The organism is Actinophytocola sp. KF-1 (assembly GCF_054661535.1).
Genome location: NZ_BAAFVK010000004.1, coordinates 197,362 through 307,925 on the forward strand (window position 1 = coordinate 197,362; position 110,564 = coordinate 307,925).

107 protein-coding genes and 3 pseudogenes (2 of these 110 only partly in view) are annotated in these 110,564 nt (G+C 73.1%); 59 read left to right on the top strand and 51 right to left on the bottom strand.

Features of this window, described 5'->3' with window-relative positions; genetic code table 11:
• Positions 1-1,113 carry the 3' portion of a glycoside hydrolase family 76 protein gene (locus ACYQ77_RS14010; RefSeq protein WP_459711126.1) on the top strand. It extends 372 nt beyond the left edge of the window, so 1,113 of the gene's 1,485 nt are visible here — the last part of the coding sequence; its start codon lies off the left edge, out of view; it ends in the stop codon at positions 1,111-1,113.
• A gap of 612 nt (positions 1,114-1,725) precedes the next feature.
• Here ACYQ77_RS14010 and ACYQ77_RS14015 read toward each other — a convergent pair.
• Together ACYQ77_RS14015 and ACYQ77_RS14020 are read right to left on the bottom strand one after the other, a co-directional pair.
• Entirely contained in the window at positions 1,726-2,379 is a 654-nt protein-coding gene (locus tag ACYQ77_RS14015) for a polysaccharide deacetylase family protein (RefSeq protein ID WP_459711129.1), read from the bottom strand.
• Positions 2,380-2,381: 2 nt separating this feature from the next.
• Positions 2,382-3,077, bottom strand: a complete 696-nt coding sequence (locus tag ACYQ77_RS14020; RefSeq protein WP_459711131.1) for a glycoside hydrolase family 11 protein — start codon at positions 3,075-3,077, stop codon at positions 2,382-2,384.
• A gap of 412 nt (positions 3,078-3,489) precedes the next feature.
• Here ACYQ77_RS14020 and ACYQ77_RS14025 point away from each other — a divergent pair, with 412 nt between their 5' ends.
• The 7 genes from ACYQ77_RS14025 to ACYQ77_RS14055 all read left to right on the top strand — a co-directional run bounded on the left by ACYQ77_RS14025 (position 3,490) and on the right by ACYQ77_RS14055 (position 10,679).
• Positions 3,490-4,011 carry a toxin-antitoxin system HicB family antitoxin gene (locus ACYQ77_RS14025; RefSeq protein ID WP_459711133.1) on the top strand — a complete coding sequence of 174 codons (522 nt, stop codon included), beginning with the start codon at positions 3,490-3,492 and terminating at the stop codon, positions 4,009-4,011.
• Positions 4,012-4,062: 51 nt separating this feature from the next.
• Entirely contained in the window at positions 4,063-4,908 is an 846-nt protein-coding gene (locus ACYQ77_RS14030; protein ID WP_459711136.1) for a DUF4097 family beta strand repeat-containing protein, read from the top strand.
• Between the two features lie 19 nt (positions 4,909-4,927).
• On the top strand, positions 4,928-5,878 hold the full coding sequence (locus ACYQ77_RS14035) for an ATP-binding cassette domain-containing protein (RefSeq protein ID WP_459711138.1): 951 nt from the start codon (positions 4,928-4,930) through the stop codon (positions 5,876-5,878).
• On the top strand, positions 5,875-6,678 hold the full coding sequence (locus ACYQ77_RS14040; protein ID WP_459711140.1) for an ABC transporter permease: 804 nt from the start codon (positions 5,875-5,877) through the stop codon (positions 6,676-6,678). The genes ACYQ77_RS14035 and ACYQ77_RS14040 overlap by 4 nt, the downstream gene beginning before the upstream one ends.
• Complete coding sequence (locus tag ACYQ77_RS14045) at positions 6,675-7,853, top strand: cytochrome P450 (protein ID WP_459711142.1); 1,179 nt, start codon at positions 6,675-6,677, stop codon at positions 7,851-7,853. Before ACYQ77_RS14040 ends, ACYQ77_RS14045 begins: the two co-directional genes overlap by 4 nt.
• A 1,253-nt stretch (positions 7,854-9,106) precedes the next feature.
• Complete coding sequence (locus ACYQ77_RS14050) at positions 9,107-9,853, top strand: TerC family protein (protein WP_459711144.1); 747 nt, start codon at positions 9,107-9,109, stop codon at positions 9,851-9,853.
• A 64-nt stretch (positions 9,854-9,917) separates the two neighbouring features.
• Positions 9,918-10,679: an ion transporter gene (locus tag ACYQ77_RS14055; protein ID WP_459711146.1), complete on the top strand. Its 762-nt coding sequence runs from the start codon at positions 9,918-9,920 to the stop codon at positions 10,677-10,679.
• Here ACYQ77_RS14055 and ACYQ77_RS14060 read toward each other — a convergent pair.
• The gene (locus ACYQ77_RS14060) at positions 10,651-11,886 is read right to left on the bottom strand and encodes a PP2C family protein-serine/threonine phosphatase (RefSeq protein WP_459711148.1); all 1,236 of its coding nucleotides are present in this window, start codon (positions 11,884-11,886) and stop codon (positions 10,651-10,653) included. The genes ACYQ77_RS14055 and ACYQ77_RS14060 overlap by 29 nt on opposite strands.
• A gap of 110 nt (positions 11,887-11,996) precedes the next feature.
• On the opposite strand from ACYQ77_RS14060, the gene ACYQ77_RS14065 reads away from it, so the two are divergent.
• The 3 genes from ACYQ77_RS14065 (at position 11,997) to ACYQ77_RS14075 (ending at position 17,993) form a co-directional block, all read left to right on the top strand.
• Complete coding sequence (locus ACYQ77_RS14065) at positions 11,997-14,858, top strand: ATP-binding protein (protein WP_459711150.1); 2,862 nt, start codon at positions 11,997-11,999, stop codon at positions 14,856-14,858.
• A gap of 110 nt (positions 14,859-14,968) precedes the next feature.
• The gene (locus tag ACYQ77_RS14070) at positions 14,969-16,717 is read left to right on the top strand and encodes a PKD domain-containing protein (protein ID WP_459711152.1); all 1,749 of its coding nucleotides are present in this window, start codon (positions 14,969-14,971) and stop codon (positions 16,715-16,717) included.
• 70 nt (positions 16,718-16,787) lie between these two features.
• Positions 16,788-17,993 carry a cytochrome P450 family protein gene (locus ACYQ77_RS14075; protein ID WP_459711154.1) on the top strand — a complete coding sequence of 402 codons (1,206 nt, stop codon included), beginning with the start codon at positions 16,788-16,790 and terminating at the stop codon, positions 17,991-17,993.
• A gap of 573 nt (positions 17,994-18,566) precedes the next feature.
• Here the strand turns inward: ACYQ77_RS14075 and ACYQ77_RS14080 are convergent.
• On the bottom strand, positions 18,567-19,037 hold the full coding sequence (locus ACYQ77_RS14080) for a carboxymuconolactone decarboxylase family protein (RefSeq protein ID WP_459711156.1): 471 nt from the start codon (positions 19,035-19,037) through the stop codon (positions 18,567-18,569).
• Between the two features lie 130 nt (positions 19,038-19,167).
• On the opposite strand from ACYQ77_RS14080, the gene ACYQ77_RS14085 reads away from it, so the two are divergent.
• Positions 19,168-20,199, top strand: coding sequence for a TIGR03617 family F420-dependent LLM class oxidoreductase (locus tag ACYQ77_RS14085; RefSeq protein ID WP_459711158.1), 1,032 nt, complete (start codon positions 19,168-19,170; stop codon positions 20,197-20,199).
• Between the two features lie 4 nt (positions 20,200-20,203).
• On the opposite strand, the gene ACYQ77_RS14090 is transcribed toward ACYQ77_RS14085, so the two are convergent.
• Complete coding sequence (locus ACYQ77_RS14090) at positions 20,204-21,241, bottom strand: cation diffusion facilitator family transporter (protein WP_459711160.1); 1,038 nt, start codon at positions 21,239-21,241, stop codon at positions 20,204-20,206.
• 77 nt (positions 21,242-21,318) lie between these two features.
• Here ACYQ77_RS14090 and ACYQ77_RS14095 point away from each other — a divergent pair, with 77 nt between their 5' ends.
• Together ACYQ77_RS14095 and ACYQ77_RS14100 are read left to right on the top strand one after the other, a co-directional pair.
• Positions 21,319-21,675, top strand: coding sequence for an ArsR/SmtB family transcription factor (locus tag ACYQ77_RS14095; protein WP_459711162.1), 357 nt, complete (start codon positions 21,319-21,321; stop codon positions 21,673-21,675).
• 14 nt (positions 21,676-21,689) lie between these two features.
• Complete coding sequence (locus ACYQ77_RS14100) at positions 21,690-22,136, top strand: TIGR03618 family F420-dependent PPOX class oxidoreductase (protein WP_459711163.1); 447 nt, start codon at positions 21,690-21,692, stop codon at positions 22,134-22,136.
• Between the two features lie 334 nt (positions 22,137-22,470).
• Here the strand turns inward: ACYQ77_RS14100 and ACYQ77_RS14105 are convergent, their stop codons facing one another.
• Both ACYQ77_RS14105 and ACYQ77_RS14110 read right to left on the bottom strand, forming a co-directional pair.
• Positions 22,471-25,470 carry a family 16 glycoside hydrolase gene (locus ACYQ77_RS14105; RefSeq protein ID WP_459711165.1) on the bottom strand — a complete coding sequence of 1,000 codons (3,000 nt, stop codon included), beginning with the start codon at positions 25,468-25,470 and terminating at the stop codon, positions 22,471-22,473.
• Between the two features lie 278 nt (positions 25,471-25,748).
• Positions 25,749-27,155 (bottom strand): FAD-dependent monooxygenase, encoded by a 1,407-nt coding sequence (locus ACYQ77_RS14110; protein WP_459711167.1) that lies wholly within the window; start codon positions 27,153-27,155, stop codon positions 25,749-25,751.
• An 89-nt stretch (positions 27,156-27,244) separates the two neighbouring features.
• Here ACYQ77_RS14110 and ACYQ77_RS14115 point away from each other — a divergent pair, with 89 nt between their 5' ends.
• From ACYQ77_RS14115 to ACYQ77_RS14135, 5 genes are all read left to right on the top strand, one after another.
• Positions 27,245-27,823 carry a TetR/AcrR family transcriptional regulator gene (locus ACYQ77_RS14115; RefSeq protein ID WP_459711169.1) on the top strand — a complete coding sequence of 193 codons (579 nt, stop codon included), beginning with the start codon at positions 27,245-27,247 and terminating at the stop codon, positions 27,821-27,823.
• 27 nt (positions 27,824-27,850) lie between these two features.
• Positions 27,851-28,579: an arsenate reductase/protein-tyrosine-phosphatase family protein gene (locus ACYQ77_RS14120; protein WP_459711917.1), complete on the top strand. Its 729-nt coding sequence runs from the start codon at positions 27,851-27,853 to the stop codon at positions 28,577-28,579.
• Positions 28,580-28,594: 15 nt separating this feature from the next.
• Positions 28,595-28,969, top strand: a complete 375-nt coding sequence (locus tag ACYQ77_RS14125; RefSeq protein WP_459711171.1) for a VOC family protein — start codon at positions 28,595-28,597, stop codon at positions 28,967-28,969.
• Positions 28,966-30,201 carry an APC family permease gene (locus ACYQ77_RS14130; protein ID WP_459711173.1) on the top strand — a complete coding sequence of 412 codons (1,236 nt, stop codon included), beginning with the start codon at positions 28,966-28,968 and terminating at the stop codon, positions 30,199-30,201. The genes ACYQ77_RS14125 and ACYQ77_RS14130 overlap by 4 nt, the downstream gene beginning before the upstream one ends.
• Before the next feature lie 167 nt (positions 30,202-30,368).
• A complete protein-coding gene (locus ACYQ77_RS14135; protein ID WP_459711175.1) occupies positions 30,369-31,310 on the top strand; it encodes a sensor histidine kinase in 942 nt (313 codons plus the stop codon).
• Here ACYQ77_RS14135 and ACYQ77_RS14140 read toward each other — a convergent pair.
• Positions 31,288-33,063 (bottom strand): hypothetical protein, encoded by a 1,776-nt coding sequence (locus ACYQ77_RS14140; protein ID WP_459711177.1) that lies wholly within the window; start codon positions 33,061-33,063, stop codon positions 31,288-31,290. The genes ACYQ77_RS14135 and ACYQ77_RS14140 overlap by 23 nt on opposite strands.
• Positions 33,060-33,734: a response regulator transcription factor gene (locus tag ACYQ77_RS14145; protein WP_459711179.1), complete on the bottom strand. Its 675-nt coding sequence runs from the start codon at positions 33,732-33,734 to the stop codon at positions 33,060-33,062. The genes ACYQ77_RS14140 and ACYQ77_RS14145 overlap by 4 nt, the downstream gene beginning before the upstream one ends.
• Before the next feature lie 91 nt (positions 33,735-33,825).
• Here ACYQ77_RS14145 and ACYQ77_RS14150 point away from each other — a divergent pair, with 91 nt between their 5' ends.
• Complete coding sequence (locus ACYQ77_RS14150) at positions 33,826-35,610, top strand: Hsp70 family protein (RefSeq protein ID WP_459711181.1); 1,785 nt, start codon at positions 33,826-33,828, stop codon at positions 35,608-35,610.
• Between the two features lie 146 nt (positions 35,611-35,756).
• Positions 35,757-36,259: pseudogene (locus tag ACYQ77_RS14155) on the top strand (integrase core domain-containing protein); the annotation flags it as partial.
• On the opposite strand, the gene ACYQ77_RS14160 reads toward ACYQ77_RS14155, so the two are convergent.
• Together ACYQ77_RS14160 and ACYQ77_RS14165 are read right to left on the bottom strand one after the other, a co-directional pair.
• Positions 36,232-36,576 carry a hypothetical protein gene (locus ACYQ77_RS14160; protein WP_459711183.1) on the bottom strand — a complete coding sequence of 115 codons (345 nt, stop codon included), beginning with the start codon at positions 36,574-36,576 and terminating at the stop codon, positions 36,232-36,234. The pseudogene ACYQ77_RS14155 and the gene ACYQ77_RS14160 sit on opposite strands and share 28 nt — an antisense overlap.
• Before the next feature lie 69 nt (positions 36,577-36,645).
• Positions 36,646-37,434 carry a hypothetical protein gene (locus tag ACYQ77_RS14165; RefSeq protein WP_459711185.1) on the bottom strand — a complete coding sequence of 263 codons (789 nt, stop codon included), beginning with the start codon at positions 37,432-37,434 and terminating at the stop codon, positions 36,646-36,648.
• A 110-nt stretch (positions 37,435-37,544) separates the two neighbouring features.
• Between ACYQ77_RS14165 and ACYQ77_RS14170 the strand changes: the two are divergent.
• Positions 37,545-37,814: pseudogene (locus ACYQ77_RS14170) on the top strand (short-chain dehydrogenase); the annotation flags it as partial.
• Here the strand turns inward: ACYQ77_RS14170 and ACYQ77_RS14175 are convergent.
• The 11 genes from ACYQ77_RS14175 to ACYQ77_RS14225 all read right to left on the bottom strand — a co-directional run bounded on the left by ACYQ77_RS14175 (position 37,808) and on the right by ACYQ77_RS14225 (position 44,882).
• A complete protein-coding gene (locus tag ACYQ77_RS14175) occupies positions 37,808-38,047 on the bottom strand; it encodes a hypothetical protein (protein ID WP_459711941.1) in 240 nt (79 codons plus the stop codon). The pseudogene ACYQ77_RS14170 and the gene ACYQ77_RS14175 sit on opposite strands and share 7 nt — an antisense overlap.
• Positions 38,048-38,237: 190 nt before the next feature.
• A complete protein-coding gene (locus ACYQ77_RS14180) occupies positions 38,238-39,356 on the bottom strand; it encodes a hypothetical protein (RefSeq protein WP_459711943.1) in 1,119 nt (372 codons plus the stop codon).
• Positions 39,353-39,751 carry a hypothetical protein gene (locus tag ACYQ77_RS14185; RefSeq protein ID WP_459711187.1) on the bottom strand — a complete coding sequence of 133 codons (399 nt, stop codon included), beginning with the start codon at positions 39,749-39,751 and terminating at the stop codon, positions 39,353-39,355. Before ACYQ77_RS14185 ends, ACYQ77_RS14180 begins: the two co-directional genes overlap by 4 nt.
• Positions 39,748-40,656 carry a phytanoyl-CoA dioxygenase family protein gene (locus ACYQ77_RS14190; RefSeq protein WP_459711189.1) on the bottom strand — a complete coding sequence of 303 codons (909 nt, stop codon included), beginning with the start codon at positions 40,654-40,656 and terminating at the stop codon, positions 39,748-39,750. Before ACYQ77_RS14190 ends, ACYQ77_RS14185 begins: the two co-directional genes overlap by 4 nt.
• A complete protein-coding gene (locus ACYQ77_RS14195) occupies positions 40,649-41,293 on the bottom strand; it encodes a hypothetical protein (protein WP_459711191.1) in 645 nt (214 codons plus the stop codon). The genes ACYQ77_RS14190 and ACYQ77_RS14195 overlap by 8 nt, the downstream gene beginning before the upstream one ends.
• Positions 41,290-41,655, bottom strand: a complete 366-nt coding sequence (locus ACYQ77_RS14200) for a globin domain-containing protein (RefSeq protein WP_459711193.1) — start codon at positions 41,653-41,655, stop codon at positions 41,290-41,292. The genes ACYQ77_RS14195 and ACYQ77_RS14200 overlap by 4 nt, the downstream gene beginning before the upstream one ends.
• Positions 41,655-42,617: an aminotransferase class I/II-fold pyridoxal phosphate-dependent enzyme gene (locus ACYQ77_RS14205; protein WP_459711195.1), complete on the bottom strand. Its 963-nt coding sequence runs from the start codon at positions 42,615-42,617 to the stop codon at positions 41,655-41,657. Before ACYQ77_RS14205 ends, ACYQ77_RS14200 begins: the two co-directional genes overlap by 1 nt.
• Positions 42,611-43,078, bottom strand: a complete 468-nt coding sequence (locus tag ACYQ77_RS14210; RefSeq protein WP_459711196.1) for a glycine-rich domain-containing protein — start codon at positions 43,076-43,078, stop codon at positions 42,611-42,613. Before ACYQ77_RS14210 ends, ACYQ77_RS14205 begins: the two co-directional genes overlap by 7 nt.
• An 84-nt stretch (positions 43,079-43,162) precedes the next feature.
• Positions 43,163-43,297: a hypothetical protein gene (locus tag ACYQ77_RS14215; protein ID WP_459711198.1), complete on the bottom strand. Its 135-nt coding sequence runs from the start codon at positions 43,295-43,297 to the stop codon at positions 43,163-43,165.
• 95 nt (positions 43,298-43,392) lie between these two features.
• Entirely contained in the window at positions 43,393-44,307 is a 915-nt protein-coding gene (locus tag ACYQ77_RS14220) for a serine hydrolase (protein ID WP_459711200.1), read from the bottom strand.
• A gap of 14 nt (positions 44,308-44,321) precedes the next feature.
• The gene (locus ACYQ77_RS14225) at positions 44,322-44,882 is read right to left on the bottom strand and encodes a TetR/AcrR family transcriptional regulator (RefSeq protein WP_459711202.1); all 561 of its coding nucleotides are present in this window, start codon (positions 44,880-44,882) and stop codon (positions 44,322-44,324) included.
• 48 nt (positions 44,883-44,930) lie between these two features.
• Here ACYQ77_RS14225 and ACYQ77_RS14230 point away from each other — a divergent pair, with 48 nt between their 5' ends.
• Positions 44,931-45,380, top strand: a complete 450-nt coding sequence (locus ACYQ77_RS14230) for a nuclear transport factor 2 family protein (RefSeq protein ID WP_459711204.1) — start codon at positions 44,931-44,933, stop codon at positions 45,378-45,380.
• Here the strand turns inward: ACYQ77_RS14230 and ACYQ77_RS14235 are convergent.
• Genes ACYQ77_RS14235 through ACYQ77_RS14255 form a run of 5 tightly spaced genes read right to left on the bottom strand, consistent with a single transcriptional unit; the run spans position 45,368 to position 49,427 of the window.
• Positions 45,368-46,588, bottom strand: a complete 1,221-nt coding sequence (locus tag ACYQ77_RS14235; protein WP_459711206.1) for a cytochrome P450 — start codon at positions 46,586-46,588, stop codon at positions 45,368-45,370. The genes ACYQ77_RS14230 and ACYQ77_RS14235 overlap by 13 nt on opposite strands.
• Positions 46,585-47,190, bottom strand: coding sequence for a GTP-binding protein (locus ACYQ77_RS14240; protein ID WP_459711208.1), 606 nt, complete (start codon positions 47,188-47,190; stop codon positions 46,585-46,587). The genes ACYQ77_RS14235 and ACYQ77_RS14240 overlap by 4 nt, the downstream gene beginning before the upstream one ends.
• Positions 47,171-47,533 carry a DUF742 domain-containing protein gene (locus ACYQ77_RS14245; protein WP_459711211.1) on the bottom strand — a complete coding sequence of 121 codons (363 nt, stop codon included), beginning with the start codon at positions 47,531-47,533 and terminating at the stop codon, positions 47,171-47,173. Before ACYQ77_RS14245 ends, ACYQ77_RS14240 begins: the two co-directional genes overlap by 20 nt.
• On the bottom strand, positions 47,530-47,949 hold the full coding sequence (locus ACYQ77_RS14250) for a roadblock/LC7 domain-containing protein (RefSeq protein WP_459711213.1): 420 nt from the start codon (positions 47,947-47,949) through the stop codon (positions 47,530-47,532). The genes ACYQ77_RS14245 and ACYQ77_RS14250 overlap by 4 nt, the downstream gene beginning before the upstream one ends.
• The gene (locus ACYQ77_RS14255) at positions 47,949-49,427 is read right to left on the bottom strand and encodes a sensor histidine kinase (protein ID WP_459711215.1); all 1,479 of its coding nucleotides are present in this window, start codon (positions 49,425-49,427) and stop codon (positions 47,949-47,951) included. Before ACYQ77_RS14255 ends, ACYQ77_RS14250 begins: the two co-directional genes overlap by 1 nt.
• A gap of 125 nt (positions 49,428-49,552) precedes the next feature.
• Between ACYQ77_RS14255 and ACYQ77_RS14260 the strand changes: the two genes are divergently transcribed.
• Positions 49,553-50,902 (top strand): cytochrome P450, encoded by a 1,350-nt coding sequence (locus ACYQ77_RS14260; protein WP_459711217.1) that lies wholly within the window; start codon positions 49,553-49,555, stop codon positions 50,900-50,902.
• 26 nt (positions 50,903-50,928) lie between these two features.
• Here the strand turns inward: ACYQ77_RS14260 and ACYQ77_RS14265 are convergent, their stop codons facing one another.
• Positions 50,929-51,087, bottom strand: coding sequence for a hypothetical protein (locus ACYQ77_RS14265; RefSeq protein WP_459711220.1), 159 nt, complete (start codon positions 51,085-51,087; stop codon positions 50,929-50,931).
• A gap of 222 nt (positions 51,088-51,309) precedes the next feature.
• Here ACYQ77_RS14265 and ACYQ77_RS14270 point away from each other — a divergent pair, with 222 nt between their 5' ends.
• Together ACYQ77_RS14270 and ACYQ77_RS14275 are read left to right on the top strand one after the other, a co-directional pair.
• On the top strand, positions 51,310-51,939 hold the full coding sequence (locus ACYQ77_RS14270; RefSeq protein WP_459711222.1) for a glyoxalase: 630 nt from the start codon (positions 51,310-51,312) through the stop codon (positions 51,937-51,939).
• A gap of 14 nt (positions 51,940-51,953) precedes the next feature.
• On the top strand, positions 51,954-52,079 hold the full coding sequence (locus ACYQ77_RS14275; protein ID WP_459711223.1) for a hypothetical protein: 126 nt from the start codon (positions 51,954-51,956) through the stop codon (positions 52,077-52,079).
• A gap of 48 nt (positions 52,080-52,127) precedes the next feature.
• Here the strand turns inward: ACYQ77_RS14275 and ACYQ77_RS14280 are convergent, their stop codons facing one another.
• From ACYQ77_RS14280 to ACYQ77_RS14295, 4 genes are all read right to left on the bottom strand, one after another.
• On the bottom strand, positions 52,128-53,525 hold the full coding sequence (locus ACYQ77_RS14280; protein ID WP_459711225.1) for an NAD(P)(+) transhydrogenase (Re/Si-specific) subunit beta: 1,398 nt from the start codon (positions 53,523-53,525) through the stop codon (positions 52,128-52,130).
• Positions 53,526-53,529: 4 nt separating this feature from the next.
• A complete protein-coding gene (locus tag ACYQ77_RS14285) occupies positions 53,530-53,838 on the bottom strand; it encodes an NAD(P) transhydrogenase subunit alpha part 2 (RefSeq protein ID WP_459711228.1) in 309 nt (102 codons plus the stop codon).
• Positions 53,839-53,909: 71 nt separating this feature from the next.
• On the bottom strand, positions 53,910-54,668 hold the full coding sequence (locus ACYQ77_RS14290) for an endonuclease/exonuclease/phosphatase family protein (protein WP_459711231.1): 759 nt from the start codon (positions 54,666-54,668) through the stop codon (positions 53,910-53,912).
• Positions 54,669-54,891: 223 nt separating this feature from the next.
• Positions 54,892-55,470, bottom strand: coding sequence for a TetR-like C-terminal domain-containing protein (locus tag ACYQ77_RS14295; protein WP_459711233.1), 579 nt, complete (start codon positions 55,468-55,470; stop codon positions 54,892-54,894).
• Positions 55,471-55,562: 92 nt separating this feature from the next.
• Here ACYQ77_RS14295 and ACYQ77_RS14300 point away from each other — a divergent pair, with 92 nt between their 5' ends.
• Positions 55,563-55,997, top strand: a complete 435-nt coding sequence (locus ACYQ77_RS14300) for a hypothetical protein (protein WP_459711235.1) — start codon at positions 55,563-55,565, stop codon at positions 55,995-55,997.
• An 8-nt stretch (positions 55,998-56,005) separates the two neighbouring features.
• Here ACYQ77_RS14300 and ACYQ77_RS14305 read toward each other — a convergent pair whose 3' ends face one another.
• The 3 genes from ACYQ77_RS14305 to ACYQ77_RS14315 all read right to left on the bottom strand — a co-directional run bounded on the left by ACYQ77_RS14305 (position 56,006) and on the right by ACYQ77_RS14315 (position 58,511).
• The gene (locus ACYQ77_RS14305; protein ID WP_459711237.1) at positions 56,006-57,625 is read right to left on the bottom strand and encodes a glycoside hydrolase family 13 protein; all 1,620 of its coding nucleotides are present in this window, start codon (positions 57,623-57,625) and stop codon (positions 56,006-56,008) included.
• 56 nt (positions 57,626-57,681) lie between these two features.
• Positions 57,682-57,993 (bottom strand): hypothetical protein, encoded by a 312-nt coding sequence (locus ACYQ77_RS14310; protein WP_459711238.1) that lies wholly within the window; start codon positions 57,991-57,993, stop codon positions 57,682-57,684.
• 80 nt (positions 57,994-58,073) lie between these two features.
• Positions 58,074-58,511 carry an Hsp20/alpha crystallin family protein gene (locus ACYQ77_RS14315; RefSeq protein ID WP_459711240.1) on the bottom strand — a complete coding sequence of 146 codons (438 nt, stop codon included), beginning with the start codon at positions 58,509-58,511 and terminating at the stop codon, positions 58,074-58,076.
• A gap of 105 nt (positions 58,512-58,616) precedes the next feature.
• On the opposite strand from ACYQ77_RS14315, the gene ACYQ77_RS14320 reads away from it, so the two are divergent.
• The 3 genes from ACYQ77_RS14320 to ACYQ77_RS14330 all read left to right on the top strand — a co-directional run bounded on the left by ACYQ77_RS14320 (position 58,617) and on the right by ACYQ77_RS14330 (position 62,392).
• The gene (locus ACYQ77_RS14320) at positions 58,617-59,237 is read left to right on the top strand and encodes an HSP18 transcriptional regulator (RefSeq protein ID WP_459711242.1); all 621 of its coding nucleotides are present in this window, start codon (positions 58,617-58,619) and stop codon (positions 59,235-59,237) included.
• Positions 59,238-60,104: 867 nt separating this feature from the next.
• Entirely contained in the window at positions 60,105-60,776 is a 672-nt protein-coding gene (locus ACYQ77_RS14325; protein ID WP_459711245.1) for a fasciclin domain-containing protein, read from the top strand.
• A gap of 95 nt (positions 60,777-60,871) precedes the next feature.
• Positions 60,872-62,392: a molybdopterin-dependent oxidoreductase gene (locus tag ACYQ77_RS14330; protein ID WP_459711247.1), complete on the top strand. Its 1,521-nt coding sequence runs from the start codon at positions 60,872-60,874 to the stop codon at positions 62,390-62,392.
• Here ACYQ77_RS14330 and ACYQ77_RS14335 read toward each other — a convergent pair.
• Positions 62,376-63,293 carry an NmrA family NAD(P)-binding protein gene (locus ACYQ77_RS14335; RefSeq protein ID WP_459711249.1) on the bottom strand — a complete coding sequence of 306 codons (918 nt, stop codon included), beginning with the start codon at positions 63,291-63,293 and terminating at the stop codon, positions 62,376-62,378. The two genes, ACYQ77_RS14330 and ACYQ77_RS14335, sit on opposite strands and share 17 nt — an antisense overlap.
• Positions 63,294-63,395: 102 nt before the next feature.
• Here ACYQ77_RS14335 and ACYQ77_RS14340 point away from each other — a divergent pair, with 102 nt between their 5' ends.
• Positions 63,396-63,971 (top strand): TetR/AcrR family transcriptional regulator, encoded by a 576-nt coding sequence (locus ACYQ77_RS14340; RefSeq protein WP_459711250.1) that lies wholly within the window; start codon positions 63,396-63,398, stop codon positions 63,969-63,971.
• A gap of 30 nt (positions 63,972-64,001) precedes the next feature.
• Positions 64,002-64,337 (top strand): hypothetical protein, encoded by a 336-nt coding sequence (locus ACYQ77_RS14345; protein WP_459711252.1) that lies wholly within the window; start codon positions 64,002-64,004, stop codon positions 64,335-64,337.
• On the opposite strand, the gene ACYQ77_RS14350 is transcribed toward ACYQ77_RS14345, so the two are convergent.
• Complete coding sequence (locus tag ACYQ77_RS14350) at positions 64,327-65,175, bottom strand: DUF3626 domain-containing protein (protein ID WP_459711253.1); 849 nt, start codon at positions 65,173-65,175, stop codon at positions 64,327-64,329. The genes ACYQ77_RS14345 and ACYQ77_RS14350 overlap by 11 nt on opposite strands.
• Before the next feature lie 100 nt (positions 65,176-65,275).
• Between ACYQ77_RS14350 and ACYQ77_RS14355 the strand changes: the two genes are divergently transcribed.
• A complete protein-coding gene (locus ACYQ77_RS14355; RefSeq protein WP_459711254.1) occupies positions 65,276-66,514 on the top strand; it encodes an MFS transporter in 1,239 nt (412 codons plus the stop codon).
• Here ACYQ77_RS14355 and ACYQ77_RS14360 read toward each other — a convergent pair.
• Together ACYQ77_RS14360 and ACYQ77_RS14365 are read right to left on the bottom strand one after the other, a co-directional pair.
• Positions 66,499-67,161: a response regulator transcription factor gene (locus tag ACYQ77_RS14360; RefSeq protein ID WP_459711256.1), complete on the bottom strand. Its 663-nt coding sequence runs from the start codon at positions 67,159-67,161 to the stop codon at positions 66,499-66,501. The genes ACYQ77_RS14355 and ACYQ77_RS14360 overlap by 16 nt on opposite strands.
• 4 nt (positions 67,162-67,165) lie before the next feature.
• Positions 67,166-68,356, bottom strand: a complete 1,191-nt coding sequence (locus tag ACYQ77_RS14365) for a sensor histidine kinase (protein WP_459711258.1) — start codon at positions 68,354-68,356, stop codon at positions 67,166-67,168.
• A gap of 132 nt (positions 68,357-68,488) precedes the next feature.
• Between ACYQ77_RS14365 and ACYQ77_RS14370 the strand changes: the two genes are divergently transcribed.
• The 4 genes from ACYQ77_RS14370 to ACYQ77_RS14385 all read left to right on the top strand — a co-directional run bounded on the left by ACYQ77_RS14370 (position 68,489) and on the right by ACYQ77_RS14385 (position 72,109).
• Entirely contained in the window at positions 68,489-68,791 is a 303-nt protein-coding gene (locus ACYQ77_RS14370) for a hypothetical protein (protein ID WP_459711260.1), read from the top strand.
• A gap of 87 nt (positions 68,792-68,878) precedes the next feature.
• A complete protein-coding gene (locus ACYQ77_RS14375; protein WP_459711919.1) occupies positions 68,879-69,556 on the top strand; it encodes a response regulator transcription factor in 678 nt (225 codons plus the stop codon).
• Positions 69,553-70,599 carry a sensor histidine kinase gene (locus tag ACYQ77_RS14380; protein ID WP_459711262.1) on the top strand — a complete coding sequence of 349 codons (1,047 nt, stop codon included), beginning with the start codon at positions 69,553-69,555 and terminating at the stop codon, positions 70,597-70,599. Before ACYQ77_RS14375 ends, ACYQ77_RS14380 begins: the two co-directional genes overlap by 4 nt.
• A 40-nt stretch (positions 70,600-70,639) precedes the next feature.
• Entirely contained in the window at positions 70,640-72,109 is a 1,470-nt protein-coding gene (locus ACYQ77_RS14385) for a DUF4153 domain-containing protein (RefSeq protein ID WP_459711263.1), read from the top strand.
• A gap of 70 nt (positions 72,110-72,179) precedes the next feature.
• Here ACYQ77_RS14385 and ACYQ77_RS14390 read toward each other — a convergent pair whose 3' ends face one another.
• Complete coding sequence (locus tag ACYQ77_RS14390) at positions 72,180-73,241, bottom strand: GH25 family lysozyme (protein ID WP_459711265.1); 1,062 nt, start codon at positions 73,239-73,241, stop codon at positions 72,180-72,182.
• Between the two features lie 124 nt (positions 73,242-73,365).
• On the opposite strand from ACYQ77_RS14390, the gene ACYQ77_RS14395 reads away from it, so the two are divergent.
• Both ACYQ77_RS14395 and ACYQ77_RS14400 read left to right on the top strand, forming a co-directional pair.
• Positions 73,366-76,422 carry a P-loop NTPase fold protein gene (locus ACYQ77_RS14395; RefSeq protein WP_459711267.1) on the top strand — a complete coding sequence of 1,019 codons (3,057 nt, stop codon included), beginning with the start codon at positions 73,366-73,368 and terminating at the stop codon, positions 76,420-76,422.
• A 2,500-nt stretch (positions 76,423-78,922) separates the two neighbouring features.
• Positions 78,923-79,279: pseudogene (locus ACYQ77_RS14400) on the top strand (DUF7639 domain-containing protein); the annotation flags it as partial.
• A gap of 135 nt (positions 79,280-79,414) precedes the next feature.
• On the opposite strand, the gene ACYQ77_RS14405 reads toward ACYQ77_RS14400, so the two are convergent.
• Both ACYQ77_RS14405 and ACYQ77_RS14410 read right to left on the bottom strand, forming a co-directional pair.
• Complete coding sequence (locus ACYQ77_RS14405; RefSeq protein WP_459711268.1) at positions 79,415-80,665, bottom strand: NAD(P)-binding domain-containing protein; 1,251 nt, start codon at positions 80,663-80,665, stop codon at positions 79,415-79,417.
• Between the two features lie 5 nt (positions 80,666-80,670).
• Positions 80,671-81,228 carry an OsmC family protein gene (locus ACYQ77_RS14410; protein WP_459711271.1) on the bottom strand — a complete coding sequence of 186 codons (558 nt, stop codon included), beginning with the start codon at positions 81,226-81,228 and terminating at the stop codon, positions 80,671-80,673.
• Positions 81,229-81,324: 96 nt separating this feature from the next.
• Here ACYQ77_RS14410 and metX point away from each other — a divergent pair, with 96 nt between their 5' ends.
• From metX to ACYQ77_RS14425, 3 genes are read left to right on the top strand one after another with little or no spacing between them, the layout of a single operon-like run.
• A complete protein-coding gene (gene metX, locus ACYQ77_RS14415) occupies positions 81,325-82,539 on the top strand; it encodes a homoserine O-acetyltransferase MetX (protein ID WP_459711273.1) in 1,215 nt (404 codons plus the stop codon).
• Positions 82,536-83,873: an O-acetylhomoserine aminocarboxypropyltransferase/cysteine synthase family protein gene (locus ACYQ77_RS14420; protein WP_459711274.1), complete on the top strand. Its 1,338-nt coding sequence runs from the start codon at positions 82,536-82,538 to the stop codon at positions 83,871-83,873. The genes metX and ACYQ77_RS14420 overlap by 4 nt, the downstream gene beginning before the upstream one ends.
• The gene (locus tag ACYQ77_RS14425) at positions 83,870-84,355 is read left to right on the top strand and encodes a CoA-binding protein (RefSeq protein ID WP_459711277.1); all 486 of its coding nucleotides are present in this window, start codon (positions 83,870-83,872) and stop codon (positions 84,353-84,355) included. The genes ACYQ77_RS14420 and ACYQ77_RS14425 overlap by 4 nt, the downstream gene beginning before the upstream one ends.
• Before the next feature lie 6 nt (positions 84,356-84,361).
• On the opposite strand, the gene ACYQ77_RS14430 is transcribed toward ACYQ77_RS14425, so the two are convergent.
• Positions 84,362-84,775, bottom strand: a complete 414-nt coding sequence (locus ACYQ77_RS14430; protein ID WP_459711280.1) for a (R)-mandelonitrile lyase — start codon at positions 84,773-84,775, stop codon at positions 84,362-84,364.
• 139 nt (positions 84,776-84,914) lie between these two features.
• Between ACYQ77_RS14430 and ACYQ77_RS14435 the strand changes: the two genes are divergently transcribed.
• The 9 genes from ACYQ77_RS14435 to ACYQ77_RS14475 all read left to right on the top strand — a co-directional run bounded on the left by ACYQ77_RS14435 (position 84,915) and on the right by ACYQ77_RS14475 (position 93,848).
• On the top strand, positions 84,915-85,937 hold the full coding sequence (locus ACYQ77_RS14435; protein ID WP_459711282.1) for a zinc-dependent alcohol dehydrogenase family protein: 1,023 nt from the start codon (positions 84,915-84,917) through the stop codon (positions 85,935-85,937).
• Positions 85,938-85,975: 38 nt separating this feature from the next.
• Positions 85,976-86,404: a YybH family protein gene (locus ACYQ77_RS14440; protein ID WP_459711285.1), complete on the top strand. Its 429-nt coding sequence runs from the start codon at positions 85,976-85,978 to the stop codon at positions 86,402-86,404.
• 76 nt (positions 86,405-86,480) lie between these two features.
• Positions 86,481-87,077: a cysteine hydrolase family protein gene (locus ACYQ77_RS14445; RefSeq protein ID WP_459711288.1), complete on the top strand. Its 597-nt coding sequence runs from the start codon at positions 86,481-86,483 to the stop codon at positions 87,075-87,077.
• Between the two features lie 68 nt (positions 87,078-87,145).
• The gene (locus tag ACYQ77_RS14450) at positions 87,146-89,416 is read left to right on the top strand and encodes a catalase (RefSeq protein ID WP_459711291.1); all 2,271 of its coding nucleotides are present in this window, start codon (positions 87,146-87,148) and stop codon (positions 89,414-89,416) included.
• 3 nt (positions 89,417-89,419) lie between these two features.
• The gene (locus tag ACYQ77_RS14455; RefSeq protein ID WP_459711293.1) at positions 89,420-89,818 is read left to right on the top strand and encodes an ankyrin repeat domain-containing protein; all 399 of its coding nucleotides are present in this window, start codon (positions 89,420-89,422) and stop codon (positions 89,816-89,818) included.
• Positions 89,815-90,006: a hypothetical protein gene (locus ACYQ77_RS14460; RefSeq protein ID WP_459711296.1), complete on the top strand. Its 192-nt coding sequence runs from the start codon at positions 89,815-89,817 to the stop codon at positions 90,004-90,006. The genes ACYQ77_RS14455 and ACYQ77_RS14460 overlap by 4 nt, the downstream gene beginning before the upstream one ends.
• Positions 90,007-90,179: 173 nt before the next feature.
• The gene (locus tag ACYQ77_RS14465) at positions 90,180-91,835 is read left to right on the top strand and encodes a glutamate--tRNA ligase (protein ID WP_459711298.1); all 1,656 of its coding nucleotides are present in this window, start codon (positions 90,180-90,182) and stop codon (positions 91,833-91,835) included.
• 88 nt (positions 91,836-91,923) lie between these two features.
• The gene (locus ACYQ77_RS14470) at positions 91,924-92,592 is read left to right on the top strand and encodes an NADPH-dependent F420 reductase (protein WP_459711300.1); all 669 of its coding nucleotides are present in this window, start codon (positions 91,924-91,926) and stop codon (positions 92,590-92,592) included.
• 53 nt (positions 92,593-92,645) lie between these two features.
• A complete protein-coding gene (locus ACYQ77_RS14475) occupies positions 92,646-93,848 on the top strand; it encodes a serine/threonine-protein kinase (RefSeq protein WP_459711301.1) in 1,203 nt (400 codons plus the stop codon).
• 3 nt (positions 93,849-93,851) lie between these two features.
• Here the strand turns inward: ACYQ77_RS14475 and ACYQ77_RS14480 are convergent, their stop codons facing one another.
• The gene (locus tag ACYQ77_RS14480) at positions 93,852-94,484 is read right to left on the bottom strand and encodes a response regulator transcription factor (RefSeq protein WP_459711303.1); all 633 of its coding nucleotides are present in this window, start codon (positions 94,482-94,484) and stop codon (positions 93,852-93,854) included.
• Positions 94,481-95,605, bottom strand: coding sequence for a sensor histidine kinase (locus ACYQ77_RS14485; protein ID WP_459711305.1), 1,125 nt, complete (start codon positions 95,603-95,605; stop codon positions 94,481-94,483). Before ACYQ77_RS14485 ends, ACYQ77_RS14480 begins: the two co-directional genes overlap by 4 nt.
• Positions 95,606-95,778: 173 nt before the next feature.
• Here ACYQ77_RS14485 and ACYQ77_RS14490 point away from each other — a divergent pair, with 173 nt between their 5' ends.
• Together ACYQ77_RS14490 and ACYQ77_RS14495 are read left to right on the top strand one after the other, a co-directional pair.
• Positions 95,779-96,315 (top strand): GlcG/HbpS family heme-binding protein, encoded by a 537-nt coding sequence (locus tag ACYQ77_RS14490; RefSeq protein ID WP_459711306.1) that lies wholly within the window; start codon positions 95,779-95,781, stop codon positions 96,313-96,315.
• Positions 96,316-96,405: 90 nt separating this feature from the next.
• On the top strand, positions 96,406-96,708 hold the full coding sequence (locus ACYQ77_RS14495; RefSeq protein WP_459711308.1) for a hypothetical protein: 303 nt from the start codon (positions 96,406-96,408) through the stop codon (positions 96,706-96,708).
• A 3-nt stretch (positions 96,709-96,711) separates the two neighbouring features.
• Here the strand turns inward: ACYQ77_RS14495 and ACYQ77_RS14500 are convergent, their stop codons facing one another.
• The 3 genes from ACYQ77_RS14500 to ACYQ77_RS14510 form a co-directional block, all read right to left on the bottom strand.
• Positions 96,712-97,392: a catalase family protein gene (locus tag ACYQ77_RS14500; protein ID WP_459711310.1), complete on the bottom strand. Its 681-nt coding sequence runs from the start codon at positions 97,390-97,392 to the stop codon at positions 96,712-96,714.
• 38 nt (positions 97,393-97,430) lie between these two features.
• Positions 97,431-97,877: a lamin tail domain-containing protein gene (locus ACYQ77_RS14505; protein WP_459711312.1), complete on the bottom strand. Its 447-nt coding sequence runs from the start codon at positions 97,875-97,877 to the stop codon at positions 97,431-97,433.
• A gap of 674 nt (positions 97,878-98,551) precedes the next feature.
• Complete coding sequence (locus ACYQ77_RS14510) at positions 98,552-99,751, bottom strand: oxygenase MpaB family protein (RefSeq protein WP_459711315.1); 1,200 nt, start codon at positions 99,749-99,751, stop codon at positions 98,552-98,554.
• A gap of 177 nt (positions 99,752-99,928) precedes the next feature.
• Between ACYQ77_RS14510 and ACYQ77_RS14515 the strand changes: the two genes are divergently transcribed.
• Genes ACYQ77_RS14515 through ACYQ77_RS14530 form a run of 4 tightly spaced genes read left to right on the top strand, consistent with a single transcriptional unit; the run spans position 99,929 to position 104,260 of the window.
• Complete coding sequence (locus tag ACYQ77_RS14515; RefSeq protein ID WP_459711317.1) at positions 99,929-101,542, top strand: succinic semialdehyde dehydrogenase; 1,614 nt, start codon at positions 99,929-99,931, stop codon at positions 101,540-101,542.
• Complete coding sequence (locus tag ACYQ77_RS14520; RefSeq protein ID WP_459711318.1) at positions 101,539-102,006, top strand: DUF4334 domain-containing protein; 468 nt, start codon at positions 101,539-101,541, stop codon at positions 102,004-102,006. Before ACYQ77_RS14515 ends, ACYQ77_RS14520 begins: the two co-directional genes overlap by 4 nt.
• Entirely contained in the window at positions 102,003-103,052 is a 1,050-nt protein-coding gene (locus tag ACYQ77_RS14525; protein ID WP_459711320.1) for an alcohol dehydrogenase catalytic domain-containing protein, read from the top strand. Before ACYQ77_RS14520 ends, ACYQ77_RS14525 begins: the two co-directional genes overlap by 4 nt.
• 35 nt (positions 103,053-103,087) lie before the next feature.
• Positions 103,088-104,260, top strand: a complete 1,173-nt coding sequence (locus tag ACYQ77_RS14530; RefSeq protein ID WP_459711323.1) for a TetR/AcrR family transcriptional regulator — start codon at positions 103,088-103,090, stop codon at positions 104,258-104,260.
• 6 nt (positions 104,261-104,266) lie between these two features.
• Here the strand turns inward: ACYQ77_RS14530 and ACYQ77_RS14535 are convergent, their stop codons facing one another.
• Positions 104,267-105,493: a tetratricopeptide repeat protein gene (locus ACYQ77_RS14535; protein ID WP_459711325.1), complete on the bottom strand. Its 1,227-nt coding sequence runs from the start codon at positions 105,491-105,493 to the stop codon at positions 104,267-104,269.
• An 82-nt stretch (positions 105,494-105,575) separates the two neighbouring features.
• Here ACYQ77_RS14535 and ACYQ77_RS14540 point away from each other — a divergent pair, with 82 nt between their 5' ends.
• Entirely contained in the window at positions 105,576-106,832 is a 1,257-nt protein-coding gene (locus ACYQ77_RS14540) for an ATP-binding protein (RefSeq protein WP_459711328.1), read from the top strand.
• 309 nt (positions 106,833-107,141) lie between these two features.
• Here ACYQ77_RS14540 and ACYQ77_RS14545 read toward each other — a convergent pair whose 3' ends face one another.
• On the bottom strand, positions 107,142-107,957 hold the full coding sequence (locus ACYQ77_RS14545; RefSeq protein ID WP_459711331.1) for a tyrosine-protein phosphatase: 816 nt from the start codon (positions 107,955-107,957) through the stop codon (positions 107,142-107,144).
• A gap of 124 nt (positions 107,958-108,081) precedes the next feature.
• Complete coding sequence (locus ACYQ77_RS14550; RefSeq protein WP_459711333.1) at positions 108,082-109,743, bottom strand: hypothetical protein; 1,662 nt, start codon at positions 109,741-109,743, stop codon at positions 108,082-108,084.
• 117 nt (positions 109,744-109,860) lie between these two features.
• Between ACYQ77_RS14550 and ACYQ77_RS14555 the strand changes: the two genes are divergently transcribed.
• A protein-coding gene (locus tag ACYQ77_RS14555; protein ID WP_459711335.1) for a GAF and ANTAR domain-containing protein crosses the window boundary here: on the top strand, positions 109,861-110,564 show its 5' portion. 19 nt of this gene lie beyond the right edge of the window; only the first 704 of its 723 coding nucleotides appear in the window; it begins with the start codon at positions 109,861-109,863; its stop codon lies off the right edge, out of view.

A 110,564-nucleotide genomic window follows, 5' to 3' on the forward strand; every position in this document is an offset into this window, starting at 1 on the left:
TTCGGCGGCTGGCGGACCCAGATGTACAACAACGACGACTGGGCGAACCGGGGTGTCGGCGCGCTGCGGGCGTGCGGGCGCGCGGTCGACACCGGCGCGGTCGCGTGCACGCAGTGGGCGAGGACGAGGTGGAACGCCGCGAACCGCACCGAGGCGGCGGCGACCGCGATGATGGCGTTGTACGACAACGGCACGGGCCTCTTCCGCGGCGGCGGCTGGTGGGGCAGCGCGGTCGCGCTGTCGGCGGTGATCCGCAACGTCGAGGTCACGGGCATGCCCAGCTACCGGTACGCGATCCCCACCACGTACGACCGCAACGTCGGCGCGGGCCGCGGCCAGTTCCGCAACGAGTACTCCGACGACACCGGCTGGTGGGCGATGGCGTGGCTGGACGCGTACGACCTCACCGGCGACCGCCGCTACCTGGACACGGCACGCGTCGCGGCCGACCACATGCACACGTTCTGGACCGCGGCGTGCGGCGGCGGGATCCGCTGGCGCGAGGGCGGCACGTACAAGGCGGCCATCTCCAACAGCCTGTACATCCAGGTCAACGCCACGGTCGCCGCGCGAACCGGCAACGCGACCTACCGCACCCGCGCGACGACAGGCTGGTCGTGGTTCGCGAGGAGCGGCCTCATCGCCGGCGACGGCCTGGTGCGCGACGGCCTCGACGAGAGCGGCTGCGCGCCCGGCGGCACGGTGTTCTCGTACAACCAGGGTGTCCTGATGTCCGGCCTCACCGAGCTGTCCGCGCTGACCGGCGACCCCGCGCCCCGCACCCGCGCCCGGCAGGTCGCCGACGCGACCACCCGCCCCGGCTCGGCGCTGACCGACAGCAGCGGCATCCTGCACGACCCACCCGAAGGCTGGGACGACTGCTTCAAGGACGGCGCGTACTTCAAGGCGGGCCTCGCGCGCGGGCTCGACGAACTGGACGCCGCACTGCCGGATCGTCCGTACGGGGCTTACCTCGCGCGGCAGGCTGACTCGGCATTCTCCCGTGCCCGCAACGCTTTCGACCAGTACTCGCTGTCGTGGTCGGCGTGGACCAAGCCGCAAGGTCCGGGGTGCCAGGCGAGCGGGGTGGCGTTGATGAACGCGGCTCACTGAGGGTTCGGCGCTCGTGGCCCGGGTTTCGCCCCGGGCCACGGGAGCGGGAGTGCGTACGGCCGGGCGTTGCGTGCCGGACCTGGGTGCGCGGGCCGGGCGTGTCCCCGTTCGTGGGCTCCCGGATCTGGTCTGGAATCGAGCGGGTGCGGTGTCCTGAAAGGCGCGTTCAGGACACGGGAACCCGGGCACTGCGTGCCCGGCCCGCGTAGCGGAGCCGGAAGAGAGGCGCGATGGTGCTGCCCGACACACGGTCCACCCCGAGCCAGGCCGCGTCTCGAACGGGCGCGTGTCCTGAAGGCGCGTTCAAGACACGGCAAACCGACCGCTGCGCGCCCGACCCACGCAGCGGCCCAAAAGAAAGGCGCGCCGGCGCTGCCCGACACATAGCCCACCGCGCCGCGTCTCGAACGGGCGCTGAATGCCCTGAAAGGCGCGTTCATGTCACCCAGCGACCTGAACGCGCCTTTCAGGACACGGAACCGGGCGCTGCGCGCCCGGCCCGCTGCGCGGGCCGCAACCAACGCACCCGGGAGCAGACCGAGTACAGCGGCACCAGGCAAGAGAAGGGCCGGGGGCGGCTCTGCCCCCGGCCCGGAACCGTGCGCCCCGGGATCAGGCCGGGGCCACGGCACGCCCGGTCTGCGGCGAGATCATGCCCGCGCACAAACCCTTGCCCGCCAACGTCTGCGCGATGCGCGGGATCGCCGCGAGGGTGTTCGCCGGCCAGTCGTGCATGAGGATGATCTGGCCGTTCGCCAGCCGCGCGTTGGCGGCGACGATCGCGTCCACGCTCGCGCCGTTCCAGTCCTGGGAGTCGACGTCCCAGATGATCTGGGTCAGGCCGTAGCGTGCCGCCACGCCCTGCACGGTCGAGTTGGTCTCCCCGTACGGCGGGCGGAACAACCTCGGCGTACCACCGCCCGCGGCCGCGATCGCCTGCTGTGTGCGGGAGATCTCCGACTCGATCTGCGCCGCGCTCAGCTGGGTCAGGTGCGGGTGGGTGTAGCTGTGGTTGCCGACCCACATGCCCGCGTTGCGTTGCGCCGCCACCTGGGCCGGGTTGGCGGCGGCCTTGCGGCCCTCGTTGAACATCGTCGCCCGCAAACCGTTCTGCCGCAACGCGTTCAGCAGCGCCGGGGTGTTGCCGGACGGCCCGTCGTCGAACGTCAGGCCGACGTACCCGTTGCACGCGGCGGCCTGTGCGGGGACGCCCGTGCCCGCGAATGCCAGCGCCGCCGCGGCCAGTGCGGTGAGGAGGGTCCGCATGGTCACCCCACCGTGATGTTCGAGCTGCCGCTGCTCTGGTAGCCCTCGGTGGCGAGCACCATGTAGTAGTTGAAGCTGCCGAGGCGCATGCCCGCCCTGGCCCACGCGTCGAAGTGGTTGCCGGTGGTGATGGAGCCGCCGGTGCGCTTCTGCTGCCGCACGCTCCAGAACTGCGGGAACGTCTTCGTGCCCTCGACGGACGGGGCGTTGTACCGCATCGTCTGGTAGATGTCGTACGTGCCGCCGTCCGTGGTGACCGTGCCCTTGTAGGTGCCGGTCGGCCGGTAGTTGCCCCAGTTCTCGACGACGTAGTACTCGACGAGCGGGTTCGAGGTCCAGCCGTACAGCGCCAGGTAGCCGTTGCCGGACGGGTTGAAGCTGCCGGAGTAGTTCACCGTTCTGCGGGAGCCGTTGCTCCAGCCCTTGCCGCCGACGAAGTTCCCGGTGTTGCTCCACCGCATGCTGTAGTTGCCGCCGCCGCCCAGCTCCATGCAGGCCGAGCCGCCACCGTCGGTCCAGAACGTGTAGTAGTAACCGTTGTGGGTGCCGGTCTGGCTGCCGCACACGGCGGCGACGCCGACCTCGCCCGCCGCGGCGGCGGTCGTGGCCCCTGGCAGGACCGCCGTGACCAGCGCGATGCACGCGCTGCCCACGAGCAGCCTGAGCCGTCCCCGGTTCCCCGACTGAACGAAACGCATTCCTACCTCCTCGTCGTTGAGGCTGCCCGGGGCAGGGCGACGACACGCACGCCGACGACGCACAACAGCGGGATTGCCCGGCCGCTCACGACCGGAGAGCAGGTCTCCCGACCCCGGATCGACACCGGCACTGAGCCCTGTCGACACGAGCAGTGTTGGCCCGACTCCGCACCGTTGTCAACAAGTTTCGGTGATGTTTCGGGAACACAACGACGCGTGACATGCGCATGGCGGCACGTTTGACCACCTCAGGCCAGCCATCGACGTCATCGACATTCCGAAACTTACGCAAAACTTTCGAGCCATCCGCACCAGCGATGGCACCTGTTGATGCCACCATGGCTCACGGCGAACCCTGGAGTGGCACCACTTGGACTTGCACATGGCACCACAGTGATGCCATAGTGTGCACATGGACCTGACGCCGTTCGTGCACTCCGTCCGCCAGGAGCTGGCCGTGGCCGCCGAAGCCGGTGGCGAGGACGCCCGTGCACTCGCCGACCGCCTGACCGCGCCGCTGGCGTCGGCCATCCGCCTCACGCTGCTCGACGCGCTGTCGGCCGCGGCCGAGGAGATCACCAGGGACCTCGCGCCCGGCTCCGTCGAGGTCCGCCTGCGTGCGGGCGAGGCGGCGTTCGCGGTGACCCTCCCCGAGGTGGACCAGCCGGCCGACACCGGCTACGCCACGCAGGCCCCGGACCCCGACGAGCCGGCCGCCGATGACGACAGCGCGCAGGTGCGCATCAACCTGCGCCTGCCCGAGACCTTGAAGGCACGCATCGAGGAGGCGGCCGCGGAGGAGGGCCGCTCGGTCAACGCGTGGCTCGTGCGCGCGGCGACCGCCGCGCTGCGGCCCGCCACACGGCCGGTGCCGCCGCCGTCGGGCGGCGGCTCGCGCCGGGGCGGCAAGCACTTCACCGGCTGGGTCAGCTGACCCGGCCCCACCAGCACAAACACCTCACCAACACACTTCGAGGGGACACCCATGCCTGTTTTCGCCACCCCGGAACCCATCGTCGCGAGCATCGAACCCGGCGTCGGGAACGTGCGGATCATCGCGAGCGACCGCACGGACACGGTCGTCGACGTGCGGCCCAGCGACGAGTCCGACGCCTCCGACGTCAAGGCCGCGGCGCAGACCACCGTCGAGTTCGCCGGCGGCACCCTGACCGTCCGGGGCCCGAGGCTGCGCCCGCTCGACATCAGCAAGAAGTCGCGGTCGATCGAGGTGACCGTGGAACTGCCCGCGGGTTCCCGGGTGCAGGGCGGCACCGGCCTCGGCGACCTGTACGGCACCGGCAGGCTCGGCGCCTGCAAGTACAAGTCCGGCACCGGGCAGCTCGTGCTCGAGGAGACCGGCGAGCTGAACCTGCACACCGCCACCGGCAACGTCTCCGTCGACCGGGTCGCGGGCAACGCGGACGTCAGCACCAGCTCCGGCCGGGTCTGGCTCGGGCAGCTCACCGGCACGGCCGTGGTCAAGAACTCCAACGGCACCACCACGATCGGCGCGGCGACCGGGTCCGTGCGGGTGCGTGCCGCCAACGGCGACATCGCCGTCGAGCACTCCGAGGACGCCGTGGAAGCCAAGACCGCCAACGGTTCCGTGCGCGTGCTCGACGCCGTGCGCGGCGCGCTCACCCTCGAGACCGCCATGGGCGACATCGAGATCGGCATCCGCGAGGGCAGCGCCGCGTGGCTCGACGTGAAGACCCGCTTCGGCCGCGTCGACAACCAGATGCGGACCGCGACCGAACCCGGCGGCGCGACGGACACCGTCGAGGTGCGCGCCAACACCGGGTTCGGCGACATCACCGTCCACCGCTCCTGACCACCACCGAGGGGAAACCATGAGCCAGCCAGCGATCGCGGCCACCGGGCTGCGCAAGTCCTACGGGGACAAGGTGGTGCTCGACGGCATCGACCTCGACGTCCCGCCGGGCACCATCTTCTCCCTGCTCGGGCCCAACGGCGCGGGCAAGACCACCACCGTCAACATCCTGTCCACACTGGTCACCCCGGACGGCGGCAGCGCGAGCGTCGCGGGGCACGACCTGGCGACCGACCCGGACGGGATCCGCGGCGCCATCGGCCTCACCGGCCAGTTCTCCGCGGTCGACAACCTCCTCACCGGCGAGGAGAACCTGTTCCTGATGGCGGACCTGCACCACCTGCCGCGCCGCGAGGGGCGCAGGCGGGCCGCCGCCCTGCTCGACCGGTTCGACCTCACCGAGGCGGCGAAGAAGGTGCCGACCACGTACTCGGGTGGCATGCGCCGCAAGCTCGACCTCGCGATGACGCTGGTCGGCGACCCGAAGGTGATCTTCCTCGACGAGCCGACCACCGGCCTGGACCCGCGCAGCCGCCGCACGATGTGGGACATCATCCGCGACCTCGTCAGCGGTGGCGTGACGATCTTCCTCACCACGCAGTACCTCGACGAGGCCGACCAGCTCGCCGACCGCGTCGCCGTGCTCGACGGCGGCCGGATCGTCGCGCAGGGCACCCCGGACGAGCTGAAGCGCCGCGTCCCCGGCGGGCACCTGCGGCTGCGGTTCGCCGACCAGGGCGCGCTGCGCCGCGCGAGCGCCGCGCTCGACGTGTCCACACCGGACGAGGAGAACCTCGCACTGCGGGTGCCGACCGACGGGTCCGTCGACGCCCTGCGTGCCGTGCTCGCCCGCCTCGACGCGCAGGCCGTCCCCGTCGACCACCTCACCGTGCACACCCCGGACCTCGACGACGTGTTCCTGAGCCTCACCGGCCACCGCACCGAAGCCACCAAGGAGCCGGCGCAATGACCACCATGTCCTATGCGGTGCGTGACTCGCGCACCATGCTGCGGCGCAACCTGCGGCACATGCAGCGCTACCCGTCGCTGACGATCATGCTGCTGGCGCAGCCCATCCTGTTCCTGCTGCTGTTCGTGTACGTCTTCGGCGGCACGCTCGGCAACGGCCTCGGCGGCGCTGCCGTCGCGGGCACCGGTGGCCGCGACGCGTACGTCGACTACCTCACGCCGGCGATCCTGCTGATCACGGTGACCAGTGCGGTGCTCGGCACCGCCATCTCGGTCGCCCAGGACATGACCGAGGGCATCATCGCCCGGTTCCGAACGATGGCGATCAGCCGGGCGTCGGTGCTGACCGGGCACGTCGTCGGCACGGTCATCCAGACCGTCATCGGGCTCGTGGTCGTCACCGCGGTCGCGCTGCTCGTCGGGTTCTCCCCGACCGCGAACGTCGGCGAGTGGTTGGCCGTCGCGGGGCTGCTGTTGCTGCTGACCGTCGCGCTCACGTGGTTGTCCGTGGCGATGGGGCTCGCGGCCAAGAGCGTGGAGACGGCGAGCAACACCCCGATGATCTTCATGCTGCTGCCGCTGGTCGGCAGCGGGTTCGTGCCGATCGACTCCATGCCCGGCTGGCTGGGCACGTTCGCCGAGTACCAGCCGTTCACCCCGGTCGTCGAGACGATGCGCGGGCTGCTGTTCGGCACCGAGATCGGCAACAGCGGCTGGCTCGCGGTCGGCTGGTGCGTGCTGCTCGCCGTCCTCGGCTACGCGTGGTCGAAGTCGCTGTTCGCGAAGGAGCGGATCAGGTGAACGCGCCACTGCGGGGACTGCCGACCGCCCGTCCCGCGGGCTGCCCGTTCGACCCGCCCGCCGAGCTGGCGGAGCTGCGCCCGCTGACGCGGATGGTGTACCCCGACGGGCACGTCGGCTGGCTCGCGACGGGCCACGAGGTGGTCCGCGCGATCCTCGCCGACCAGCGGTTCAGCGTCCGGTATGAGCTGATGCACCTGCCGTTCCCCGGCGCGCCGGCCGAGATCCCGCCCGCGCCGCCGGGGGACATGACGGGGATGGACGCGCCGGAGCACACCCGGTTCCGGCAGCTGCTCGCGGGGAAGTTCACGGTCCGCCGGATGCGCCTGCTGACCGACCGCGTCGAGCAGGTGTGCGCGGAGCTGCTGGACGCGATGGCCGAGCAGGGCCCGCCCGCGGACCTGGTGACGGCGTTCGCGCAGCCGGTGCCTGCGGCGATCATCTGCGAGCTGCTGGGCGTGCCGTACGCCGACCACGAGTTCTTCCAACGGCAGGCGCTGACGCTGACGTCGCTGAGCTCGTCGCCGGAGGACAAGGGCGCGGCGATGACGGCCCTGTACGAGTACCTCAACGACCTGGTGCTCGCGAAGCGCGCCAACCCGGCCGACGACCTGCTGAGCGACCTGACGACCAGCGACCTCGACGACGTGGAGTTGTCCGGGCTGGGTTCGTTCCTGCTGGGCGCAGGCCTCGACACCACGGCGAACATGCTGGCGCTGGGCACGTTCGCGCTGCTGCGCAACCCCGAGCAGCTGGCGGCGCTGCGCACGGGCTGGGTGACGGTCGACGAGGCCGTCGAGGAGCTGCTGCGCTACCTGACGATCGCGCACACCGGCGTCCGCACCGCCCTGGCGGACGTCGAGATCGGCGGCGAGGTCGTGCGGGCGGGCGAGTCGGTCACCCTGTCCCTGCAGGCCGCCGACCGGGACCCGGAACGCTACCCGAACCCGGACGTGCTCGACCTGTCCCGGCACGCGGCGGGACACGTGGCGCTCGGGTACGGCGTGCACCAGTGCCTCGGGCAGCAGCTGGCGCGGGTCGAGATGCGAGTGGCGTTCCCGGCTCTGGTCAACCGGTTCCCGACGCTACGACTCGCCATCGACGCGGCGGACGTGCCGATGCGCACCGACTCCAACCTGTACGGCGTGCATTCGCTGCCGGTTGCCTGGGGGTGATGGCCGGGGGTCGGGCCTCGCCGGGGTTTCACCTCGGCGAGGCCCGTTGTCGTGGACGTTCTTGACCGGCGGGGGCCGCTTCGCCCCTCGCGTCAGATGGTTTCACCCGATCCTGCAAGGCCCGCTTCGCTGGCCCGGGCGCGCAGCGCCCGGGCCAGCCCCCGGTTCGCGAGCGCCGGGCGCGCAGCGCCCGGAGGCCCCTGGATGGTTCCTCGCCCGACTTCGCACAGCCCGCTCCACCGGCCGGCGCGCACGGCACCGCGGCACCCGCAAACTGCCCGCCACCGAGGCACTTCCCGCCCGCTTCGCGGGCGCCGGGCGGGCAGCGCCTGCGCACCTACAAGCTCCCCACGTGCCTACCCTGGAAGGCCCGCTCCGCGGGCCCGCGAACCACGCCGCCACCAGGGTCTCCGCTTGGGCCCTGGACCGGCCCACCCGCCTTGCGGGCGTCGGGCGCACAGCGCCCGGATGGCTCCTCGCCCGACTTCGCATGACCCGCTCCGCCGACCGGCGCGCACAGCACCGCGGCACCCCCACCCTGCCCGCCACCGAGACACGTCCCGCCCGCCTCGCAGGCGCCGGGCGCACAGCGCCCGGATGGCTCCACGCCCGACTTCGCATGACCCGCTCCGCCGACCGGCGCGCACAGCACCGCGGCACCCCCACCCTGCCCGCCACCGAGACACGTCCCGCCCGCCTCGCAGGCGCCGGGCGCACAGCGCCCGGATGGCTCCACGCCCGACTTCGCATGACCCGCTCAGGGTGCACAGCGCCGCGGCACCGCCAAGCGGCCCGCAACCGAGCACTCCCCGGCGACCCACGACACCTCAGGTGTCCCACTCGGCCCCGACGCCCCGTTCCCGAGCCCGGGCACGCAGCGCCGACCGGGATCTGCCGGCGCCCGCTTCGCGGGCGCGCAGCGCCCGGGGGTGCGTCCCGCTCGGCCCCCGCCAGGCCCGCTCCCCAGACTGGCCGTGTCGACCTGATCGGTGTCCGCGGCCTCCCCGCGCCTGAAGCGTTTCTCCCATCGGAGCTTCTCGGGCCGGTCGATGCCGCCCGCTTCGCGGGCGTCGCCAGCCTGGCACCCCGCCCGACACGCCCAGCCCGGCCGACCTGGCCGCCCAGCCTGACCTCACCTCCGGCTGTCCCCGCACCCACTCCTCGGGCGCACCCCGAGCCCACCCGCCAAACCGGGACGAACCTATAGAGCGAATCACGCCCTTCGTCCCAATTGCCCCCTATAAGGTGATCGCGTGGATTGGCTTACTAGTCCGGAACTCTGGATCGCCTTCGGCACGCTCTTGCTGCTCGAGGTGGTCCTCGGCATCGACAACATCGTCTTCATCTCGATCCTCGCCGGGCGGTTGCCTGAGCACCAGCAGCAGCGGGCGCGGGTGGTCGGCCTCTCGCTCGCGCTGGTGACGCGGCTGCTGCTGCTCGCGTCGCTGTCGTGGGTGATCGGGTTGACCGCACCGCTGTTCAGCATGTTCGGCCAGGAGATATCCGGGCGGGACCTGATCCTCCTGCTCGGCGGGGCGTTCCTGCTGGGCAAGGCCACCTACGAGATCCACGAACAGCTGGAGGGCGCCGAGCACGCGACAGAGCGCAAGGCCGCCTCGTTCGCCGGGGTGATCGCGCAGATCCTGGTGCTCGACATCGTGTTCTCGCTGGACTCGGTGATCACGGCGGTGGGCATGGTCGACGAGCTGGGCATCATGATCGCCGCGGTGGTCGTCGCGATGGTGATCATGCTGGTGTCGGCCAAGCCGATCAGCGAGTTCGTCAACCGGCACCCGACGGTGAAGATGCTCGCGCTGTCGTTCCTGCTCCTGATCGGCGGCAGCCTGATCGCGGAGGGCTTCGACCAGCACATCCCGAAGGGCTACGTGTACGGGCCCATCGCGTTCTCCGTGTTCGTGGAGTTCCTGAACCTGCGCGCCAAGGCGAAGCGGCAGAAGGAGCCGGTCAAGCTGCACCCGACGTACGTCAAGAACGAATGACTCGCGACCGGGCGCGCGGTACGTGAGGATGGGGCGCCGCTGATCGTTCCGGAGGTGCCCCACGATGACGTACGCCAGGATGCGCGGCGAACTGGACGTGCCACGCCGGATCCACCGCGTGCGGGCCGTCGACTGGCTGATGGTGGCGCTCGCGATCGCGTCCGTCGGCCTGCTGGGCTGGGTGTGGCTCGCAGACCCGCCGGTCGAGACGCAGGAGCTCGTCTTCCGGGTCGACGTCGGCATCTGCGCGGTGTTCTTCGTCGAGTTCCTGTGGCGCTGGCGCCGGGGCGGCTGGGGCTGGCGGTTCCTCGGGCGGAACTGGTTCGAGGTCGTCGGCATGATCCCGCTGTCGCACCCGGCGCTGCGCGCGTTCCGGCTGCTGCGCGTCGTCGTGCTGGTGGCGCGGCTGGGCCGGGCGGTGGACCGGACGATCGGCGACGCCGTCACCCAGCGCCTCGTCAACCGGTTCCTCGGCACGGTGATCGACGTGCTGAAGAAGCCGGTGACGGTCGCGGTGCTCGACGAGGTGACGGCCGTGCTGAAGACCGGCAACTACGCGCAGAACATCTCCCGCGCGCTGGCGGACAACCAGGTCGAGCTGCGGCAGCTGGTGCTCGACAAGATCCGGGCGGACCCGGCGGCGGGCAGGCTCAAGCGGCTCCCGTTCCACGACGAGGTCATCGGCGCGGTGACCGACACCGCGATCCGCGTGGTGCTGGAGATGCTCGCCGACCCGCGCACCGACGAGATGATCGCCGACAGCCTGCGCGAGAACCTCGACCAGATCCGCGCCGCGGTCACCGCGAACGAGCAGCGGAAGGTGTGATGGGCGCGTGGTGGACGGCGACGAGCGCGATGTCGTCGCCCGGCGGGTTGCTGCCCACCAGCGCCGCCATGACCTTCGCGCAGACGTCCTCGGGCGCGCCGGGGCGGACGGTGGCCCGCAGCAGCTCCAGGCCGAGGTCGATGTCGACGCCACGGCGTTCGACCAGGCCGTCGGTGTAGAAGGCGGCGAGCGCGCCCGGCGGCAGGTCGACGGTGACGGACCGCCTGCCGGTGACCACCAGCCCGAAGCCGACGGGCAGCTCCACCGGCGCGTCGACGAACACCGTCTCCTCCCCCGGCAGCGCGAGGACCGGCGGCAGGTGCCCGGCGAGCGAGAGGTCCATGCGTGCGGCCGCGGTGTCGACGACCGCGTAGGCGACCGTCGCCATGGTCGTGTTCTCGAAGTGGGCCGCCTTGCGGTCGAGCCTGCCCAGCACCTCGGCGGGGTCCTCGAACTCGAGCGCGTACGCGCGCAGGGCGCTGCGCAGCCTGCCCATCACGATCGCCGCGCGCAGCCCGCTGCCGACGACGTCCCCCATCACGACGCCGACCCGCTCACCGGGCAGGGCGAACACGTCGTACCAGTCGCCGCCGATGCCGATGTCGGCGCCGGGCACGTACCTGGCGGACATCTCCCAGCCGTCCGTCTCGGGCAGCCGCGACGGCAGGAGGCTGTCGACCAGGGTCGTGGCCGCCAGCTGCTCGGACCGCGACCGGTGCAGCGTCGCGGCCATCGCGATCCGGTCCGCCACCACGCCCAGCTGCTCGACGTCCTCCTCGGTGAACCGGCGGGGGGTGACGCTGCCGATGTGCAGCACGCCGACCAGCTCGCCGTGCGCGATCACCGGCACCCCGAGCAGCACCCGCAGGCCACGCTCCCAGAGCAGCGAGTTGACCACGGTCGACGAGTCGACCCGGTCGAGCTGCACCGGTTCCCGCAGGCGTGCCACCCGGCCCGCGAAGCCGCTGCCCACCGGCACGCGCACGCCCTGGTAGACCTCTTCGTCGAGCCCCGCGCTGGCCCGCGCGACGAGCCGCTCGCCACTGGGTTCGAGGAACAGCACGGTGACCGTGTCCACGTCGAACAGCTCCCGCACCCGCCACAGCAGGACCTCGAGCATCTTGTCCAGGTCGAGGTCCATGAGCGAGCTGTCGGTGACGGTTTCGAGCACGCGAACCCGCCGGGCAGCCGACACGTCATCACCCATGCGGCAACTCTACGGGCATGCCCATCCCGTGGCCTGATCTGTCCACCTCTTGGCCATTCGTGTTTACGCTTGCCGGAGCCCCGTGGCAGCGGCGGACGACAGGGAGTGACATGGCGAGCGGAGCGCGGCGGACGGGCCTGGTCCGGACGAGCTCGCCGGTTCTCGTCGGCCGGGGCGACGAGCTGCGCGCGATCCTGTCGACGGTCACCACCCGGTCGACGGTCGTGATCATCGAGGGCGAGGCCGGCGTCGGCAAGACACGGCTGGTGCACGAGCTGCTCGCCCACCCGGATCTCGCCCGCCACCACGCGATGGTCGGGCACTGCCACCCGCTGCGCGAGCCGTTCCCGTTCGGGGCGGTGATCGAGGCGCTGCGGTCGCTCGCCTGCCTGCCACGGCCCGCGCTGAGCCCGGTCGGCGGCGCGCTGCGGCCGTTGCTGCCGGAGCTGGACGACGTCCTGCCGCCGGCACCGGCACCCATCGGCGACCCGCACGCCGAGCGGCACCGGCTGCTGCGCGCCACCCGCGAGCTGCTCGCCGCGGCCGGCCCGGCGCTGCTGGTGGTCGAGGACCTGCACTGGGCCGACGACAGCACCCGGCAGGTGCTGCGGTTCGTGATGAGCGACCCGCCGCCGAACCTGTCGGTGGTGGTCACCTACCGCCGCGAGGACCTGGGCGGTGACCTGCCGCTCGGGGCCGCGTACCGGCCGCCGGACCACGTGGCCGGGGTGCTGCTGCGGCTCGAGCCGCTTGCGGTGCCGGAGGTCGGGGAGCTGGCGGCCGCCATCCTCGGCGACGACGCGGTGCCCGCGCGGTTCGCGGCGCGGCTGCACGAGCGCACGGCTGGCATCCCGTTCGTGGTGGAGGAGCTGCTCGGCACGCTGCGCACGACGCCGGACGCGCTGCTCGACGACGCGCTGTCTGACGACGTCGAGGTGCCGGTGCTGCTGCGTGACGCGATGGCCGACCGGCTCGCGGGCCTCCCCGGCGCCGCGCAGCGGCTGGTGCACGCCGCGGCCGTGCTCGCCGCCCCGGCCACCGTCGACACGCTCGCCGAGGTCGCCGGCGTCGCCGCGGACACCGCTCCGGACGCGCTCGGCACCGCGGTCGAGTGCGGTGTGCTGTTCGAGCTGGAACCCACCCGGTACGGCTTCCGCCACACGCTCGCCCAGCAGGCCGTCCGTGACACGCTCACCGGGCCCGCCCGGCAGCGCCTGCACGTCGCCGCCATCGCCGCGCTGCACGCGCTCGACCCACCGCCGCTGGTGCGGCTCGCCGAGCACAGCAGGCTGGCGGGCCGGACCGCGGACTGGCTCCGGTACGGCGAGCAGGCCGCGGAGCTGGCCGGCCGCGTCGGCGACATCGCGGCGGCGACGAGGATGCTCCAGCGGCTGCTCGCCGAGCCGGGCCTGCCGGGCGAGGACGTGGACCGGCTCGCGGTGGCGCTCGGGTCGCTCGCGTACAGCGGGGTCGACCAGCACGACCCGGTGACCACGCTGGGCAGGCTGCTCGCCGACCACCGCCTGTCCGTGGCCGCACGCGGCGAGGTGCGGCTGTTCCTCGGGCTGCTCCTGGTGCGGCAGCGCGGCGGCATCGAGGCGGCGCGCGCGGAGATCCGCGTGGCCGTCGGCGAGCTGACCGAGCGGCCGGACCTGGCGGCGAAGGGCATCGCGCTGCTCGGCACCCCGTTCATCGGCGGCACCCCGTTCGCCGAGCAGCGGGCGTGGATGGCGGAGGCCGAGCGCAGGCTCGCCGGGTGCGCGGACCCGGAGCTGCGGATCTCCCTGCTGGCCAACCTGCTCGGCTCGCGGCTGCACATGGGTGACCCGAGCGTGCGCGCCGACCTGCGCGCGCTGCCGCTGTCGGTCGAGACCATCGGCGAACGCCGCCAGCTCGCCCGTGCCCGCTGCAACCTGGCCGACGCGTGCACCTCCGTCGGGCACTTCCGGCAGGCGCGGGAGTTCCTGAGCACCGGGCTGCGGCTGGCCGCGTCGGCGGGCAGCGCGTTCGTGACCAGCACGGCGCGGTCCACGCAGGTGCGGCTGGACTGGTACCTCGGCGCGTGGGACGGGCTCGCCGACCGCGCGCGGCAGCTCCTCGACGACTACCGGGAGCTGCTGCCAGTGGCGAGCGAGCTGTCGCTGGTGCTGGGGCTGCTCGCGGTCGCCAGGGGCGAGTGGACGGCGGCGGAGACGCACCTGCTGGCGACCGGTGTCGAGGCGCCCGACGACGCGATCGCGCCGATCGCCATCGGCGGGTTCGGCGGGCTGGCCTGGGCGTACCTGTCGCAGGACGAGGTGGGGAAGGCCGTCGCCGTGGTCGACGACGGCGTGCGGGTGCTGCGCCGCAAGGGGGTCTGGTCGTGGGCGGCGGACCTCGCGCCGGTCGCGGTCGCCGCGTTGCTCGCGGCGGGCAGGCGCGCGGACGCGAGCGGGTTCGTCAAGGAGGTCGCGGACGGGGTCGCCGGCCGGGACGCGCCGCTGGTGCACGCCGCGCTCGCGTTGTGCTGGGGGCGGCTCGCGGAGGCGGACGACCCGGCACGCGCGGTCGGCCACTACCGCGCCGCGCAGGCCGCGTACCGGGAGCTGCCCGCGCCGTACCTGTCGGCGCTCGCGGCGGAGCGGGCGGCGGCCGCGGCGGGCGACCACGCGGAGATCGCCGCGCTGGCAGGCGTCTTCGCGGACCTCACCGCCACCCGCGACGCCGCCCGCTGCCGCCGCGACGTGCGTGCCCACGGTGCCGCGCCCCCTTCGCGGCGCGGCAGGCGCGGCTACGGCGACGAGCTGTCGCCGCGGGAGCGGGACGTCGCCCGGCTGGTCACGCAGGGTCTGACCAACCGGGAGATCGCCGACGTCCTGTTCCTCTCACCGCGCACCGTGGAGCAGCACGTCGCCAAGGTTCTCCGCAAGCTGGGGCTCAAGTCCAGGCTCGACCTCACGCAATCAATGCGCCCGGCCGCCGGTCCGCAATAGACACGTACCCGTACGGATCCGGCTACGGATTGTTCGGCGGCGCGGCCGACGCCGATGCTCGGTGGACATCTGGTCTCCCCCTGCGATCAACGATCGGAGATTGGTTTCGCATGTCCACATCACGAAGGCTGTCGGGGATCTTCCTCGGCGTCGCCTCGACCGTCGCGCTGGCGCTGAACGGCGTCGGCACCGCACAGGCCGCCGAGGGCGCGATCCTCGGCGCCGGGGCGGCGGGCGCCGTCGAGGGCAGCTACATCGTGGCGCTCGACGGCGCCCCGTCGACCGCGGCGAGCACGCGGGCCGGTGTCCGCGCACAGGCCGGTGACCTGGCCCAGCGGTACGGCGGCGCGGTCGGGCACGTCTACTCGGCCGCGCTGCGCGGGTTCTCCGTGCGGATGAGCGAGGCGGCGGCGAAGCGGCTGGCCGCCGACCCGGCGGTGCGCTACGTCGAGCAGAACGCGGTGGCGCACGTGGTCGAGACGTGGGGCCTGGACCGCGTCGACCAGCGGGACCTGCCGCTGGACAACTCCTACGCGGCCCCGAACGACGGGTCCGGGGTCACCGCCTACGTCGTCGACACCGGCCTGGACCTCGACCACCCGGGCTACGGCGGCCGCGCGAGCAGCGGCTGGGACTTCATCGACGGCGACGCCGACGCGAGCGACTGCCAGGGCCACGGCACCCACGTCGGCGGCACCATCGGCAGCGGCACGTACGGCGTGGCGAAGAACGTGCAGCTCGTGGCGGTGCGCGTGCTGGACTGCGGCGGCACCGGCTCGTGGGACGCGATCATCGGCGGCATCGACTGGGTGACCGACCACGCCCCGCAGGCGGCGGTCGGCAACATGAGCATCGGCGGCAGCCGCAGCTCGGCGGTGAACGACGCGGTCACCGGCTCGGTCAACGCGGGCGTGGCGTGGGCGGTCGCGGCGGGCAACGAGGGCCAGGACGCCTGCAACGTCAGCCCGGCCAGCGCCACCGGCGTGCTGACCGTCGCCGCCTCGGACAACCAGGACCGGCGCAGCGTGTGGAGCGGCACCCAGTCGTCCAACTACGGCAGCTGTGTCGAGCTGTTCGCGCCGGGCACGGGCATCACGTCCACCACGAACGGCGGCGGCAGCGGCCAGATGAGCGGCACGTCCATGGCGAGCCCGCACGTCGCGGGCGCGCTCGCGCTGGTGACGAGCGCGAACCCGGCCATCTCGCCCGCGGACGCCAACGCGAAGGTCGTCGGCACCGCCACCACCGGCAAGATCACCGACCTGAAGGGCTCGCCGAACCGGCTGCTGTACGTCAAGGACCTCGGTGGCGGCGGCCAGCCGGGCAACCCGACGGCGTCGTTCACCGCGAACTGCCCGTCGCTGTCCTGCACCTTCGACGCCGCCGCGGCCAGCGACCCCGACGGCACGATCTCCTCGTACGCCTGGGACTTCGGTGACGGCCAGACCGGCACCGGCGTGCGCCCGTCGCACACCTACGGCACCGCGGGCACGTACACCGTCACGCTGACCGTGACCGACAACGACGGCAAGACCGGCACCACGTCCAAGCAGGTGCAGGCGGGCACGCCGAGCGGTGGTGCGCCGAGGGCCGCGTTCACCGTGTTCTGCCAGTGGGCGGCGTGCTCGTTCGACGGCACCGGGTCGACCGACCCCGACGGTGACATCGCCGCGTACGCCTGGAACTTCGGCGACGGCCAGACCGGCAGCGGCGCGACCACCTCGCACACCTACCCGAACCGGCAGACCACCTACACCGCCCAGCTCACCGTGACCGACCGCGCGGGCAACAGGAACACCGCCACCAAACAGGTCCAGTGCTGGAGCTTCGGCACGCAGGCCTTCTGCTTCGGCCAGTAGGCACTCCCGTCGGACGGCGTTTCCGGGACTCCTGCCCGGAAACGCCGTCCGGCGTGCCAGAGTGAGGAGCATGACCGGCACGAGCACGCCCATGCGATTGGACCGCGAGTTCGTCGACGACCCGTACACGTTCTACCGGCGGTTGCGGGAGGAGGCGCCAGTGTGCCCGGTCGTGATGCCGCGCGGGCTGAAGGTGTGGCTGGTGACGCGGTACGCCGACGCGCGGGAGGCGCTCACGAACCCCGCGCTGCGCAAGGACCTGCGGCCGGTGGGACACCTCTTCGAGCGGCACCGGACGAGGACGAGCACGGGCGACTTCGGCGCGGACCTCACCGCGCACATGCTCAACAGCGACCCGCCCGACCACACCCGGCTGCGCAGGCTCGTCGCGAAGGCGTTCACCACGCGGCGCGTGGAGTTGCTGCGGCCCCGCGTCGAACAGATCACCGAGGACCTGCTGGCCCGCCTGTCCGGCGCGATCGACGTGATCGACGACTTCGCGTTCCCGCTGCCCGTCACGGTGATCTGCGAGCTGCTCGGCGTCCCGCACGACGACCGGGACGACTTCCGCGCCTGGTCGTCGGCGCTCGTGGCCGGGGCGTCCGCCGAGGCCGTCGGGTCGGCCGCCGCGGCGATGTCGGGGTACCTGCGTGCCCTGATCGACGCCAAGCGCGCGGTACCCGCCGACGACATGCTCACCGCGCTCGTGCACGCCCAGGAGGACGGCGACGAGCTGACCGAGGTCGAGTTGGTGTCGATGGCGTTCCTGCTGCTGGTGGCCGGGCACGAGACCACGGTGAACCTCATCGGCAACGGCGTGCTGGCGCTGCTGCGCAACCCCGGCCAGCTCGCGGCCCTGCGCGCCGACCCCGGCCTGCTCCCGGGCGCGGTCGAGGAGTTCCTGCGCTACGAGAGCCCGGTCAACCACGCGACCCTGCGCTATACGGTGGAGCCGGTCGAGGTGGGCGGCACCACCATCCCCGCCGAGGAGTTCGTCGCCGTGTCCCTGGCATCCGCCAACCGCGACGACGACCGCTTCGGCCCCGCCGCCGACACCCTGGACGTCACCAGGGCACCGGCGGGCCACATGGCCTTCGGCCACGGCATCCACTTCTGCCTCGGCGCCCCGCTCGCCCGCCTGGAGGGCCAGATCGCGATCGGCGGGCTCGTGGCCCGCTTCCCCGGCATGGCACTGGCCGCCGAGCCCGCCGATCTGCGCTGGCGCAACAGCACCCTGTTGCGCGGCCTGGAACACCTCCCGGTCCGCCTCACCTGACGTGGACGCCCCGCCGCCGCGCGCACACCCCAGCGCGGTGAAGCGGTCTCAACCCGTGGTCGCAACGCCCGGTGCGCTGGGAGGTGATGGGTGGGGTTTGGGATGCGGTGCGGGCGGGCCCGTGATGGTGGCGGGTTGCGGTCAGGGTGCGGACTCGGTTGCGGAAACGCCGGCACGCCAAGCCACCACCCGCCGGCCCCGGATCCCGAACACGACCGAGAACAGTGAACGCCCCGCCGAGGCCGCGGACCGGGCGGTGCCCGGCCAAGGGGACGGCCAACCGGTCCGCGATCGGCACCCTGGCGGAGCGGTCCACCCGGTTCGTGATGCTGCCGCACCTCCCCGGACAGGCACGACGCCCCGCGGGTCCACGTCCGGATGTTCGAGACCACCCAGACCCTTGCCTGCCCAGCACCTGTGCGCCCTCGCCGCCGAACTCACCCAGCGACCACCCCAACCCTCCGCCGGCTCACCCAGCCCAGTCACCCAACCGCTGCTCCCCGGGCAGTCCCCCATCGCAACCACCGGTTGACACTGCCGGTCCTCCATTTCACGGCCGCGGCAAGGCGGGTGTCAGCCGAACTGGCCCGGCTGGTAGTCGCCCGCGGGCTGGCGCGTGAGCACGTTCAGCCGGTTGTAGGTGTTGATCACCGCGATCAGCACCACCAGCTCACCCAGCTGGTCCTCGTCGTAGTGCTTCGCGGCCGCGGCCCACACCTCGTCCGGCACGCCGCCCGCGGCGTCGGCGATCCGGGTGCCCTCCTCGGTCAGCGCCAGCGCGGCCCGCTCGGCCTCGGTGAACACCGTCGCCTCCCGCCAGGCGGCGACCAGGTTCAGTCGCGTCGGGCTCTCCCCCGCCGCCACCGCGTCCTTGAAGTGCATGTCGGTGCAGAAGCCGCAGCCGTTGATCTGGCTGGCGCGCAGCTTCACCAGCTCCTGCGTGGCGGCGGGCACCGTCCCCTGCACGCCGCTGGTCGCCGCGACGAACTTCTTCAGGAACGTGGCGGTGGCGTCGTTGGTCATGAGGTTCAGCCGTGCGTCCATGGTGTGCTCCCCTGTCTGTCGTTCCGGGTACACCAGCCATGACGAGACAGCCCGGCCGTGTGTGACCGGGGTCCGTCATCGACAGCGGTGGGCCTTCGGAGCTCGGCGGTGTCGCCGGTTACCGTCTGCGGTGATCCGGAAGGGGTGGTCCATGCTGGTCGACGGCAACATCGGGGGTGTCACCGACGGCACCGCGGGCGGGGACATCGCCGAGATCGATGCCCAGGTGGCGCTCGCACAACGCGTCGGGCTCGACGGTGTCTGGACCACCGAGACCAGTCGCGACCCCTTCCTCCCGCTCCTCCTCGCCGCCGAGCGGGCGCCCGGCCTCACCGTCGGCACCGCGGTCGCGGTCGCGTTCGCCCGGAATCCGATGACGCTCGCCGTGACGGCCAACGATCTGCACGCCATGAGCGGTGGGCGGTTCGTGCTCGGGCTCGGGTCGCAGGTCGCCGCGCACATCACCCGGCGGTTCAGCATGCCGTGGTCCGCGCCCGCCGCCCGGATGCGGGAGTTCGTCCTCGCCCTGCGGGCCATCTGGGCCTCCTGGCAGACCGGCGAGCGGCTGCACTTCACCGGCGAGTTCTACTCCCACACCCTGATGCCGCCGCTCTTCCGGCCCGAGCCGAACCCGCACGGCACGCCGCCGGTGCTCGTCGCCGCGGTCGGGCCCAGGATGACGCGGGTCGCCGCCGAGGTGGCCGACGGGCTGCTCGTGCACAGCCTCACGTCCGAGCGGTACCTCCGCGACGTGACCATCCCGCTGGTCGGTGCGCGGCGTCCCGATTTCACCATCAGCTACCCGGGGCTGGTCGCCACCGGCGCGGACGAGGCCGGGCTCACCGCGGCCATCGCCAAGGTGCGCGAGCAGATCGCCTTCTACGCCGCCACGCCCGCCTACCGCGCCGTGCTCGAGCTGCACGGGTGGGGTGACCTGCACACCGAGCTGCACCGCCTGTCCCGGCGCGGTGACTGGGCCACCATGACGGGGCTCGTCGACGACGACGTCCTCGGCACGTTCGCGGTCGTCGGGGAGCCCGCCGCCGCCGGGGCCGAGATCGCGCGCCGCTACTCGGGGCTCGTCGACCGGTTCACCCTCTACACGCCGTACCCGCTCGACGAGCGGACGCGCGCGACGGTGGTGGCCGCGGCACGCGCCTGAGCGGTCAGCCGCGGTGGTGCGAGATCAGCTCGTGCTGCGCCACACCGCGCGGGCCCGCAGGCTGGGTGTGCACGGTCGCGCGGTCGAGGCGCGGCAGTGCGTGGATCAACCGGTGCTCCACGTCGTGGGCGATGGCGTGCGCGTCGACGAGGCTCAGGTCGGGGTCGACGTCCACGTCGACCTCCGCCGCCAGGCTGTGGCCGTGCCACCGCAGGCGCACCCAGCCCACGCCGAGGACGCCGTCCGTCGCACGCACGACGTGCTCGGCGCGGTGGGTCAGCGCCGGGTCGACCGCGTCGAGCACCCGGCTGAACACCTCCTTCGCCGCGCCCCACAGCACGGTCGCGATCGCCGCGGCGATCGCCAGGCCGATCACCGGGTCCGCCCAGCGCCACCCGAGTGCCGCGCCGCCCGCGGCGAGCAGCACCGCGAGGCTGGTGAACCCGTCGGTGCGGGCGTGCAGGCCGTCGGCGACGAGCGCGGCCGAGCCGATCCGGCGGCCGACCGTGATGCGGTAGCGGGCGACCAGTTCGTTGCCCGCGAAGCCGACGACGCCGGCCACCGCGACCCAGCCCACGTGCGCCATGTCCCTCGGGTCGACGAGCCGGTCGACCGCCTGCCATGCCGCGAGCACCGCCGACGACGCGATCACGACGATGATCACCAGCCCGGCGAGGTCCTCCGCGCGGCCCAGGCCGTAGGTGAAGCGGCGGGTGGCGGCCCGCCTGCCCAGCACGAACGCGATGCCCAGCGGCACCGCGGTCAGCGCGTCGGCGACGTTGTGCAGCGTGTCGCCGAGCAACGCGACCGAACCGGTGAACGCGACCAGCACCGCCTGCGCGACCGCGGTGACCATCAGCGCGCCGAAGGAGATCCACAGCGCGCGCATGCCCTGCCTGCTCGCCTCGAGCGCGTCGTCGGTCATGTCGGCGGTGTCGTGGCTGTGCGGGGTGATCGCGTGGCGCACGCCTGCCCACAACCGCACCCACCGACCCGCCCGGTGCCCGTGCCCGTGTCCATGGCCGTGCCCGTGTCCGCTCATGCCGGCCAGGATATGTGCTCACTTGCGCACGCGACAACACTGCAACTGCCAGGTATGGGCAATGGCAGGATGTGCTCATGTACGCACGCGACGCCGGACCGGACGCGCCGCACTGGCGTGACCTGCCGCCGGCGGACCAGGTCGACGTCGCCGTGGAGTCGTTCCGGATGCTCGCGGACCCGACGCGGCTGCGCATCATGTGGCTGCTGTCCGGCGGCGAGTACGACGTGACGACCCTCGCCACCGCGGTCGGCATCGCCCGGCCCGCCGTCTCGCAGCACCTCGCGAAGCTGCGGCTGGCCGGCCTGGTCAGCACCCACCGCGACGGCAGGCGGGCGCTGTACCGCGTGCGCGGCGGGCACGTCCGGCGCATGCTGGGTGAGGCGCTCGAAACCGCGTACCACCAGGTGTCCGGCGCACCGGACCACGACTGAGGGACACCGTCACCATGGCCGATCTCGCCGCGTTCGCCGAACTGATCCCGCTCGACCACGGGCTGTGTGTCGTCAACACCCTTCGGGGTGACGGGAGCGTTCAGTCGTCCGTGGTGAACGCCGGCGTGCTGGACCACCCGGCGCGTGCGGAGCGCGTGGTCGGACTGGTCGCCATGGGCGGCTCGCGCAAGCTGCGCAACCTGCGCGCCGACCCGAGGGTCACGGTCGTCGCGCGGGCCGGGTGGCGGTGGGCGACCGTCGAAGGGGACGCCGAGATCGTCGGGCCCGACGATCCGCACCCCGGGATCGACGACGATGCGCTGCGACTGCTGTTGCGGAACGTCTTCACCGCGGCGGGCGGCACGCACGACGACTGGGACACCTACGACCGGGTCATGGCCGAGGAACGGCGGGCCGCCGTGCTGATCACGCCCCGCCGCGTCTACACGAACCCCGCGTGACCGAACCGACGCCCACCACCGCGCCTCATCCGCCGCCACCGAACAGCACGGAGTGAACCCCGGAAACCACGGCACCGAACCGGAACCGGCCCCGCACCCCGACCACGGCCGGCAAGATCAACCCCGGCCTCCGGCCCCCCGAACTCCAGCGTACCGAGCGCCACCGACAACAACGACCGTCGACCGCCGAGTTGTCCACAGGCGAACGAGGTACGTCCACAAGCGACGGCCCCGAAATCCAGCCTGGGGAAGACCACCGACGGAACCGCCCGCCAGCGACCCGGTTGTCCACAAAGAAAGGGGGGCCCGGACACGAAGCCCGGGCCCCGTCGGATCAGCTCAACGGTGTGACCCACACGTTCCGGAACTGCACGGCGTTCCCGTGGTCCTGCAGGCGGATGGCACCGGTCGACGGCCCCTCCGGGATGGACCCGCCGGTCACCCCTTCGATGGCGACGTCGTCGTGCACCAGCACGCCGTTCCACACGAGGGTCACCCGGGCGTCGGCCACCTTGACGCCTGCCGCGTCGTACCGGGCGGCGCGGAACCAGATGTCGTAGCTCTGCCACGTCTCCGGCGGCCGGGCCGCGTTGACGTCCGGTGCCTTGCGCGTGTAGATCGCGCCCGCCTCGTTGTTGGCGAGCGTGGTGTCGCCGTACGAGTCGAGGATCTGGATCTCGTACCGCTCCTGCAGGTACACACCGCTGTTGCCGCGGTCCTGCCCGGTCACGTCCGGCGGCAGCTGCGGCACCTTGAACTCGACGTGCGCGCGGAAGTCGCCGAACGCCTGCTTCGTCCGCAGGTCACCGTTGCGCACCTGCATCGCGCCGCCGCCGACCAGTGGCCAGCCCGCGACGCGGCCGTCGGTGTGCCGCCACTCGTCGGTGTCCTCGCCGTTGAACAGCACGATCTTCTCGCCCGGCTCGCGGACCGAGATCAGGTCGAGGTTGACGTGCCCGGTGTCCTCGTCGTCCACCTTGTACTGGACGGTGTTCAGCCCGCCGCGCAGGCGCACGACCTCCGTCTTGGTGGCCCACTCCTCCCACGTCACGGTGGTGGGCAGCACGACCTGCTTCACCTTGGCCCCGTTGACGTACATGCTCACGGACTTGTCGCCGGAGAACGGGTTCGGCCCGTTCGAGTAGCGCAACCCGACCTCGTAGCTGCCCGGGTCGTCCACCCGCACGTGCATCGTCGTCGACGCGCCCTTGTTGCCGAACCGGTCGACGAAGCCGATGCCGGTGTAGCCGCGGTGGTCGGTGTTCACCCCGGCGCCGCCCTCGCGGTTGCCTTCCTCCGCCTCGTGGAACACCTGGCGCTCGTGCCTGCCGGGGATCGCGTTGAGCGTGTACCACGCCTCCGTGCTCCACAGCTCCTCACCGTTGTCCGCGGCGAACGGGCGCGGCGAGCGCAGGTGCACGACGTGATCGGTCTTGAGGCCGGTGACCTTCAGCGTCACGGTCCTGCGGTCGGCCGACACCTGCGCCGACGTGACCGCCAGGGTCTCCTCGTCGACCTTCGGGCCGCCGTACTGCTCGGTCGCCGCGTACCGCCACTGCGTGACCCGGTACGCCGCGCCCGCGTCCTCGGCGATCTTCGCGACGGTCTCGGCCGACAGCGGCCGGGTGTAGGTGACCGTGAAGCCGTCCTTCGTGGCGCTCATCGACTTCATGTCGAACGTGTTGGCGCCGTTGGGGGTCAGCTTCTGCAGACCGAACTTCAGCTTGCCTTCCTGGCCCCAGTTGCCGTCGGCGCCGAGGCCCGCGACGTAGATCGCGCCGTCCGGGCCGATCGTGGTCTCGGTCAGGCCGGACTCCAGGCCCTGGGTGTGCCGGAACAACGCGCCCTGGTACTCGCCGTTGACCTTCTCCAGGTACGCGCGCTGCAGGCCGCCGTAGGTGACGTCGCCGATCAGCAGCTGGCCGGCGAACTGGCCGGACCGCAGCGTCACCGGCATGCCCGGCGAGTTCGCGATCTCGTTCTGCGGCATCCACAGCACCGGCTTGGTGACCGGGTTGGCGTCGTACGGGCCGTCCGGGTTGGTGTAGTGGTTGAAGAACCGGTTCTGCTTGATGTGCACCAGCTTCGACGCGGGTAGCCAGCCGCCCTGGTTGTCGGTCACGAAGACCTCGTTCTTGGGGCCCCAGCCGATGCCGTGCGGGGTGCGCAGGCCGCCCGCCACGTAGGTGATCTTCCCGGTCGCGCGGTTGACCACGATGCTGGTGCCGCGGTTGGCCGCGGGCTGCGGGTCGGTGGTCGCGCCGCCGTAGTTGATCGCGACGGACAGGTTCAGGTAGAAGTTGCCGTCCCGGTAGAGCAGGCCGAACGCGAACTCGTGGAAGTTGCCGCCGAACGGCCAGGTCGCGACGGTCCGCTGCGTGTCGATGACGTCGTCGCCGTCGGTGTCGCGCAGCTCGGTCAGCTCGTGCTTCTGCGAGACGTAGATCATCCCGTCGACGACCTTGAGGCCCATCGGCTCGCGGAGCCCGCTCGCGATCTTCTTGTAGGTGACCTTCGACGGGTCGGTCCGGCCCGTGACGCCGTCGAGGAGGTAGACCTCGCCGAGGGTGTTGAGGCTGCCGCCCCACGTGGCGATGACGAGCCGCCCGTCGGCCGTCCAGTCCATCCCGGACACCTGCGGCTCGAAGCCCGCCGGGCGCAGGTCGGTCAGCGTGTAGTTCGGGTTGACGTCGTTGAGCGGCAGCCCGTCGCCGGGGCTGTCGGTCTGGCCCTCGCACTCCTTGCGGCCGGGCGCGGTCACGCGCACGACACCCGCGTCGGTGGAGAGGACGGAGTTCGGCACCGTGGCGAAGTCCGCGGCGCCCGGGGGCCGCCAGCCCAGCCGGAGCACCTGCTCGCCGCCCGCCTCGAAGTACTCGACCCGCAGGGAGTGGTAGCCGGCGGCGAGGGCGATCGTGCCGTCCTTGGACGTCTCGCCGTGCAGCCCGTCGTGGTCGATGACGAGCTGGTCGTCGATGTAGAGGCGCGAACCGTCGTCGCTCGTCAGGCGGAACGCGTAGTCCCCGCCCTCACCGATGTCGATGTTGCCGAGCGCGTGGGTGACGAAGTTGCTCTCGAACCCGAACTCACCGCCGGTGGTCCAGTCGATCGTCGGCATCAGCTTGTCGACGTTCGGCGTCTGCCCCGGCTTGAGGGTGCAGATCTCGCTCGACGGCACCTGCACGTCGTAGGTGCGGAGCGTGACGCCGGGCTCCTGGGGTGGCAGGTCCTGGGCCTGCGCCTGCGGCGTCATCGCCACGAGCGAGCCCAGCACGCCGGCGCTGAGGAGACCGGCGAGGCCTCTCCGCCGACGGCGCCGCGATGGTAAGCGCATTCTTCCTCCTTGAAGATCACCGAGCCCGGGCCCGGACGTGCCCAAGGAGGATCTTTGCGCCAAACCAGCAAAAGTTCTAGGACCTTTCGCAGTATTCCGACGTTCTTTTGATGCAAGCAAGCGAAAGAACTACGGACTGCTACCGCCGGGCGAGGCTTGGTCCCAGGCAGGGCGGCGAGGACATGGAGCGCCGAGGCGGGCTGGTGCGCCAGGAGCCTACGGCGCTCGGACGGTGAGGGACGGGCTCGGGGCGCGCTGAGGTGAAGGACCCCCGTCGGCTAGCGCCGCGGACCGGTCAGCTCCGCCAGGGCGCGGTACAGGTCAGCGACGTCCGTGCCCGCCCAGCCCACGTACCCGTCGGGCCGGATCAGCATCAGCGGGCCGCCGGGCACGGCGGGCGGCACCGCGTCGACGCGGTCCTCCCATCCGTCGACGTCGGCCGCGCCGACCAGGACGAACCGCTGGCCGCGCAGTGCCTCGTACAGCCGCCCGCCCCCGGCGAGCGGGACGTCCGCCGCACGCGTGCCGACGAGCTCGTGCGCACCCGCGGGCGCCGGGTACGTGTACCCGATGCCGGTCAGCTGACCGAGGAACCGCTCCGCGATCCGCGGCGTCGACAGTGCCCGTCGCGCCACCATGCCGCGCAGGGCCTGCCCGATGCGGGACTTCAGCATGGCGGCACGGATGATCGCCCCGCTGCTGCGCAGCACCGCCTTGCCGACCGGGTGGCGCTCCGCGTGGTACGTGTCCAGCAGGGCGTCGGGGGCACCGCGCAGCACCGCGGCGAGCTTCCAGCTCAGGTTGGCCGCGTCCTGCAGTCCCGTGTTCATGCCCTGCCCACCCGCGGGCGAGTGGACGTGCGCGGCGTCGCCCGCCAGGAAGACCCGGCCCACCCGGTAGCCGGGCACCTGGCGCTCGTCGCTGTGGAAACGGGACAGCCACCGGGCGTCGTGCATGCCGTAGTCCGTGCCCAGTGCGCGCCGGGCCACGTCGCTGACCTCCGCCAGCGTCAGGGGCTCGTCGTCGGGCACCGACCGGCGGCGGTCCCACGCGAACACCCGGTAGTAGCCGTCGCCGAAGGGGGCGATGAACGCGAACGCGTCCCCGACGCCGTTGACCGCCAGCAGCTCGTCCGGCTCCTCGGCGACCCGGACGTCGGCCAGCATGATCGACTTCAGGATCGACTTGCCGGGGAACGGCTGGCCGACGGCCGCCCGCACCGCGCTGTGGTAGCCGTCCGCGCCGACCACGTAGGCCGCGCGGTACGTGGTGTCCCCCGCGACGACCGTGACGCCGTCGCCGTCCTGGCGCACGCCGGTGACGGCGACGCCGTGGACGATCTCCACACCCGCCTTCAGCGCGCGCTCGCGCAGCAGGTTCTCCACGTTGTACTGCGGGGTGATCAGCAGGAACGGGAAGCGGCTCGGCAGCTCGCCGAGGTCGACCTGGACCCGGTCGAACAGCCGCAGCCGGTCGAGCGCGGCGCCCATGGGCAGCAGCTCGTCGGCCAGGCCACGCGCGTCCAGCTGCTCCGACGTCCTCGCGTGCACCCCGAACGCGCGGGACAGGTTCGACACCGTGCCGTCCCTGCGCTCCAGCACCGTGACGGCCACCCCGGCCTCCGCCAGGTCGCCCGCCAGCAGCAGTCCGGTGGGGCCCGCCCCGACGACGATCACCTCGGTCATGACGCCCTCCTGGAAGTCAACATCTGTTGACTTCCACTACACACCCGCGGGACTGGCTTGTCAACACCTGTTGGCCTACAGTTGTTGACATGGTGAGCACAGACCGGCCCCGGCGCTCCGGCGCCACGAAGGAGGCCATCCGCACCGCCGCGCGCGAGCGGTTCGCGGCCGACGGCTACGAGCGCGCGACCATCCGCGCCATCGCCGCCGACGCCGGCATCGACCCGGCCATGGTCATGCGCTACTTCGGCAACAAGGAGAAGCTCTTCGCCGCGGCCGCCGAGTTCGACCTGCGCCTCCCCGCCATGACCGGCGTGCCGGCCGGCGAGATCGGCGCGCGGCTCGCCGGGCACGTGCTCGACCGCTGGGACGGCGACGAGACGCTCATGGCGCTGCTGCGCGCGGCGGTCACCAACCAGGCGGCGGCCGAGCGGATGCGCGAGATCTTCGCCGCCCAGCTGGGGCCCGCGGTCCTCGCGATCGCGCCCGGTGACGCCCCCACCCGCGCCGGGCTCATCGCCACGCAGGTGCTCGGCCTGGTCCTCACCCGGTACGTCCTGCGGCTGCCCCCGGTCGTCGCCATGGACCGGGACACCCTGGTCGCCTGGCTCGGCCCGATCCTGCAGCACTACCTCACCGGCGAACCAAAGCACATCAAATCAGTTTGATGTATTGTCCCGGGTGTGCCGGTGCCGATGCTGATGCGCATGGCCGCCCACCCGCTGCGCTGGGCGCTGATGACCGAGCTGGCGGGCAGTGACCGCCGGGTGCGGGAGCTGGTCGCCGCCGTCGGTGAGCCGCAGAACCTCGTGTCCTACCACCTGCGGCTGCTGCGCTCGGCGGGTCTGGTGACCGCGCGGCGCAGCACGTTCGACGGCCGCGACACCTACTACCACCTCGACCTGGCCCGGTGCGCGGCCGCGTTCGGCGACGCCGCCACCGCGCTGCACCCCGCGCTGGCACCCGTGCAGCGGGGGTGGCCGAAGGGCAGTTCGGTGCTGTTCCTGTGCACCGGCAACAGCGCGCGGTCCCCGATCGCCGAGGCGCTGCTGCGCCACCGCGCCGAGGACGTCGACGTCGCCAGCGCGGGCAGCCACCCCGCGCCGGGGATGAACCCGAACGCGGTGCGGGTCCTGCGCGAGGACTACGGCATCGACCTCGAACCCCGGCCACCGCGGTCGCTGGACGCGCTGGCCGGGCGGCGGTTCGACCTCGTGATCACCTTGTGCGACAAGGTCCGCGAGGTCCCGCGCGACCACGGCGACGCCGTCACCGCGCACTGGAGCCTGCCCGACCCGTCCGGCGCGGCGTACCCGGAGTTCCGGCGCGTCGCGCAGGAGATCGACACGCGCATCGCGTTTCCGCCGGGGGTCTGGGGGACCGCTCCCCCAGACGTGTCCGCCGCTGTGACTCCGCCGCTGTGACAAGGAGGTCCGACCATGACAACTGAACCGGCCAGTGTCCGCTACCTCGTCGACGACGTGGCCGCCGCCGTCGAGTTCTACACGACGCACCTCGGCTTCACCGTCGCCTTCGACCACTCCCCCGGCTTCGCCGACGTGCGGCGCGGCGCGCTGCGCCTGCTGCTCTCCGGGCCCACGTCCTCCGGCGCCCGCGCGACCCCGGAGGACGCGCGCAACGCCGTGTCCCGCAACCGGATCCACCTCGTCGTCGACGACCTCGACGCCGAGATCGACCGCCACCGCGACGCCGGGCTGACCTTCCGCGGCGACGCCGTGTCCGGCCCGGGCGGGCGGCAGATCCTGCTCGCCGACCCCGCGGGCAACCTCGTCGAGCTGTTCCAGCCCGCATGACGGCGAGCCTGAGCAGGCGCCTCGGGGTCACCGACGCCGTCGTCATCGGGCTCGGCGCGATGATCGGCGCGGGGATCTTCGCGTCCCTGGCGCCCGCCGCGCGCGCGGCGGGACCGGGTCTCCTGCTCGGCCTGGCGGTCGCCGCGGTGGTCGCTTACTGCAACGCGACCTCGTCGGCGCGGCTCGCCGCCCGCTACCCCGCCTCCGGCGGCACCTACGTCTACGGCCGCGAACGGCTCGGCCCGTTCTGGGGTTACCTGGCCGGCTGGAGCTTCGTGGTCGGCAAGTCGGCGTCCTGCGCGGCGATGGCGCTGACCGTCGGCACGTACGTCTGGCCGGGGCACGCGCACGCCGTGGCGGTGGGCGCGGTCGTGTTGCTGACGGCCGTGAACTACGGCGGTGTGCAGAAGTCCGCGTGGCTGACCAGGGTCGTCGTCGGCGTCGTCCTCGCGGTGCTCGCCGCACTCGTCGCGGCGGCGTGCACCGCGGGCGACCCGTCGTGGGCGCGGTTGGACCTCGGCGGCGCCACCACGGTCACCGGGGTGCTGCAGGCCGGCGGGTTGCTGTTCTTCGCGTTCGCGGGCTACGCGCGCATCGCCACGCTCGGCGAGGAGGTCCGCGACCCGGCACGCACCATCCCGACGGCGATCCCGGTCGCGCTGGGCATCGCGCTCGTCGTGTACGCGGCGGTCGCCGCCACGGCGCTCGCCGTGCTCGGCCCGGCGCGGCTGGCCGGCGCGACCGCGCCGCTGTCGGAACTGGCGCACGCCACGGGTGTCGGCGCGCTCGAACCGGTCGTGCGCGTGGGCGCCGCGGTCGCCGCGCTGGGGTCGCTGCTCGCGTTGATCCTCGGCGTGTCCCGCACGACCCTGGCCATGGCCCGCGACCGGCACCTGCCGCACGCGCTGTCCGCCGTGCACCCGCGTTTCCAGGTGCCGCACCGGGCGGAACTGGCCGTGGGCGTGGTGGTCGCGGTCGCCGCCGCGAGCGTCGACCTGCGCTCGGCGATCGGGTTCTCGTCCTTCGGGGTCCTGCTGTACTACGCGGTCGCGAACGCGTCCGCCTGGACCCTGACGGCGGCGGAGCGGCGGCCGCCCCGCGCGGTGCCCGTCGTCGGGTTCCTCGGGTGCCTGCTGCTCGCGTTCACGTTGCCATGGCCGTCGATCGTGGCCGGCGCCGCGGTCGTGGCGCTCGGGGCCCTCCGGTACGCGGTCCGCGGCAGGCGTGCCTGACCGAAGTCCGGCCCGAACGGGACCTTGGGCCCTGGTCCGCGGCAGCCGGGGTACGCCAAGGTCTTCCTTGCCGTCCCGGCGGCGGGAGCGCACCAGGTCCTGGGGGTTCGCTGGTACGCCGTGCTCTCGCCCCGGGACGGTCCAACGCGGTGCGTTACCGTCGGCGGGTGCGGGACTGGCAGGTGGGCGGGGCGCTCGCGGCGTACCTCGCGGCCACCCAGGAGCCGACCCCGGCCGGGCTGGCCGAGGTGGTCGGCACGGCGGCGGGGGCGACGGGGTGCGCGCTGACGGTCGCGGGCGAGCGGTACCTCTGGGGCGTGGACACCGGGCCGTGGCTCGAGCACCCGGTCACCTACCAGGGCGAGGACATCGGTGTGCTCGCGATCGCGCCGACGGGCCCGGCCGGTGAACTGGCGGCGGCCGTCGCGGCCCCGCTCGCGCTGGTCCGGCTGGCGGCCGAGACCGACGCGCTGCGCCGGGAAGGCGACGCGGCGGCCCGCGAGCTGATCGACGACCGGTGGCGCGCCGCCGCCGAGATGGAGGCGGAACGCCGCGGCCTCGAACGCGACCTGCACGACGGCGCCCAGCACCACCTGGTGGCGCTGCGGATGTCGCTGGGCCTGCTGGAACACGCGGTCGCGACGGGCGGGGTGCGGGAGCGGGTCACGGACCTGCTGGCACGCGTGGACAACGCGGAACGCGTACTGGTCGACACGGCGGGCGGCGTGCTGCCGATCGCGCTGGTCGCGGGCGGGCTGGCGGCGGCGCTGACCGAGGAGCTGGCGAGCCACCCCGAGGTGCTGCTCGACGTGGCGGGGCTGCGCCGCCGCTATCCGGCGGTCGTCGAGTCGGCGGTGTACTTCGTCTGCCTGGAGGCGGTGAACAACTCGCGCAAGCACGCCCCGGGTGCACGGGTGACCGTCACCGTGCGGGACAGCTACCGGGGCCTGGAGTTCACCGCGACCGACGACGGCCCCGGTTTCGACGTGGCCGCGGCCGGTTCCGGGCTGCACAACCTGTCGGCCCGCGCCGCCGCCGTCGGCGGGACGGTCGAGGTCCGCTCCGCCCCCGGGCAGGGCACGCGGATCAGCGGTGTCGTGCCGCTTTGAGCAGGCCCTCCGCCGTCCGCACCAGCACGTCCCACGCCACGCGTTCCCGCGCCCCGGTCGCCGGGTGGGCCGCGTGCGCCCGCCACCGCCGGACCGTCTCGCCCGCCGCCACGCGGACCGCGTCGTCGCTCGCGTCGGCGGCCAGTCCCAGCCGCGCGCGCGGGTCCGGGCCGTCGGCGCCGAGCAGCCGTGCGACGTCCGCGCCCGACTCGCCGGGGGGCAGGCGGACGTCGCCTGCCCGGATGCGGTCGAGGAGGTCCAGTTCGGCCAGTTCGTGCGCCTCCGCGGCGATGCGTTCGACCGCCCACGACAGCGGGTGGTTCGGGCCGACCAGGGCCGTCGCCGTGACGATGGCGCGGCGGGCGGCGAGCACCGGGCGCCACGCGGCGAGGTCCGCCGCCAGGTCGGCGACGCTCGCCGACTCGGACAGCACCACCCGCTGCCGGCCGCGGCGCAGCGCTGTGCGGAACGCCTCCGCGGGCGGCACCAGGCACAGCACCGCGTCGATCGCGCCCCTCGGGCCGTCGTCGGCGAGGAACTCCGCCGCCAGTGCCGCGTCGGCGGGCCCGTCGGCCACCACGACCACGGCACCGCCCGGAACGGCCCCGTCGGGCGGCCCGCCGACGACCGCGATGCGGGGTGGCGCGGCCATCCGCGCGGCGATCGCGTCCCAGCGGTCCCGCTCCTGGCCGTCGCCCGCCAGGCTCCTGCCGCGCCGCACCAGGTCCCGCGCCTGCCGGTAGAGCGGGCTGCCCTCCAGCGGCGGCGCCGCGGCCTCGGCGACGGGTTCGATCCGGTCCAGCACCCGCACGCGCACCACCGCGGTGTCCCCGGTGACCTGGCACTCCATCGCGCCGCCGAGCACCGCGAGGCGCTGCGCGTCGTGGTCGAGCGCCGCGCGGAGCGACCGCGCCGACAGCGGACCGGCGGGCGCGGTGATCGTCACCCGCAACGCGTCGTCGCGCAGGAAGTCCACGACCACCGGCTCGTCGGCCGACAGCCCGGCCAGCAGGTTCAGCACGGCCGCGACCGCGTGGTAGAGCCCCGACTCCACCTGCCAGCCGACGCGCCTGCCGAGGTCGCCGCGGAAGTGGACGGGCCGCGACACGGTCGCCGCGAGCTCCTCCAGCGCCGCGCGCGGGCCCCGGTCGGGCAGCATCGCCGGGTACACGCCGCGCACGATGGTGCGGAAGTTGTCGAGCAGGTCGTCGAGGAAGGCGCCCGCCCCGGCGACGTCCGCCGCGGTCGGGTCACCGTCCGCCAGCGCGGTGAGCCTGGCCCGGAACTCGGCCAGGTCGCGCAGGGTCGTGGTGGTGATCGCGCCGACGAGCCTGCGCCGCTCCAGGTCCCGCACCTCCGCGAGCCGCTCCCGCGCCGACGTCACCTCGGCGCGCAGCCGCTGCGCGCGCTCGTGCGCGCGGTCCCGCTGCGCCCGCAGCCGGTCCAGCCGCAGCGCCACCCCGAGCCACGTCGCGGTATCGCGCAGGATCGTGCGTTCGCCCGCGCCCCACCGCCACGGCCCCGCGAGGTACACGACCCCGCCGCCCGCGACCGGTTCGCGCAGCACCTCACCGGTGCGCGCCCCGCCGGGGTGCTCCGGCCACGACGCGACGGTGACGACGCGGCCGTCCGCGCCGGCCACCTCGTACCCGGCCCGCCCGCCGACGGCGTCGACCAGGTTCCTGACGAGCGCGCGGACCAGCTCCTCCGGTGGCACGGTCGCGGCCAGCCGGTACGGGTGGGTGTATCTCACCCGCTCACCTGCCGCGCCCGCAGGTAGGCGAGCACGGCGAGCACGCGGCGGTGGTGCACGGTCTGGTCCCCGGGCAGCTCGAGCTTGGCGAAGATCGCCGCGATGTGCTTCTCCACGGCCTTCGTCGACAGGAACAGTTCCTTCGCGATGCCGTTGTTGGCGCGGCCCTCCGCCATCAGGCGCAGCACGTCCAGCTCGCGTTCGGACAGCGACGCGATGCCGCCGCCGCCCTCCCCCGCCCCGCCTGCGGGCACCTGCACGAGCCGCTTGGCGAGCACCGGTTCGATCACGATCTCCCCGGCCGCGATCCGGTCGAGCGTGTCGGCGAGCACCCGCACGCCCGCGATCCGTTCCTTGAGCCGGTACCCGATGCGCTCGGCGCCGATCTCCAGCACCCGCATCAGGTAGTGCGTCTCGGCGTGGTGCGACAGCAGCAGCAGACCGGTCTCCGGGCGCAGCGCGCGGACGCGTTCCGCGGTGGTCAGGCCGCCGTCGGGCTCGGGGGGCATGCGGATGTCGAGGATCGCCACGTCGACCGGTTCGGTGGCGACGATCCGGACCAGCGAGTCGCCGTCGCCGACACAGCCGACCACCTCGTGGCCCGCGGCCTCCAGCAGCAGCACCAGCCCCTCACGGAACAGGGCACCGTCCTCCGCGATCGCGACCCGCACACCGCTGAGCATGCCACTGTGCGCTGTGAGCGCGGGCACCCGGTCCCACTACGATCGACGCGCGGTTGCCGGGCGAACGCGGGGAGTTGTCATGCGGTACGGACTGGGCGTCGACCTCGGGACGTCGTTCACGGCCGCCGCGGTGCACAGCGTGGACGGCACGCGCATGGTGCCGCTGTCCCCCCAGGTCACCGTCCCGTCGGTGGCGTACGCGAGCCCCGACGGCACGCTGCTGACCGGCACGGCGGCCGAGGCCGCGGCCCGCGACGGCGACCTCGGCAGGCTCGCGACCGGGTTCAAGCGCCGCGTCGGCGACCCGACCCCGCTCGTGCTCGGCGGTACCCCGTACTCGGCGGACGCGCTGATGGCGGCACAGCTGCGGGACGTCGTCGAGGCCGTGACCAGGGCGCGGGGCGGCCCGCCGGAGACCGTCGTGCTCACCTGCCCCGCGGTGTGGGGCCCGTACCGCCGGGAGCACTTCGCGGAGGTGCCGCGGCTCGCGGGCGTGCGTTCCTGCCACGTCATGACCGAGCCCGAGGCGGTGGCGGCGCACTACTCGATGGAGCGGCGCCTCGGCGAGGGCGAGGTCGTCGTGGTGTACGACCTGGGCGGCGGCACGTTCGACACCACCGTCCTGCGGATGGGCCCGCGCGGACTGGAGATCCTCGGCACGCCCGAGGGCATCGAGCACATGGGCGGCATGGACTTCGACGAGACCGTGCTCGCCGGCGTCGACGACCGGCTCGACGGGGCGGTCAGCGCCCTGGACCGGTCCGACCCGGTGGCCGCGGCGGCGCTGGCGGAGATCCGCGCGTTGTGCGTGCGGGCCAAGGAAGAGCTGTCCACCGAGCCGGACGTGACGCTGACCGTGCCGCTGCCGTCGGGGCCGCGCGAGCTGGTGCTCACCCGGCTGGAGCTCAACGAGATGCTGCGGCCGTCGGTGCTGCTGACGGCGGACGCGGTGCGCCGCACCATCGCCTCGGCCGGGCTGCGCACGGCGGACGTGTCGGCGATCCTGCTGGCCGGCGGCTCGGCACGCATCCCGCTCGTGGACCAGGTGGTGTCCGCCGAGTTCGGCCGGCCGGTGCGGACGGCGCTGCACCCGAAGTACACGGTCGCGCTGGGCGGTGCGGCCACGACCCAGCGCGTCACCGCGACCCGCGTGCACACGCAGGCGGCGCCCGTCCCGGCGAAGCCGCGCCGCCGGTGGCGGGTCCCGGCCGTGGCGGCGGCCATCGCCGTCGTCGCGGCGGCCGTCACCGCACTGGTGCTGGTCGACCGTGGCGACCCGCGGCCCGCCGGCACCGCGGGCGGGCGCACCACGCCGCCGTCGACGCTGGAGGTGTACAACGACGACGGCCCGGTGCCGCCGTACACCAGCTTCATCGCGTCGGCGGACAACTGGGCCGGGGTGGACATCGCGGACGGCGCGGTCCAGACCGCGATCAGCGCGACCCCGGGGGACGACGGCCTGCGGGTCACGTGGGCGGGCGGCGCGCCGGGGCAGATGTACCTGCAGAACCCGACCGCGACCGAGGACAAGCAGGCGTACCTGGACGCCGACGGCGCGCTCGTGTTCGACGCGGTCGTCCACGACGGCCCGGCGAGCCTCGTGAAGGTGGGCGTGCACTGCGGCTACCCGTGCGCCGCCGAGGTGGAGGCCACGCACCTGTTCCGCGACCTGCCACGGGGCCGACGCACGACGGTCACGATCCCCTTGTCCTGCTTCAAGGAGAAGGGCCTGAACATGCGTGCCGTCAACACCCCGTTCCTCGTCTACACGACGGGCGCGTTCGACGTGACCTTCTCCGCCGTCCGCTGGGAACCGAACGCGGCGGGCAACCCCGGCGCCACCAGGTGCGCCGACCTCAACTAGGTGTGATGTCCAAGGGCGTTGTCCTGGTTCGAGGAGGTGACCTGTCGTAGGCAGGTGAAGGCCTCTGGTTGTGAAGTGGAGCTGTCCAGGAATCGCTTCACAGTCCGGAGGCCTTCGTGTCCCACCCCAACGCTGCGTTGGCCCCGCCTGCCGGTCAACGGCACGCCCGCCACGAACCCGCTATCAGGACCGCGTTCCTGCACACCGTGATCGACGACCCTCCCGCGTCGCCCACCTCGAAATCCACACCGACGAGAAAGCCGCCACCGCCACCAGCGTGCTGCACCGAGCGGTCGCCTGGTGCACCGACCACGGCGTCACCGTCGAACGCGTCCTGTCCGACAACGGCTCCTGCTACCGCTCCCGCGCCTGGCAAGCCATCCGCGCCCAGCCGGGCATCCGCCACAAACGAACCCGCCCCTACCGGCCACAAACCAACGGCAAGATCGAACGCTGCCACCGCACCCTCGCCGACGAGTGGGCCTACGCCCGCTTCCACACCTCCGAAACCGAACGCAGACAGGCCCTACCCAGCTGGCTCCGCACCGACAACCACCACCGACCCCACTCCGCCATCGGAGGCAAACCTCCCATCACACGACTGACCAACCTCCCTGAACATCACAACTGGCGGGTGGCGATCGTGTAGTTGGCCGGCCGCAGGGCGGGCGGCAGCGCGTGCACGAACGTCCCGACGTCGGCGAGGTCCACCCCGGCGGCGACGTGCAGGGTCCGGCCGCGGGTGGCGGCGGAGCAGCGCACGGGCCGCACGACCGGCACCGGCCGCCCGGCCGGGTGGATGACGGCACCGTCCGCCGTGGGGGTGGTCGTCAGCCCGTTGCCGGGCGCGTAACCGTGGTACCGCCACAGGTCCCCGAGCGAGGGCGGCTGGCACGGCATCGGCCGCAGCCGGGGTGCGAGCAACCGCCAGGCGCGGTCGTCACTGGTGACGGGCGGTGGAACCATGGTGCGCTCCGTGTTCTGCCGGGATACCCCTCCTCCTCTGACACGGCCGCGCGGCCCGGAAACGTTCGGTCAGTCCCCCGGCCGGTGCGTGGTGATGCCCCCGCGCAGGTGCCCCACCTGGATCGTCGTGCCGGTGTGCACGCCACCCCGCACCACGTTGTGGACGCTGCCGGGCGGTTCGTCCGCGCCGGTCCGCTCGTCCGGGCGGGCGGCCACGCCGTGGGCCAGCAGGTCGCCGCTGAGGTTCGGCACGTACAGGTGGACCACGCCGGTGTACTCCTTGACCCGCACGGCGGCGGGCACCAGCCGGGACGCGGGCAGCGTCGCGTACCCGCTGGCCACCACGTCCTCGAACACGCGCTCCGACAACGCGACCGCGAGGAAGGTGTGGTCGGGATCCGACCGGTTCAGCAGGTCGCGCACCACGTCCGCGTCCAGCAACCGGTGCGTCGTGATCACCGTGCCGCCGACGACCGACGTCCGCCCGTCGTCGTCCGGCGCCCGCACCGGGCCGACGTTCAGGCTGGCACGCATCCGCAGCCGCAGCCCGCGGCCGTGCGCCCGGAGCCGCACGTCCCGCTCGGCGAGCACGTCCTGCAGCGCGTCGAACAACCGGCTGACGACCGCGGGGAGGTACCGCGTGCCGAACCCGACACCCATGCCGTCGCCGGTGTTGTGCGGGAACAGCGCCTCGCGCCACACGTGCGCGAGTCCCGCGCGCTCGAACGCCAGCGCCAGCACGTCGGGGATCGCGTCCGCCAGCACCGACTGACCGACGTCGTCGTTGCCGCCGAACCCCTTCGCGTCCACCACGAGCACCGCCCGGTAGGGCGGCAACTCGTCATCGTCGTCCGGCATGGAACTCCCCCGTTCTCGTGGAGCACAGCGTCCCTCCACCATCGCGTGTCCGGCGCCGGAACGCCACCACCGCGGAAACCGCTAGAGTCTCCGGCGTGCGGACCGTGGTCATGACGGGTGGCACCGCCGGTCTGGGGCGGGTGGCCGCGGGGCGGTTCGGGGAATCACGGCTCGTTCTGGGGGCACGCACCGCACAACAGGGGACACTCCCGCTGGACCTGACGCGGCTGGCGAGCGTCCGTGCGTTCGCGGCGGCGGTGGACGCGCCGACGATCGACGTGCTGGTCCTCAACGCGGGCACGCAGCGTCCGACGAACGCGACCACCACCGAGGACGGCTTCGAGACCACCTTCGCCGTCAACCACCTCGCGCACTACCTGCTGCTGCGGCTGTTGCTCCCCCGGCTGACCGGCACCGTGGTCATCACCACCAGCGACACCCACGACCCGAGGACCAACGCCTTCGCCGCGCCGCGGGACCTGGACCCGGAGGCGCTGGCGCGCCCGGGACGTGGCGGCTTCACGGCGGGTTTCCAGGCGTACGCGGCGTCGAAGCTGTGCAACATCCTCACCGCCAGGGCGCTGGCCGCCGCCAACCCGGAGCTGCGCGTCATCGCCTACAACCCGGGCTTCACGCCGGGGACCGGCCTGCAACGCGAGTGGCCCCGGTGGGCGCGGGCGGCGGTGACCGTCGGCAAGGTCATGCGCCCGGTCGCCCGGCTGGCCGGCGTCGACGAGGCCGGGCACGCACTCGCCGACCTCGCCGAGGGCCGCATCACCCCACCCGATGGGCGGATCTACGCGTCACTGGTCAAGCGCCGCGTCACGTGGCCGGACCCCTCCGACCTCGCCCGGCGCGACGACCTCATGCACACCCTGTGGCGGGACAGTGCGCGCATGGTCGGTCTCGCACCCTGCCACCGCGTCCGCCACGTCCTGTGCGCTCCCCCACCGCAGGTCGGGTGGCGGCACCCGGCCTGCGGTGGCGAACCGTTCGACGAGCGACCACAGGACCCGGCCGTCGCCCGTGGCGTCGGTCGCGGCGACGTGCGCCGAGCGGTCGGCCAGGTGGCGGGCGACCCGGCGTTCGCGCGACTCGGTCAGCGTGTTCAGCACGATCGTGGGGATCCCGTTGCGGACGGCGTGGCTCGTCGTCGAGCCGCCCATCGTCAGGACCACCGCGGACGCCACGTGGTAGGCGTCCAGGCGGCCGGTCGCGCCGACGCACCACACGTTGCCGGGTGGCGGCGCGCCGAGCAGGTCGGCGACCGCGGCGGCGGGCAGCGGCACCACGAGCACCGCGTCCGCCGGTGCGTACCGCCAGGCGTCGACCGCCGTGCGCAGGGCGGCGCGGAAGTAGGCGACCTTCGTCGGGTGGTACGAGCCGAGGGAGACGGTGACGACGAGCCCCGTGTCCGGCAGGCCGAGCGGCGCACCGCCTCTCGGCGTCATGCGGACGATCGGGCCGATCGCGGTCACCTTGTGCCGCAACGCCGCCGGCACCGGATCCACCTCGGGCCAGCTCGCGAGCAGGACGCGGTCCGCCGCCGCGAACGCCCGCGCGCCCACGCCGTAGTGCCGGAACGAGCACACCACCAGCACACACCGCACCCCGTCGGCCCGGCAGAGCAGCGGCGCGAGGCACAGCTCGTCGGACACCACGACCCGGTCGGCCGTGCCGCGCTCGGCGAGGTGGCGGCGGATGCGGTAGGCGGCGTACGCGGAGTGGTCCGCGTCGTCCGGCACCCGCAGGTCGTGGCACGGCATGCCGACCAGGTCGAAGTAGCCGACCGCGCTGCCCGCCGCGGCGACCGCCACGTCGCTGATCCCCGGGCGGCGCACCAGGTCCGGCACGACGGCCGCGGTGCGTGCCGCGTGTGCCCAGCCCATCCCCCGGCACAGGTAGTCGACCCGCACGCTCACGCCACCACCGCGGTCGGGTCGACACCGCGGTCGGCGAGGTACCTCGCCGCGGGCCAGTAGTCCACGACATCGGCCGTCAGCGGACCGAACCGGTCCAGGTAGCACGCCAGCCACTCGACGCACAGCGCCGCGGGCTCGCCGGACGGCACCACCCGCACGTCGACCAGTTCCGGCGCGTCCGGCGCCACCTCCCGCCACAGGCCGGGCCGTTCGAGCAGCGCGAGCCAGACGTCGCCCAGCTCCCGCGACAACGGCAGCAGCACGCCGGACATCGCCGCCGCGATCGCGAGTCCCCGCAGCAGTTCGCGGACGCGCAGCTGCGCCACCTGCTCGTCCGGCACGATCCCGGCGACCGCGGGCGCGAGCCGCCGGGCGGTGTCGTCCAGCTCGGTCACGGCACGAACCGCGACGTGCCTGCCGGCGTCGCCAGGTCGAACGCGCCCGCGGCGACCAACGGCAGTCCCGGCGGCACGGTCATCCCCGGGTCGCCCGACCAGGCGGCCGGGTCGTCGTCGAGCACCCCTGGCACCCCGATCGGCAGGGTGTCCTGCGGGGCGACCGCGGGCAGCAGCTGTTCGCGCGCCATCGGGTCGTCCGGCCGCTGGAAGCGGGCGTCGACGGAGATCCGGTTGAGCGTGCCGCGGTTGGGGGCGGTGGCGTGCACGGTCAGGCTGTGGAAGACGACCACGTCGCCGACGTCGCAGACCGGTTCGACGAGGTCGCTCTCCCGCACCCCCGTGGCGGGCGGCAGGTGGTTGGCGGCGGTGCGCTCACCGAGGCCGCGCAGGCCGCCGCGGTGCGACCGCACCTCGAGCCGGATGCCGCCGGTCTCGCACCGGTGCAGCGGCGTCCACGTGGTCAGCACGTCCTGGGTGCCGTGCACGAACCGGTAGTCCTGGTGGTAGGGCACGGTCCACGTGTCCAGCCCGGTGCCCGGCTTGTTGAGCCGCAGCCACCGGCGCGGGTGCAGGAACGGCGCCGGGACCTCGAGCACCGCGCCGAGGAACGCGGCGAGCCGGGGGTGCCGGAACAGCGCGCCGTTCGACGGGCACATGAACAGCGCCCTGCGCAAGGCGAGCAGGTCGTCGTCGCCCGCTTCCGCGCGCAGTCGCGACCACGTCCAGTCCTGTCCGGACAGCGCGGCGAACGCCGTCGTCAGCTCCTCGCGCAACCGCAGGACCGCCTCGGCGGGCAGCGCCGCGCGGAGCAGGGCACAGCCGTCCTCGGCGAGCGCCTTGCGGACCGGTTCGGCGAGACCGGTCCGGTCGTCGTCCGTGCCGGAAAGGTCGAACTCATGCATGGGAACCACCTCCGTTTCCGTCGGCCAGCGCCACGACGCCCGGGTGGCCGGGGCCGGCGTACCACGCCCAGTACCGCTGGAAGTTGTCCCGGCACACCGCCGCCGGCCCGTCCAGGCCGAGCCGCTCGTACACGGTGGCGAGCAGCCGCCACAGCATGGGCAGGCCGAGCGAACGGCGGCGCCACAGCGCGCCCCGCCGGTGCAGGCGCGCGCGGACCGGTTCGAGCACCACCAGTGCCACGCCGTCCGACAGTCCACTGTGGAGTACCTGGCCGAGGACGAGCATCGCCGCGTACTGCGCCACGAGCTGCTCGACCACCCAGGACAGCAGGGTCCGGTAGCTGTGCCCCGCCTCCGCGAACCGGCCCGCACGCGCGTACAGGTCGCCCAGCATGCGCCAGGTGTGGTGGTCGAACGGCACGCGGGCGGCTTCGTAGAGCGCCAGCGCCTCCGCCGGCACACCACCGCGCATCAGCGTCCAGGCGAGCCGGTGCCGGACCGCCGCGATCCGCTCTGTCTCCTGTGGACAGTCGCGGGTCAGCGCCGCCAGCGTCGACCGGTAGGCCGTCGCCGCGTCCCGGACCCGTCCCGCGCGCAGGCAGGTGTCGCCGTCGTCCTCGGTGGTGGCCGCGGTCATCGCACGTTCACCAGCGCCTCGGCCTCGGCGGCGAACCACCGCGAGAGCTTCGCCCGGTCCGCCTCGGTGACCGCGACCCCGGCGAGCGCGGTGCGCATGTGCCGCAGCCAGCGGTCCCGCAGGTCCTCGGTGATGGGGAAGGGCACGTGCCGGGCGTGCAGGTCGGGATGCCCGCGCGTGCTGAAGTAGGTCAGCGGACCGCCCCAGAACTGGACGAGGAACCACCCGAGGTGCCGCGCCGCGACGGTGAGGTCGGCGTCCGGGTAGAGCGCGCGGAGCACCGCGTCCTGCGCGACCTCCGCGTAGAACCGTTCCGCCAGCTCGGTGAGCAGCTCCTCGCTCGCGACGCGCAGCCCCGCCATCAGCGGCCCCGCAGTGCGGCCAGCGCGTGCACGGTCGCGTGGTCGGCGCGGAACCGCAGCACCCGTTCCCGGGGGAACACCGTCGCGCCGGTCGCCTCGACAAGGCTGCTGACGTGCGCGCAGGGGTCGGCGAACCGCGCGTAGACCACGCCGCCGACGGCCGGGCCGACCGTGCCGCACGGCAGCAGGGCCGCGGCGTGGCCGGCGCATTCCGCGCGCACCGCCCGCGCCAGGGCGACCATGTCGCGCCATGCCCGGCGGCCCGCGTCGGAGAACAGCACGTCCAGCGCCGCGACCTGGAAGGCGTCGAGGCCGAACGGGCCTGCCGCGGCCTCGATCGCGGCGACGACGTCCTCGGCGGCGATGAGCACACCGAGCCGCGCGGCTGCCAGTCCGGTCGACTTGGCCAGGCTGGCGCAGAACACGCCGCGCCCGGTGAGCAGGCCGCGCACGGCGGGCAGGACCGGCTGGTCGGCGAGGTCGTCGTAGGTGCAGTCGACCACCGCGGGGAGCGCGCCGGGCGCGCACAGCCGGGCCAGGTCCGCGTACCCGGTGACGTGGCCGGTCGGGTTGTTGGGCGTGCACAGCACCGGGATCCGGTCCGGTGGTGGCGGTGTCCCGGCGTCGTACGCCGACCAGACGGCGCCCGCGCGCTCGGCGGCGGGGACGAACCCGGACCAGCTCGGCCGGGGCAGCGCGAGCGTGCTGACACCGTCGGGTGCCCCCGCCCGCACCGCCCACGCGAACGCGAGCTCCACCGCCTCGCGGCAGCCACGCGTCGGCAGCACGTTGGCCGCGGCGACGCCGTAGTGCGCGGCGATGCGTGCCCGCAGCCCGTCGGATGGTTCGGGATAGCGGCGCCACGGCGTGGCGGCCAGCGCGGCGAGGACCTGTGCCCGCAACGCCGCCGGGAAGTCCACACCGGACTCCAGCAGCTCCGCGGCCGGGCGGGCGGTCAGCACGGCACGCGGGCGGCCGAGTTGACCGCGTCGAGCGAGATGCCGTGGACGTCGTGCAGGTACTGGACGATGCTCCAGTACCTGGCGCGTTCCGGCGTGAAGTCGCCGAACCTGCTGACGTAGGCCGGCAACCAGAACATCAGCTCGTCGAGCAGGTTCGGGTTCGCCGGGCCGGCGACGTACTCGTCCAGCTCGATCGACTGGTGGTGGACGAACCGGCCGCCGGGCAGCCGCGCGCACAGCTCGGCGTAGAACCAGGTCTGCAGGATCAGCTCGTGCCAGACCTCGTCCACCTCGCGGGTCATCGGGATGAACAGCGGTTCGCTCTCCGACGCGATGATGAGGAACTTCAGGCATTCCTCGGTCTGCACGCGCAGGTCGCCGGGGTCGCGGTCGCCGAGCCTGCGCCCGAGCGTCGCGTAGACCGGGGCGGGGACGTAGTGCTCGATGCCGGGAAAGCCCATGGCTCGTCGCTCCTCTGGCTGGGGTGGGGAAGGGCGGGAGCCCCGTTGGCGCGACACCGGCGGGACCCCCGCGTCCTGCGCTGGTCAGCAACCGCTCCAGCAGTACTCGGCGTACTCGCCGAGTTCCTTGACGTCGACCCCGCCCTGGGCCTCGATCAGGCCCTTGAGCTGGTCGAGCGTCAACGCGGGCCGGTTCTCCACAGCGGTCTGGATCTCCATCTGCACCCTTTCTGTTTGACGACAGCCGACCGCACCGACTGTCCTCGCCCCGGGCACAATCCCGGATCAGGCGCCGCACACCTGCGGCACAACGCTCACCCGACCAGCGCCGCCGTGGCCTCTTCGGCCACTGTGGACAGACGGTCGCGGGCGCCTTGCGCGGTCGTGTACGGCTGGATGGACAGCAACGCGATCGCGTAGGCGTGGCCGGTGCGGCCGTCGTACACGACACCCGCGCTGTGCAGCAGGTAACCGGCGGGCGCGTAGGGCACCCAGGCCTGTTTGGCGTGGCTCGCCGGCGACGCGCCCCGGTGCAGCACGCCGTAGTGCTGGGCGAACCCGTCGGTGGCGACCGCGGTCGCGGACGAGAGGGCGCCGACGATCACCGCGCCGTCCGCCGGGGCCATGCCGCGCAGGACGTGCCGGAAGAGCGTGACCATGTCGGCGGCCGTCACCTCGACGTCGCCCCACGTCTCCGCGGACCCGGGCGGGAGGGTCGCGGTGAGTTCCAGGCGCTCCGCGACCCGGCGGACCGCGCCCGCGCCGTCGTGCTCACCCCACAGGACGTTCATGGCACCGTCGTCGCTCGCCGACAGCGCGCGGTGGAGGAGGTCCCGGTCTTCCTGGGTCAGCGCCGAGGTCTCGTCGAGCACGTCGACCGCGGTGAGGAGCTTGGTCAGCGAGGCGGCCATGAACGGCCGGTCGCCGTCGGCGCCGACCGCGTGGTCACCGGTGTGCAGGTTGGTGACCGCCACGCCGAGGGTCATGCCGGGACCGGCCGCGTGCTCGGCCGCCGCCACCAGTTCCCGCGCGGGGACGGGTGGCGCCTGCGGGGTGCCGGTCCCCGGTTCCGCGAGGGCCTCGACCGTGGTGGACGGCGGGGCCGGGGTCGTACCGGGTGACCGGGCGGTGACCGGTCCGGGTCTCGTCGCCGGCCACCCGACCACCGCCGCGAGCGCGACCGCCACGATGGCGAGCCACACCAGGAGGCGGGGTCTCGGTCCGGACATGCCTCATCGTAGGCTCAGCGCGGCGCCAGGCCGTCGAAGACGACCGCGAGCACGCGGTCCTTCACCTCGTCGTCGACGTTGGGGTTCGCGGCCGCCCGTGACGTGCCCACCAGCAAGGCGTACACCTCGGGAAACTCCACGTCGGACCGGACCGCGCCCGCCTCCTGCGCGCGGCGCAGCAGCACGCCGATCGCCCGGCGCAGGCCGTTCGCCGCCTGTTCCGCCTCGCTGTCGTGGTCGCCGCCCGCGTCCAGCAGCGCCTCGCCGATCGCGATCTTGGTGGCCGCGTCGGCCACCACCTCGGCGAAGAACCCGAAGAACGCCGGGCCGGGCGCCGCGGCCTCGGCCACCGCCTCGGCCCGGGCGCGCAGGCGCTCGAAGCGCCGGGCCAGCACCGCGGACAGCAGGTCCGCCTTCGTCGGGAAGTGGCGGAACACCGTCGCGATGCCCACTCCGGCCAGGCGGGCCACCTCCTCGGTGGACGCCGTCTCGCCGCCCCTGCCGAAGACCTCCTCGGCCGCGTCCAGGACGCGCGCGCGGTTGGTGCGCGCGTCCGCCCGTTGTGCCCGTGCCATCGCTCCACCCGTTGACGTCCGGAGTCACGACTCCATATATTCGGAGTCATGACTCCGGACAATAACAGCCCGCGAGAGGTCTTCCTCGCGCTCGTCGAGGGTGTCGCGGCGGGCCGGTGGGCGGAGCTGCCGGACCTCTACGCCGAACAGACCGACGTCACGCACCCGTTCCACCCGCTGCGCCCCGCCGCACTGCGGACCCGCGACGAGTTGCGTGCGCACTTCCGCCCCACCGGCGACGGCCCGCGCCTCGCACGGCGGCCGGCGAACATCACGGTGCACGAGACCACCGACCCGGAGGTCATCGTCGCCGAGTTCGAGTACCGGGGCACCAACCTCGACACCGGCGAGGACTTCGTGACACCCGCGGTCTTCGTGCTCCGCGTCCGGGACGGCGCGATCGTCGAGTCGCGTGACTACTTCGACCACCTCGCGTCCGCCAGGGCACGCGGGGCGCTCGGCGCACTGCTCGCGGCGGTCGCGGCTCAGGGCACGTAGGTCGGGGTGAACGTCACCGGCAACCGCACCAGGCCTCTCGTCCACACCGACGACCGCCACTCCAGGTCCCCGGACAGCACCAGGTCCGGCAGCCGGTCGATGAGCACCTCTACGCTGGTCTTCGCGATGATCTCGGCGATTTCCGGCGCCGGGTAGGGACATCCGTGCTCGCCGTGGCCGAACGACATCATCGCGCGGTTCCCCGCCGTGCCTTCGGCGGGCCGTACCCGCGGGTCGGCGTTGGCCGCCGCGAGCCCCAGCACCAGCAGGTCACCCGTCCTGATCCGCTGGCCGCCGAGCCGGGTGTCGCGGGTGGCGACGCGGCCGAGGTAGTTCTGGGTCGGCGTGTCGTGCCACAGCACCTCGTTGAGCGCGTCGCCGACGCTGGCGCGGCCGCCGGACAGGGTGATCGCGAACCGCTCGTCGGTCAGCATCAGGCCGATGGTGTTGCCGATCCAGTTCGTCGTCTGCTGGTGCGACTGCAGCAGCACCACGAGCAGGTCCGACACGATCTCCTCGTCGGCGAGGAGCGCCGGGTTGCCCAGCAGGTGCGACGGCACGTCGGAGCCGGGCATCGCCCGCTTGCGGTCGACGAGCCGCTGCATCTCCTCCTGCAGCCGGGTGTACACGGCCATCTGGTCGGCCGCCCGGCTGGTCACCGCGGAGTTCATCACGCCCATGACGTCGTCGACCAGCACCCGCGCCTCCGACTCGGGCACCCCGCACATCATCGCGGTGGCGCGCAACGGGATCCGCGACACGTACTGGCTCATCAGCTCGGCCTCGCCCGCGCCGGCGAACCGGTCGATCATCTGGTCGGCGATCCGCTCGCACCGGTTCGCGAGCTCGAACTGGTCCACCGACTCCAGCGCGTCGGACAGCGCGCCGGCGCGCCTGCCGTGCTCGGGGCCCTCGGTGAACATGACCGACGGGTTGTGCACCAGGTGCGGCAGCAGCGGCCAGTCGTCCGGCACGGTCTCCCACGCGTTCCACCGCCGGGTGTCCCGCGCGAACAGGGCCGGGTCGGTGGTGACCTGGTGCAGTTCCCGGTACCCGCACACGAACCACGCCGGGATGTCGCCCTCGAGCAGCACCGGGGCGACCGGCCCGTGCTGCTCGCGGATCCGCTCGTACCACGCGGCCGGGTCGGTGCGGTAGCGCTCGCCGTACAGGGGAACCGCGTCGGTGCGGTGCGCGACGTCGGTCATGACGAGACGGCCTCCCTGGCGGTGGAGAGTGCGTAGAGGTGGTCGACGAGCGCGATCAGCACCCGCTTGGCCGACGCGCGGTCACGTGCGTCGCAGTCCACCAGCGGCACGTCGGCGGGCAGGGACAACGCGTCGCGGACGTCGTCGAGGCTGTGGGTGGTGCCCGGGAAGTTGTTGCGTGCCACGATGAACGGCGTCCCGTGGTGTTCCAGCCGGTCGATGGCGTACCAGGAGTCCGCGAGCCGCCTGGTGTCCACGAGCACGACCGCGCCGAGCGTGCCTGCGAACAGCCGGTCCCACAGGAACCAGAACCGTTCCTGGCCGGGCGCGCCGAACAGGTACAGCACCATCCGCTCGTCCAGGCTGATGCGGCCGAAGTCGAACGCGACGGTCGTGGTCGACTTGCCGTCGACCGCGCTCGTGTTGTCCACGCCCAGCCCGGCCTGGGTCATGGTCTCCTCCGTGGACAGCGGCCGGATCTCGCTGACCGCGCGGACCATGGTGGTCTTGCCGACCCCGAACCCGCCGACGATCACGATCTTCAGGCCCTCGGCCGCCGTGCTGGCCAGTGGCGTGCGCGGCTCAGAGCTTGTGGAGTCCAACGAGCACCTTCTTCAGGGTCGCGGCGTCGGGCAGCTCGGTGCGAGCGCGCGTCGACGACGACGGGTGGCGGGCGGTGACCTTGCCTTCGCGCAACAGGTCGGACAGGAGGATCTTCACCACGCCGACCGGCAGGCCGAGGTCGGCGGAGAGCTCCACGACGGCGACCGGCGCGCGGCTCGCGCGCAGGATCCTGGCGTGCTCGGACTGCATGCCCGGCACGGGATCGGCGGCGGCGACGATCAGCGTGACGATGTCGAGGTCGGGCTCGTCGGCGGAGCTGCGGCCGCGCGTGACCGTGTAGAGCCGGTCCGGGCCCTCGTTGTCCAGCTCGCGGCGGATCATGCGGGGCCGGTGCGCTCGGCGCCGCGTGGCGGCGCGGTCAGGAACGCGCCGATCTGCTCCACCAGCTCGTTCATCCGGTGGCCGATCAGCCCGACGTCCGCGTCCTCGGTGGCGAGCACGGCGAGGTGCGCGCCCTCCCCCGCCTCGACGATGAACAGGATGCCGCCGTGGAACTCGGTCATCGAGTGCCGTACCCCGCCGGTGCCGTCCCCGAACTCGACGGAGGCGCCCTGCGACAGCGCCTGCACGCCGGCGGCGATGGCGGAGAGCTGGTCGGCCTTGTCGACCGAAAGACCGGAGGTGTGGCAGAGCTTGAGCCCGTCCCTGGACAGCACGAGTGCGTGCGTGGCCCCGGCGGTCTGTGCCACCAGGCTCTCCAGCATCCAGGTGAGGTTGGCGTCGGTCGCCATGGTCATCAGGAGTCTCCCCCTCCAGCGTTCTGATCGGGCGTGGTGGATCGGCGGCCCTGCTGGAAAGCGCTGAAGCGCGCGCCGATGTCGGTGCGTTTCCCGCCGCGGGACACGGGTTCGCGGTTCGCCTCCGTGGCGCGGACGGCGGCGGCGAACGTCTCCCCGCGCGGCCGCTTGGGCAGCGCGGGCACCTCCGCCGTGCCGGCCGCCGCGTCCGCCGCCGTGTCCGCCGTCGTGTCCGCCGCCGTGTCCGCCGCCGTGTCCCCTGCCGTGTCCGTGCGGGGCGGCGCGTCGTCGAGCACCGCGGTGGCCGTCGCGGCCGAGGTGGCGGACTCGGTCGTACCGGCCGCCCGGACCGACTCGATGGCCCTCGGCGCGGTCCCGGCCGGTTCCGCCTCGCGCGGGTGGATCACGAGCTGCTGCGGGATCCGCACGACCACGCCGGTGCCGCCGCGCGACGACGGCCGGAAGTACACCTGCAGCTTGTGCTTGCGTGCCAGCGAACCCACGACCACCAGGCCGAGGCGGGTGCCGGGCACCTTCGCGAGGTCCAGCGGCCCCTCGGTGGACACGGCGGCCTCGGCCCGCGCGAGCGCCTGCGGTTTCATGCCGAGCCCGCCGTCCTCGATGGTGACGACGACGCCGGTGTGCAGTTCCTCGACGTAGACGTGCACCTCCTCCGAGGGCGCGGAGAACCGGGTCGCGTTGTCCATCAGCTCGGCGAGCGCGTGCATGACGTCCTCGGCGGCGTAGCCGACGATCGCCGCGGTGCTGCTCGAGTGGGTCTGGATCCGCTGGTACGCCTGGATCCGGCCCATCGCGCCGCGCAGGATCGACTCCATCACGATGGGCTTGGTCCAGCGGCGGCCGGAGCGGGCGCCGGTCAGCACGGCGATGCTGTCGGCGAGCCTGCCGGTCTGCGCGGTGCTGTGGTCGAGCTTGAGCAGGTCCCCCAGGACGCTCTCGGCGTGCCGGCCCTCCATCTCGCGCAGGTCGGCGAGCATGCTGGTGGCCATGGCCTGCACGCGGCCCGCGGCGTTCGCGCACGCGGCCATCGCGGCCGACCGCTGCCGCTCGCTCACGCCGATCTCCCTGACCACGGCGGCGAGGAGGTCCTTCGGCACGTCCTGCGCCGTCGGCGCCAGCTCGGCGAGGACCGTGTCGGCGGACGCGCCGTCGCGCACCCGGGCCGCGGCGCGCGGCAGGACCTCGTCGACGAGCCGCCCGATGCCGTTCTCCAGCGCGCGCAACCTGGCCGCCGTCCGCCGTGCCCGGTTCGCGCGGAACGTCGTGAACGCCAGCGCGATGCACAACCCGAGCGCCAGCGCACCCGACGACGTGGCGACGACCAGCCGGTCCCCGGCCGCGACCTGGAACGTCACCCACAGTGTCACGCCCGCGGTGACGGCCATGATGAGGAGGAGGTACAGGAGCACGTCGGTCGACGACCGGTGCTCGTGCGGGACGGGCTCTCGTGCTGGCATATCAGTCCTCACGCGGGGTGGCACCGAAGGAGCAGGTGAGCAAGATACCGGGCCGGGCAAACACCGGAGCGAGTTCGACCGAACGGACGTAGCGGAGCGTGTTCGCTCTGGCACTATCGAATGCCGTGCCGCTTCCCACCCCGCCCGGCCCGGCGAACCTCGTCCGCACGATGCTGACCTACCAGAAGGCGCCGCTGTCGTTCCTCACGAACGTGCTGGACACCTACGGCGACGTCGCCTCGTTCCGCCTGGCCACCGCCCGCGTGATCCTCCTGCGCCACCCGCACCACATCCGCCGGGTGCTGCAGCAGAAGTCCGGGGTGTACGACCGCAGCTCGATGCCGTACAAGATGTCCCGCACCCTGTTCGGCCGCGGGCTCGCCACCGTCGAGGGCGGCGAGGAGTGGCGTGCCATGCGGCGGCTGATGCAGCCGTCGTTCCACTACCAGCGCGTCGCGTCGATGGCGGAGCACATGCTGGCCGTGATCCAGTCCCGCGTCGACCGCTGGGAGGAGATGGCGGCCGCGGGCCAGACCATCGACACGGCGCCGGAGATGCGCAGCCTGACGCTGCGGGTCGTCGCGCGGGCGCTGTTCGCGCTGGAGGAGGGCGAGGTCTGCGACCGGTTCGCCGCCGCCATCGACACCGTGGACCACGAGCTCGGCCAGTGGATGCGGTTCCCGCTGCTGCCGCTGTCCGTGCCGACGGCGGGCCACCGCCGCTACTGGGCGAACCGCACGGTGGTCGAGGAGATCATCGACTACGTGATCACCGAGCACCTGGCCGACAACGTCGACCGGGGCGACCTCCTGTCGATGCTGATCATGACGGAGGACGAGGAGACCGGCGCGCGCCTGACCGACGAGCAGCTGCGCGACCAGGTCATGATCATGCTGTGGGCGGGCCACGAGACGGGCGCGAACGTCCTCACGTGGGCCTGGTACCGGCTCGGCACGCACCCCGAGGTCCAGCAACGGGTGCTGCGCGAGATCGACGACGAGCTGGACGGCAGGCCGCCCGCCCTCGCCGACTGCAGCAAGCTGACCTACACCCGCTCGGTGATCGACGAGGTGCAGCGGCTGTACCCGCAGCAGTGGCTCGCGTCGCGCCGCGCGCTGGAGGAGGACGAGATCGGCGGCTTCCGCGTGCCCGCGGGCACGGACATCTTCTTCAGCCCGTACCACGCGCACCGCCACCCCGAGTTCTGGGACGACCCGGAGGAGTTCCGCCCGGAGCGATTCACCGCCGAGGAGGTCGCGAAACGGGACCGCAGCGCCTATATCCCGTTCGGCTCCGGCCCGCACCTGTGCATCGGCAACCAGTTCGCGATGACCGAGATGCTGCTCGTGCTGGCGAGCACCCTGCAGCGGTTCCGGATCGAGCTCGTGTCACCGGAACCGGTCGGCCCCCGGCCCTTGCTCACCCTCGGCCCGGAGAAGCCGATCCACGTCCGCCTGGTCCCCCGCGGCCGGTGAGTGGCCGTCCGTGTCCTGACCCGGGCTCAGTAGTCGTCGCGGCCGCGTGATGGTGACGAGTCCCTGATCGGGCGGTTGGCCCACGAGTCGACCACCACGATCAGGGCCGCGAGGATGATCAGGACCACGCCGAGGAACGCGATGTCGCTCATGAAGAAGAGGACCGCGATGGTCAGGATCGGCACGACGGCGAACAGGCAGAACGGGTCGACCCGCCCGAAGTACTGCTGCTTCTGGCCGCCCGAGGAGCTTCCGTACTGCGCCGCGATCGTCCTGCCGCCTTCCGTGCCGTCTGGATCCGGGGGGCAGCATAGTTGGCGGGGCCCGCCAGGTCACAATCGGACATCGGCGAGACCGGTCAGGAATCGAGAAGCGCCGGTCAGGGCCGCGGCCATAGCGTTTCCGGCATGACATCGATCGACACCATCACCCTCGAGGTGGCCGACGTCGCGGCCGCCGAACGCTTCTACGCCACCGCCTTCGGCCTGGCCGGCGACCGGCTGCGCCTGCGGGCGTCGGACGCGCCGTCCACCGGCTTCCGCGGCTTCACCCTCTCCCTGATCGTCGCCCAGCCGGGGAACGTCGACGCGCTGGTCGACGCCGCCCTCGAGGCCGGGGCCACCACGCTGCGGGCGCCGAAGAAGTCCATGTGGGGCTACGGCGGGGTCGTGCAGGCGCCCGACGGCACCATCTGGAAGGCCGCGACCCCGAAGAAGAAGGACACCGGCCCGGCGACCAAGGAGTTCGAGGACATCGTGCTGCTGCTGGGCGTCACCGACATGTCCGCGAGCAAGAAGTTCTACGTCGACCACGGCCTCACCGTGGCCAAGAGCTTCGCGAACGCCTACGTCGAGTTCGCCCGCGGCGACGGCGCCGTCCAGCTGGGCCTGTACAAGCGCCGCGGTCTCGCGAAGGACGCGGGCGTCGCCCCCGACGGCAGCGGCTCGCACCGGATCGCGATCGGCGGCACGTCCGCGCCGTTCACCGACCCGGACGGCTTCGCCTGGGAGACCAGCTCGCTGGCGGCGCGGTCCTGATGTGCCGCCACCGCATGCCCGAGTTGATGGCGGCACTCGCCGAGCAGGCCGCGGCGAACCGCCCACCCGACATCCCGGACATCCCCGCACCCGCGCCGGAACCGGACCTCCCGGTGCCCACACCGGCGCCGGTGCCGTGACCGGCCGTGACCGGTGTGCGGGCGAGCGCCGCACACCGGCCACCGTCCTCACCCGACGAGCGTGCGCACCGCCGAGGTCAGCTCGGTGAGCCCCTTCCTGGCGTCGGCGAAGTACATGCCGGTCTTCGGGTTCGAGTACAGCTCGTTGTCGATGCCCGCGTAGCCGTGGCCCATGGACCGCTTGATCACCACGACGCTCTTCGCCTTGTCGACGTCGAGGATCGGCATCCCGGAGATCGCGTTGCCCGGCCTGCGCGCGGCCGGGTTCGTCACGTCGTTGGCGCCGATCACCAGCACCACGTCGGTCTGCGGGAACTCCGGGTTCGCCTCGGTCAGCTCCTTCATCAGCGGGTAGGCCACGTTCGCCTCGGCGAGCAGCACGTCCATGTGGCCCGGCATGCGGCCCGCGACCGGGTGGATCGCGTAGCTGACGTCGATCCTCAGGTCGGCGAGCAGCTGCCCGAGCTTCGCCAGCTCGTGCTGCGCCTGCGCGGCGGCGAGGCCGTAGCCGGGGACCACCACCACCTTGCTCGCGTACGCGAGCTGGATGGCGACGTCGTCCGCGGTCACCGCGCGGACGCTCACGTCACCGCCCGCCGCGGCCGGTGCCGCGTCGTCGCCCGTGCCGAACCCGCCGATGACGATGTTGGCGAGCGAGCGGTTCATGGCGTCGGCCATCAGCTTGGTGAGGATGCCACCGGACGCGCCGACGAGCGCGCCCGCGATGATCAGCGCCGGCTCGCCGACCACGAAACCGGCCATGGCGACCGCCGTGCCGGTGAACGCGTTCAGCAGCGAGATGACCACCGGCATGTCCGCGCCGCCGATCGGCAGCACCATGGTGACCCCGAACACGAGCGCCACCAGGACGAGCAGGGCCAGCGCGGGCCCGCTGCCGGGGTCGGCCACCAGCCACGCCACCCCGCCCGCGAACGCCACGGCCAGCACCACGTTCACGGCGCGGGCGCCGCGGAACACGACGGGGCTGCCGGACACCACGCCCTGCAGCTTGCCCGCCGCGATCAGCGAACCGGAGAACGTGACCGCGCCGATGAGCACGTCGAGGCCGCCGGGGAGGCTGACCCGCGCCCCGAGCGCGGCACCGTGCTTGAGGAACTCGGCGACCGCGATCAGCGCGGCCGCGCCGCCGCCGACCGCGTTGAACACGCTGACCAGCTGGGGCATCGCGGTCATCCGCACGGACCGCGCCAGGTACAGCCCGACGGCCGAACCGAACGCGGCGCCGGTGACCAGCACGAGCCAGCCGGTGGCGGTGATGCGGCCGTCGAGCGCGATCAGCACGCCGGTGGCGAGCACGGCGATGCCCATGCCGGTCGCGGAGAGCAGGTTGCCCTTGCGCGCGGTCGCGGGCGAGTTCATCAGGTGCAGGCCGAGCACGAAGCAGACGGCGGCGGCGAGCAGCACGTACTTGAGGAGGGTCGCCACCGCGTCAGCCCTCCACAGAGGACTGCAGGCGGGGCCGGGCGCGGAACATCTCCAGCATCCGGTCGGTGACGACGTAACCGCCGACCACGTTCATCGCGCCGAACGCGACGGCCACGAACGCCAGCACGTAGGCGGCGGGCCCGTCGGCGGACGCGGTCACGAGCATGGCGCCGAGCACGACGACGCCGTGGATGGAGTTGGCACCGGACATGAGTGGTGTGTGCAGTGTGGCCGGTACCTTGCTGATCACCTCGAAGCCGACCAGCACACCGAGCACGAACACGGTGATCGCCGTGAACAGATCGATGTTCATCGCGCACCTCCTGTGAGAGCCATGGCGATCTCCACAGTCTGGCACGGCGGCCCGCCGATCGGCGGGACCGTTCAGGGCATGGTCACCGTGACCAGCCATCCGGGGTGGTCGGTCGTGCCCGCCATGTCGATCTTCGTCCCGCTGACGAACGCGAGGGAGGTCGTGGCGAAGACGTGCTGCACGCTGCCGTCGCCCTTGCGGTAGAAGCCGGACCGGTTGCAGTCCTGCACGTTCGGGACGCCGCCGTACCGCAGGTTCATGTCGCCGGCCACGACCACCGGTCCCGTGGCGGCGTACCCCACGGCGCGGGTCATGAGTTCCTTGCACTGGGCCAGCGCGGTGGTCCCGCTGCGGGCGGACAGGTGCGTGGTGCACGCGCTCAGCGCGCCCGCGGGCAGGCACGCCCACACCCGCAGCTCGCTGCTGCCGTCCTGCGCGGTGTACCGGCCGGCCACGTCGGTGGTGCCGGCGAGCGCGTCCACGACCATCACGACGTTGCCGTACTGCTGGCCGTTCTGACAGGTCACGGGGGTGCCGTCGGGCCGCTGCGCGGCCACGAACCGGACGCGCGCCGCGCCCATCGCCGCCCGCAGCCGCTCGACGTCGCCGGAGCACGCCTCGTTGACGGACAGGACCTGCGGTCTCGTCGAGGAGATCACGGAGATGGCCTTGGTCATCACCGCCTCACCGGTGTAGCAGCCCGCCACGCCGCTGTGGCAGATGTTGAGCTGCAACACCTTCACCGTGGTGGCGGCCGACGCGGCCGGGGCGACCGCGATGCCGGACAGGAGCAGGGACGCGACGGCGATCAGCCGGGTGATCAGGCGCATGGATCGAGACAAGCAGACCGGCCCCGGGAGCGGCAAGCTCCTGCGGGGCCGGGAAAGCGAAGGGGTCGGCGCGGCGGTCGCCTCTCGGCGAGTGGCGCGACGCGGCTCCGTCGGACGGTGTTCCGCGAAGGCAATGGGTGAGGCCCGGGGGACACGGACCGCACCGACCACTCACGTCAACGGCGGGACCGGCGCCGGTGTTCCCGGCCCGGCGTGGCCTCCCTCACCCGCCGTTCCGGGCGGGCCACGCGCGCAGGAGCGCGTCGAGGGCGTCGACGATCCGCGGCCAGGACTCCTCGGGCGGCGGTGCGCTGTGGTCGAAGTTGCCGCTGCGTTCGAGCGCGAGGTAGCCGTTGATGGTGCTGCCCAGCAGGCGGATCACGTGCACGTGCTCGTCCGCCGGGATGGGGTAGCCGCGCAGCACCGCGCCGGTCAGCGCCACCACCTCCCTGGCCGCGTCCGAGCGGACCACGGCGTCGCCCGCCCGCCGCTGGAGCGCGAGCCACCGTCCGGGCGCCTCGCGTGCGTAGGTCCGGTGGGCGGCGGCGAAGGCCTCGAGCGCGTCCCGCCCGGCACGCCCGGCGACCGCGGCCCCGACGCGGGCGGCCAGCTCCCCCAGCGCGAGTTCGGTGACGCCGTCCAGCAACGCCTCGCGGTCGCGCACGTGCGAGTACAGGCTGGGCGTGCGCACCCCGAGCCGCCGCGCGACGGCCGACAGCGTGACGGTGTCGAACCCGTCCGCGTCGGCGAGGTCCGCGGCCTCGGCGACGACGGTGGCCGGGGTGAGCGGGGCACGGGTCATCCCGGCAGCCTATGCGATCCAGGCGCGCGCCTACATGGCGTAGGAACGACACGGATCCACCGCACCGGGCGACGTACCCGGTGGGAGGCGTCATGACGGGTGTGCTGGAGCAGTTGCTGGACGCGCGGGGCGTACGGCCCGCGCCGGTCACGTGGGCCGCGACCGTGGCCGCGGTGTCGGGCGGCGCGACGCTCGTCGGCGCCTCGCTCGTGGTCGTCGCGGCGTTCGGCGCGGGCGGGGTCGCGTGGGCGGCCGCCGCCCTCCAGGTGAGCGCGGCGGTGCTGTTGATCGCGGGCGGTGCGCGCCTGGCGGTCGGCGCGGGGCGAGGGGTGCTGTTCGCCGGGATCGCGGCGCAGCTCCTGACGTGTGCGATGCACGTGTCGTACGCCGTGACCGCGGTGGCGGGCGACCCCGAGGACGCGGCACTCGTCCCGGTGGTGCTCGCGGTGGCCGGGACGTTCACCGCCCTCGCCGCCGTGGACCTGTACCTGGCACTCCGCCCCGCGACGGCGGCTTTCGCGTCCTGAGCCTGCCCTCAGACCGCCAGCCAGACGGCCGTGTCCGGGGCGAGCGTGTCGTCGTGCACGGGCCCGCTCGCGAGCAGGACCTCGTCGTGCTCGGGCAGCGGCCACGGCGTCCCGCCGAGGTTCACCGCGCACAGCAGGCCCGGGTCGCGGCGGAACACCAGCACGTCGGCGGGCGCGTCGAGCCACGACAGGTCGCCGTCGCCGAGGGCCTTGTGGTCGCGGCGCAGGCCGAGTGCGGTCCGGTAGAGGTTCAGCATCGAGCCCGGGTCGGCCGACTGGGCGACCACCGTGCGGTCCCGCCAGTGCGCGGGCTGCGGCAGCCACGGCGGGACGCCGTCGCGGGTGAACCCGAACGGCGGGGCGTCGCCCGACCACGGCAGCGGCACGCGGCAGCCGTCGCGGCCGCGGGCGGTGTGGCCGGAGCGGTGCCACGTCGGGTCCTGCAGCACGTCCTCCGGCAGGTCCTCGACCTCCTCGAGCCCGAGTTCCTCGCCCTGGTAGACGTACGCGCCGCCGGGCAGCGCGAGCATCAGCAGCACCGCGGCGCGGGCCCTGCGCTCGCCGAGCGCCAGGTCGGCCGGGGCGGCGGGCTCGTGCTGGGGTCCGGTGCCGCGCGTGACCGGCCTGCCGTAGCGCGTCACGTGCCGGGTGACGTCGTGGTTGGACAGCACCCACGTCGCGGGCGCGCCCACCGCGCCGAGCGCCTGCAGGCTCGTGTCGATGACCGACCGGAACGACGCCGCCGACCACGAGCACCGCAGGAAGTCGAAGTTGAACGCGGTGTGCAGCTCGTCGGGCCGGACGTAGCGCGCGAGCCGCTCGGGCGACGCCACCCACGCCTCCGCCACGAAGATCCGGTCCGGGCCGTACTCCTGCGCGAGGCGCCGCCAGTCGCGGTAGATGTCGTGCACCTCCGGGCGGTCCCAGTGCGGGTGGTCGATCCGGTCTGGCGGCTCGACGAGGTCCTCGTGGCCGGTGCCGAGGTCGGGCAGGCCGGCTTTCTTGACGAGCGCGTGGGCGACGTCGATGCGGAACCCGTCGACGCCCCGGTCCAGCCAGAACCGCAGGATGTCGCGGAACTCCGCGCGCACCTCGGGGTGCGCCCAGTTCAGGTCGGGCTGTTCCGGCGCGAACAGGTGCAGGTACCAGTCACCGTCCGGGGTCTGTGTCCACGCGGACCCGCCGAAGACGCTGCGCCAGTCGTTGGGCGGCTCCCCCGGCGCGCGGCCGGGCCGGAAGTGGTAGCGGTCGCGTTCCGGGGCGCCGGGTCCGGCGGCCAGGGCGGCGCGGAACCAGGGGTGTTCCGCCGAGGTGTGGTTGGGCACCAGGTCGACGAGCACGCGCAGCCCGTGCCGGTGCGCGTCCGCGATCAGCGCCTCGGCGTCGCCGAGGTCGCCGAACCGCGGGTCGATGTCGCGGTAGTCGGCGACGTCGTAGCCGCCGTCCGCCATCGGCGAGCGGTACCACGGGGTGATCCAGAGGGCGTCGACGCCGAGGGTGCGCAGGTGGTCGAGCCGTGCGCGGATGCCTGCGATGTCGCCGAGCCCGGCGCCGGTCCCGTCCGCGAAGCTGCGCACGTAGACCTGGTAGATCACGGCGTCACGCCACCAGGGGCCGTTCGTGTCCACCCTGGCGGTTACCTCACCGGCGATCACCGAAACCGCGCGCCGGGGAGTCCGCCGGGTCAGGCGGGCACGGGGACGTCGGCGCCGTACTCGGCCAGGTCGTCGATGGCCGGTTCCAGGAGGAGCTTGCCGGTGGACAGGTGCCGTGCCGTGGTGCGCAGGTCGGCGACGACCTCGCGGGCGTGCCGCAGGTCGGTCTCCGCGTGGGCGGCGAGCCGGTCGGCCAGTCCGGCCATCGTCTCGACGAGCTGGGCGAACTCCGTCACCGCGCCGTGCAGTGCTGGGGCGTCGAGGTGTCCGGTGCGGATCGACTCGTGCACGTCCGCCAGCCTGCGGCGGCACAGGGCGAGCGCTGCGCCCGGGTCACGCATCTCCGATTCTCCTGTGGGGACGAGCGGTGGTGGCCCCGGCCGCACGCACGGGACCACCACCGGGGGAAGGGGGCCGGGGGTCAGGCCTTGATCTCCTTGGGGGTGTCGGCGCCGGTGATCGCGATCTTGCGGGGCTTGGCCTGCTCGGCGATCGGGATGCGCAGCGTCAGCACGCCGGAGTCGTAGTGGGCCTGGATGCGGTCGGCGTCGAGGGTGTCGCCGAGGAAGAGCTGGCGGGAGAACACGCCGAGCGGGCGCTCGGAGACCTGCATCTCGACGTTCTCGCCGGTCGCCGCCGGACGGCGCTCGGCCTTGACGGTGAGGACGTTGCGTTCCACGTCGAGCTCGATCGCGTCGGGCGACACCCCGGGCAGGTCGAACACGACGACGAACTCGTCGCCGGAGCGGTAGGCGTCCATCGGCATCGCGGTGGGGCGTGACCAGGTGCCCGCTGCGTTGCCGAAGACCTGCTGGGTCAGGCGGTCCAGCTCGCGGAACGGGTCGGTGCGCATCAACATGGTTGTCCCTCCTCGCTCGATCAACGGTCTGGTGTCAACGCGCACTACCGGTATAGCATGTCGTCATTCCGTTGACAAGCATCAGGTCGTCGAGAGGACGACACCATGGGTGAAGAGCAGCACGACCCCGCGGCGGCACTCGCACGCGTCCACGCGGTGCTCGCCGCGATCAACGACCTCCCCGCCGAGGACGACGAGGCGATCGCACCCGCCGAACTGCTGGCCGCACTGACCGTCCTGCGCCACCTGCGCGACGAGCTGGCCACGTGGGAGCCGCGGCTGATCACGGCCGCGCGGAAGCTCGGGGTGAGCTGGGCGGGCCTCGCACCCGCGCTCGGCGTGACCAGCCGCCAGGCCGCGGAACGCCGCTACCTGCGCCTGCGCCCGTCCGACACCGGCGAACAGACCGGCGAGGAACGCGTGCGCGCCGAACGCACCAGGCGAGCAGGCGACCGGGCCGTCGCCGCCTGGGCGCGCGAGAACTCCGGCACGCTGCGCAGGCTCGCGGGCCGGATCGGCGCGCTGGAAGGGTTGTCCGCGTCCGCGCAGGAACGGGTCGACCTGGTGAACGAGGCACTCGCCGACAACGACCCGGCCACGCTGCTCTCCCCGCTCGCCGACACGCACAGCCACCTGCAGGCCACGCACACCGAACTGGCCGAGCAGGTCCGCTCCGTCACCCAGCAGACGGAACAGGTACGCCGCAACGTCCGCGACCGCCGTTGACGGGATGGGGCTCTTCTCGTGTCGCGGCGGGGAGTCCGAAGGACCCCTTCATCACAGCACCGCTCTGTTCGCGGCGGCCCGCTGCGCGGGCCCGGCACGCCCGAGCAGGGCCCGCTCCGCGGGGCGGGCGCGCAGCGCCCGCCAACCCAGAAAGCCGCTTCTCCCCAGTGCGGTAAGCCCAGTGTGGTGAAGGGGCCTTCCTCACGCTGAGCACAATCACATCCCGCAGCATCCGAGGCGGCGGCCCGCTCCGCGGGCCCCGGCGCGCAGCGCCGGGAACGCCACCGACAGCGCGGCGCGACGAAGGGTACTTCCTCCACGTCCCGACACACCCGAACAGGGCCCGCTCCGCGGGCCGGGCGCGCAGCGCCCACCAACCCAGGAAAGCCGCTTCTCCCCAGTGCGGTAAGCCCAGCGTGATGAAGGGATCCCTCCCCACGCTGAGCACAATCACATCCCGCAGCATCCGAGGCGGCGGCCCGCTCCGCGGGCCCCGGCGCGCAGCGCCGGGAACGCCACCGACAGCGCGACCCGCATGACAAAGGGGTCCTTCGTCCGCGTCCCTGACACGCCCGGCTGGGCCCGCTCCGCGGGCCCGGCGCGCAGCGCCCGCCAACCCGGCGCACACCGCAACTCCCAAGCCCCCACACCAACGCGACGAAGGACCCCTTCATCCCGCGCCACCCGAAGCCAGGGCGCGCAGCACCCGCCACCCGCACCAGACCCAAAGGCAACGAAACGGTAACGACGGCATCCGCGCCAATCCGGGCCCCACCGGGACCCGAACACCCCTGTGACAACGCCACGATGACGTGGCCCATGGCTCCACAATGGACCCATGGGGAGACCGAAGGGGTGTTTTTCCTGATGTTGCACAGTGTTCGTCGTGGACTTCTGGTCGCGGGTGTCGCCGCGGCGGCGTTGCTGGGCGCCGCGTGCAGCAGCTCGGACGAAGGTGCCTCGAACGAGAGCAGCGGCGGCGGTGGCGGGCAGGAGACGACGACCACCACCACGTCCACACAGGACAGTTCGATGGCCGATCCGGCCGCCGACCTCGTCGGGCCCGGGTGTGCCGACTACGCGAAGGCCGTCCCGAGTGGTTCGGGCTCGGTGTCCGGCATGGCCGAGGACCCGGTCGCGGTCGCGGCGAGCAACAACCCGCTGCTGACGACGCTGGTGTCGGCGGTGTCCGGCAAGCTGAACCCGCAGGTGAACCTCGTCGACACGCTCAACGGCAGCGAGTTCACCGTGTTCGCGCCGGTCGACGACGCGTTCGCGAAGATCGACGCGGCCACCATCGGCAAGCTGAAGACGGACTCGGCGCTGCTGACCAAGATCCTGACCTACCACGTGGTGCCCGGCCGGCTGTCGCCCGACCAGGTCGTGGGCGAGCAGACCACCGTCGAGAAGGGCACGGTCGACGTCACCGGGTCGGGTGACGCGCTGAAGGTCAACGACGCCAACGTGATCTGCGGCGGCGTGCACACCGCGAACGCCACCGTCTACCTGATCGACTCGGTCCTCATGCCGACCATGTAGGACCACGAAAACCGCCGCCGGTGCCCTCGCTGGGCACCGGCGGTTTCCTTTGCGTGGCAACCAATCCGAACGTGCCGTGGCGGCGAATCCCCGGTATGGAGCATGAGACGAAGCCGGTCAGCGCGCTGGTCGGGGTGGCATCGGTGGTGGCGGCCGTCGCGGTGGGGCATCTGGTGGCCGGGTTCATCCACCCGACCGCGTCGCCGGTGCTGGCGGTCGGCAACTCGGTGCGGGACCTGACCCCGCCGCCGGTCACCGAGTGGGCCATCGCGAACCTCGGGGACGCCAAGAAGGTGCTGGTGTTCGTCGGCCTCGGGGTGGCCCTGCTGGTGTTCGGGGCGGTCGCCGGGTTGCTGTCGCGGCGGCGGCCGTGGCCCGGGATGGCGCTCGCCGCCGTGCTCGGGCTGGCCGGGATCGCATCGGTGCTCGACCAGCCCTCGGTGCCCGCCGCCGGGGTGCTCGCGCCGCTGAGCAGCCTGGTGACCGGGGTGGCGGTCTTCTTCTGGCTCCACACGACGGCGCGGCGCACCGCGCGCACGGAGTCGTCGCGGCGGCGGTTCCTGGCCACCTCGGCCGGTGTCGTGGTCGGCGCCGGGGTCTTCGGTGCCGCGGGCCAGCTGCTGGCCGGGCGGATCGACGCGTCCGCGTCCCGCGCCGCGGTCGGCGACCTGACCCCGCGGGTGCCCGCGCCGCCGATCCCGCCGGGCGCCGACTTCGCCGCCGACGGCACGCCGCGGTTCCTGACGAGCAACCGCGACTTCTACCGCGTGGACACCGCGTTGACGTCCGTGCCGCAGGTGCGCGCGGAGGACTGGCTGCTGCGCGTGCACGGGATGGTCGAGCGGACCAGGACGTTCACGTTCGCCGACATCCGCGACCGCCCGCTGGTGGCCCGCACGATCACGATGACCTGCGTGTCCAACGAGGTCGGCGGGCCGTACGTGTCGACCGCGACCTTCGTCGGCGTGCCGCTGCGGGACCTGCTCGCCGAGGCCGGGGTCCGGCCCGGCGCCGACCAGCTGTTCTCGTCCAGTGTGGACGGTTGGACGGCAGGCACGCCGGTCGACGCCGTCATGGACCCGAACCGCGGTGCGCTGCTCGCCGTCGGCATGAACGGTGAGCCGCTCCCCCTCGAGCACGGCTTCCCGGCGCGGATGGTGGTGCCCGGCCTGTACGGCTTCGTGTCCGCCACGAAGTGGGTGGTGGACATGGAACTGACGACCTTCGACGCCAAGCAGTCCTACTGGCGCGAGCGGGACTGGGGCGTGCGGGCGCCGATCAAGACCCAGTCGCGCATCGACGCCCCGCGCGGGTTCGCCACCGTGCCCGCGGGCACGGTCACCATCGCCGGGGTGGCGTGGGCGCAGACCGTCGGCATCGCGAAGGTGGAGGTCCGCGTCGACGGCGGCGCCTGGCGGACGGCCGAGCTGGCGACGGAGGTGAACAGCCAGACGTGGCGCATGTGGCGCATCCGCGTCGACCTGGGTCCCGGGCCGCACAAGGCCGAGGTTCGCGCCACCGACCGCCGCGGCATGACCCAGCCGGCCGACCGCGTCACCCCGATCCCGGACGGCGCGACCGGGTGGCACGCCACGGACTTCACGGTCGAGGGCTGACCAGGTGCCGCTCCGCCCACTCCGCGAAACTCGTGAGCGGGATGCCGAGGGCGCGCGCGAACTCGGGCCGGGCAGGCTGCCCCGCCACGTTCATCCACTCGTGCGAGGCGCCCATCGGCGGCATGCCCGCGGCGAACGCCTCCTCCTCGGTCATGTCCGGCGCGGTCAGCGGCACGCCCAGGACGCGCGAGAGGACGTCGGCGATCCGCGTCATCGGCAGGTGGTCGCTCGCCAGCTCCAGTTCCACCGCGTGGAACCGCTCCGGCGCGGCGATGGCCGCGGCCGCCGCGGCGCCGATGTCCTCCGTCGCGACCAGCGACAGCCAGGTGCCGGGCTTGAGCACGCTCACCAGGCCGCCCTCGACGCCGCGCGGGAACAGGAACCGCATGCCGGGGTGGAAGTTCGCCATGAAGAAGGCGGGCTTGATGAGCGTCCAGCGCGGGAAACCCGCCGCGCGGAGGTGGTCCTGGATCGCCGCCTTGGCGTCCAGGCTGGGGCCGACCGAACCCCAGCGGCCGCCCGCCCAGCCGGGGGTCCCGGTGTGCTGACCGGCGCCGCTGACGGACGTGTGCACGAACTGCGGCACGCCGGCGGCCTTCGCGCCCTCGATGAGGTTGACGCCCTGGGTCACCTCGCCCGCGAAGTCGAAGCCGTCCTCGGTGATCCCGGCCATCTGCACGGAGAACACCGCGCGGGCGCCCGTCGCGGCGCGGACCACGGAGTCGCGGTCGTGCAGGTCGCCGGTGACCAGTTCGGCGCCGAGCGCCGCGACGGCCCTGGCGCGGTCGGTGGCCGGGTCGCGGACGAGCGCGCGGACGGGCACGCCCGCGGCGAGCAGGGCACGGGCGGTGGCACCGCCCTGCCTGCCGGTCGCGCCGGTGACGAGAACGGGTGCGGACATGGTGGCTCCCCTGCGGTTCACACGAAACGGCGGGGCCCGCCGTTTCTGCTCGGCTACGATACGGCGGGGCCCGCCATTCTGGCAACGCCGGAGGTGAACGCCATGCCCGACCGCCAGCGCTCGGACGCCCGGCGCAACCACGCGCGGATCCTCGCCGTGGCCGAGGAGGAGGTCGCGGCACACGGCGCGGGCGCGTCACTGGAGCAGATCGCCCGCGTGGCAGGTGTCGGGTCGGCGACCGTGCGGCGGCACTTCCCCACCCGCCGCGCCCTGCTGGAAGCCGTGTCGCGGCACCGGATCGAGGCACTGTGCGCCCGCGCGGCTGAACTCGCCGACGCCGACGACAGCCGGGCAGCGCTGCTGACGTGGCTCCGGGACGTCGTGGCCTACTGCGTGTCCGCACGGGGGCTCGCCGAGGCGCTCGCCTACGGCGCCCAGCACGACCCGGTGTACGGGAACTCCTGTGCCGGCGCGCTGCGCGAGGCGGGCGCCCCGCTGTTCGGCAACGCGGCGCGGGACGGCGCGGTCGACCCGGCCGTCACCGTCGACGACCTGATCACGGTGATCGTCGGCATCGCCCTGGCCACCGGACACCACCCCGACCCCGCCGCGGAGGCGAATCGGCTGTTCGAGTTGATCGTGGCCGGTATGGCCCCGCGAGACCGGCCGCCTTTGTAGGCTCGACGTCGTCGACAAAGGAGAACCCCCATGCCGGAGCCGATCCTGGTGTCCATCGCCGCCGCGCTCGCCGCGAAGTCGGCGACCTCGCTCTACGAACTGGTGAAACGGAAGTTCGCGGGCCGCGAGGAGGCCCAGGCGGCGCTCACCGCGGCCGAGGGCGCGGCGCCGGCGTCCGCCGAGGTCGCCGCGCTGGCCACGCACCTCGACGAGGCGGCGCGGGAGGACCCGGCGTTCGGCGCGGAGCTGCGGAACACGTGGCAGCAGGTGGGCGCCACCGAGGGCGGCGTGGTCAACCAGATCACCGGCAACGTGTCCGGCAAGGTCGTGCAGGCCCGCGACGTCGAGGGCGGCATCACCTTCTGACGGCCGCCACGGGCGACCCGAACCGGGCGACGTGGTGCCACACCTTCTTGACCGCCTGCGGGTCGTGGCGTCCGGTGCGGGCGGCGTCGCCGATGATCCGGGGGTCGAGGACGCCGTCGACGGCGATCGTCACGCCGAGGTCGACGTACTCCTGGCCGCGGTAGCCGGGCCTGCGGCGGAGTTCGTCCACGTGCAGGCGCAGCCCGTGGTGCCACTCGACGGGGCAGCCGAGCCGCGCGGCCGCGGTCTCGACGGCGGTGCCCCGGTAGCACGGGTCGAGCACCAGCGCCTCCACGTCGCGGTCGAGCCGGACCGGCCCGTGCACCTGCGCCTCGATGTAGTCGTCGAGGTCGTCCTGGTCGTCGGCGAGGGCCAGCGCGATCAGCCCCATCCGGTCGGCGACCCCGAAGTCCGCGGGCTCGAGATGGCTGTCCGGGTAGCAGAACGTGGTCCGCGCAAGCGTTTCCGCGGTGAGCCGCAGGTGCGCGGACCCGAACCGGGGCGCGCCGCCGACCGCCTTGCGCCGGAAGTTCAACGCGCCGTAGACCGGCCGCTCCCCGGCGGGCGCGTCGTCGTAGGCGCCGTCGAAGATGCGGCTCTCCCACCGCCACCGGTCGCCGCCGGGGTGCGCGGTCAGGCCGCCGTTGCTGGTGCCGGTGACGAACTGGGAGACGTAGACGCCGTCGTCGGCGAGCGCGTCGAGGATCGGCTTGTCCCGGAGGAACCGGTCGGGGTGGAAGTTGAGCGTGACCCGCAGCGCGGGGTCGATCGGCGGCCCCGACGCGAGTGCCGCGACGTGCCGGAGCGCGCGGTCACGTGCCGTCCCGAACCCGTTCATGCGCGCAGTGTCCCCCACGGCGTTCCCCGCGCGCACCCGGATTGCCGGTGGTCAGGAATCGAGAAGCACCCGGCCGCCGGTCCTCCCTACGGTGACATCCGTGCCACGCCACCACGTCGTCCCCGCCGGTTACCGGGACGTGCTCGCCAACCGGGTGTTCCGGCGCCTCGTCCTCGGTTTCGGGGTGTCCTACCTCGGCGACGGGATGAGCTTCGTCGCGGTCGCGTGGCTCGCGATCGAGCTGGCGCCTGCGGCGGACGCCGGGCTGTGGGTGGGGGCCGCGGTGGCGGCCTACACGCTGCCGGGGGTCGTCGGCGCGCTCGTGTTCGGCCGCCTGCTGCGGCGGCTGCCCGCGCGCAGGCTGCTGCTCGCCGACAACGTGGTGCGCGGCGTGTTCCTCGGCGCGGTGCCGCTCGCGTGGCTGACCGGGACGCTCACGCTGCCGCTGTACGTCGTGCTGCTGGCGGGGTCGTCGCTGCTGCACGCGTGGGGCAGCGCGGGCAAGTACACCGTGCTCGCCGAGCTGCTGCCCGCCGGGCAGCGGCTCGCCGCGAACACCGTCGTCAGCACGCTCAACTTCGCCGCGACCATCGCGGGCCCCGCGGTCGCCGGGCTCCTGGTGACCCACGTCAGCTCGGCGCTCGTGCTGGGGCTGGACGCGCTCACGTACACCTTCCTCGCGGTGGTCGTCCTGCGCACCCGGCTGCCGGCGTCCGGGCACGTCTCCCCCGTCGACGGGGCGGCGGCGCGCGGCGGGTTCGCGCTGCTGCGGTCGCACCCGGAGCTGCTCGGGCTGCTGGCGCTCACCTGGTTCTTCAACCTGCTGTACGGCCCGGTCGAGGTCGCCCTGCCGCTGCACGTCACGGAAGCGGGCGCGTCGAGCACCCTGCTCGGCGCCTACTGGATGCTGTTCGGTGTCGGCGCGGTGCTCGGCGGGCTCGCGGTCGGCACGCTGCGGCGGCTGCCGCTGTGGCCGGTGACCGTCGGCATCGTGGTCGCGTGGGGCGTGTGCCTGCTGCCGTTCGGCCTCGCCGCGCCGACGGTCGTCACGGTCGCGTGTTTCACCCTCGGCGGCGCGATCTACGGGCCGTTCGTCGCGCTGTCGGTGACGCTCATGCAGGCGACCGCGCCGCCGCGGCACCTGTCCGCGATGCTCGCCGCCCGCAGCGCGGCGCTGCTCACCGCGTCACCGCTCGGCGCCGCGCTCGGCGGGCCGCTCACCGCCGCGCTGGGCCCCGGCCGGACGCTCGGCGGGTCCGGGCTGGCCACCGTGGCGCTGGGCGGCGTCGCGTGCGTGCTGCTGGTGCGGCGGCGGCAGCGGGGTCAGGAGCCTGCCTGATCGGCGGGTGACACGATGCCGTGGTCGAAGGCGTAGACGATGGCCGCCGCGCGGTCCCGCAGGCCGAGCTTGGTGAAGATCCGGCCGATGTGGCTCTTCACGGTCAGCTCCGAGATGCGGAACGTCTGCGCGATCTCCCCGTTCGACATGCCGCGGCCGATCGCCCGCAGCACCTCGTGTTCCCGGCTCGTCAGCACCCCGGTCCCGGCGGCGGCGCTGGGCGTGCGCACGAGGCGGTACGCGGTCAGCACCCGCGCGGTGACGGCCGGGTCCAGCCACGAGCCGCCGCCCGCGACCGTGCGGACCGCGCGGATCAGGTCCTCCGCGGAGGAGTCCTTGAGGATGAACCCGGCGGCACCCGCGCGCAGCGCCCCGGACAGCATCTCGTCGTCGTCGAACGTCGTGAGCGCCAGCACGGGCGGGCCACCCGGGTGCTCGCGCAGCCGCCGGGTCGCCTCGATGCCGTCGACCCGCCGCATGCGCAGGTCCATCACCACGACGTCCGCGTCGGGCGGCTCGGCGGGCAGGTCGGCGCCGTCGGCGTACTCGGCGACGATCTCGAACCCGTCGCGGCGGCGGAGGATGCGGCGCAGCCCGGACCGGACCAGCTCCTGGTCGTCGACGAGCACCACGCGCACACAGGACATGCGGTCACCCTCCCCGTGGTCCGGTCGGCACGACCATCTCGACCTCCCACCGGCCCTGCGCGGGACCGGCGCGCAACGTGCCGCCGAGCTGTTCGGCGCGCGACGTCATGCCCGCGACGCCGGTGCCGCCGGTGCCGCCGGTGCCGGACGCCCGGCCGGCCAGCCGGTTGCTGATCCGCACCCGCGCCCGCCCGCAGCCGACGTCGAGCCGGACCCGCGCACGGGCGGACGGGGCGTGCTTGGCGACGTTCGCGAGCGACTCCTGCACCACGCGGTAGATGCCGAGGCCGACCGACCTCGGCAGCGCGTCGACGGCACCGCGCACCTCGTAGTCCACGGCGAGCCCGGCCGCGCGCAGGTCGGCGACGAGGTCGTCGACGTCGGCCGCCGTCGGCAGCGGGCGGGTGTCCTCCCGGCCGGTGGCGAGCACGCCGACGGTCCTGCGGATGTCGGCCATGGCGTCCCTGCCGATCCGTTCGGCGTCGGTCAGCGCGGCGATCGCGTCCTCGACGTCGCCGTCCTCGCGCAACGCCCGGCGCGCCCCGGTCACGTGCAGCAGCGTGACGCTCAGGGAGTGGCCGACGAGGTCGTGGATCTCCCGCGCGATGCGCTGCCGTTCCGCGAGCGTGGCCCGGTCGCGCTCACCGGCGCGGGCGGCCCGTTCGGCGGCGAGCGCCCGCATCTGCCAGCGCAGCATGCTGCCGACCACAGCGCCGAACACGACCTCGACCAGGCCGATCACCACCACGCCGCTGAACCCGCCGTCCACCACGAGCAGCACCAGCGACACCGCGGTGACGGCGAGCCCCGGCCCGGGACCGCTGGTGACCGTGACGTGCGCGACGAGGATGGCCAGCACGCCGGTCAGCGCGTCCGCGGGTCCCGGGGTCACCGTGTGCGCGGCCATCAGCCAGGCGACCGCGGTGAGCCCGCACAGGGCGAGCAGCCACCACGGCACCCACTCCATGCGCACGAACTGGACCACGTGCGGGACCACCACGAGCAGCACGGCCAGCGCCGCGGGCTGGAGCGGCGCCACGAGGTCGCGCTGCGCGGCACCCGTGCAGGCGGCCGCGATCTGGCCGACCGCGGACAGCACCGGGATCCACCACGGGTAGGCGAGACCGTGGGGCACGCCCTTCGTCTCGACCCTGGTGCGGGCCATCCTCGTCCACCGCACGACGGCACCGAGCATGTGATCAGGGTAGGCGCCGGTGGCGCGGCCGCCATCGTCTCCAGGTCGGGCCGCGGCTCCTACCGTGGTAGGAGCCGCCGTTGCCTACCCCGGGCCGATGACGGCCACGGCCGGCGCCCATAGCGTCGGATCATGAGCTGGCAGCGGACACACGACTGGTGGCGCGCGGTGCGGGAGGCCGAGGCGGCGCTCACCCGCGACCCGGACGGCGACCTGCCGTGGCACGCGGACTGGGCGGACCTGTTCGGTGACCGCCGCGGGCTCCTGCTCGCGTTGCGGTACCGGTGGTCGCTGCTGGTGGCGGCGCAGCTCGACCCGGAGCTGCCCGAGCACGTGCGCGAGCGGACGTGGCGGGACCTCACCACCCGGCACGCGGGCCTGCTGCGCGCGCTCGACCGGTTCGCCGAGCCCGCCGCGACGCGGCGGCACGCCTGACGCTCTCCACAGGATCTTCACATCTCGCACCGACCGTCTCCACGGCCGGTGCCTAGAGTCGGCGCCATGGAGCCAGGGAAGCGGCGCGTGCTGGTCGTCGAGGACGACGTCACCATCGCCGCGTCGATCACCGCACGCCTGACCGCCGAGGGGTTCGCGGTCGCGGTCGCGCACGACGGACCCGCGGCGGTGGCCGCCGACGCCGAGCACGAGCCGGACGTGGTGGTGCTCGACGTGATGCTGCCCGGGTTCGACGGCCTCGAGGTGTGCCGCCGGATCCAGGCACGCAGGCCGGTGCCGGTGCTCATGCTGACCGCCCGCGCCGACGAAACCGACATGCTCGTCGGTCTGGGGGTCGGCGCGGACGACTACCTCACCAAGCCGTTCTCGATGCGGGTGCTGACCGCGCGGGTGCACGCGCTGCTGCGCCGGGTCGAGCGCTCGGCGCGGGCCGACGGCGCCGAGGCGCGGATCGTGCTCGGCGACCTGGAGATCGACATCGACCAGCGCCGGGTGTCGCGCGGCGGGGTCCTCGCCCAGCTGACGCCCATCGAGTTCGACCTGCTCGTGCACTTCGCGCGCAGGCCGAAGGCGGTGCAGCCCAGGGAGCGGCTGCTCAGCGAGGTGTGGGACTGGGACGTGCACGCGCACGCGTCCGGCTCCCGCACGGTGGACAGCCACATCAAGGCGCTGCGGCGCAAGCTCGGCGCGGACCTCATCCGCACCGTGCACGGCGTCGGCTACGCACTGGAGGTCGGCCCGTGAGCAGGTTCCTCGCCAGGCTCGTCGACGCGCTCCCCCGGCCGCTGGACCCGATCCGGTCGATCAAGCTGAAGCTCGCCATCCTCATGGCCAGCTCCGGCGGCGTCGCGTTCGCGTTCTTCAACTCCCAGATCGGCTGGCTGCCGCCGCGCACCACGATCACCGCGATCGCGCTGGCGCTGATCACGTCGCAGATCCTGGCGCACGGGATGACGCGGCCGCTGCGGGAGATGACGGCCGCCGCCCGCGCGATGGCCAGGGGCGACTACACCCGGCGCATCCGCGCCACCACCCGCGACGAGGTCGGCGAGCTGGCGGTCGCGTTCAACCAGATGGCCGCCGACCTCGACGCGGCCGACCAGCAGCGCCGCGAGCTGATCGCGAACGTCTCCCACGAGCTGCGCACCCCGATCACCGCGTTGAACGGCGTGCTCGAGAACCTGGTCGACGGGGTCGCGAAGCCCGACCCGGCGACGCTGCGGACCGCGCTCGCCCAGACCGAGCGGCTCGGCCTGCTCGTCACCGAGCTGCTGGACCTCTCCCGCATCGACGCGGGCGCGTTCCCGCTGGACCTGGACGAGTTCGACCTCGAGGTGCTGCTCGACGAGGTCGTCGCGGAGGCCGAGGTGATGGCGGCGGCCGTCGGCAGGGGCGTCCGGTTCGTCGTCGAGGTCGACCCGCCCGGGGCGCACGTGGTGGCCGACCGGGGGCGGCTCCACCAGGTCGTGCTGAACCTGCTCGACAACGCGGCCCGGCACGGTCCGGCGGGCGGCAAGGTGCACGTCTGCGCGGCGGCCCGCAAGGACGACGTGGTGATCGAGGTCCGCGACGAGGGACCCGGCATCCCGCCCGAGGACCGTGCCCGGGTCTTCGAACGGTTCACCCGCGGTGAGCGCGCCGGTGGCGGCGGCACCGGGCTGGGCCTCGCGATCGCCAGGTGGGTGGTCGACCTGCACGGCGGCACGATCGGCGTCGTCGCGCCCGAGGAGCTGCCGCCCGGCGAGCCGGAGGGCTGCCGCATCCGCGTGGTCCTCCCCACCCACTGAACCTCTTTTCCCCGCTCCGCGACACTTCCGGGAGACACCCATGCCTGACGTCGACACCCCGATGCTGCTGCGCCCCCGCACGCCGTCCCGGTCGGCCACGGTGCCGGTGCCGCCGACGTTGCTGCCCGCCGTGGCGGTGGCCGGGGTGGCGGGCGCGGTGCTGCTGCCGCTGGACCGCCCCGGCCTCGGCTGGCCGCTGACGGGGCTGGTGGTCGTGGCGGCCGTCGTCTGGTCCCACCGCCGGTCCGGCACGCCGTCGCGGTTCACCCGGATGAGTCCGGTGTGGACGGCCGCCACCATCGTCCTGCCGGCCACCGGTGCCGTGCGCGCGTCGGAGTGGTTGTTCGCGCTGTGCGTGCTCGCCGCGTGTGTGACCGGGTCGCTCGCGGTGGTCGGCGGGCGGACGGCGACGTCGGTGCTGTACGAGGTGTTCGCGGTGCCGATCGAGGCGCTGCGATCGCCGCCGTGGGTGGGCCGCGCGCTCCGGCAGCGCACGGAGGGCGGCGACACCGAGGCGCGGCGGCGGATCGCGGTGGCCGTGCTGGCGTCGCTGGTGCTGCTGGCGGTGTTCGTGCCGCTGCTGAGCGCGGGCGACGCCGCGTTCGCGCACGTGGTGGCATCGATGACACCGGACCTCGGCGCGGACACGTTCGCCGGGTGGGTCGTCGCGTTCGGCGTGGCCGCGTTCTTCGTGGTGGGCGCGTTGTACCTGCTGGCGGCGCCGCCTCGGGCCGGGGACGAGGGCGTGGCACGGCGGCGGCTCGCGCACCGCGTGGAGTGGGCGCTGCCGCTGGGCGTGCTGGTGGCGTTGTTCGCGGTGTTCGTGGCGGTGCGCATGGTGGTGCTGTTCGGTGGCGCGGACTACCTGCACCGCACCATCGGCCTCACGGCGGCGGACTACGCCCGGAGCGGTTTCTGGCAGTTGTGCGTGGCGACGGTGCTGACGCTCGCGCTGGTCGGGGCCGCGTTGCGGTGGGCGCCGAACAGCACGGCGGCGGACCGGGCGTGGCAGCGCGGGCTGCTCGGTGCGCTCAGCGCGCTGAGCCTGGTGCTGGTGGCGTCGGCGCTGAGTCGCATGTGGACCTACCAGGAGGCGTACGGGTTCACCGTGCTGCGGCTGCTGGTGGAGGTGTGCGAACTGTGGCTGGGCGCGGTGTTCGTGCTGGTGCTGGTGTCCCTGGTGCGGCTGCGCCCGGCGTGGCTGCCACGAGCGGCCGTCGGCGCGGCGGTCGTCGCGCTGCTGGCGCTGGTGGCCATCGACCCGGAACGCTTCATCGCGGACCGCAACATCGACCGCGCGGAACAGGGCATGCCGCTGGATGTCGAGTACCTCGGCCGCTTCTCCACGGACGTCGTCCCCGCCGCGGAACGTCTCCCGGAACCACAGCGCTCGTGCGTCCTGCGCATGGTGACCACCTACCTCCCGGACGACGACTGGACCACGTGGAACGCGAGCCGGGCGGCGGCGTCGGACGTCCCGCTCGCCACCACCGAGGGCACGTGGTGCTGAGGCACTGCGGGCATGGCCATCACCCGGCAGCTCGCCCGAAACCGGCCACGGGCCCGGGTACCACGAGCCCCTAGTCGTAGGCGTCCTGGTTCAGGAAGCGGGCGAAGGCACGCCACGAATGGGGGCCCATGACACCGTCGACGGGCCCGGTGTAGCCCCATTGCCTGCCGAGGCGTTGCACCGCGGACCACGTGTTGACGCCGGGCACGCCGTCGACGGGACCGGTGTAGCCGTACTCGCGCATGGCGCGCTGCAACGCCATGTACGTGTAGGTGCCGGGCACGCCGTCGATCGGGCCGGTGTAGCCCCACGCCATCGACAGCCAGTGCTGCGCGCGCTGCCAGAACACCGGGCCCGGCACACCGTCCTGTTCGGTCGTCGTCTTGGGCAGACCCGGCGGTTCGCCCGGGGTCACGGGGTCGAACGCGCCGGGCCGGGCCACGTTCAGGTCGACGCGGACGCCGTTCACCGCGCCGTTGGACGTGTACTGGTGCGCGCTCCACGACGGGTACGCGCCGCCGAGGTCGGGTTCGCCGGGGTAGCTCCCGTCGTTGGCGCCCCACGACGCGACCCACAGCTTCGCGCCGGTGGCGATCGTGCGCGGCCACGAACCCGACCGGAGGTCGGACGCGCCGATGTAGAGCCACGGCACGTGGTCGCCGACGCGGGCGTGCACGCGGGTGAAGAACGCCGCCACCTCGCCGTCGTGCCACAGGCGGGTCGAGTCGTCGAGCACCTCGTCGTCCAGGGCGAGCACGTCGCCGCGGCGGTAGTCGTGGAGGTGGTCGGCGAAGTGGTCGGCCGCCTGCTCCGGGGTGGAGAAGTCGCCGGACAGCCAGTAGTGCCCGACGCGGAGACCCGCGGCGCGTGCCGCCGTCACCTGTGGCCGGTAGTGCGGGCTGACGTACGGGCCCTCGGCGAGCTGCGACCCGCCCGCCTTGACGATGGCGAACGTGTGGCCGGCGGCACGGGCCGCCGCGAAGTCGATGCCCGCCTGCCAGGTGGCCACGTCGAGACCGCTGACCACGCCCGGCGGCACGGCGGCGGCCGCGGCCGGTGCCGCGACGACGAGCACGGCGCCCGCGGCCGCGGTGCCGTGCAAGAAAGTCCGCCTGCTGATCGCGCCTGCCATCCACGGGCTCCCGTCGTCCGAGGTGCGTGCGCCACGAACGTAAGGACGGCGGCGAGGCGGGCACATCACGTGTTCGACCGACGGCCATTCGGCGCAACGAGGCGGGGATAGGAGACTGTCCCCCGTGAACGAGGCCGAGGAAGCTGTTCTCGTCGCCGCGGCGGACGGCTACGGCGTGATGGAGTTCGCCGGCGTGCTCCGGTCCGTCGTCGGCGGCGAACCCCGCGTCCGGCGCGACGGCGTCGCGCTGACCGTCACGCTGACGAACAGCCTGTTCGGCCTGCCCGGCGCCATCGCGCGTGCCCTGCCGGACAGCACGAAGGCACGCGTGGTCGTCCACCGCACCGAAGGAACGGCGATGGACCTGCTCGGGTCGCAGGACCTGCGGGGTGACCTGAGCGGCACTTACGACCGCACGGTGGCCGCGTTCTTCACCGACGAGGTCGTCGACCTGCTCGGCGAGGAGCCACCGGCGCGGTTTCGCCGGACGACCATCGAGACCCGCTTCGCCGACGTCGGCGGCTTCGTGCTCGTGATCGGGGTGGCGCCATCCGCGCGGGCGAACGGGATCGTGTCGCTGTCGGTCGCGGGCGACCGCGCCGCGGTCGGCCACACGAACGGCCTCGTCGAGGTGTGGGACCTCGGCACGGGCGACCAGGCACGCGGATTCCGCTCCGCCCGGCACCCGGTCGTCGGGATGTTCCCGGACGGGCACGTGATCACGGTGGACGACCGGGGCGGTGCCATCTGGCGGGACGCCCACGACCGGCGAGGCATCGGCACGCGCGCCGCGTCGCCGTCGGCGCTGGTGGTCCACCCCGACGGCGTGCGGTTCGCCCTCGGGTACGCGGAAGGCCACGTCGAGTTGTGGTCGGCGACGGATGGCCGGGCCGACAAGCACATGCGGTTGGCGGAGTCCCCCGTGTCGGCGCTGGCCGCCACCGACGAGTGGCTGTTCGCCGTGCACGACGGCGTGATCTGGCGTACGGACTGGGCCGGGCAGGGCGGGCGTCCGCTCCACGGTCCTGGTGACCCGGCGCAGGTCCTCGCCACCGGGCCGAACGTCCTGCTGTCGGGCGGACCGGACGGCGCGGTGCGCACGTGGGACATGGGCACCGGCATGCGGCTCGCCTCGTTCGAGACCGGCGCCGAGGTCGTTGCCCTGACGACGACACCGGACGGCCACCAGGTCGTCACCGGGCACCCGGACGGCACGCTCCGCCGGTGGGACGCGCGGGGAAATCCCGTGGGGACAACGATCAGCGCACACGGCGGACCCGTCACCGGCCTGGCGACCACGGTCGACGGGCGGGTGCTCGTCTCCACCGGCGACGACGGGGAGCTGCGCCGGTGGTACGCCGACAGCGGTGCCGAGGTGGTCGGCGCGGTGACCCTGCCGGAACGGCTGGCGGAGGTCGTCAGCGACGTCGAGAGCGCGGAGGACCGGCTCGGCGTCGGCGTGGACGTGCAGGTCCTCGCCGCGGTGCTGGCCGCGCTGTCCACCACGCCGCCGCTGTCGATCGCGCTGCTCGGGGACTGGGGCGCCGGGAAGTCCAGCTTCATGCGGCAGCTGCGGGAACGGGTGAGCGAGCTGGCCGGCCGCGCGGCGCGCACGGAGGGGCGGCACGCGTTCGCCGCCACCGTCCGCCAGGTCACCTTCAACGCGTGGCACTACAGCGACGACCACCTGTGGGTCGGGATCGTCGAGCACCTCTTCCGGGAGCTGCGCGACCAACCCGCCGCGGCCGCGGACACCACCGAGGTGTCCCAGCTCGAGGCGCGGCTCGAAAGCGAGGGCGCCGAACGGGACCGGCTCGAGCGGGACCTCGACGCCGTGCGGCGGGTGGACGCGCGCCGCGGCTGGTTCCTCGCGCCGGTGCGGAGCTGGGCCGTCTTCCGCGCCACGGTCACCGGGGCGTGGCGGGAACTGTGGTCCGGCGGGTGGCGGTTGTGGCTCGGGCTCGCCGTGCTGGCGGGCGGGATCGGCGTCGCCGTGCTCGGACAGCAGCTGATCGGGATCGTGGCCGGGGTGCTCGGCCCCGCGATCGCGGTGTGGAGCCAGGTCCGGCACTACGTCGACACCGCGCGCGAACGGTTGCTGGCCCGCAAGGCCGAACTGGACGACGACATCCGCGCCACCGCGGACAAACTCGACGAGCTCGACCCGGCACGGCGGCTGGACCGGCTGCTCACCGAGATCACCGCGGAGGACCGCTACGCGACCTTCCGCGGCCTCACCGGGCGGATCCACCACGACCTGCGCCGCCTGAGCACCGACCTCGCGACCGCGCGCGCGAGGTGGGACGGCGACGGCGCTCCCCCGCTGCAGCGGATCGTCCTGTACGTCGACGACCTCGACCGCTGCACGCCGGCGCGGGTGGTGGACGTGCTGCAGGCCGTGAACCTGTTGCTCACCATGGACCTGTTCATGGTCGTGGTGGCCGTCGACCCCCGCTGGCTGCTGCGGTCCCTCGACGCCCACCACGGCGGCCTGTTCGGACCGGACACCGGCCCGGTCGCGTACCTCGACAAGATCTTCCACATCCCGTTCGCGTTGCGCCCCATGGGAAACCACGCGGTGGCGTTCCTGCACTCGCTGCTGCCGGACGCCGAACCGGAACCGGTCGCCGCGCCACCCGCCGACTGGGCGCTGACCACCCCCGCCGCCGAGTCCGGACCGGGCACGTCCGCGCCGTCGCGGCCGGTCCCGGCGCCCGTGGTCGCGCCGGTCCGGACCGCGCCGGTGGTCACGGCGGAGGGGTTGCGGATCACCGCGGCCGAACGCGAGTTCCTCGGCCGCCTCACCCCGCTGCTCACCACCCCGAGGGCGATCAAGAAGCTGACGAACCTGTACCGGCTGCTGCGCCTGTCCGTGCCGCGGGACGCCCTCGCCGCGTTCCTGGACGGCCCCTACCAGGCCGCCGCGCTCCTGCTCACCGCGCTGGCGGGCGCGCCGCACGAGGCCCGCGCCCTGCTGACGCACCTGGCGGCCTCGTCGGCGGACGACGTCACCGACGCGCTGAAGGCGGCCGGGTCACCGCTGGCCACCCGGCTCGCCGACCTGGTGGGGGCGATCGGCGCGGACATGCCCGTCCACACCGACGCCGCCACCTACCGCCGGTGGGCCGGTGAGGTGGCCCGCTTCGGCTTCGAGACGTACGACCTCTACCCCGGCGGGTGACCCGGGCTCGAGCGCGGACGGGAACGCGACGGCAGCCAGGTGCCACGAGGTGCGGAACGAGGAGATGCCCTCCCACGCGACCCGGGTGCTGGTCGAGAACGCCTGGCGGGCCTGGGCGAGCAGGTGCAGCGCGGACGTGTCCCGCCACCGCGCCTGCTCCGCGGCCTCGTCGAAGAAGTCGAGCACGGTGGCGGCGTAGTAGAGGAAGCACGCCAGCTCACCGGCCAGCTTGAGGAACGCCCCCGCCGCCGCGGTGGTCGACTCCAGGCGCGCCCGGGACCCAGCCGCCGGGAGCACCGCGTCGACGAGGCTCATCAGCGACGCCGCGTCGACGTGGCGGTCCCGCACTCCCGCGCACACCAGCAGGAACCGGCCGACGTCGGGTTCCAGGTCGAGCCGCCGGGCCGCGACGCTGATCGCCCGCGCCTTGCGCACGACGTCCTGCGCGACCAGGCGGGTGGCGATCCGGGACAGGCCGGTCGGCCCGTCGGCGTCCTGCGCGTCGAGCACGAGGCGCGCCACCCGGATGAGGTCGCGCGGCAGCCCGCCGGACAGGGCGAAGCAGAGTTGCTTGAACGGCAACGGCATCAGCACCACCCGGCGGTCGATGCTCGCGATCGCCTCGTCGGTGGTGAGGTGCTCGAACCAGACGATCTCGTCGAAGGTGCTGTCGAAGACGTCCCGGAACGGCAGCCCGCGCCGCTCGAAGCTGCTCATCGCCTCCTCGGACACGGAGACGAGGAAGTAGCAGCCGCGGACCCCGAAGACGCTCTTGATCTCGTTGAGGAACTGCTCCGCGGCGGCCTCGGACTCCATTTTGTCCAGCTCGTCGATCCCGACGAGCACCCGGTGATCGCGTGCCGCCAGCTCGAGGAACTCGCGGAGGGAGTCGACGATCTCGGGCAGGTGCAACGGCTGCCGGGTGAGCCCGCGGCCGCCGCCGACCGTGGCCTCGAGCCCGAGCGGCACCTTCACCGCGCCGGACCACGTCGAGCTGAACGACTGCTGGAACCGGATCTCCTCCAGCCGTTCCGCGGCGACCTCACGCAGCCCCCGCCCCGGCACCCGCCGCGGGGAGCCGCCCGCCGTGCTCCCGATCAGCACCGTTCCGCCGACGACGAGGACGAGCGCCCACGCCACCTGACCGGGGACGTGCACGTCCGCGTTGTACAGCACCACGAGCGCCCCGCCGGCCAGGACGGCGAGCAGCCCGGACGCGAGCAGCTTCAGCCGACCCCGCCCGCGCCGCACGGTGGCGGCCACGTCCAGCCCGGGCCCGATGGCGGCGCGGCAGACCTTCGCGTACAGGTGGAGGAGGAACTCCCGCGACGAGTACTCGACCGGCGCGGACACCATGGTCGCCAGCGTCCTCGCGGACCGGGGACCGGCGCAGTGGGACTCGATCAACGTGGTCTTCCCGGCCCCGCGCGCCCCGGCCAGCCCGATGCTGCCGCCCGGCATCGTGTCCAGCAGTTTCGCGACCCGCGCTGCCGCGGCCGTCGACACCAGGTAGGCGGGGTCGGACAGCTGCCCCAGCCCCGGCGCGTCCCGCACGTCGATCTCCACGTCGAGCACCTGCGTGTACCGGTTGATCTCGGCGCGGAGGAACGGCAGGATCGCCACCTCCGTGAGCTCCTCGGACACCCGGTGCAGGGCGACCAGGTGGTCCTGTTCGAGGAGCCGGACGGGGCGGAACCAGAAGCCGAGCAGCGCCGCCGAGGCGCTCAACCCGATCAGTGCGAGACCGGCGTACAGCAGCTCCGGGTTCGGCGTCGCGACGTCCACGGCCCGCCACCCCTGATCCAGCGCCGCGAACAAGACGGCCGTCACCAGGAAGAGGCCGATGGTGCGGCCGACCGAACGGCCCCGCTCGACGACGACCTGGACGAGCGTCAGCACGGGCAGCGCGTCGCGCTCCTCCCAGAAGGTTCGTGCGAAGGGCACGGCGACGAGGAACACCCCTGCCAGGATCAACAGGGCCTGGTCCGGTGCGCCGGCGCGCGCCGGGGCATCCGCGTCGATCAGCGCGGTCACCGCCAGGCCGGACAACACCATGGCCGTCGCCGCCACGGCGGGCACCACGAACAGCCCGACGATCCGCCACTCCCGCTCGAACTCCTCGAACCTCGACTCGACCACCGGCAGCCGGGTGACCAGCGCGAGGGCCACGAGGACCATGGCGATGACGAGCAGCGGGTAGTCGGGGGTCACCCCCGCCGGTCCCGGTTCGGGCACGAGCCACGCGCCCATGACGAGCAGGAGCCCGGCGAGCGCGCCGGAATGCTGCTTCCACGACGACGTGACCAGGTCACGCAACTCCGCCAAGGCGAACGGGAGGCGCATCACCCGGAGGTGGCGCCAGGCGGCGGTGTCGTAGTCGTGCGCCACGTGCGTGGCCCCGCGCCAGAGCCGGTCGCTCTCCCCCGTGCACCGGTCGCGGAGGTAGCGCTCGTCGATGCCGTGCGCCTGCCGGAGGCTCCCCTTGATCTCGTCGGTGCCGATGGCGGCGACGACCAGGTCCTCGAACAGCCGCTGCCGGAGCCGCGGGGATTCGGTCACATCGAGGTCGATCGCCGTCCCCCGGCCGGGTGTTACGCGTCGCCGTAGGCTTGCCGCCGTGGGGTGTTCCGACAGTATTTTCCGCGAGGTGGACAGCGAGCACGTCGAGGGCACCTGGCGCCCGGTCTTCGTCAGGAACGGGGACACCTACCACCTGACCGACCGGCTCGCGGGCAGGCACGACTCGACCGAGCGCTGCCTGGCCGCGGCCGACGCGTACCGCCGCGACCAGACGGAGGCGAACCGGGCGGCGCTGCGCGCGGCGAACCGGGCGATCCCGGAGCACATGCGGATGTACGCCCTCGGCGACATGGACGGAAAGGACGGCCCCCTCCGCGCGCTCGCGTTCGACGAGCGGCAGCGCGCCCGCATCGCCGAGGCCGAAAACCCCCACCAGGCAAAGCGACTGGCCGAAGCGTCCCCTCGGCCGCGCTCAGGCGCGAGAACCTGTGACGGCACCCAGGTACCCGGCGAGGTGACCGACCACGTCCCGGGCGTCGTCCTCGATGCCGTGCAGGAAGGTGGACTTGCGGCGGCGGAGGACGGGAAGGCCCAGCGCGTACAGGCCGGGGCTGTCGACGACACCGCCGTCGTGGCGCAGGTGGCCCTTCTCGTCGACCACCGGCACGTCCAGCCAGCTGTAGTCGGGGCGGAAACCCGTCGCCCACACCACGGTCCGGATCTCGCCGCCGCGCAGGTCCACGCGCAGCCGCGTCCGCTCGGGCACGCGGGTCGGCTCGAAGCGTTCCGGTGGCTTGACGTCGCTGTCGCGTCCGGTGGCGCGGGCCCACTCGTCGAAGGTGTTCAGCAGCCGGTCCATCTTGAGGTCGGCCAACGCCACCACGTTGCGGAGACCACCGGAGAACAGCAGCTCCCCGTCGCGCACGGCCGCCGAACGGCCGACCAGCTCCACGCCCATGTCCGTCAGCGCGTTGATGTCGAGCGACGTCCGGTCCCGGGTGCCCGCGAGCTGCGGCGACCCCAGCCTCCTGGCGCGGGTCAGGTCCGGCACCTCGTCGTAGCGCTGGTCCCAGACACCCGCGGCGTCCATCCACCACAGCACGTCGCGGCCCCGGTACAGCCGCGGCATCCGCACGTGCTCCCCTGTGGACAGTGTGACCGGCCGCCCCGACCGCCGGATCTCCGCCGCCAGCTGCACGCCGGTCGCCGACGCGCCGACGACGAGCACGCCGCCGTCGGGCAGCGCGTCCGCGCCGCGGTAGGTGAACGGCGTGACCTGTTCGACGGTCGCGGGCACGGCCGCCGCGAGCTTCGGCACGGCCGGCAGGTTGCAGGCCCCGCTGGCGATGACCACCGTGCGGCAGGCGATCTCGCCGCGATCGGTGACCACGTGGTAGCCGTCGCCGGTGCGCCGCAACGACGTCACCCTCGTGCCGGTGCGCACGGGCGCGCCCGTGCGCACCGCGAAGCGGTCGATGAACTCGACCACCTCGCCCATCGTCATGTAGCCGTCGGGGTCGGGCCCGTCGTAGCCGTGGCCAGGCAACCGGCTCTGCCAGTTGGGGGTGAGCAGCCGCAGCGTGTCCCAGCGTTCGGTCCGCCAGGAGTTCGCCACCACACCGCGCTCGAGCACGACGTGGTCGAGCCCGCGCGCGGTGAGGAAGTGGCTCGCGGCCAGGCCGGCGTGGCCCGCCCCGATGACGACCGTGGTGGTGCGTTCCAACGGGCTCAGACGACCTCGACGGTGACGTCCGTCGGGTTGGTCAGCGCGTCGAACACCGCGGAGCGCTTCTGCGACTGGGCGACCAGCGCCTCGATGTCCTCTTTGGACGCGTCGGCGTCGATGTTGAACGTGACCTTGATGCCGTTGTAGCCGTTGCGGACGTCGCTGTCGGCGCCGAGGATGCCGCGGATGTCGTGCGCGCCCTCCAGCGTCGCCTCGACGGAACGCAGCTGGATGCCGCGGTTCTGCGCGACGGACGCCACGCCCGCCGTCAGGCAGCTCCCGAGCCCGACCAGCAGGTACTCGATCGGCGTGATGCCGTGGTCCTCGGCGGCGAAGACCTCCGGGTGGTCGGCGGTGAACGTCGACTCCGCCTTGTGGGTCTGCTCCGCGCCGAGCCCGAAGTAGTCCTTGACGGTCGAGGTGGTGTGCACGCCGTTCTCCCACCGCGTGGTCGACCGCCACGTGAACTGGGCGGCCTCCGGTGCGGACTTGAGCGCCTCGCGCGCGTCGAGCAGAGCCTGGACGTTGACCCCGTTGTCGATGCTGTCGATCGTCGTCATGTGACGGACCGTACACCGCCGCTGACCTGCGTCTCAGACTCCGGGACGGGCTCCGGCACCGGTCGCGGAACCGGCCGTGCGGCCTATGATGCGCGCATGGTGATCGCGTCGACGCTAACGCCCGGTTCGGTCGGCGAGGTGGAGACGCGGTACCTCGACCTGCCCGGTCCGGTGCGCCTCGACAGCGGCCGGGAGCTGCACCCGGTCCGCGTCGCGTACGAGACGTACGGGACGTTGTCCCCCGAGCGGGACAACGTGATCCTCGTGTGCCACGCGCTGAGCGGCGACGCGCACGCCGCCGGTTCGTCGGCCGTGCCGCCGGACGCAGGCACCCGCGACGGGTTCGGCGCGGAGGACCGCGACGGCGCCGCGGGCGCGGGTCTCGGCTGGTGGGACGGCATGATCGGGCCCGGGAAGGCGTTCGACACCGACCACTTCTTCGTCGTGTCCACGAACCTGCTCGGCGGCTGCCGCGGCACGACCGGCCCGTCGTCGACCGACCCGGCCACCGGGGAGCCGTACGGCCCGGACTTCCCGGTGCTCACGGTCGCCGACATGGTCCGCACCCAGCGCGCGTTCCTCGACGAGCTGGGCATCGAACGGCTCGCGGCCGTGGCCGGCGGCTCGCTCGGCGGGATGCAAGCCCTCGAATGGGCGGTCAACTACCCCGGCCAAGTGGACGCGATCGTCGTCATCGCCAGCACGCACGCCCTGCACCCGCAGGGCATGGCGTGGAACGCGATCGCCCGTGAGTCGATCATGCGGGACCCGGACTGGCAGGGCGGCCGCTACTACGGCACGGGCCGCCGCCCGGACGCGGGCATGGGCGTGGCCCGGATGGTCGGGCACGTCACCTACCTCTCCGCGCCCGCGCTGCACGACAAGTTCGGCCGCAGGCTGCAGTTCGCCGACGACATCCGGTACACGATCACCGAACCCGAGTTCGAGGTCGAGAACTACCTGCGCCACCAGGCGAACTCGTTCGTCAAGCGCTTCGACGCCAACACCTACCTGACGATGTCGCGCGCGCTGACCTACTTCGACCTCGCGCGGCAGTACGGCGGCGGTTCGCTCACCAGGGCGCTCGACGGCGTCTCGGCGCGCACGCTGCTGATCACCTTCAGCTCCGACTGGCTGTACCCGCCGTCGGCGTCCGAGGAGATCCACGATGCACTGGCGGCGCTGGGCAAACCGGTCGAGCTGCACCTGATCGAGGCCCCGTACGGGCACGACTGTTTCCTGCTGGAGGAGGCGCGGCAGACGCCGATCGTCCGGCGGTTCCTGAGCGAGGACGGAAAGAGGTACCGGTGACCGACGACTCCCCCCGGATCGAGCCGGAGCACGAGTTCGGGTTCGAGACCCGGCAGCTGCACGCCGGGCAGCGGCCCGACCCGAACACGGGCGCACGCGCGGTGCCGATCTTCCAGACGACGAGCTACGTGTTCGAGGACCCCGAGTCCGCGGCCGCCTACTTCAACCTGCAGGAGTACGGGAACACCTACTCCCGCATCATGAACCCGACCGTCGCGGTGTTCGAGGAACGCGTCGCGAACCTGGAGGGCGCGGCGGGCGGCGTGGCGTTCGCGAGCGGCATCGCGGCGCAGGCGGCCGCGCTGTTCACGCTGCTGCAGCCCGGTGACCACGTGGTGTCGTCGTCGGCGCTGTACGGCGGGACGGTGAACCAGCTCAAGCACCTGCTGCGCAAGATGAACGTCGAGCTGACCTGGGTCGACCCCGACGACCTCGACGCGTGGCGCGCCGCGGTGCGGCCCGCGACCAAGGCGTTCTTCGCGGAGACCATCGGCAACCCGGCGGGCAACGTCCTCGACATCGAGGCGGTCGCGGCGATCGCGCACGAGCACGAGCTGCCGTTGATCGTCGACAACACGTTCGCCACGCCGTACCTGTGCCGCCCGATCGAGTGGGGCGCGGACATCGTGGTCCACTCGGCCACCAAGTTCCTCGGCGGGCACGGCACGAGCATCGGCGGCGTCGTGACGGAGGCGGGCACGTTCGACTGGTCCAACGGGCGGTTCCCCGTCGTCGCGGACCCGTCCCCCGCCTACCACGGGTTGCGGTTCCACGAGACGTTCGGGACGTACGGGTACCTGATGAAGCTGCGGGCCGAGACGCTGCGCGACCTCGGCGGCGCGCTGTCGCCGTTCAACGCTTTCCTGTTCCTGCAAGGGATGGAGACGTTGTCGCTGCGGATGGAACGGCACGTGGAGAACGCGCGGCGGGTGGCGGGGTTCCTGTCGGCGCACGACCTGGCGTCGCGGGTGAGCTACCCGGGGCTGCCGGACAGCCCGTACCGGCCGCTGGTCGAGAAGTACCTGCCCCGCGGTGCCGGCGCGGTGTTCTCGTTCGACGTCGCGGGCGGCCGCGACGGCGGCCAGGCGTTCATCCGCGGCCTGAACCTGTGGTCCCACCTGGCGAACGTCGGCGACGCGAAGAGCCTGGTCATCCACCCGGCCAGCACCACGCACCGGCAGCTGTCCGACGAGGAGCTGACCGCGGCGGGCGTCGGCCCGGGCACGGTCCGGCTGTCGGTGGGCACCGAGTCGGCCGACGACCTGATCTGGGACCTCGAACAGGGCTTCGCCCACGTCGCCGCCACCGTGCGCGAGGAGGTCGCGACCGCATGACCACCGTCCCGGAGCGCTACCAGGACCCGCTCGCCATCCAGCGCGTGCTCAACACGGCACGCACGATCGCGATCGTGGGGCTGTCGAACAACGAACTGCGGGCGAGCTACTTCGTCGGCTACTACCTCAAACGGCACGGCTACCGCGTGCTACCGGTGAACCCGAGGGCGACGGAGATCCTCGGCGAGACCAGCCACCCGAGCCTGCTGGACGTGCCGGGGCCGGTGGACATCGTCAACGTCTTCCGCGCGCCGGACGCGCTGCCGGAGATCGCCGAGCAGGCGGTGCGGATCGGCGCGGGCGCGCTGTGGTGCCAGTTCGGTGTGATCAACGAGGCGGGCGGCCGGACCGCGGAGGACGGCGGCGTCACCGTGGTCATGGACCGCTGCATCAAGGTGGAACACGCCCGGTATGTGGGCCGCATGCACTGGCTCGGCTTCAACACGCAGCGCATCACGTCGGTCCGGACCGGCCTCCAGTAGCGCGGGTCAGCGGGCGTCGGCGGACGGCCGCTGGTAGTGCTCGTCGGTGACCGGTTCCGCCCAGCTGGTCTCCTGCGTGCCGTCGCCGGTGCCCTCCCACATGGCGAGGTGCTCCATGAACCGGTCCGGGGTGGCGCCGTGCCAGTGCTCCTCGCCGGGCGGGCAGGTGACCGTGTCGCCTGCGTGGGCCTCGATGACGGTGCCGTCGCGGGTGCCGACCAGCGCGACGCCCGACACCACGTGCAGGGTCTGCCCCATGGCGTGGGTGTGCCAGTTCGTGCGAGCGCCGGGGGCGAACCGGACGAGGTTTACCCGCATCCGGGACGGTTCGTGCCCGGCGTGGATGACGTCCCACCACACGTCGCCGGTGAACCAGCCGGCCGGCGCCTTGGCGGTGGCGGTGTGTTCGACGAGTCGCATCGCTCTCCTCCCTGGACGGTGGCCGCGCTGGCCCCGCCGGGTCGCGTGTGGGGTGCTCTGCCAGTACACCTATCAGCAGGAACTCCCTGTTCCGCGGTGCCGGTGGTGTCCTGGGGACGTACCTGAAAGGAGTCAGCCCATGCGCGGCGTTGTGCTGCACGCCCCCGGTGACGTCCGGGTGGAGGACCGGGACGATCCGCGGATCGTCCACCCGACCGACGCGGTCATCCGCCTGGCCGCGGCCTGTGTCTGCGGGTCCGACCTGTGGCCCTACCGGGGCATCGAGACCGTCGACGGACCGTCCCCGATGGGGCACGAGTACGTCGGCGTCGTCGAGGAGGTCGGGGCGGACGTCACCACGATCAGGCCCGGCCAGTTCGTGGTCGGGTCGTTCTTCGCCTCCGACAACACCTGTGCGATCTGCCGGTCCGGGTACCAGTCCTCGTGCGTGCACCGGGAACCGATCGGCGCCATCGGGTCGCAGGCCGAGTTCCTCCGCGTCCCGCTCGCCGACGGCACGCTCGTCGCCACCCCGGACCTCCCGGCAGACGACCTGGTGCCCGGCCTGCTCGCGGCCTCCGACGTGCTCGGCACCGGCTGGTTCGGCGCCGTCGCCGCCCAGGCCGGGCCCGGCAAGACCGTCGCCGTCGTGGGGGACGGGGCCGTCGGGCTGCTCGCGGTGCTCGCCGCCAAGCAGCTCGGCGCGACGCGGATCATCGCGATGAGCAGGCACGCGTCCCGGCAGAAGCTCGCCATGGAGTACGGGGCGACCGACATCGTCACCGCCCGCGGCGACGAGGGAGTCGCGGAGATCAAGGAGCGCACCGACGGCCTGGGCGCCCACTCGGTGATCGAGGCGGTCGGCACGCAGGAGTCCATGCTGCAGGCCATCCACTCGACCCGGCCCGGCGGGCACGTCGGCTACGTCGGCGTCGCCCACGACGTCACGCTCGACGGGATGGACCTGTTCTTCTCCCACGTGCACCTGCACGGCGGCCCGGCGCCGGTCCGCCGCTACCTGCCGGAGCTGATCGACCTGATCTGGCGCCGCGAGATCGACCCGGGCACGGTGTTCGACCTCGAACTGCCGCTCGACCAGGCCGCCGACGCCTACCGGGCCATGGACGAACGCCGCGCCGTCAAGGTGCTGCTGCGCCCCTGAGCCCCTCACATCCGCGGGCGCTGGTTCGTCGTAGTGGCATGGCATCGAACGAGATCGTCCTCCGGCGGCACGTCGAGAGGATCGTCGACGGGATCCGGGCCAAGGATCTCGACGGGCTGCGGCGGCTCTACGCGGCGGACGTCGTGTCCTTCGACGTGGAGCCGCCGTTGCGGCACGTGGGGGTCGACGCGAAGCTGAAGAACTGGTCGACCGTCTTCGCGGTCTTCGCAGAGGTGGCGTACGAGGTCCGCGACCTCACGTTCACCGTCGGCGAGGACGTCGCGTTCGGGCACGGGTTCGGCAGGCTCAGCGGGACGCTGCGGGACGGCACGACGACGAACGGGATGTGGGTGCGGGCCACCTTCGGCTTCCGGAAGACCGCCGACGGCTGGCTGATCGCGCACGACCAGGTGTCGGTGCCGTTCGACATCCGGACCGGCCGCGGCGTGACCGACCTCGAGCCCTGAGCGGCAGCACCGTGGCCCCACCCTTCGCGGAGTGGCTCGGCACCCGGCCATGACCGTGCTGGGGCAAGATCGTGGCATGACGATCGATGCGCGGCGGGCCGCCGTCCTGGCCCTGCACTGGCAGGTCAACGTGATCAAGCCGGAGGGGTTCTTCGGCGCGATGCTCGCCGAGCCGGTGGCCCGCAGCGGGGTCGTCGGACGGGCGGCGCGCTTCCACGCCGACGCGCGCGCGGCCGGTGTGCCGGTCTGGTTCACCCGGTTCACCGTCCCCGAGGGCGGGGGCGGCCTGGTCCGCAACACCGCCTTCATGCACGCGGTCGGCGACGCGCAGGAGGCGTTCCGCCCGGACGCGCCCGGCGCGGCGGTCATCCCGGAGATGGCCGACGGCGCGCAGACCGTCGACAACCAGAAGCTCTCCGGCCTCGCGGGCAGCGACCTGGCCGCCGCCCTGGCCGAACAGGGCGTCGACACGCTGTTCCTGACCGGGGTGGCCACCAACCTGACCGTCGAGCAGACCGCGCGGCACGGCACCGACCTCGGGTTCGTCGTGCACGTCGTCAGCGACTGCGTGACCGCGGCGGACGAGGCCGTGCACACGGCCTCGCTCGCCAACCTCGAACTCACCACCGCGGGCTGCGTCACCGCCGCGGAGGCACTCGCCCTCCTCGGGTGACGCCGGGATTGGGTCGTGGCTGCGCGGGTACATGCCACTGACACGTTCCCACCACGAGGGAGGCTCCAGTGGCTCCGAGCAAGCCGAGCAAACTGGTCAAGGCAGCGCTCGAGAAGGCGGTCGAGAAGGTCGCCGAACTGGTCAACCCGCCCATCCCCGGAGCACCCAACAGCGAGCCGCCGTCGCTCGAGGAGCCGACCGAGCCGCGTGCGCCGCTGCAGCCCAAGCCGGACCAGGACGGGCCGGAGACCGTCTCCCCCACCGGCGCGCCGACCGGTGCGCCGAAACTGTCGAAGGGACAGCAGGGCGAGTACCTCACCACGTCCGCGGGGGCCCGGCTGTACGACACCGACCACTCGCTGAAGGCGGGCGAGCGGGGACCGACCCTGTTGCAGGACCACCACCTGCGCGAGAAGGTCATGCACTTCGACCACGAGCGCATCCCCGAGCGGGTCGTGCACGCCCGCGGCTACGGCGCGCACGGCGTGTTCGTCGGCTACGGCACCGCGAAGAACGTCTGCAAGGCCGCGTTCCTCGCCGACGGTGTGGAGACGCCGGTGTTCGTGCGGTTCTCGACCGTCGTCGGGTCGCGCGGGTCGGCCGACACCGTACGCGACACCCGGGGGTTCGCGACGAAGTTCTACACGAAGGAAGGAAACTTCGACCTCGTCGGCAACAACATCCCGGTCTTCTTCATCCAGGACGGCATCAAGTTCCCCGACATCATCCACGCCGCGAAGCCGCACCCCGACCGGGAGATCCCGCAGGCGCAGAGCGCGCACGACACGTTCTGGGACTTCGTGTCCACGCACACCGAGGCCACGCACCACGTGATGTGGCAGATGTCCGACCGCGCGATCCCCCGCTCCTACCGGACGATGGAGGGCTTCGGCGTCCACACGTTCCGGCTCCTCAACGAGGCCGGGGAGACCGCGCTCGCGAAGTTCCACTGGAAGCCGAAGCTGGGCGTGCACTCCCTGGTGTGGGAGGAGGCGCAGATGATCAGCGGCGTCGACCCGGACTTCCACCGCCGCGACCTCGCCGACGCCATCGAGTCCGGCGCGTACCCGCAGTGGGAGCTGGGCGTCCAGGTCTTCCCCGACACGCCCCGCCAGACGTTCGAGGGCATCGACCTGCTGGACCCGACGAAGATCGTGCCGGAGGAGCTGGCGCCGGTGCAGCCGCTCGGGATGCTGACGCTGAACCGCAACCCGATGAACTTCTTCGCCGAGACCGAGCAGGTCGCGTTCCACCTGGGGAACCTGGTGCCGGGCATCGACGTCACCGACGACCCCCTGTTCCAGGCACGCCTGTTCTCGTACCTGGACACGCAGCTGACGCGGCTCGCCGGGCCGAACTTCAACCAGATCCCGATCAACCGCCCGCACGCGCCGGTGAACGACATGTTCCGGGACGGCTTCCACCAGCACGCCGTGCACGCGGGCGTCGCACCGTACAAGCCGAACACGCTCGACGGCGGCAACCCGTTCGAGGCGGGGCCGGCGGACCGGCCGCTCGTCGAGGTGGCGCAGCCGCTGCCGAGGGCGGTGAAGGTCCGGCAGTCGCCCGCGTCGTTCGCCGACCACTACACCCAGCCGAGGATGTTCTGGCAGAGCCTCTCGCCGGTCGAGAAGGAACACGTCGTGCGCGCGTTCACCTTCGAGCTCGGCAAGTGCTACGAGCAGGCGGTCAAGGAACGCGAGCTGATCGTGCTGTCCAATGTGGACCCGGTGCTGTGCCGCGAGGTCGCGCAGGGCCTCGGGCTGCCCGCGCCGACCGCGACCGGGCGGCCGAAGAAGGTCACGTCGAGCCCGGCCCTGTCGCAGGTCGGCCGCAAGTGGCCGCTCGACGGGCGCATCATCGGCATCGTCGTCGACCCGGCCGATCTCGACGGGGTCCGGCTGGTCCGCGAGACCATCCTCGCGAGCAGCATGGTGCCGCTGCTGATCGCGCCGACCGGCGGCCCGCTCGACGAGGACAGCGGCCTGGTCGCGCAGCGCACGTTCCTCACCGCCCGGTCGGTCGAGTTCGACGCGCTGATCCTGGCGGGCAGCCCACCGCCCGGCGCCGACACGGTGCCGTCCAGGGACGCCAAGGCGGGCGTGCCGGACGGCGTGGTCGTCGACCCGCGCGTGGTCCTGATGGTCCAGGAGTGCTTCCGGCACTCGAAGGCCATCGGCGCGTGGGGCACCGGCCGGGCCGCGCTGGACGCCGCGGGCTGCGCGACGGGCCCGGGCATCGTGCTCGACGACGAACCGTCGAAGGTGCTGGGGAAGATGACCGCCCTGCTCGGCGCGCACCGCGTGTGGGAACGGTTCCCCGCGACGATCACGGGGTAGGCCGTGACGCTCACCGACGAGGAACTCGACTTCCTGCGCACGATGTTCGACCACGCCCGCGCGGGCGACACGGCGCGGCTGGTGGACGCGGTCGACGCCGGGGTGCCGGTGAACCTCACCAACGGGTCGGGCGACACCCTGCTCATCCTGGCCGCGTACCACGACCACCCGGACACCGTGCGCGCGCTGCTCGACCGGGGCGCCGACACGGCCAGGGTCAACGACCGGGGCCAGACCGCGCTCGGGGCGGCGGTGTTCCGCCGTTCCGAGCGCAGCGTCACGGCCCTGCTGGCGGCGGGCGCCGACCCGGCGCTCGGCGCCCGCTCGGCACTCGACGTGGCGCGGTTCTTCGACCTGCCCGAGATGCTGGCACTGCTCGCCGAGAGGAGGTGCGAGACGTGACCGACGAATATCCGGAGAGCTACCCGCTCAGCGCCGACCAGGAGACCGAGGAGGACCCGGAGGGCTTCGCCCAGGAGGCGGGCGTCGACCCGACGGCCCAGGAGGTGGACGAGTACCGCGAGATGATCGGCGACCCACCCCCGGAGCCACCGGCGCCCGAGGGAGCGGACGCCACGCTCGACGAGTGACCGTCGTGGTGGCGGGCTGGTGCGCACCGGCCCGCCACCGGTTCGCTCAGCTCCGCGCGCCGGATCGGCCGGGCGGGCCGCCCCGGGACGGTGGACAGCCTCCTGCCTCGCGATTGTTAGCCTTGGGCCGGTTCCATCCACCCCCGTTCGCCCGGAAGCGAGACTGACCACCCATGCTGGACCGTGCGGTCATCGACGCCCTGTTCCCCGCCGACCTGCCCGAGCCAGAGCACTGGGAACAGCAGTACCCACCCCGCACGCTCCCCGAGGGCGCCGAGGTCACCCGGTTCGGGCCCTCGCCGACCGGGTTCGTGCACATCGGCGGGATCTACGTCGCCACCATCGACCGCGACATCGCCACCCGTTCCGGTGGCGTGTACCTCGTCCGGGTGGAGGACACCGACCAGTCCCGTGAGGTCGAGGGCGCGCTGGACCAGTTCGCCCGCGCCTTCGGCTACTTCCACATCGCCTCCGACGAGAACGACGAGCACGGCGCGTACGGCCCCTACCGCCAGTCGCGGCGCGAGCGCGTCTACCTGACCTACGTGCGGCACCTGCTCCGCCAGGGCAAGGCGTACCTGTGCTTCGCGACCAAGGAGGAGCTGGCCGACATCACCGCGCGCCAGCAGGCCGCGAAGGTGCCGCCCGGCTACTACGGGTCGTGGGCCATCTGGCGCGACGCCGACCCGGCCGACGTGGCGGCCAAGCTCGCCGAGGGCGTCCCGTACGTGGTGCGGTTCCGCGCCCCCGACGACGCGGCCGGGCAGCGCGCCCGGTTCACCGACGCCATCCGCGGCGAGCTGGAGCACGAGGCCAACCGCAACGACGCGGTCATCCTGAAGTCCTCCGCGACCTCGCCGCGGCTGCCGACCTACCACTTCGCACACGCCGTCGACGACCACCTGATGCGCGTCAGCCTGGTGATCCGCGGCGACGAGTGGATCTCGTCGGTGCCGCTGCACCAGCAGCTGTTCGACGCGCTGGGCTTCGAGCACCCCCGGTACGCGCACATCGCGCCGCTGATGAAGCAGATCCCCGGCGGCAAGCGCAAGCTGTCCAAGCGCAAGGACCCGGAAGCGGGCGTCGACTTCTACATCGAGGCCGGCTACCCCGCCGACGCCGTCCTGTACTACCTGCGCGGGCTCGCCAACGGGCGGCTCGCCGAACTGCCCCTGGCCGAGGCGCTGGCCGCCCCGATCCACCTGGACCAGTGCGGGGTCGCCGGCCCGCTCGTCGACCTCGTGAAGCTCGAGGACATCAGCGCCGACCACATCGCCACCCGCACCGGCGCACAGGTCCTCGACGCGGTCCGGGTTTGGGCCGCCGAGCACGACCCGGAGCTGGTGACCGTGCTGGACGCCGACCCCGAGCTGGCGCTGCGCGCGATCGCGGTCGAGCGCGAGGGGGTGGAGAACCCGCGCAAGGACCTGCGCAAGTGGTCGGACTTCCGGCCCGCGTACGGCTTCTTCTTCCCCGCGTTGTTCACCCCGCTCGCCGGGCCCGCCGACGAGCGGGTCCAGCCGCTGGGCGTGGCCCCGGAGGTCGCGGCCGCGTTCGCCAAGGACCTCGCGGACGGCTACGAGCACCTCGGCGACCAGCAGGAGTGGTTCAACCAGATCCGGGAGCTGGCCGCCAAGCACGGCTTCGCACCCAACGCCAAGGAGTACAAGAAGAACCCGGACTCCTACCCCGGTTCGATCCGCGAGGCGTCGCAGCTCGTCCGCGTCGCCATGACGGGCTCGACCCGCAGTCCCGACCTGCACGCCGTCGCCCAGGCACTCGGCGCCGAGGAGGTCCTCCGCCGCCTGCGCGCGCTGGCCGGGAGCTGACGCGGGTCGCTCCTCGACGCGGCCACCCACACGTACGCCGCCCGGCGCTCACCGGAATAGCGCCGGGCGGCGGCTGGTTGTCGCGGCCATGACCACTGTTGGTTTCATCGGTAGCGGGAACATCGGCGCCACGGTCGCTCGGCTCGCGGTCGCGGCCGGGTACGACGTCGTGGTGAGCAACTCGCGCGGCCCGGAGACGCTGGCCGGCCTGGTCGCGGACCTCGGCCCGGCGGCGCGGGCGGCCACCGCGGCGGAGGCGGCCGAGGCGGGCGACGTCGTCGTCGTCAGCGTGCCGTTCAAGGCCCACCGGGACCTGCCGGCCGAGCAGCTGGCGGGCAAGGTCGTGCTGGACACGAACAACTACTACCCGCAGCGCGACGGGCACGTCGCCGAACTCGACCAGGGCACCACCACCAGCGCCGAGCTGGAGCAGCGGCACCTGGGCACCGCGCGCCTGGTGAAGGTGTTCAACAACATCCACTTCCGCCACCTCGCCGCCCTCGCCCGGCCCGCGGGCGCCGCGGACCGCACCGCGCTGCCCGTCGCGTCCGACGACGCCGAGGCCATCACGACCGTGACGGCCTTCCTCGACGCCATCGGCTACGACACGGTCGAGGTCGGCCCGCTGTCCGAGAGCTGGCGCATCGAACCGGGCACCCCCGTCTACGGCGCGCCGTACGGCCCCTTCGACAACCCGGACGGCACCCCCGCCGCCGCGGCCGACGTGCGCGCCGCGGTGGCGGCCGCGCGCCGCTAGGTTTCCGCCTTCTCCCGCCGGGGTACGAGATCCGGCGAGTGAGAGGGGTGGGTGTGGACGACCGACGAGCAGGAACACGTCTGCTGGCGAACCGGTACCGGCTGGGCGCGCTGCTCGGCCGGGGCGGCGCGGGCCGGGTGTACGAAGCGGTCGACATCGCGCTCGGCCGCCAGGTCGCGGTGAAGGTGTTCGACGGCGACGGCAACCCGGTCGGCCGCTACCGCTTCGCCGCGGAGGCGCGGCTGCTCGCGAGCCTGTCCCACCCGGGACTGGTCACCGTGCACGACCTCTGCCTCGACGGGGACGAGCCCTTCCTCGTGATGCGGCTCGTCGACGGCCCCACGCTGCGCGACCTGCTCGACCGCGGCCCGTTCGAACCGGCCGCGACCGCCAGGATCGGGGCCCGGCTCGCCGAGGTCCTCGCCCACGTCCACGCGCACGACGTGGTGCACCGGGACGTCAAGCCGTCCAACGTGCTCGTCGACGAGCACGGCGACTGCCACCTCACCGACTTCGGCGTCGCGCGCGCACTGGGCGCCACGCACTTCACCGCGACCGGGGAGTTCGTCGGCACCGCCGCCTACCTGGCGCCGGAGCAGGTCACCGACGTCGACGTCGGGCCCGCCGCCGACGTCTACGCCCTCGGGCTGGTGCTCCTCGAATGCCTCACCGGCCGCGTCGAGTACACCGGCACCACCGTCGAGACCGCCGTCGCCCGGCTGAACCGGCAACCCCGGATCCCCGCCGAGTTCCCCGCGCCCTGGCGCGAGCTGCTCACCGCGATGACCGCGCGCGACCCCGCCGTGCGCCCGGACGCCGCCGAGTGCGCCCGGCAGCTGACCGCGATCGCCGACGGCCGCGCGCTGGTGCTCCCCTCGATCCCCGCGCCCCGCGGGCCCCGCCACGACCGGACGCTCACCGGCGCACTGCCGCGGCCGCGTTCCGTGCACGCCGGGCTCACCGCGCTGGCGCTGGCCGCGGTCTGCGCCGTGGCCGCGGGCTCGACCGGTGCCACCACCGCGGGCACACCCGTCAGCGACCCGCTGTACCGGGCACCCACCAGCGCGAACGCCGAGGTCGTCCAGAAGGCCCCGCCACCCGCGACCGGCACCGCGACCGGCACCGCGACGAGCACGCGACCCGCCCCGCGGCCCGCCGAGCACGCGGCACCCAAGCCGGACGTCCCGGACAAGGGCCCCGGCAAGGACAACCGCGGCCCCGGCAAGTCCAGCGGCAAGAAGAAGGGCAAGGGCTGACGGCTACGGCAGGAGCCGCTGCTCCTTGGCGACCGCCACCGCGCCCGTGCGGGAGTCGACGCCGAGCTTGTCGTAGATGCGGCCGAGGTGCGTCTTCACCGTGGCCTCGCTCAGGAACAGGGCCTTCGCGATGTCCCGGTTGGACAGACCGAGCGCGAGCTGGCCGAGGATGTCGGTCTCGCGCGCGGTCAGCGCCGGGCGCGGGCTGCGCATCCGCTCCATCACCCGGTCGGCGACCGGTGCGGACAACGCCGTGCGGCCCGCGGCGGCGGCGCGAATGGCGGCGAACAGCTCGTCCGGCTCCTCGGCCTTGAGCAGGTAGCCGGTGGCGCCCGCCGCGATGGCGCGGGTGATGTCGGCGTCGGTGTCGTAGGTGGTCAGCACCAGGACGTGGACCGCGCCGCCGGAGTCCGCGGTGATGCGGCGGGTGGCCTCGACGCCGTCGATGCCGTCGCCGAGCTGCAGGTCCATCAGGACCACGTCGGGACCGCGGGTCCTGGCGAGCGCGACCGCCTCCTCCCCGCTGCCCGCCTCGCCGACCACCTCGATGTCGGGCGCGCTGTCGAGCAGGGCACGCAGGCCCGCGCGGACCACGACGTGGTCGTCGCACAGGACGAGCCGGACGGTGCTGGTCACGGTGCCGGGACCTCCACGGTGACGGGTACGGCGGCGGAGACGACGGTGCCGTCCCCGGGTGCGGACTCGACGGTGAGCACGCCGCCGAGCTGCCCCACCCTGGCACGCATGGCGGGCAGGCCGTGGCCGCGGTCCCCACCGGGGCCGGGCGCGGCCGGGTCGAAGCCGCCGCCGTCGTCGGCCACGTCGAGGCGGACCTCGTCGCCGAGGTAGGTGAGGGTGACGGCGGCGCGGGTGGCGCCGGAGTGTTCCCGCACGTTCGCGAGCGCGCCCTGCGCGATCCGCAGCAACGCGGCCTGCACGCGGTCCGGCAGCGGGCCGGGCACGCCGTCGACGTGGCAGGTCACGGCCCGGTCCGCCGTGGTCTCGCGGTCGGCCAGCGCACGCAGCGCCGACGGCAGGTCCCCGGTCCCGGCGAGGTCGGCGGGCGCCAGGTCGTGCACGAAGCAGCGGGCCTCGGCGAGCCCGCGCTCGGCGACCGCGGCGCCGGCGCGGACGTGCTCCCGCGCCCGGTCCGGGTCGGTGTCCCACAACCGGTCGGCGGCCTGCAGCAGCATGCGCTGGCTCGACAGCCCCTGCGCGATCGTGTCGTGGATCTCCATGGCGAGGCGCTGCCGCTCGGCGAACGTGCCCTCGCGCCTGCCCGCGTCGGCCAGCGCGCCCGCCAGCCGGTCCATGTACACGAACACGGCCGTGGCCAGCGCCGCGACCGCGGGCGGCCCGACGACCAGGTCCAGGTCGAAGCGGTTGGCGAGGCGCAGCTGGGCGAACACGACGAGCCCGGTGAACAGCACGACGAGCACGTACGCGGCGGGCCGGGGCAGCGTGCGCAGGGCCGTGTAGAAGAGCGGCACCGCGCACCAGGCGAAGCTGGGCGCGAGGTTGACCAGCACCGCCCACACGGCGACCACGCCGCACAGCCACGACAGGCGTGCCGCGTTGCCGCCCCGCAGCAGGCGGGAGAGCGCGTACAGCGCGGCCAGTGCCGCCGCCATGGCGAGCACCAGGGGCGCGAGCCGGTCGCTCCCGTGCCGCTGCAGGTAGCGGACGAGGGCGGAGCCGAGCAGCAGGAAGAACGTCACGTGGATGACGAGCGCGAGCCGTCGTGCGTCGGCCACCATCGGCGCTCCTCTCCTGAACTGCGCAAACACCCACATTGTCACCCAGGGGTCGGCCATTCGGATGACCCCGGCCTCACCCGTCCCGCGCGCGGGTCCGACCCACAGCGGCGACGCGGCGGAGGGGTCCCGCGGCGGAGGCTGGTGACAACGCAACCGACAAGGAGTCAGAACCCATGCGCACCACTCGCGTCAAGGTCGTCACCGCCGCCGCCACGCTCGCCATCGCCGGTGCCGGCACGCTCGGCGTGGTGTCCGCGTCCGCGCAGGCCCCGGCGGCCCCGTCCGTCCCCGCCGCCGCGACGACCACCAGCACCCACCTGACGATCGACGCCGCGGCCGACGCCGCGCAGGCCGCGCTGGACGCCGCCGAGAAGGAGGGCCAGCGGGTGACGGTCGCCGTGGTCGACCGCAACGGCACCACGATCGTCACCCTGCGAGGCGACGGCGCGGGGCCCCAGTCCTACGAGTCGGCGATCAGGAAGGCGTACACGGCGGTGTCGTGGAACGCGCCGACGTCGGAGCTGGTGAACCGGCTGGCGTCCGCCCCGAACCTCAAGGACATCCCGAACACCCTGTTCCTGGCCGGCGGTGTCCCCGTGACCTCGCGCAACGCCCCCATCGCCGGCATCGGTGTCGCGGGCGCCCCCTCGGGTGACCTCGACGAGAAGTTCGCGCGCGCGGGCGTGACCGAGCTGGCCCGCGGCCGCTGAACCCCCGCACACCTCATCCGCGTGACCGGGCGGTTTTCGCAAGCCGGTCACGCGGATGAGGTGTTCCCGCCCGTTTCCGAGGTATTCGCAGTGAGGAGGAACGGCGCCGACGAGGAGGACGCGATGCAACCGCAACACCCGGACGACCGGTTCCCGCTGACCCAGCACGAGCGGGACCAGTTCAACCGGATCTGCCAGGAGCTGGCCGGCGGCGAACCGGACCGGCGCCGCACCGGGGCCTGGGAACCGGCCCAGCCGCATCCCGCCTGGTCGGCGGTGGCGATCGCCTGCACCGTGTTCGTGTTCATCGGCCTCGCCGTGAACAGCGTCTTCCTCGTGGTGATCGCCGCCGCCGGCGCCGTGGGCCCGTACCTGGCACGCCGCGGGCGGTGACCCTCACCCACGACCGCGCTGCGATCCCCGGTAGAGCGGTCCCCGCAGCCGGTTGACCAGGCCGGCCGGGGCGAAGCCGGGCAACGCGTTGGCGACGACGTCGAAAGCCGGGTCGGCGTCGCCCGGCCGTTCGACGCGCAGTGCCGCCACCGCGCGCCACGGCCCGGTCAGGTCCGCCACCATGACCGACAGGACGAACGGCCGCGCCGCGATCGCCCCCGGCAACGCCGCCACGTCCGCGAGGAGGTCCGGGCGCGGGCCCTCGGGGATCGCCGCCAGGTACCGGTTGCGCGCGCCGATCCGGTACGGCAGCAGGGACGTGAAGGTCGCGTCGGCGAAGTCCCGCTTCGGCACGAGCAGGTGCCGGGCGAGCGGCGCGCGCCCGGTGCTGGACAACGCCACGTCCACCGGCACGCCGGGCCCGCCCGCGTCGAAGACCCGCCAGGCGAGCCCGAGCACGTCACGCCGGCCCGGCGGCGTCGACGTCGCCTTCGACAGCCGCACCAGTGCCCGGTACTCGCCTGGTTCGTCGAGCAGCGGCACCCCCCACGTCGCCGCGGGCGTCACCGAGAACGTCCCCTCGAACGTGACGCCGGCGGGGTGCAGCAGCCGGGTGCCGCGCAGCGCGGCACCCGTCCGCGCCACCGCGGCGACGCCCCTGTCCAGCAGTTCCCGTGCGGTCATCCCGCATGGCTACCCGGGCGGTCGCCGGGGAAACGGCGTCAGCAGGGCTTCCAGCTGCCGGTGGAACCCCACGAGCAGGAGTCGGCCAGCACGCCGGTCGGCGTGCGGAGGTACGCGGTGTCGCCGGTGTTGTTCCAGATGTACCAGCTGCTGCCCCAGTAGCGCGTCACGGCGGTGTTCGTGCCGCGGCCGGTGCGGATCGTCAGGTACTGGCCGGGGTTGATGCGCGTGGTCGGGAACTTGTAGACGTGGTTCGCCTTGTCCCGCAACGTCCAGCCGGTGACGACCTTGGCGACGGGGCTGGTGTTCTTGAGCATGATGTACTCGCCGTTGATGCTGGCGTTGGTACCGGTGTCACTACCGGGCGAGTTGTAGTACGCGCGGTAGATCATCACCCCGCCCGCCGCCGACGCCGGCCCGGCGGCCAGCACGCTCGTCACCGCTGTCGTGATGGCGACGACCACCGCCGCGATTGTTCTGCGCATGGAATTCCTTTCGGTTGATTCCTACGCACAGTCGCCACCACCCACACCCTCGTTACAGCCGAACGGGCTAATTACCGAAGATTCACCACGCTGAGTGAAATCCGTGGCGTGACGCGGTTCGGGGGTGGTGATGATGCGGATGAGGTTGGGGAGTCCGGACACGCGGCCGCGGAAGCCGGTACCAGGATTTCCCGATTCTCTCCGGTGAGCGATGGCCCGTTCGACCGCGACCCGCAGGGTTGGCGATGCCGCGGTTTCCAGACCTGGGTGGCCGGGTCGTGGTAGGCGTGGCCCGAACGCGGCCCGTCTTTGCGGCGGTTCTCGACCGGCACGATCGTGCCGTCCACGATCACCACCCGCCCGGTCGGCACCTCGGCAGGGGTGGCCGGTACAAGCAGGTGACCCGCGCCAACAGCGGCAACATCGCCCAGTAGACACGGGACACCGTGGCTTGGGAGATCCCGAACCAGTCCGCCAGCATCGTCTGCGCCGCGTTGGACCGTTTCTCACGCGGGCGGCACGAAAGGAATCCCTCGGCACGCTCACTGTCCGGAAAGGACTCCCGGCGCCGGGCGCCGCGCGATGAAGGGGTCCTTCCACACGTGCGGAAGGACCCCTTCATCACCGTGCCGTGCCGGCGAGGGCGGGCGGCACGGCCGCGCCGGCCCACCGCGTCAGGGCCGGTTTCCCGTCGGGATCGTGATGGCGGTCGTCGTGGGTGAGGTGCCCTTGTTCAGGAACAGCATCGCGAGCGCGCGGATGAACTGGTCGAACATGTAGAACCCGACCGGCATCACGGGCAGCAGACCCTCCCGGAACGCGATGTACGCGGGCCAGCCGGTCCGGATCAGCGCCGCCGCGGCGTAGTCGCGGCGCAGGTTCAGCCAGTCGCCGATCTCGTCGCTCAGCACGTACCGCACGAACTCGTTCAGGAAGCCGCGTGTCACGCCGAGGTCGATCTGTGCCGTCAGGCCCAGCAGGTCCTCGGCCAGTTCCTTGCCCTCGTACGACGGGGCGAGGATGGGCGTGAGCACCTGCTCCGACTGGGCGTACGCCGCCGCCCACGTCTTCGGGATGAACTCGTCCCGCACACCGAGCAGGTGGATCGCCACCTGCCACGAGTGCAGGAAGGCCTCCTCGTCCGCGGCCGTCATCGGCACGCGCCACTCCTTCAGCTTCTTGTGCACGAACGTGCCGAGGCTGTGGAACGTCACGAGGATGTCGCCGTTGCTGATCGGGATCCGCCTCGGCTCGTCCGCCACCTGCTGCCAGTGCGGGGACTGCGGCAGCAGGTGCCGCACGGCCGCGTGCACGAGGCGCGTCTTGTTGGCGGTGACGACGAACTGACCGGACGGCTCGAAGGCGTTCATGTCGCTCAGGTCGTAGCCGAAGGTGAACGTCTTGGCCGCGCGGTCCTGCATGTCCGCCCCGCCCGCGGACCAGTAGACCGACTTGGCCTCCCTCGGGATCACCGTGCTCATGATGCCGCTGCCGAGGCCGTACAACATGAAGAGGTAGGTGTCCTTGCGCCGGTTGAAGTCGGCGGCGCGGCGCAGCTTCGCCGGGTCCGCCCAGGACGGCATCCTGTTGACCTTCTGCAGCCAGGAGGTGAGCGCGGCGGGCAGGCCGCTCGGCAGCGCGTCGCTGTTGTTCACCCACGACCGCATCGCGGTGTTGACCGCCGGGACCTGGCCGTTGTCGAGCAGCGACGCCAGCAACCGGTCGACCTCGTCGTCCCAGGCCCACCACGGGTCGGTGTCCGCGGCGGCGGTGGCGCCTGCCGCTGACGCCAGGCCGGGGACGGCGCTCGCCGCGCTCACCAGGCCCAACGCGACACCGAGCGACAGAACGTTCCTCCTGCTGAGATTGCTCATTTACTTACCTAGCTTCCTCGGTAGGTACAACGCCGCTTTTCCTGGATCCCGCGGGAGCAAACCGACCACGGTCCCACTTGATCTCGCATGAGATTCCTCGTTAACATAACCAGCCAGCCGGGCATCGGCAAGGGAATCCCCGACCTGAATCGGTCCGTTCACGCCAGAGGAGTCCGCATGACCACGCAGCAGGGCGAGACCCCGGCGCCACCGACCACCGCGGCAGCGAGCGCGCGCCCCGGCTGGGTGACCGACGACCTGGTCGCACAGTGGTGCGCGCTGGTGCGCCGGGACCCAGCGCGGGACGCCGGGCTCGAGCCGGTGACCGCGTTCGCGCCCTTCGACCTGTCCCCCACCGCGTCCGTGCCCGCGTGCGCACCGGACGACGTCGCGGCCGCGGTCGCGAGTGCCCGCGAGGCCCAGCGGGCGTGGGCAGGCACGTCGTTCGCGCACCGCGGCGAGGTCGTGCTCGCGTTCCACGACCTGTTGCTGGCCCGGCAGGAGCAGGTGCTCGACCTGATCCAGTGGGAGACCGGCAAGGCACGTTTCCACGCGTGGCAGGAGGTCGCCCAGGTCGCGACGATCGCCCGGCACTACGCGCGCCGCGCACGGCACTACCTCGCGCCCCGCCACGTCCGCGGGATGGTGCCCGGCCTGACGAAGGTCACCGAGATCCGCGTCCCGAAGGGCGTCGTCGGCGTCATCTCCCCGTGGAACTACCCGCTCTACCTCGGTGCCGGCGACGTGCTGCCCGCGCTCCTCGCGGGCAACGCCGTGGTGTCCAAAGCGGACTCGCAGACACCGCTGACGATGCTGTGGACCCGCGCGCTGATGGCCGAGGCGGGTCTGCCCGCCGACCTGTGGCAGGTCGTGACCGGCTCGGGGTCCGTGGTGGGGACCGCGCTGGTCGACACCGTCGACTTCGTGTGCTTCACCGGGTCGACGGCCACGGGCCGCACGGTCGCCGAGCGCGCCGCGCGCAGGCTCGTCGGGGCGTCGCTCGAGCTCGGCGGGAAGAACCCGCTCATCGTCCGCGAGGACGCCGACCTCGCCGCCGCGGCGGCGGGCACGGCGGTGGCCGCCTTCGCCAACACCGGCCAGATGTGCATCCACATCGAACGCGTCTACGTGCACGAGAAGGTCTACGACACGTTCCGCGACGAGCTGGTCCGCGTGACGAAGGCGTTGACACTCGGGCAGTCCTACGACTACTCGGCCGAGATCGGGTCACTGGTCTCGCCAGCACAGCTGGCGGCCGTCGAGGCACACGTCGACGACGCGGTGGCCAAGGGCGCGACCGTGCTCGCCGGCGGACGGGCCCGCCCCGACCTCGGCCCGCTCTTCTACGAGCCCACGATCCTCGAGGGCGTCACCCCCGACATGGCCGTGTGCGCCGACGAGACGTTCGGCCCGGTGATCTCCCTGTACCCCTACGCCACGGACCCGGTTCCCCTTGCCAACCAGGGGAACTACGGCCTGTCCGCGTCGATCTGGTCGAAGGACACCGGCGCGGCGGCCCGGATGGCCACGCGGATCCGGTCCGGGTCGGTCAACGTCAACGACGGCGCGGCGGCCGCGGCGGGCAGCATCGAGGCGGGCATGGGCGGCATGGGTGACAGCGGGCTCGGCAGGCGCCACGGGGTCGAGGGCATCCTCAAGTACACGGAGAGCCAGACGATCGCGGTGCAGCGCCTCATGCCGCTGGGCCCGACGCCGAAGTCGGGTGCGGCGGGCTTCGTGCACCGCACCAACAAACAGCTCGGCCTGCTGCGGAAACTGAGGGTGCGATGAGCGACGTCCAGGAGCGGTGGGCGGCGCTCCGCGCGGCACCGGGCCCCATCGACACCGACGAGCTCGACGCGCTGTGGGCGGACCTCGACGTCGTCGACGTGCCGTCGATCCTCGGTTCCTGGCGGGGGTTCGCCTTCCCGACCGGGCACCCCATCGAGAAGGTGCTGGCGAGAAGTCGGTGGTACGGCAAGCGGTTCGTCACGGCGGCCGACGCCAAGCCGCTGATCTGCCGCGCCGAGGACGGCAGCCTCTACTCCGACACCGCCTCCGGCAAGGGCGAGGCGAGCCTGTGGCACGTCGAGTTCCGCGGCGAGGTCACCGCGACCATGGTGTACGACGGCATGCCGGTCTTCGACCACTTCAAGCGCGTGGACGACGACACCCTGATGGGTGTCATGAACGGCAGACCGGACGTGGTGCTGGCGCACGGCAAGCACTTCTGGTTCGGGCTGGAGCGCGCTTGAGGACGTCGGTGCTGCTCTCCCGGGGAACCGCGCCCAGCGAGGTCGTCGAGGCCGAACTGGACGGTCCGCGCCCGGGCGAGGTGATCGTCCGGATCGAGGCGGTCGGCGTCTGCCACACGGACCTCGTCACCCGGGAGGCGCTCGGCAGCAGGCCCGCGGTGCTCGGCCACGAGGGCTGCGGCGTGGTCGAGCGGCTGGGCGCCGACGTCGGCACGCTCGCCGTCGGGGACCGGGTGGTGATCTCGTTCTCCTCGTGCGGCGGGTGCGGGCAGTGCCGGGCGGGCCAGCCGGCGTACTGCGCGTCGGCGACCGCGCTGAACAGCTCGGGACGCCGTCCGGACGGGTCGCCGACGATCCTGGTCGGCGGTGAGCCGGTGTTCGGGTCGTTCTTCGGGCAGTCGTCGTTCGCCGCGGCCGCGCTCGCAGCCGCCCGGTCGTGCGTGCCGGTCGGCGACGTGCCCGCCGCGGTCGCCGCGCCGCTGGGGTGCGGCTTCCTGACCGGGGCGGGCGCGGTGCTCAACGCGCTGCGGCCCGGGCCCGGCGACCGGTTGCTGGTGCTCGGCTGCGGTGGGGTGGGCGCCGCCGCGGTGCTGACCGCGCTGTCCGACGGCGTCGAGGTCGTCGTGGTGGAACCCGTCGCGGCCCGCCGCGAGCTCGCCGCCGCGTTCGGCGCCACCGCGGTCGCGTCGCCGGCGGACCCGGTGCCGCCGGTGACCCACGCACTCGACACGACGGGGAGGCCGGAGGCGATCTCCAGCGCCCTCGCCGCGCTCGCACCACGCGGCGAGCTGGCCCTCGTCGGGCTCGGCGCCACGCACGCGACCCTCGACGTGCGGTCGCTGATGCTGCGCGGGCTGCGGGTGCGCGGGTGCGTCGAAGGCGACGCCGAGCCGTCGGTGCTCGTGCCCGAACTGGTCCGGCGGTACCGGCAGGGCCGCCTGCCGCTGGACGGGCTGGTCGCGACGTACGCGCTGGACCGGTTCGACACGGCGGTCGCCGACCAGCGGGCGGGCCTGGCGCTCAAGCCGGTGCTCCTGCCGGGCTGAGTGGGCACCGCCGGTTTCGTGGTTGACTGGCGCGCATGACCGCCGAGCCGACCGCAGGACCGACGGCGGCCGTCCGGCCGCGCAACCGCAAGCAACTCATCGTCGAGGCGGCGGGCCGGGTGTTCAGCGGGCGCGGCTACCACGCGGCGTCCATGGAGGAGATCGCCGCCAACGTCGGCATCACCGCGGCGGCCCTGTACAGGCACTTCCCGAACAAGTACGCGCTGTTCGCCGAGTGCGCGAACGTCATGGTGGACCGGCTCGTCGCCGCCGTCGACGAGGTGCCCGCCGACGCCGCGCTGGCGGACGTGCTGGGCGCCGTCACCCAGGTCGCCGTCACCCACCGCGCGTCGAGCGGCCTGTACCGGTGGGAGGCCAGGTACCTCAACCCCGAGGACCGCGCCGTGCTGCGGGCGAAGTTCACGCACATCGTCGACCGGGTGACCGGCGTGGTGCGGCGCGAGCACCCGCTGCCCGACGAGCACCTGCGTGCCGCGGCGGCGCTCGGCGCGATCGGGTCCATCACGATGCACCGCACCTCGATCGCCCAGCGCCGGGTCGAGGAACTGCTGGTGGCGTCCGGCATGCGGGTCGCCGCGACCGACCCCACCGCCGCCGGGCGCGCCCGCCTCGTCGACCTGCCGAGCAGCCCCGTGCCCCGCACCCGGCGCTCGGAGATCCTCGCGGCCGCCATCCCGCTGTTCGAACGGGACGGGTTCGCGAACGTCACCAACGGCAGGATCGCCGAGGCCGTCGGGCTGGTCCCGTCCGCGCTGTACCGCTACTTCCCCGGCAAGGCCGACATCCTGGCCGCCGCCTGCCTGCAGGCCGGGGCACTGCTGACGCAGGCCGTGGAACAGAACCTGAGCGGCGTGACCGACCCGCACGACGCGCTGGCCGCGCTGACGGCGACGTACGTGGCGTACAGCTTCGAGCACACCGCCCTCACCAGCGTCGCGAACGCCGAGCTCGTCGGGCTGCCCGCCGCCCTGCAGCGCCCCCTGGTGACGGCGCAGCGCGAGCACATCGCCGTGTGGGAGGAGCAACTGCGCTCGGCACGCCCGGAACTCGACTCGCGCCAGGCCCGCACGCTCGTGCACGCGGCCTTCGGCGTGGTGGTCGAAGCGGGCCGCAGGCTGCGCTGGCAGGACACCCCCGCCCACCGCGACGCCGTCGCCGCCCTGCTCATGGGTGCGCTGGGCGTCTGAGCGGGCTCAGCTGAACGCGGTGAACCACAGCCCGGCGATGCCCGCGATGAGCAGGAGCGCCACGGCGACGGTCGCGCCGGGGGCGCCGGCGAGCACGGCCACGACCGCCATCGCGCCGACCACCACGGCACCAGCCCCGCCGACGGCGACCAGCTTGCGCGGGCCCGGGTCGAGCAGGTGCGCCGACCCGGTGACCATCGCCCACACGCCGAACCCGAACGCGACCGCGGTCAGCTGCGCTGGCCCGCTGACCTGACCGGTCACCACGCACGCCACCGCGGCGGCGAGGAAGAACAGGAACGCGCAGGTGGCGCGCTTGGCGTCCCGGCTCAGCAGGCGGCGGTCCCTGGTGAGCAGCAGCACGCAGTTCATCAGCGGTTCCAGCGTCCAGGTCAGCAGCGCGAGCGCGGCCACCACGACGATCAGGACCATCGCCCACGTCTGGTCCTCGAACGGGCGCAGCACGCGGGTCAGGACGAACGGCGCGATCAGCACCGCGATCCGCACGCCCTTCGGCAGCGTGTCGAGCCACAGCCCGAACCGCAGCAGCGCGCCGTACAGGGGGTTGCGGGTCTTGAGCGCGGTGGACAGCCCGTCGCGGCTGTAGGAGTCGGTCGGGTCGAGCCGCAGCGCGGCGCGGTGCGCGGCCACGGCCCGCTTGCCGCCACCCCGGTGCAGCGCGATGACGCCACGCACCCGGTGCGCCTCGGCGTTCTCCGGGTCGACGCGCAACGCGTCGTCGACGGCGGCGTCCGCTTCGTCGAGCCTGCGCAGCCGGACGAGCACGGCCGCCCGCACCGCGTGCGCCTCCGCGTTCTCGGGGTCCAGGTGCAGCGACCGGTCGATGCTCGCCAGCGCGTCGCCGTCCCGGTTCAGTCCCAACAGGACACCGGCCTGCTGCAGGTGCAGCACGGCCGCCTCCGGGGCCAGCGCGAGCCCGTGGCGGACCGCGTCGAGCGCATCGGCGAACCGCTCCAGCCCGGCGAGCGCGGCGGCGAGCACCGAGTAGGCGGGCACGTAGCCGGGGTCGGCGGCGAGCGCGGACCGGCTGGTCGCCACCGCCTCGTCGTAGCGCTGCTGGCGCAGCACCGCGTCCGCGAGCAGCGCGAGCACCCTCGGGTCGCCGGGCTCCTCGGCGAGCGCCGTGCGGAGGTGCGGCTCGGCCTCCCCGGCACGGCCGAGATCGAGCAGCGCGACGCCGCGCTGCAAAGCCGTCCGCACGACGTCGCTCATGGTGGGTCCCCTCCAGTTCGCGCATACGGTAGAGAGCGGAAACCCGCCGGTCAACACGGAAGAGTCGGGTACCGTTCCGCGCGTGACGCACGATGCGGTGATCGCGGCGCTGCTCGACACGCTCGCCGCCGACCCCGGCAACCACCCGGTACGGCTCCACGTGGCACAGCTGCTGCTCGACGCGGGCAGGGCCGGTGACGCGCTGAGCCATGCGACCACCGTGCTGTCCGGGCAACCGGACAACACGGCCGCGCTGCGCACCGCGGCCGCCGCCGCCAAGGCGACCGGCGACGAGGCGAAGGCGGCCTCGTACATCCGGCTCGCGAACGCGCTGGAGCCGGGCGAACCGGCCGTGGCCGCGCCTGCCGAACCGGGTGCCGCGGCGTCCGCGATCCCGGACACCGCGGACGAGCTGCTCGGCCGGTGGTCGGACTCCGAGCCGGTCGCCGAGCCGGAGATCGGCACCCTCGGCACGGCCGGGGTGACGCTCGCGGACGTCGGCGGCCTCGACGACGTGAAGAAGCGGCTGCACCTGTCGTTCCTGTCGCCGCTGCGCAACCCGGAACTGCGGCTGCGGTTCGGCAAGTCCCTGCGCGGCGGCCTCCTGCTGTGGGGACCGCCCGGCTGCGGCAAGACGCTCGTCGCGCGGGCGCTCGCCGGTGAGCTGGGTGCGCGGTTCTACGAGATCGGCCTGAGCGACGTGCTCGACATGTGGATCGGCAGCAGCGAGCGCAACCTGCGGTCGATCTTCGACACCGCGCGCCGCAACCGCCCGTGCCTGCTGTTCTTCGACGAGATGGACGCGCTCGGCCAGAAGCGGTCGCACCTGCGCGGCGGTGGTTCGGCGATGCGCGGCGTGGTGAACCAGATGCTGGCCGAGCTGGACGGCGCCGCCACCGACAACGAGGGCGTGTTCGTGCTGGCGGCGAGCAACCACCCGTGGGACATCGACTCGGCGCTGCTGCGACCGGGCCGGTTCGACCGGACCGTGCTCGTCCCGCCGCCGGACCGCGCCGCACGGGAGGCGATCCTGCGTTTCCACCTGCGCGGCAAGCCGGTGGAGAACCTGAACCTGGCGAAGGTCGCGAAGGCCACCACGGGTCTGTCGGGCGCGGACCTCGCCCTGATCTGCGAGCAGAGCACGGAAGCCGCCATGGACGAGTCCATGACGTCGGGCACCCTCCGCCCGATCACGCAACGACACCTGGAGGAAGCGGCGCGAACCGTCCGCCCCAGCATCGACGACTGGCTGGAAACCGCCCGCAACTACGCCCTCTACGGCAACGAGTCCGGCAAGTACGACGAACTGTCCGACTACCTGAAAAAACGCCGCCGCTAACCCCACGAGTCCCCCTCTCAAGACCCGCGAGTCCCCCTCTCCCGACGCGCGAGTCTCCCTCCCAGGACTCGCGAGTCGCCCTCTCCCGACCCGCGAGTCTCCCTTTCGGGACCCCCGAGTCGGCGTTTCGTCGCGCACGCGACTGACGCGAACCGCCAACTCGCCAGTCCCGAACGGGAGACTCGCGAGCCCTGAACGGGAGACTCGCGAACCCTGAACGGGAGACTCGCGCGTCCCGAACGGGAGACTCGCGGGGGCTGGACGGGGGACTTGCGGGGGATGGGTGGGATGCTCGCGGGGCTTGTGGGGTCAGGTCAGTAGGCGGGTGCGTAGTGCGGTGATGGTGGGTTCGTCGAGGCCCAGGCCTTGGCGGGCGTAGGCGTCGATGGAGCCGTACAGGTGGTCGACCTCGGCGAACGCCGCGCGCAGCCAGCTCAGTTCGACCGCCTTCGGGTTGCCCAGGAGTTCGTTGCTGAGCATGAAATCGGCCTCGACGGTCGCCCTCGGCACGCCGAGCAGGCTCAGCAGGACCGCCGTGGCCCAGCCGGTGCGGTCCTTGCCCGCCGAGCAGTGGAACAGGACCGCACCACCGTTGGTCGCGATCGCGCGCAGCAGGTCGCCGAAGGCGTGGTCGGCGCCGACGAAGTCGACCATGAACGGGTAGGCGATCGACTGGCCCAGGTTGTCCGATCCGTTGAACAGCCCGGCGGCCAGGGCCTTCACGAGCGTGACCGCCGCGTTGTCGTGGAAGCGGAGGCCGTGCTCGAGGGAGACCACGTCGGCGACCTGGTAGCGGACCCCGCTGGGAATCCGGTCCGGTTCCTCGTAGCGCTCGACGACGTTGCGCAGGTCGACGTCCAGGGTGATGCCGAGTGCGGTGAGCCGCTGCAGGTCCGCGTCGGTGAGGTTCGAGATCTTCGCCGACCGGTAGACCACGCCGGTGCGCACCGTGTGCCCGTCCGCGGTCGCGTACCCGCCGACGTCCCGGAAGTTCTTGGCACCGACCAGATCCACCGCCGCGGCGGTGGTGCCGCCGGCCGGGGCGGCGACGGCGGCGGGGGCACCGGCACCACCCAGGGCCACGGCCACGGCCGCCGCGATCACGATCGTCCTGCGCACGCGCATCCTCGCTCCCTTCAACGGAACCGGATCGGAGTCAACAATTCCCTCACCGGTTCCGGCCGTCAACGAGGCCTGACGAAGTTCTTCCGCTGCCCGGCCAGAAATGTGCGGAAGGAATCGCGCGGGATCAGTCGTCCCACTCGGCGAGGCGGGCCACGCGGACGTCGGCGGGCAGCGCGCCTGCCACCTCCCGCAGCAGCGGCATCGGGACCGCGGAGAACGCGGGAACCGCGTGGTATGGCTTGACCATCGGGTGGAACCGCTCGGGCAGGTCACCCGACCTGGCCAGTGCGAGGAGCGCCGTGCCGATCCGCTGGGCGGGCGTGTCGAAGGCCAGGTCGTAACCGTCCAGTTCGGACACTCGCGGCAGCCACTCGTCGAGGAACGCGACCACGGGCGCGCGGTGGTCCCGCAGGGCGTCGGCGAACGTGGAGGACAGCGCGAGCACGGCCGCGTCCTCGCGGCCGTCGCCGAAGAGGTGGCGCACGGTCAGGGAGATCGCCTCGGCCGCCTTGTCCTGCCGCGCCGGGGCGAACACCTCGGCGAGCGCGGCCCACGCGTCGACCTCGGCCAGCGCGGCGAGCGCCGTCGCGGTGTCCCCGTCGGCGAGGAGCCGGTCCTCCAGCACGAACCACAACGGACCCCGCGACGTGCGCCGCCCGAGCTCGCCGTCCTCGGCGCCGAGCAGCCGGTGCGCGGCGGCGACGGTGCCCGGCACGTCGAGCCACCGGTACGTGGTGTCGGCGCCGGTGAGCACGCTCGGCGCGGCACGCAACGCGATCTCGACGGTCTGGCGCTGGGCCGGGGTCAGCTCCTCCGGTGACAGCGGGCGGTACGTGTCGCCGCTGGGCCGGAACTGCCGCGCCATCCGTTCCAGCAACCGCGCGTGCAGGGTCGGCGTGGTGTCCTCCGGCGCGGTGAGCAGCGCGTCGTCGTCCGCGCCGAACAGCCACGCGGCGGCGGCCAGCTCGGCCAGGTCCGTCGTCCACGCGTCGTGGACCGGGTACTCGCCCTGGGCGAGGTGGTGGAGCAGCGCGAGCACGTCGGCGTCGGCGAAGCCGGAGTACACCAGGCACACCGCCGCGGCGCCCCGCACGTACAGCGACGGGCTGTGCGCCACCAGGTCCCGTGCCGCGGCGACGTGCCCGGCCCGCGTCCCGGCCCGCCTGCCGCCGCCCGGGGTGACGCCGTTGTCCCGCGCGGCGCGGAACCCGTGCGCGAGGCAGAGCGCCGCGGTCGCGTCCGGCCCCAGGTCCGGCAACGCGCCCGGCTCGCGGCCGAGCAGCACCAGCAGGCGCAACGCCTCGTCGTCGCCGGTGCGGGTCCACATCCCCTCGGCGTCGGCGGCGAACTCCGCGACCGCCGCCGCGTACGGGCTCGTGGCCTGCTCGACGTCGTCGGGCCGCTGCACGAAGTGCGTCTCGCCGACCGCGATCCGCGCGAGGAACAGCAGCGCCGTCTCGTTGTCCCGGCGCACCAGCTCGGCGAGGAACGGGATCGCGGCCGCCGACGCGCTGTAGACGGAGCCCTGGTGCGTGGTGGCCGAGTACAGGCCGTACACGCCGAACGCCTGGTCGCCGGGGTCGTCGCTCGTCAGCGCCTCGATGAACCACGGGGTGTGGCCGGCCGTACCGTACGCGTCCTCGAGCGGCGCCCAGTCCACGTCGTGCAGCCCGGCGGGCGGGTCGGTCCGCCCGCGCAGCGGTGGCCGCTCGGCACCGTCGTCGGCCTCGTCGGTCTCCTCGAACTCCGGCGGCACGAAGGAAGGCAGAGCATCAGCGTCGAACACGTCACGTCCCACCGGGTCACGGACATTCGCGTGGACGCTAGCACGCGCGCCGCGTTTGCCCGTGGTCGTCGGTGGTATCCGGCCGGGTTCCACCGACCGGTGACGACAGAGGCGACCATGGACACCGAACTGCCGCTCGCCGACGAACTGGCCGCGGTCTTCGCACGCGTGTCGGGTCTGCTGCTGTCGACCGAGACCGTCGCCTCGGCGCTCGGGTTGCTCACGACGCTCGTCGCGGAGACGGTCGGCGAGGCCGTCGGCGCGGGGGTCACGCTGCTCGACGAGCACGGCGAGCGGACCACGACGGCCGCGACCGATCCGGTCGTCACCCGGCTGGACGGCCTGCAGTACGAACTGGACGATGGCCCGTGCCTCACCGCGTGGGCCCGGCGGGCCGCGGTGCGCGTCGACGACCTCACCCGCGACGACCGGTGGCCCCGGTGGGCGGCCGCCGCCGCGGCGACCGGCATGCGTGCCGTGCTCAGCGCTCCCCTGGTGGCCGGGGACACCGCGCTCGGCGCCCTCAAGGTGTACGCACGCCGCCCCGGCACGTACGGGGAGCGCGACGAGCACCTGCTGACGATGTTCGCCGCGCACGCGGCCGTGCTGCTCGCCCACATCCGTACCCACGAGGACGCCGGACGGGTGAGCACCAGGCTGGCCGCCGCGCTGCGCGCCCGCGACCTCGTCAACATCGCCAAGGGAGTGCTCATGGTGCGCGAAGGGGTCGACGAGCAGGCGGCCTTCCTGCTCCTGGCCAAAACCGCGGCGGACGAGGGCAAGCCACTGCGCGCGGTGGCGGACACCGTCGCGGGCTCGAC

Excerpts from the sequence above, each read along its gene's own strand:
- ACYQ77_RS14015 (WP_459711129.1), bottom strand. The coding sequence starts at position 2,379 with ATGCGGACCCTCCTCACCGCACTGGCCGCGGCGGCGCTGGCATTCGCG.
- ACYQ77_RS14020 (WP_459711131.1), bottom strand. The coding sequence starts at position 3,077 with ATGCGTTTCGTTCAGTCGGGGAACCGGGGACGGCTCAGGCTGCTCGTG.
- ACYQ77_RS14025 (WP_459711133.1), top strand. The coding sequence starts at position 3,490 with ATGGACCTGACGCCGTTCGTGCACTCCGTCCGCCAGGAGCTGGCCGTG.
- ACYQ77_RS14030 (WP_459711136.1), top strand. The coding sequence starts at position 4,063 with ATGCCTGTTTTCGCCACCCCGGAACCCATCGTCGCGAGCATCGAACCC.
- ACYQ77_RS14035 (WP_459711138.1), top strand. The coding sequence starts at position 4,928 with ATGAGCCAGCCAGCGATCGCGGCCACCGGGCTGCGCAAGTCCTACGGG.
- ACYQ77_RS14040 (WP_459711140.1), top strand. The coding sequence starts at position 5,875 with ATGACCACCATGTCCTATGCGGTGCGTGACTCGCGCACCATGCTGCGG.
- ACYQ77_RS14055 (WP_459711146.1), top strand. The coding sequence starts at position 9,918 with ATGACGTACGCCAGGATGCGCGGCGAACTGGACGTGCCACGCCGGATC.
- ACYQ77_RS14060 (WP_459711148.1), bottom strand. The coding sequence starts at position 11,886 with ATGGGTGATGACGTGTCGGCTGCCCGGCGGGTTCGCGTGCTCGAAACC.
- ACYQ77_RS14065 (WP_459711150.1), top strand. The coding sequence starts at position 11,997 with ATGGCGAGCGGAGCGCGGCGGACGGGCCTGGTCCGGACGAGCTCGCCG.
- ACYQ77_RS14070 (WP_459711152.1), top strand. The coding sequence starts at position 14,969 with ATGTCCACATCACGAAGGCTGTCGGGGATCTTCCTCGGCGTCGCCTCG.
- ACYQ77_RS14075 (WP_459711154.1), top strand. The coding sequence starts at position 16,788 with ATGACCGGCACGAGCACGCCCATGCGATTGGACCGCGAGTTCGTCGAC.
- ACYQ77_RS14080 (WP_459711156.1), bottom strand. The coding sequence starts at position 19,037 with ATGGACGCACGGCTGAACCTCATGACCAACGACGCCACCGCCACGTTC.
- ACYQ77_RS14090 (WP_459711160.1), bottom strand. The coding sequence starts at position 21,241 with ATGAGCGGACACGGGCACGGCCATGGACACGGGCACGGGCACCGGGCG.
- ACYQ77_RS14095 (WP_459711162.1), top strand. The coding sequence starts at position 21,319 with ATGTACGCACGCGACGCCGGACCGGACGCGCCGCACTGGCGTGACCTG.
- ACYQ77_RS14100 (WP_459711163.1), top strand. The coding sequence starts at position 21,690 with ATGGCCGATCTCGCCGCGTTCGCCGAACTGATCCCGCTCGACCACGGG.
- ACYQ77_RS14105 (WP_459711165.1), bottom strand. The coding sequence starts at position 25,470 with ATGCGCTTACCATCGCGGCGCCGTCGGCGGAGAGGCCTCGCCGGTCTC.
- ACYQ77_RS14110 (WP_459711167.1), bottom strand. The coding sequence starts at position 27,155 with ATGACCGAGGTGATCGTCGTCGGGGCGGGCCCCACCGGACTGCTGCTG.
- ACYQ77_RS14115 (WP_459711169.1), top strand. The coding sequence starts at position 27,245 with ATGGTGAGCACAGACCGGCCCCGGCGCTCCGGCGCCACGAAGGAGGCC.
- ACYQ77_RS14120 (WP_459711917.1), top strand. The coding sequence starts at position 27,851 with ATGCTGATGCGCATGGCCGCCCACCCGCTGCGCTGGGCGCTGATGACC.
- ACYQ77_RS14125 (WP_459711171.1), top strand. The coding sequence starts at position 28,595 with ATGACAACTGAACCGGCCAGTGTCCGCTACCTCGTCGACGACGTGGCC.
- ACYQ77_RS14130 (WP_459711173.1), top strand. The coding sequence starts at position 28,966 with ATGACGGCGAGCCTGAGCAGGCGCCTCGGGGTCACCGACGCCGTCGTC.
- ACYQ77_RS14150 (WP_459711181.1), top strand. The coding sequence starts at position 33,826 with ATGCGGTACGGACTGGGCGTCGACCTCGGGACGTCGTTCACGGCCGCC.
- ACYQ77_RS14160 (WP_459711183.1), bottom strand. The coding sequence starts at position 36,576 with ATGGTTCCACCGCCCGTCACCAGTGACGACCGCGCCTGGCGGTTGCTC.
- ACYQ77_RS14165 (WP_459711185.1), bottom strand. The coding sequence starts at position 37,434 with ATGCCGGACGACGATGACGAGTTGCCGCCCTACCGGGCGGTGCTCGTG.
- ACYQ77_RS14175 (WP_459711941.1), bottom strand. The coding sequence starts at position 38,047 with ATGACGCGCAGCTCCGGGTTGGCGGCGGCCAGCGCCCTGGCGGTGAGG.
- ACYQ77_RS14190 (WP_459711189.1), bottom strand. The coding sequence starts at position 40,656 with ATGCATGAGTTCGACCTTTCCGGCACGGACGACGACCGGACCGGTCTC.
- ACYQ77_RS14195 (WP_459711191.1), bottom strand. The coding sequence starts at position 41,293 with ATGACCGCGGCCACCACCGAGGACGACGGCGACACCTGCCTGCGCGCG.
- ACYQ77_RS14200 (WP_459711193.1), bottom strand. The coding sequence starts at position 41,655 with ATGGCGGGGCTGCGCGTCGCGAGCGAGGAGCTGCTCACCGAGCTGGCG.
- ACYQ77_RS14210 (WP_459711196.1), bottom strand. The coding sequence starts at position 43,078 with ATGGGCTTTCCCGGCATCGAGCACTACGTCCCCGCCCCGGTCTACGCG.
- ACYQ77_RS14215 (WP_459711198.1), bottom strand. The coding sequence starts at position 43,297 with ATGGAGATCCAGACCGCTGTGGAGAACCGGCCCGCGTTGACGCTCGAC.
- ACYQ77_RS14220 (WP_459711200.1), bottom strand. The coding sequence starts at position 44,307 with ATGTCCGGACCGAGACCCCGCCTCCTGGTGTGGCTCGCCATCGTGGCG.
- ACYQ77_RS14225 (WP_459711202.1), bottom strand. The coding sequence starts at position 44,882 with ATGGCACGGGCACAACGGGCGGACGCGCGCACCAACCGCGCGCGCGTC.
- ACYQ77_RS14230 (WP_459711204.1), top strand. The coding sequence starts at position 44,931 with ATGACTCCGGACAATAACAGCCCGCGAGAGGTCTTCCTCGCGCTCGTC.
- ACYQ77_RS14235 (WP_459711206.1), bottom strand. The coding sequence starts at position 46,588 with ATGACCGACGTCGCGCACCGCACCGACGCGGTTCCCCTGTACGGCGAG.
- ACYQ77_RS14245 (WP_459711211.1), bottom strand. The coding sequence starts at position 47,533 with ATGATCCGCCGCGAGCTGGACAACGAGGGCCCGGACCGGCTCTACACG.
- ACYQ77_RS14250 (WP_459711213.1), bottom strand. The coding sequence starts at position 47,949 with ATGACCATGGCGACCGACGCCAACCTCACCTGGATGCTGGAGAGCCTG.
- ACYQ77_RS14255 (WP_459711215.1), bottom strand. The coding sequence starts at position 49,427 with ATGCCAGCACGAGAGCCCGTCCCGCACGAGCACCGGTCGTCGACCGAC.
- ACYQ77_RS14270 (WP_459711222.1), top strand. The coding sequence starts at position 51,310 with ATGACATCGATCGACACCATCACCCTCGAGGTGGCCGACGTCGCGGCC.
- ACYQ77_RS14275 (WP_459711223.1), top strand. The coding sequence starts at position 51,954 with ATGCCCGAGTTGATGGCGGCACTCGCCGAGCAGGCCGCGGCGAACCGC.
- ACYQ77_RS14285 (WP_459711228.1), bottom strand. The coding sequence starts at position 53,838 with ATGAACATCGATCTGTTCACGGCGATCACCGTGTTCGTGCTCGGTGTG.
- ACYQ77_RS14290 (WP_459711231.1), bottom strand. The coding sequence starts at position 54,668 with ATGCGCCTGATCACCCGGCTGATCGCCGTCGCGTCCCTGCTCCTGTCC.
- ACYQ77_RS14295 (WP_459711233.1), bottom strand. The coding sequence starts at position 55,470 with ATGACCCGTGCCCCGCTCACCCCGGCCACCGTCGTCGCCGAGGCCGCG.
- ACYQ77_RS14300 (WP_459711235.1), top strand. The coding sequence starts at position 55,563 with ATGACGGGTGTGCTGGAGCAGTTGCTGGACGCGCGGGGCGTACGGCCC.
- ACYQ77_RS14310 (WP_459711238.1), bottom strand. The coding sequence starts at position 57,993 with ATGCGTGACCCGGGCGCAGCGCTCGCCCTGTGCCGCCGCAGGCTGGCG.
- ACYQ77_RS14315 (WP_459711240.1), bottom strand. The coding sequence starts at position 58,511 with ATGTTGATGCGCACCGACCCGTTCCGCGAGCTGGACCGCCTGACCCAG.
- ACYQ77_RS14320 (WP_459711242.1), top strand. The coding sequence starts at position 58,617 with ATGGGTGAAGAGCAGCACGACCCCGCGGCGGCACTCGCACGCGTCCAC.
- ACYQ77_RS14325 (WP_459711245.1), top strand. The coding sequence starts at position 60,105 with ATGTTGCACAGTGTTCGTCGTGGACTTCTGGTCGCGGGTGTCGCCGCG.
- ACYQ77_RS14330 (WP_459711247.1), top strand. The coding sequence starts at position 60,872 with ATGGAGCATGAGACGAAGCCGGTCAGCGCGCTGGTCGGGGTGGCATCG.
- ACYQ77_RS14335 (WP_459711249.1), bottom strand. The coding sequence starts at position 63,293 with ATGTCCGCACCCGTTCTCGTCACCGGCGCGACCGGCAGGCAGGGCGGT.
- ACYQ77_RS14340 (WP_459711250.1), top strand. The coding sequence starts at position 63,396 with ATGCCCGACCGCCAGCGCTCGGACGCCCGGCGCAACCACGCGCGGATC.
- ACYQ77_RS14345 (WP_459711252.1), top strand. The coding sequence starts at position 64,002 with ATGCCGGAGCCGATCCTGGTGTCCATCGCCGCCGCGCTCGCCGCGAAG.
- ACYQ77_RS14350 (WP_459711253.1), bottom strand. The coding sequence starts at position 65,175 with ATGAACGGGTTCGGGACGGCACGTGACCGCGCGCTCCGGCACGTCGCG.
- ACYQ77_RS14360 (WP_459711256.1), bottom strand. The coding sequence starts at position 67,161 with ATGTCCTGTGTGCGCGTGGTGCTCGTCGACGACCAGGAGCTGGTCCGG.
- ACYQ77_RS14365 (WP_459711258.1), bottom strand. The coding sequence starts at position 68,356 with ATGCTCGGTGCCGTCGTGCGGTGGACGAGGATGGCCCGCACCAGGGTC.
- ACYQ77_RS14370 (WP_459711260.1), top strand. The coding sequence starts at position 68,489 with ATGAGCTGGCAGCGGACACACGACTGGTGGCGCGCGGTGCGGGAGGCC.
- ACYQ77_RS14385 (WP_459711263.1), top strand. The coding sequence starts at position 70,640 with ATGCCTGACGTCGACACCCCGATGCTGCTGCGCCCCCGCACGCCGTCC.
- ACYQ77_RS14390 (WP_459711265.1), bottom strand. The coding sequence starts at position 73,241 with ATGGCAGGCGCGATCAGCAGGCGGACTTTCTTGCACGGCACCGCGGCC.
- ACYQ77_RS14410 (WP_459711271.1), bottom strand. The coding sequence starts at position 81,228 with ATGACGACGATCGACAGCATCGACAACGGGGTCAACGTCCAGGCTCTG.
- metX (WP_459711273.1), top strand. The coding sequence starts at position 81,325 with ATGGTGATCGCGTCGACGCTAACGCCCGGTTCGGTCGGCGAGGTGGAG.
- ACYQ77_RS14425 (WP_459711277.1), top strand. The coding sequence starts at position 83,870 with ATGACCACCGTCCCGGAGCGCTACCAGGACCCGCTCGCCATCCAGCGC.
- ACYQ77_RS14430 (WP_459711280.1), bottom strand. The coding sequence starts at position 84,775 with ATGCGACTCGTCGAACACACCGCCACCGCCAAGGCGCCGGCCGGCTGG.
- ACYQ77_RS14435 (WP_459711282.1), top strand. The coding sequence starts at position 84,915 with ATGCGCGGCGTTGTGCTGCACGCCCCCGGTGACGTCCGGGTGGAGGAC.
- ACYQ77_RS14440 (WP_459711285.1), top strand. The coding sequence starts at position 85,976 with ATGGCATCGAACGAGATCGTCCTCCGGCGGCACGTCGAGAGGATCGTC.
- ACYQ77_RS14445 (WP_459711288.1), top strand. The coding sequence starts at position 86,481 with ATGACGATCGATGCGCGGCGGGCCGCCGTCCTGGCCCTGCACTGGCAG.
- ACYQ77_RS14465 (WP_459711298.1), top strand. The coding sequence starts at position 90,180 with ATGCTGGACCGTGCGGTCATCGACGCCCTGTTCCCCGCCGACCTGCCC.
- ACYQ77_RS14470 (WP_459711300.1), top strand. The coding sequence starts at position 91,924 with ATGACCACTGTTGGTTTCATCGGTAGCGGGAACATCGGCGCCACGGTC.
- ACYQ77_RS14485 (WP_459711305.1), bottom strand. The coding sequence starts at position 95,605 with ATGGTGGCCGACGCACGACGGCTCGCGCTCGTCATCCACGTGACGTTC.
- ACYQ77_RS14490 (WP_459711306.1), top strand. The coding sequence starts at position 95,779 with ATGCGCACCACTCGCGTCAAGGTCGTCACCGCCGCCGCCACGCTCGCC.
- ACYQ77_RS14500 (WP_459711310.1), bottom strand. The coding sequence starts at position 97,392 with ATGACCGCACGGGAACTGCTGGACAGGGGCGTCGCCGCGGTGGCGCGG.
- ACYQ77_RS14505 (WP_459711312.1), bottom strand. The coding sequence starts at position 97,877 with ATGCGCAGAACAATCGCGGCGGTGGTCGTCGCCATCACGACAGCGGTG.
- ACYQ77_RS14510 (WP_459711315.1), bottom strand. The coding sequence starts at position 99,751 with ATGAGCAATCTCAGCAGGAGGAACGTTCTGTCGCTCGGTGTCGCGTTG.
- ACYQ77_RS14515 (WP_459711317.1), top strand. The coding sequence starts at position 99,929 with ATGACCACGCAGCAGGGCGAGACCCCGGCGCCACCGACCACCGCGGCA.
- ACYQ77_RS14520 (WP_459711318.1), top strand. The coding sequence starts at position 101,539 with ATGAGCGACGTCCAGGAGCGGTGGGCGGCGCTCCGCGCGGCACCGGGC.
- ACYQ77_RS14530 (WP_459711323.1), top strand. The coding sequence starts at position 103,088 with ATGACCGCCGAGCCGACCGCAGGACCGACGGCGGCCGTCCGGCCGCGC.
- ACYQ77_RS14535 (WP_459711325.1), bottom strand. The coding sequence starts at position 105,493 with ATGAGCGACGTCGTGCGGACGGCTTTGCAGCGCGGCGTCGCGCTGCTC.
- ACYQ77_RS14545 (WP_459711331.1), bottom strand. The coding sequence starts at position 107,957 with ATGCGCGTGCGCAGGACGATCGTGATCGCGGCGGCCGTGGCCGTGGCC.